A 115,102-nucleotide genomic window follows, 5' to 3' on the forward strand; every position below is an offset into this window, starting at 1 on the left:
TTAGTGATGGTACCAATTCTAGCGAATGTACTACTACTGTAACTGTGTCTGAAACCGTGGCACCTACCGTTGTTTGTCAGGATATAACAGTACAGCTAGATGCCAATGGAAGCGTTTCTATTACAGCAGCAGCGATCGACAATGGCTCTTTAGATAGCTGTGGAGAAGTTACGTTAAGTATTGATGTTGATACCTTTACATGTGATGAGATTGGAGACAATACAGTAACGTTGACCGTAGAAGACGAAAGCGGAAATACAGCAACTTGTACCGCAACAGTCACTGTCGAAGATGTATCGGGACCGGTATTCGATCAGGCGACACTGCCTCAAGGAGTTTTGGTGCGGAATGTAGATTCGGGAACAGGAACCTATACTCTTGAAGATTTTACAGTAGGGGTAACAGCAACAGATAGTTGTAGTGACCTTCCGTTATTGCCTATTACCGTATCTCAAGATCCTGTTCCGGGAACTGAAATGAACTTAGGAACATTTGACATTACGATTACAGCAATGGACGATTCAGGAAATGAAAGTGACCATGGATTTCAGGTGCGAGTCGAAGAAGCGTTAGGGGTAAATGATGGTACAGACTTATCAAATATTCAATTATATCCTAATCCAGCTTCAGAAATTATTACCCTAAGCAACCCTCAAAACATACAGTTAAGAGACGTACAGGTATTTGATTTAACTGGAAGATTAATTCTAAAAGTGAATCTTTCCGAAGCCCTTTCAGAAACACAAATTAATATAAGTGCACTACAGAGTGCCAGTTATATGCTAGTGATTTCAAGTGAAGATGCGAGTCTTACCAAGCAACTGATAAAAGAGTAAAAAAATAGGTATTAATAGAAAAGCCTCTCTTTCAGCACTAGAAGGGAGGTTTTTATTTTTTTAGAAATACAAGAGCTCACTTGACACATTAGCGAAAGGCTAGCTCTAGTAGATACGTTTAGTTGTGTGCCACGTTAGCAAATCACTAAGAAGTAATTCGGTTTTCTATCCGTGACGCTCATTTAACTCGATAAAAAGACCAATAAGCAGACATAATGCTGCTGTTCCAAGAACTAATCCACCAACTCCCATAGTTTTATTTTTTAAAAGTGAATGGTAAAGGTAGCGAACACTTTTTAAATACCAAATAGTATTTCATAACTCCCAGCTTCCCGCTTCCTGCATCAAGCTTCCTGCTCCAAGCTTCCTGCTCCCAGCTTCCCACTTCCCACTTCCTGCTTCCCGCTTCCAGCTCCCTGCTTCCCGCTTTTACCAACATCCCAAAATTCTCATTGTTTTAAGAATCTCGTTATGTATCTTTAGAGCAAATACCATTTTATGAAATTTTATTACTACCTACTTTTAGTTTCTGTGTTGTTATTATGTGCTAATTGCAATGAAATAAACCCTAAAGGAGAAGATGAGGTACGTGATTTTGTGTACGCTTGGAACAACCTGCATACGCCTTTAAAAGCAGCAAATTTAAAATATGAATACCTAGATGTAGTCGAGTATTTTGGAGCAGAACTCACCAAGGAACAAATACAATTAGATAAACAGCAATTGTTTGCAACCTACCCTGACCTTTCATTGTCTATTGACACCAATTCGCTTCAGATTGAAAAAGAGGGGAAAGACTATTTAGTGTCTTTTGTTCGCAAAGCCACTTTAAATGGAGAAAGGGCAACCTTTCCTACCTTTCTTTCCGTATTGCATAAAAACAGTGAATTTAAAATTCTTCGGGAGGGGTTACAACAGGACACAGTTTCTACTACTAAATTACAACAGCTGTTTCCAACCAAAGAAAGTTTAAACGCGACTTATAATAAAGCACCAAGACTGTACGGCGATTTTAATGGAGATGGAATTTCAGAATATGCGTTTGTAAAACTCCCTACAATCAATGCACCAGCTACCAAAACCACGGATGCGATTTGTGAAGGAGGCTGTGTAAGTAGCATTCTTTTTAGCAATCCAGACATTGCTCCAATAACAGTAAAAGATGCCTACAACTATACCATTGAAAATGTAAAAGACCTAAATGGAGATTTTGCAGATGAGGTGGGTTTTTTTAGTATCACTCCTACTTCAAAAACACTGTATATTTTTGATGCTACTACCGGAAGCTTATTAACTGAACCTGTCATGATCAACACCGCCGTTCATAAAAACCTGAAACTGATCGATATTTTAAAGAAGACAGGTCCCAAAAAGATTACTGTGACAGAAAGTATACAGGATAACGGCAGGTGGTTTTTAAAAAGTAGGGTAGTAGGGTTGGAGTAGGGAATACGTCGCCGCCATAACACCCCAAAGGTACTTTTTAAAATCCATACACTCCCCATACACTATCTATGGAGTATCTATGGAGTATCTATGGAGTAGCTTACTCACATTAGTTTAAAAGTAAGCATCTTATCGGTCGTACTGATTGGCGTTGTTGGCAGCCGTTTTTTTTTAAATTACTATTGAGAAATCAGTTATTTTTACACTCTTATTGTATAAAATGAAAAATTGCCATACGCTAGAGGATTGGCTTTCCTGGATGGATGAGCTCTCTTTACATGACTATGTCATTGTAGATAATTTTTTGGACCACCCACGATTAGATATCATTCAATCGTTTTTTAAAACACATCTTGAAGATTTTAAAAAAGCTGGGATAGGTGCATTAAATGACAATGTAATACGGGAGGATATTCGAGGAGACTTTACGTTTTGGCTTGACCAAAAACGGGATGTAGCCTTAGATGAAATCTGGAGTTTGATAGAAGAGACTATGTTTATCTACAATAGATATTGTTTTCTCGGATTATCAGGGTATGAGTTTCATTTAGCACATTATCCTAAAGGAGGGCATTACAGCAAACACTTAGATCAATTTAATGCTCGAAATAATCGGACCATTAGCATGATTATTTACTTAAATAAAAATTGGCAAAAAGGGGATGGAGGCGAACTAGAAATTTTCTTACAAGATGGCACTTCATTTTTGGTAGAACCCATCGAATCAAGATGTGTGATGTTTAAGAGTGCAGAAGTCCCACATGCTGTATTAGCCTCAAACAAGCCCCGATATAGCTTAACAGGATGGTTGTTGCAGCAGCCTTCGACACTTGGACAATTTTTTGGATAATCCATGTGCTTATTGGTTTTAGTTATGATTTTGATGTAAATATCTCACCAATGGCGAGAGGAAAACAAGAATGTAGTGCCTGTACTAGTGTTTCGGAAGCACTATGGCAAGCTGTGTGTCGAAATCTAGATTGATATATGACCCAAATTATATCTCAAAATTAAACTAAAATCATTTTTTTTAGCTCAGTTATTTGTTACCTGCTGGCTTTATTTAGTTCATTTTCAATTTGATCAAGAGATAGATTTACACCAAGAACAATCCCATTTTTGTCTATCAAATAATTAAAAGGTATTGCAGGAATTTCGAGTTCATCATTAATTTTTTTGTCTATGTCAATAAGGTTCGTCCATTTTAGACTGTCTTTCTCTATAGCTTTAATCCAGCTCTTTCTGTTATCGTCAATAGATATGCTAACAATGTCAAAATTTTCATTTCCAAGTCTTTTTTTTAGTTTTATCATTTCTGGGTGTTTTATTCTGCAAGGACCACACCAAGAAGCCCAAAAGTCAACTAAAGTTGTTTTTCCTAAAAACGATTTAATACTAATGCTCTCGTTTTCTGTATTTGGTAGAGAAAATTCAAGAAAAGGGTAACTTTTTCCGTATTTGTCAAGATTAGCTATTCCCATTTTAAACATTTCCAAGTCCTCTTTATGCTGTTGGGTCGTATCTATTTTTGCATAAAGTTCCATAAGTTCTCTTTTTGATAAAACAGGTTCAATCAATGCATTTTCTCCTAATATTGCTCCACTAAAAGGATGATTTTTATTTTTTTCAATAAACGACTTAAGTTTAGTATATAGAATACATTAAAATTTTCTTTTCCCTGATTGGCTTGATAAAATTCTTTATAATCTTCTTGAATTTCTGCAGTGTAAGAACCTTTTATATTTTTAATATATAAGATGTTGTAATCTTTATCATTCTGATGCAGTTCTTCATAGTCTCCCTGTATTTGAATATTACTATTTTCAATATATAATGGAACAATATTGGCATATGGTTTTAAATTTAAAGAGCCTTGGATAGGTTTATCGACCACACCTTTAAATTCAAATCTGTTGCTAGTAACTTTTATACTGTCACTAATGGTTCCGTAATTCAAATATATATAGTCTGAATAGTCTCCAGTTATTGTTCCAGCTATTGTGAACGATTGTTCTTTTACAATTTCATTTTTAGGATTTTCGTCGCAATTAATGAATATGCAGATTATTACAATCGAAAAAAATTTTTTCATAAGTGGTTTTTCAGCTTGTAGGTAATAGTCTTTTGAATGAGCAGTAGCGGATTTTGAGCAACTGCTTTTCGGATAACAATATACTTTAATTAAATGGAAAACGGTTCGAGTTAGCACCCCCAAACCGCTATTGCTTATACACGTTGATGTGCGGTGCTTGTTATCATTGTTTGCTTTTAGATACATTTAAAATGTCAAATTGACATTTATTAAATTGAAAAATTGACAGGTGACTAGCTAATTTTTTTTAAAATAGGTAGCACACAATATGGTAAATCCATTTTGGTATTTTTTTTGTTTTATAGTTATTGAAATCAATAGCGATTTCAAATTTGAAATAATGTTTAATTTAAAATTTTGTAATTATGAACAATTTAGTTAGTGTTCCTAAAAACGGAAGTTTAGTGAACAGCAATTCAAATCAAAACTTCCCAACATTGTCAAATTGGTTAGATGATATATTTAATCGAGACTTGCCATCAGTATTTACTTCAAATTTTAATACTGGAATTACTTTGCCAAAAGTTAACATTAAAGAAACAGCTGATGATTTTACGGTAGAAATGGCAGTTCCTGGTCTCAAAAAATCGGATTTCCAAATTGACATTGATAATCAAGTACTGTCAATCTCGACAGAGACAAAAGAAGAAAATGAACATAAAGAAGAAAATTATACCCGTAGAGAATTTGGTTATTCTTCTTTTAAAAGAACCTTTACGCTGCCTGAGAGTGTAAATGATGAAAAAATTAATGCGAGTTATAAGGAGGGAATTTTGAGTATCCTCTTGCCAAAAAAAGAAGAGGCAAAACAAAAGCCTGCTAGAAGCATTAAAATTTCTTAATCGACGTACTAAAATTTTTGGTTGAAATGAAAAGTAGATAGTAGGAGGCCGATAACTCGGTCTCCTCTATATTACTTAAAGCGTTAATCCTTAAAACCTAAAGTGATGAAAAATTATATTTTATTATTTATAATTGGCTTGTTAAATTTTAGTTGCAATAGTCAAAATAATGAACTAAAAGCGAAATCAAACGAAATCGATGAAAAGATAATTGAAGAGCCAAAAGGTACTTGGAAGGTAGATAAAGAATTTGACGAAAATGGAAATTTAATTAGATATGACAGTATTTATTCTTGGTCTTCTAATGATACGTACGATACTCTATCATTGTTGGAGCGGGATAGTTTAATGCAATCTTTTAAATCAAGATTTTTTACCAATTTTTCACAATTTGAAAATCAAGGGTTTGAAGATGTTTTTTCAAAAGATTCACTTTTTAGCAAAAATTTTTTTAATGACGATTTTTTTGGAAGTGATTTTGGTTCAGACTTTATGGATCTTGACAAGATAAGGCAACAAATGATTGAAAGACAAAAGAAATTTTTAGAAAAATATCAATCAGAATTTATTAAACCTGAAGACGAAAACTAAACAGTTTTCGTTTTTTTGTGGCTATCCTTGCTTTTCATACAACGGTCTTGTATATGGCTCGTAGCGTGCAAATTAGCGATAACTATTCGGTTGAGCACGAGCCGAATTTTTTAATTTTCTTATTACCTTTTTTTATCAATAAGCCAAATTAAAAAATTTGGCGGTCTTTGCAAATATGCCTGAACTTCGATTAAGCAACTGCCCAGCTATGAGCTATATACGTTGTTGCCAGCAGTTATTTTATTTACAAATTATCTAAAAAATTAAAAATTTCTACATAAGCATCTTTTAATTCTTCATCGTTTGGGTCGTGCAATCCGTTTGGCTTGTAAATAACAAAATCTTTATTTTGATTAAGCATAGGAACGAATTTTTCAAAAGTTTGAGGTGGAATTTGATTGTCTTTACCTCCGTGCCATAAAAATATTGGTGGGTCGTTTTTGTCAAAATAGGTTATAGGTTCGTAGACCGCTATTTTCTCTTTTGATTCATAACTCTCACTTTCTGGAAAAAGAGCTTTACCAATTTCACTAAAAAACTCATTTTCATTGTCCGAAAAAATCTTTTCCACGACATCCAATCCGTCTACTGGACCCGAAAAATTGATTATTCCAGTTATTTCAATTCCGTCATTTAGTTTATTTGGATATTCAGGATTGTTTTGAGATACACCAACATTTGTTGCAATGTGAGCTCCAGCAGAAAAACCTGTGACAATTATATTGTTCAAGTTTAAATCATACTCACTGTTATTTGTTTTTAGAAAATTCAGGGCGTTTGTCAAATCCGTTGTCGCGATTGGAATTCCTTTTTTTAATCGGTAATTCATATTGACAACATTTAATCCTTTTTTTAGATATGGTTCAACGTATTTTTCCTCTTCACTTTTGTCGCTTAAATAGTAACCTCCTCCGTGTAGAAAAACAATAGTGTAATTATTCTTTCCGTAAGACTTTGCATCTTTGGAAAGATAGATGTCCATTTTCTGTTCGGCATCTGTTCCGTATGAGACATCCTTCTTAATTTCATATGTAGCCGAAATTTGTTCAGTCGTTTTATCTGGAACGGAATTCAATTTTTTTGAGCAAGATGTCAAAAGCAATAAGCAAAGGATTGTTAAATGGACTACTGTTTTTTTCATTTTAGTTGGTTTTTTTAATTGCTGGCAACGGTCTTGTATATGGCTCGTAGCGTGCAAATTTACGATTACTTTTCGGTTAAGCACGAGCCGAATTTTTTGATTTTCTTATTACCTTTTCTTTTCACAATAAGCCAAATTAAAAAATTTGGCGGACTAGCAAATATGCCTTAACTTCGATTAAGCAACTAATTAGCTATGAGCTATATACGTTGTTAGCCACTGGCATTTCGTCCTATTCTTCTTCTTCCTCAGCTAATTCAATTGTGTATTTATCAATTGCTGATTTATACATTAAATTCACGCTGTCTTGAAATCTAGTCTTATTACTTAGAAGTTCGGTGAATTTTCCATAAATGTTCTTGTAAATTATATTATGAGCAGGATTTTGCAGTAGTTCATCTTCGTACTCATCCATTTCGAATTCCTCTGTTGTCGCCTTTTCCAATAGTTTTAGTAAATCATCTTTACTAATTTGGTCTAATTCTGTCCATTCTTCAGTTGTTCCTTCAACTCTATAAAATCCTTTATTATTGTCAATTTTTAAGTATGTCATATGCTTGTTCTTTTCTTTCATTATATGCATCGAGACCTGCCTCCAAACAGCTAAGTAATGTTTTATAATTTTCGATTTTTTTCCCATCTGGACTTACCAATTCTTTATCTGATGGATAACCCGTGTAAATACGATAAATAAATTCGCCATTTTCTATGCTTTTTTTGGTTATCGCTAAAAAATTTGGTTTTATGGAAGCACCAACCGTGCTATTGTGAGTAACAACGACTACTGGCATCAAAGTGGAAATGTGCTTAATTATTGAGTTAATTTCTTTATTAAGAAAATTGTTGTCAAAAGAAGATTCTGGTTCATCTATAAGTAATAAATCATATTTGGTAGCATCTTGAATCTCGTGAATTAGATTGAATTCAGAACGCTCTCCACCTGAAACTATAAAACCATCTTTATTTAATGTAACGGACTCAATTTTGATGAAAAAATTAAACAAATTAGCATCTTCAACGCCTAACTCCTTAAGTTTTAATAAATATTCATAAGCCGATACATTGTAATGACTAAAAGCAGTACTATAAGTTTTTTTATCTCTACCAATTTTTTGAAGGTCTGAAGCTCCTACAATTTGGTTTGTAGAAGTTACAATTGAGAATTTTCCTAACTCCTCTCTATGAATATTTCTGCTTGTTTTGAGTTCGGAAACTACAGTATTGAATTTATTTACTTTCACTTCATCTAAAGCTATCTTGTAAAAGTCCAAATCCTCAATTACAGAACCAGTAGTTTTAATTCTTAATTCTCTTGTAATATCACTCGTTAAAGAATTAATCCAATTCTTTTTATTATTGTCAACATTTGAATCGAAAGCTTTTTGATTTAGCTCAATCGCTAAGCTCTTTAATTTTTTAGATTCTAAATGTTTTTGGATTATATCTTGATATTCATTGTTTTTAATTAAGGTTTCAACCGCTTTTATAACTTTGTCTAAATTGCTTAAATCATTGATTATAAAAGCATTTTCGCTAAATATTACACATTTGGAATAAAGGTCTTTTTTCTCGTTTTCAGATGCGAATTTCTTTAGCGATTCGAGATAGTTTTCTATATCTATGTGGTTTTGTTCTAAGTCTACCTGAACAATTTTTTCAACTACTTTTCTAAATTCTCCTAAAAATTTATGACGAACTAAACTAAGTCTGGCGTTATTGGTATCATTAAATTGTTGTTCATCATTATGCAGTAGTGAAAACTGTTTAATATATTTTGCATTACCTGACGATGCAGATATTTTGTTCAATGTTACAGATTTGCCAGACGACCTTTCTCCCAAAATAATTGTTAAGCCTGTGGATAATACGAGTCCATCGTCTGTTGCTTGAAAAAAATCATTTCCACTTTCTTTAGTTAATGATATTTTACTTCTATCGAATAAACAAGACTTAATTCCTGAAAGTGATATGTCATTTAAGTCAATATAAGTTTGGCGTGAAGGGAAATTAGTTAATTGAACTTTAAAACGAACATCACTAAATATGACTGGAACTAAACCATTGTCATCTTTTAATGCACGTTTAAATTTAGAGACACTTGCAACTTCGCCAGCTGTTATATGAGGCTTTAAAGCATCAACTGTTTCTTGTTTTATATTTGGTTTTTTATCGGTATGTGGTATTAGTATATATTTCGATAAATCTGGAAAAATTTCGTTGAATTGGTCAATTGATAAGGTGTCTTCACTTGTTCGAATGATACTAGAAATTTTGTTGCACCTAAGTTCAAAATCAGGAATTTCAAATTCACTTGGGTCAGTAATTACAAGAATATGACCACCTTCCAGGTCAACTTCTATTCCTGGAAAAACTGTAATCGATAAGCTATTCCGAATTTCAAAATACTGCTTTGAATCAAACGTATTATGATTGGTTATTGCAATGGCGTCAAGTTCTAACCTTTCTACATATTCTTTGACTTTTGGTAAGCTAAATTCAAAGTCACTATCGCTATCTGTAGGTATTGTATGTGTATGAAGGTCAATTTTTTTCATCAATGTTTGTCATGCTTGTGGCTAACGCCTTATATCACAACTAAAAGTACTGTTTTGAAAGGAATTTAATCTAAAAGCAGTAGTTTTTTTATATCTACTTATTCACAATTCTTAGAGAATCAGCAAGGCATAAGGGTATGGATGCAAGTATAAACTACTTTTATAAAAGAACTACATTGTTTAACTTTTCTATACAGTAACTTGTTGGTAGCCAACAATAAAATGGTTTTCCTTTTTTAATTATAAGTGAGCTTACTTACTACGCTTCCTTACGAAGTACTTCCAAAGGTGAACTTCGTAAGACAGTCTGGATATTACTTAAGCCAATGAGCAGGACAAGTATTGTAATTCCTGGTAAAAACACGACAAATGGAAGGTAGGAAGGAACAAAAGCTACATCAAATACAAATAAGGCAAGGCAAAGACTGCCCAGCACTGCTAGCACAATACCCACCAGGCTACCAATAAACCCTAAGTAAATATATTCTAAAGCAGCAATCTTTAAAATTTGTTTGTTGTTGGCACCCAAAGTGCGAAGCAAGACACTTTCTTTTATACGTTGGTATTTGCTGGTGCGTACCGAACCAATTAATACAATTAGACCCGTAAGGATGCTAAAAAATGCCATAAAGTTAATAACCCAAGAAACCTGATCTAAGATTTCCTCCACCAGCGTAAATACCTGTCGCAAATCAATAATGGTCACATTCGGAAAGTTGGCAACCAGATCCTGTTGCAAGTCGGCTGATTCTTGTTCGTTAGGAACATAGGTGGAGAAAACATAAAACTGGGGCGCTTTTTCAAGCACGCCTACTGGGAAAACAATGCTAAAATTAAGTTGCATTTGTGCCCAATCTACCTGGCGTATGCTTCCTACGATAGTTTCCAGTAATACCCCTTGCACATTAAACACAACGGGATCGCCTAGTTTCAGTTTTGCATCTTCAGCAAGATTTTCTGAAATTGAAATCGGTACCACATCCCCTGGATTGGTTTGAGAAGTCCAAGTACCCACGACCAAAGTTTCAGTAGGAATTAGTGAATCCCGATAGGTGGTTCTAAATTCATGATTTAAAATCCAACCGCGAATCGCTCTTGTGGTATCTTGGCGTATGTCATTGACCAACCTTCCGTTAAGGCTATGCATACGCATGGTGACTAACGGAATGCTACTTGCAAGTGGCAGTTTCTTGGTGGATATAGTGTTAGTTACCGAGTCGCGCTGTTGGGGCTGTACATCTAGAATAATCATATTGGCAGATGTATCAGCCTGCCCCATCTCTGCTTTAGCCAGCAACATATCTTTGGTAAAATATAGAGTGCTTATTAAAAATGTTCCCAACCCTATAGCAACTACAAGTACGATGGTTTGATTGTTAGGTCTAAAAAGATTGAGCAGACTTTGGCGTGCTTCAAAACTCCATCCCTTCGGAAAGTACCGCTTTACCATGGAGATAAAAAAGATGGCAACAGCTGCCAATACAGTAAAAGTAACTAAGGTTCCGCCTATAAAATACAGCGCATACAACGCATCTCCAATAAGCCAGAAAGAGAACAGAAATAGAAAAAGTACTATAGTACCATATACTACTATCTGAACTTTTTGTGGAGGGGTTGCCTGATTTTCATCTACCCGCAAAACCTCTAAAGGAGATATATACCAGGTTCGTAACAAAGGAAGCAATGCAAATAATACTGCCATACATAATCCAAGTACGATACCAATTATAATTGGCTGGGCACTGATGGTGATGGTTAGGGAAAAAGGTAAAAATTCTTCCAGCAGGTAAGGGAACAATTGCTGAATGCCCACACCAATGAACGATCCACTAAGCCCTCCTAAAACTCCAATACCAGCAATTTGTATGAGGAATACTAAAAAACTCTGAAGTTTGGTAGCACCCATACATTTTAAGATGGCAATTGCTCTAAGTTTTTCTTTGATGTAGATATGCACAGAACTAGCAATTCCAATACAACCTAGCAGCAGAGCGATAAACGCAGCTAAGTTTAAGAATTTACCTACGTTGTCATACCGTCGGCCCAGACGTCGGGTGGTGCTGGTATGGGTGTCCAGATCAGCATTTTCTAGATCCAGCGTAGGTTCAAGTTGATCTTCAAGTCGGTTTAGGTTGACCGTGTCAGACACTTTAAAGAAATACTGGTATTCTTTTCGGCTTCCAAATTGTATCAGATTAGTAGCGTCTATGTATCGATACGGAATGACCACAGGTGGCGCTACCGAAGTGGATAGGGCAGAGCTACCCGGAATTGACGTTAAAGCACCTGCTATGGGCAGCGTGACATCACCAATTTTTATAGAATCGCCGGGCTTTACATCAAACTGAAGCATCAATGTCGCATCTACCAATGCACCGCCAGTCGTTTGATAGCTGGTTGCTACAGCAGCAGGTTGGGTGTCCAGACTTCCGTAAAAAGGGAAGTCTCCTTCTAGCCCGCGAACTTTTACGAGTTTAGTGCCTCCTTGCTTCGGAAAGGCAATCATCGATACAAAATTGACTTCAAAAGCATCCGGAGCCAATGAGTCAATGATCGCCTGAGTTCGTTCGGTAGGGAGTTGATCTGAATCAATTATAAAATCGGCACCCATCAGCGATTTTGATTGACGCTGAATATTGTCTTTTAAATTAGTGCTGAATAATTGGATAGCAACAACGGCTCCAATCCCAAGAATAATGGAAGCCATAAAAAGCAGCAAACGCACCTTACTGGCTTTGGCATCACGCCACGCCATTTTAAATAACCACGCAACTGATAGGTTTTTATTGGGAGTAGCTATCTTCACAATACTAAAGTAGCTTGATTACTAACTATTTTTCCGCCTTTTAGCTTTACTATTTGCTGAGTACGGTTGGCTAATTCCATATCGTGAGTTATAATGACCAGCGTAGTACCGCTTTCTTTATTAAGGTCTAATAATAACTGAATAACCTTCTCGCCAGTTTCGGCATCTAGATTTCCTGTTGGTTCATCTGCAAATAAGATGGAAGGGGTATTTGCAAAGGCACGAGCTAACGCCACCCGTTGCTGTTCACCTCCCGATAATTGCGAGGGATAGTGGTGCACACGATCTGCCAAGCCCACTTTTTCTAGAAGCTCCCTGCTTTTTTTTATAGCTGTTGTATCCCCTTGTAACTCTAAAGGGACACTCACATTTTCAAGTGCTGTGAGTGTGGGTAACAACTGAAAATTCTGAAATATAAATCCCACTTCTTTATTTCGTAACAGCGCACGTTGGTCTTCCTCCAGACTATTTAAATCATGACCACATAAATGTACGGTCCCAGCATTAGGAGATTCTAAACCAGCGCAAAGTCCCAAAAGAGTTGTTTTACCACTTCCTGAAGGTCCTACAATAGAAAAGGTCTGTCCGCTATCCACTTCAAAAGTGATGTCTTGCAGTACTGTAAGTTGCCTGTCACCACTAGTATATGTTTTTTCCAAACCGGTAATCTTTAATATCTTTGACATGGTTTTAATTTAAATACCCACAAATGTTGAAGACGCATAATACACAATTCCCTTTTAAATTACCAATGTCATGGGTGCTGAAACTCTTAAAGTTTAGTTATTTTTTTATGGCAATAGTGTTGCTTTCTTGTGGCGATGTAAAAAAAGAAGTTACCAATGAAGATCTAAATACTACAGAGCAGTCTGAAGAAACTTCAGCCACAATTGCTGCCACAAAAAACATCTTATTTTTTGGAGATAGTATTACTGCTGGATATGGACTGGATGATAGCGATGATGCATTTCCAGGAGTTATACAGCAAAAAATAGATTCGTTAGATTTAAAATATACCGTGATCAATTCTGGTGTAAGTGGTGAAACCACAGCAGGCGGTAGAAGTAGGATTGATTGGGTAATCAATCAAGAGGTGGCCATTTTTGTATTAGAACTAGGTGCCAATGATGGACTGCGTGGCGTTCCCTTGTCTGAAACGAAGTCAAACCTTCAGGCAATCATCGATGTGGTAAGAGCACAAAGTCCGGATACCCAAATTATTCTTGCGGGGATGGAACTACCTCCTAATATGGGGCAGGAGTATACGAGTGGTTTCAGACAACTCTATGCGGATTTGGCAGAAAAAAATAACCTGGCATTTATTCCTTTTATCCTGAAAGATATTGGCGGAGTTGCTGCCTTAAATCAGGCAGATGGCATACATCCAACCATCGAAGGTCATAAAATAGTGGCGAACACACTGTGGGAAACGTTAAGGCCATTGCTTAATAGATAATAATGGAGTTTGCCCGTACTTCCTCTGGGATGTTGGCTGAATGTCATATAAATCTTTTGTTCATAAAAGCTCTGCCAGAACCAGATTTAAGATATTTTTCAAAGTTGTAAGCTTTATATTTATCATTAAAATTTATATATGTAATCAATTGTATAGGAGTTCTATATTTAGTTGAAATAACATATCCATTCCGATGACTTTTTAATCTTTCTTCAAGATTTGAAGTACACCTCACATAATAACTTTCATCATTACATTTAATAATGTATACAGTCCATAAACCCATTATTTGAGAATAAATAGTGGACTGCGTCCACCGAAGCTCGCAGTAAATATAATTAATAGAGATATAATAAAAAACTCGCCTACACATTGTAAAAAGAGCAAAGTTTCGGCGAGCGAAGGTGGAGCCGGAGGGATTACTAAAATATGATCACTAGTAGCTTCAGTCCTGAAAATACAACTGCAAGTGCTTGCAGCACTAATGACTAAAAACAACAAAACCCAAACAAGCAAGCTTGATGGGTTTATTATGTTTTCATTCACAACGCAGTTGTGAGTGATCGTGGAGCCGGAGGGATTCGAACCCTCGTCCAAACGTGCAATAGCACCGCTTTCTACATGTTTAGTTTCTGTTTAGGTTTTCGTGAGATTGCCGGTCAAAAACTACCAACGCACTCCTTATCTTCACTTTGAGTTTCGCAAGTGTGTCAAAGCCCCACACAAGCTAGGTTTACTTTTACGAAGCCACTAAATCAAAAACCGTAAACCAAGGTGTTTGAGTGACTTCCTGCATGCTCGTCTTACGAGCCGAGGCACATCTTACTATAATTCAGATTATGCTGCTAGGGCGTAGTTATTCTCGCCGTTTAAAAAGTGTGAAAAATGAGATTTAAGAGCTGTTTCCCAGCGCTCTACATGCTTACTATACCATTAGACCCGCTGTCAAAACCAGTCGGCCCCATTTTTAGTTATCAGTATTCAGTAATCAGGTCTCAGTAATTTATACGAGTACTGCCTAATGAATATGACACCTTGGATTTTTCAAAGATCCTTATGGCGTGCCCCTCTTGATCCTTCGACAAGCTCAGGATGACATTCGGGTCGGGCTTTCGGTCGTACACGGTACGGTACCTCTATCCCTCACGCGGTCGTTCTTACGCACCCTTTTCAGAAAAAATAAACCAAACAGGACTTGCAAAAACAGATATCAAAGATAACCAAAAATAGTATCTTCGTACCCTTATAGAAATCACAAAATCCATACCAGATGCCTGTAACCTTTGCTATCATCAAAGAATGTAAAAATCCGCCAGACCGCCGCGTTGTATTTTCTCCACAAAAGTGTCAAGAAATGAAACGTCAGTTCCCAGAAGCACAGATCGTTGTAGAAGCTAGCGACATTCGAGTTTTTTCAAATGAAGCCTATTCCGCTGCGGGAATTTCGGTACAGGACGATGTGTCAGCCGCAGATGTCATGCTGGGAGTGAAAGAAGTGCCGGTCGATGCATTAATTCCAAATAAAAAATACTTTTTTTTCAGCCATACCATCAAAAAACAACCCTATAACCGGAACCTTCTTAAAGCCGTTTTAGATAAAAAAATAGAGTTGTACGATCATGAGACTATAGTGCAGGAAAATGGAGCACGACTCATAGGATTTGGTAGGTATGCCGGATTGGTAGGAGCCTATAATGGATTTAGAGCTTTAGGGCTGCGCGACAATTTGTTTAGCTTACCTAAAGTAGAATCACTTGCAGATCTGGATGGCGTAAAAGCCGAACTGGATAAAATCACGCTTCCCCCTATTAAAATATGCCTTTCCGGAACAGGAAAAGTTGCCTTAGGCGCTAAAGAGATCTTGGATCATTTAGGAATTAAAGAAGTAAGTGATACGGTTTATCTTACTTCAGATTTTTCTGAACCTGTCTACTGTCTTATTGATGTCATGGAATATAACAAACGCAGCGATGGGAAGGCGGGCGATAAATACGAATTTTATACCGATCCTTCAGGATACGAAAGTAACTTTATGCCCTATGCAAAAACAACCGACTATTTTATAGCTGGCCATTTTTACGGGGACGGCGCACCGTATCTTTTCAGCAGAGAAGATGCCAAACATCCAGATTTTAAAATAAACCTTATTGCAGATATCTCATGCGATATTGATGGACCTGTAGCAAGTACGATTAGGCCTTCTACGATTGCAGCTCCATTTTATGGCTACGATCCAGCCACAGAGAAAGAAGTGCCTTTTAATGCACCCAATGCAATTACCGTTATGGCAGTAGATAATCTTCCCTGCGAATTACCCAAAGATGCCAGTGAAGGATTTGGTGATATGTTTTTAGACCATGTCATTCCTGCATTTTTTAATAACGATAGGGAAGGGATATTACATCGCGCCCGAATGACCACGAAAGAAGGTACGCTTACCAAACGATTTAGTTATTTACAGCAATATGTTGATGGGGAAGATCTTTAAAAAAATTGCAAAAGTAAGAGAAGAACGATTTATTGAATTTATATACTAAGAATTTCAATAGTTTAACAATATTCAATAGGACACTAACATAATTCATAAAAAAATATTAAAAATAAGAATTTTCTTACCTAATTATTTTTTTTTGTCGATAATCGGTTTATTTTTGAAGACTAACAAAATCACAATGAAAAAAATTACGCCCCTAATTTTCCTTTTATTGATTTCATTTTATGCCACTTCTCAAGTAGGTATTAATACTGTTGAACCCACAGCTGATTTGGATATAAACGGCACTTTGCGTGTTAGGAAAATGACAACTTCTCCAGAAAGATCTCTAGAAGCAACTTCTATTATTGGAGTAGATGCTAGTGGTAACTTGGTAGAAGTTACCCTAGATGAGAACTTATATCTTGAAAATAATGTAATTAAATATAATCATAGGCAGGAGGAGATATACAACAGACCAGACGCTGTATCCAATATTCTTCATGATGCTGTAGATATTATATGGCCAGGTGGTACAGGAAACGGAAGACCTACCGTTAGGATTACTAATACTAATGGAGATTTAGAAATAACAGGAATTGATATGTCTGGTTTTGCCTCTCCCATGGATGCAGACGGGTATACTGTGACCTTGTATTCTGTTAGTGGTGAATTAAGATTAAAAAGTGAAGATAGTAACTCTCAAACGGTAAATCAGTTTTTGTTAGCAGATGGGAATGATGTTAATTTAAAACGATACGAGATGGTTAAAATAATGTATGACGGTCAACTTGAAAGGTGGTTAGTCGTAAGTAGACATTAATTCTAAAAAGAAGAAAAACTCAATAATTTAATTATTGAGTTTTTTTTAGATTCAGCCTATAGCATTTTGCTGCGGTCTGCTTTACTACTTTTATGTGATTATAATCAATGAAAATTAGATTGATAACCACTTATGACATACTATTTATCAATTCGTTTATTATAGCTAATTTTCTCTCAAGCAATTTGTTATCATTTTATAGTTGACAAAACTATAGGTCTATGAGCAGCAATTTTTATACTAATAAAGCATAGTATATATCAATTACACAATATATCATTCATAAATATATATAAATGACAAAACTTTGACTGTAATTTAATGAGTTAACTTTAAATTGTTGAGTACTGTTTTAAGAAAATCATTATTAGAATAGGGTTTTATAATAATATCGTTCATTAAATTAAATGAATTTTCTCCCATCACTTTTTCTTTCTCAACAGCTGTAAGGGCAACTATTGGAATATGCTTATTAAAGGATCTAATAATTTCAGCAGCTTCAAAACCATTCATTTCTGGCATATTAATATCCATTAAAATAAAATCTAATTTCTCATTTCTTGTAATTTCTATTGCTTCTTCACCACTCTTAGCAATCAAACAATTAGCCCCATACCTTTCGACAAATTTTTTAGTAACTAATTGATTGATCTTATTATCATCAACCACTAAGATGGTAAGGCCTTGAAATGTTGTTTCATCAAATGAAAGCACATCAGAATTTTTATTAGTTCCTTCTTCAATCCCGAAGGATAATGAAAATGACACGGTTGTTCCTAATCCTATTTCACTTTCCAATTCTAAGGATGAATTTTGTTGTTCTAATAGTTTTTTTACGATTGGGAGGCCAAGTCCAGCTCCCATAAAGTTTTGCCTATTTACTGATGGAGAATACGTTTCAAATATGTTTGAGATTGTGTGTTTATCCATACCGCGTCCAGTATCCTTTATTTTAAAACTAATTTCAATTTTTTCTGAATTTCTTGAAATTTCATTTAATTGTATCCATATCTTACCATCATTTGTAAATTTTGATGCATTCCCGACCAGATTAATAAGTATTTGAGATAATTTTACTTCATCACCTCTAATTATATTAGGAATTGAATTGTCTATAGATACGTCATATACATTAGGATGATCTTCGCTTAGGTATTTAGACGTTTCAACCACATTGTAAACCAGAGATCGAATATCAAAATTTGACACTTTGAGTGTGTCTAAGCCGTTATTTTCTAAATGATTAAAATGTAAAATATTATTGACCAGCGATAAAAGATAGTCTGCAGAAAATTTTAGTGATTTCAGATTTTCTCTTTCAGATTTAAATGTATCTTTTTCCAAAAGCAAATTTGAGATGCCAATGATGCCATACATGGGGGTCCTTAACTCATGAGTAATGTTTGAAAATAGTTTATTTCTAGCTTTGTAAAGTCTTTCTGAACGTTCTTTTTCTTCAAGATATTGCTTATTTTTTAGTAAAAGGTTGGACAATAATCGCCTTCTTTTTATATATGCATACAGCATAAAGCCAAAGAATAATAATAAAATAAACGACGCAATTTTAACCCAGAAAAATGTAGTTTCTTGTCTTGCTTGTTCTTCTTTGAGTTCACTCAATAATTTTTCCTCCTGTAATTCGGTTTTAACTTCTTCTAATTTAAATCGGGTAGTAACGGTTTGAACCGCTTCAATTTTATCTTCTTTATATTTTTCTAATTCAAATTTATCTAGCTGTGCTTGTAAATTAAATGCTTTTCTATAATCATTTTGCAATGCAGCATTCTCAACAGCATAATTAAACACATCGATAATTCCGTCTAGGTAATTTATTTTTTCAAAAATTTTTAAACTTGAATTAAAATATTCTTCTGCTTCTTTATAATTTCCTTGTTGTGTAAGCAAACGCGCTTTGTTTAATGCAGTACTTCCTAAATATCCTTCAAAAATGTTTTTGGTGTCAAGAAATTTTTCTGTCTCTTTCACATAGATGGAAGCAAGCTGGGTTTCCTCTAAATCCAAGTATAGTTCAGATATATTTGAATTTAGCAGCAGCAAATTGTTTGTACTATTTATTTTTTTAGCAAGGGGTATCGATTTTTTGTAAAGAGCGATTGCTTTTCTCTTAGAGGATTGTTCCTCTCTTAGCGCATAAAAGTTTGCAAAATCAATTTCTGAAATCAATTGCCCTATAGTATCATTTTGTTCGATCGATTTTTCTACAGAACGTTTAAAAACTTGTTTTGCATGTAACGAGTCTTCAATTTCTAAATACGCATTTCCAATAAAACTTGATATTGCTGCATATTTTTTATAATAGTTTTCATTTTCTGATAACTGCAGTGCTAATTCGCCAAACTCAATCGTTTTGTCATAGTTTCGTTTAAAGAATTGTTGTGTAATAAAGTCTGAAAGGGTGTCAACTCTGTGCTTTGTTAAGGTATCTGCCAAAACACGACTTTCTTCTTGTGAAAAAGAAAGAGGCATAGCAAGTAAAGCTATCACTACGAGCATGTAATAACGAAGGGGCATATAACAAATATACTAGGTTCAACTAACACTTTTACGATTAAAAGTATCTTTTTACGGTCAAAAAACCAAAATATTGGTTAAAAATAATTATAATGTAGGACTATACTTACAATAATTGATGCTTTATGTTATTACTTTATTTTTGGCTTAGAAACTATAGTTAGGAATACACCAAATCCTACTGTTATAGTCCACGCCGCCCAATGTTCAATAGGGTGAATGATGCAATGTATAATTTCTGAAAGTAACAAAACTGGATTGTTAAGTAAGTCCCACGAATTAAATCGTAGCACTCTGCCTAAATAGATTCCAAAACCACATAGAAAAGGAGTTATAATGAAGAGAAAAGTTACTATTCTTTCTGAAAGAAATTTGGAAACGAGTTCTTTCATATCTCGAACCGTCATAAAGTAACAATATAGTCCGCTAAGCGCAAATAAACCAATAACAAGAATATCTAGAAGTATAAGAAGTCCTTCACTTAACTGAAGGTGGATAAGGTCTGTGACAATGTAAGGTGCATTAGGCAAAAACAGCAACCAGATAAAAAACCAAAAACCGAGTTTCCCTCCTGAAAGCTTTGTGGTGTTTTTTAAATAAAATGTAATAGCAAACGGAATGAATGCTAAAAATAAATTCCAGACCAAAAATAACAAAAAGAATGAGTGCGTCAATTTAAGGCGTATCATGAGTAAAAAAAGGCTAAGCGTTGTTATACCTAGAATTGTAAAAAGGGTTTTAAAATGATTGAAAACCAACGTTTTTATGTGTGTCATTTTTTAAAATTTTCTATAGTAAACACTCCTATACCGCCAATGAAGTAAGCAAGCAGGTCCTTTGGGTCAAAAGTGGTTCCTATAATGATGTTTATTATGTTGTTGTTGATTTCTAAAGTTTCAGAAATTGGAAATAGTTGTAAAAATTCTATGCTAAAGGCTATCAATAGTACAATTACTAGCGTTTTTAAGGTCGAAAACTTTGTGAGAAGTTTCAGAAAATAATAGAGTAATGGGATCACAAGAACATCACCTATAAAACCTCTCACAAATTTGTGAAAATGAAAGAGGGCGATGGCAATTTCAGCAATGAGTAGTAGAACAAATAGGATGAGGTTTCTTTTCAAGGGTTAAATTTTATGGGTTGAATATTGATGTTGAATTTTTTGTAATTGTTCTGAAAGCGCAACTGAAAAAATAGACTTTCGAAAATTGCCGTAATCCCACGAAAGCACCTTTTTATACTCGTAATGATGAAAAGAGTTGCTTGCTTTCCCAATGCTGAAAGCTTTACGGTAGTACGAAAGATAGTCGGGTAGCAGTAGCGTTCCTAAGAGGAGTACCCCTAGCAAATACGGAGTGCGTTTCCCATTTCCGAAGCAGAGATATTGTAATGCAATTTCATCTTCTACAGAGGTGCTAAAACCCGTGAGTAAATGATAAGCATCGTGTCGTTCTACTTTAGGGATTAACTCAAATCCTTGGGAATCAAGAAACTTTCCTAGGGCATATCCAACTGTATTTTTTGGCATTTGTAATAGCTGCTGCCTAGAAATATTCCACGGACGCTTTCTTTTAAAACGTAGGTAGAATTTTTGGGTGATCTCAAAAAGCCACTGAATAAATTGTTTGCGTTGCTGTGTCATAAAGTACTTTGTATTTCAAAGTGTATTAATAAAAAAATAGTTTTATTTTTTTCGTATTAAATTTTCTAATGCTTCAATATGTCTTTTAAATGCTGCTCTCCCTAGTTTTGTAGCACTATAGCTGGTATTAGGTTTTCGGTCTATGAATTTTTTTTCGACCAAAATGTATTCTTCTTTTTCTAATGCTTTGATATGACTGGCCAGGTTTCCATCGGTAACATCCAATAACTCTTTCAGTCTTGTAAAATCTGCATCGTCGTTGACCATAAGGATTGACATGATTCCAAGGCGTATGCGATGGTCAAATAGTTTATTTATGTTATCAATAATTCCCACTACTGTTTCTTTTCCTGTACATAGATAAGACTTCCGTAGATAATATGCATCACACCGAAGCCTAAATTCCAAAGCCAGAATCCGTATCCTGGAAACAACGCACAAATAAGTCCTAAAATGATTTCAGTAACTCCTAAATAGCGAACATTACTAATGGTATATTTTGAAGCATTGATAAGAGCGAGGCCATAAAAAATAAGCATTAACGCACCGGTTTGTCCGTATTTCTGCTGATTAAGAATGATAAGTATATAGATACCTCCTGCCACTAATGGAATTAAAAAGTTTAATATCAATCTTCGGGAAGCTGTATCCCATACTTTTTCTCCATTCTTTTTTGCCTTTTTTGTTGTCAAGTATATGGCTGTGATAATACTAAAGAAAGCGATGAGAAATAAATCCAATAAGATTAAACGAAACACGTATCCGTCAAGAATTAGATATTCTTGGCCAGAATTGGCTACCAACCAATACGCGACAGCACCTCCAATCAACGCGTAAATTCCCGCCATAATGCCAGATAGGCCGCTAAGCGAGATAAAACGGGAAGAGCGACTCATCAAATTTTTGATTTCGCTAATGTCTTTTAAATATTCTTTTTCGCTCATAATAAAAGTACTTTGAAAAACAAAGTAAGCTTATTTAAGTGAGAAATAAAATAGGAACGTGTTAATTTTTTTTTAAATAATCAATGATTATGGTTCGAAGTATGTACCATTTTATTGAAGTAAAAAGGGGTCAGTTTTAAAACTTCATAGGTGATTTCACCTTCTGTAATATTTAAAAGTAGATTTTCTTTAAGTTCGATAGCACCATAGGATACATAATTTTTACTACCATTTGGCCATTTTATAGCTATATTTTTTATTTGAGTTGCATCTCCAAGACCAATTTCTGCTTGTAAACTATTTGACCCAAAACTTCCTCCTGAACTTACAGTATTGTAGATATCTCTAGTTGTTCCGTTTATAGAAACTATTGTTAATTTTATTTTTGCTCCAATAGCAGATCGATTTGATGTTGTTCCTTTTAAACGTAATGTTATTGATTTGTTTCTATTGCCTGGATTTTCAAACAGTGCATTCTGAAATATATCTCCTGAAACACTCCCACCCATCACAGTGTATATATCTTGATCACCATCATTATCTAAATCTGCAAATGCTACACCATGACCTTTCTGTATGTGACCAAAATTCCCTGCATAGGTGATATCCTGAAAGATTTTTCCATCTGCATTCCTAAACATTCTATTGGGCACGATAGAACGAAAATCTGGAGCCCCCGTTCCTAAATAAAAATCTAGGTTTCCATCATTATCAATATCACCATAATTACAACCCATGGTTGGTAAAACGTGATCTAGGCTTACTTGTTTAGTTACATTGCTATACGTGCCATCTTTATTATTTTTATACATCCTTGGAAAATCTGATTGAACAGGTTTATTAAGATAATCTCTTGCTACTTGACCACCTTGGTCTCTGAACATTTCTGTATCATAACTTGAAACGAATAAATCATCCCAGCCGTCATTATCGAAATCAAAAAACCATGTCGGAAAGCTCTGAATTGGTTCTTCAACATTTGCGGCTGAAGCAATCTCTTCAAATTGCCATTGCCCTTTAATTAAACCATTATTAAGGTACAGAAGGTTTTCATCATCTAAAATTGAAATATATAAATCTGGAAGTCCGTCGTTATTTATATCTCCTGTAGACACACCCTTTACATATTTTGTAATATTTAAACCTAATTGTGGTGCAATATCTGTAAAAGTTCCATTTTTGTTATTTAAAAATAATTGTGAAGAATTTTTTTCTTGAGGCGTATGGGTTTCATTTCCTACAAATAAATCAAGCCACCCATCTACATTAAAATCAAACCAAACTGCAGCTTGTGTTGGAGATTCTGTGTATAAGTTGGAAGATATAGTAACATCTGTAAAGGTTCCATTCCCATTATTTTTTAATAAAGAGTTAGGTAATTGCCCAAGCATTTTATATCCACTCCAGGCTCCTCTAATTATATACAGGTCAAGAAACCCATCATTGTTATAGTCTGCCTGAATTACATTTAGACCTCCTGTAACGTCTTCAAGACCACTTTCAACTGTTTTATCTTTAAAATTTCCTGCTCCATCATTTTCAAAATAATGTGTATCTCCTTTTAAATCCCAGGATGTCGCAATAATATCAATATAGCCATCATTATTAAAATCATCTGTTACTGCGCCCCCAGCTAAATTATTAACATCTACTCCTAAATTCATTGAAATATTTTCAAAAAGATCTATACCTTCATATTCGGGAGTAAAAACGCTGGGATCAATAAGTAAATTTTTAGGAACACCCTCTGGATATTCTCCAAGAGTCATATACGCTAGATTTAACAACCATTTACTTTGATAATCTTCTGGAAATACTTCTAAAATATTTTTATATATGTTAATTGCATTTTCTGAACCCGATTTATTGATATGTACTCCTTTTCCTTTAATAGGAAATAAACACGATTCTGTTGAATGATTTTCGATACAGTTAGTCTGTTCGCCAAGCCTCATATATGCAATAGCTAAAAAGTCATGTAATGTTTTGGTATTGGAATTAATTTTTTTATTCTGAGGCAATAGTTCTAATATCTCTTCTAACACATTTATTGCTTCTTGAGTTTTCCCAGCCTGTAATAAAACTTGTCCATACTCTACATATAATGTTGGAGATAGCTTGTTTATGGCTTTTGATTGATTGACTTCAGCTTCAATTAGCTTTAGTTTTTCAGAAATTTCATACGGATGGTGCCTAAAATTTACTGAACTAATAATTCTTTTAATACTATCATTAATTTGAAGCGTTTCTTTTAAATAAGATTGTGATAATTCTGGTGAAGGTTCTGAAGTATTCTTACCTTCCTTACAGGCGAGCGTAGAGATTAATAAAATAAAAAAAGCTATATTTCTCATTATTTTCTAATTATTTCTTTTTACAAAGAAACAGGCAAAAGTTTGTTTATAAAAGTTTATTGGAAATTTAATTTTTAATCAATGAAACCTGCGGAAGAATATATTCTTAAACAACCAGAGCCTTTTAAATCGATGTTATTGGAAGTTCAAGTAATTATTGAATCGACGCTTCCAGATCCTGAGTTACTTTATAAATGGAGCTTACCTATTTATTATAGTAAGGGTTGTCCCATTTGTTATCTCAATGTGACTAAAGGATATTTGGATGTCTGCTTCTGGGCACGAAAAAATTTTAATATCCACATGGACCTACTTATATCTGAAAACCGAAAATTTGTAAAATCATTACGGTATTACAAACCCGAGGATATCGATGCACAGATACTTATTGAGTGTCTTGAAGAAGCCAATAGAACTAAAACCAAGGGTTTTACAGCTGGTTGATTGTTTTTCGAATAGCAACTAAATCTGTTAATAGTTTTTCAAGCTTGCTTAAATCGAGCATATTGGCGCCATCGCTTTTTGCATTGGCTGGATCGAAGTGAGTTTCAATAAATAACCCATCGGCTCCCGCAGCAATTCCCGCACGTGCAATGGTGCTTATCATTTCTGGACGACCTCCAGTAACTCCAACTGTTTGGTTGGGTTGTTGTAAACTATGGGTTACGTCCAGAACGACTGGCGCATATTCTTTCATGGTTGGAATCCCTCTAAAATCAACAATCATATCCTGATATCCAAACATGGTTCCACGGTCTGTGATCATTACCTGATCATTGTTACAATCTGTTACTTTAGTTACGGCGTGCTTCATACTTTCAGGACTCATAAATTGTCCTTTTTTAAGGTTTACCACTTTGCCTGTTTGGGCTGCAGCAACTACTAAATCTGTTTGACGTACTAAAAAAGCGGGTATCTGCAAAATGTCTACATATTCTGCCGCTAAGGCAGCATCACTTACTTCATGTATATCTGTAACCGTAGGTACATGAAACGTTTCAGAAACTTTCCGAAGAATTTTTAACGCCTTTTCATCTCCAATTCCAGTAAAACTATCAATCCTACTTCGATTCGCTTTTTTAAAGCTTCCTTTAAATACATAAGGAATCTTTAGCGTGTCTGTTATTTTAATAACTTTTTCAGCAATACGCATTGCCATCTCTTCTCCTTCTATGGCACAGGGTCCTGCTAGTAAAAAAAAAGTATTAGAATCTGTATATTTTAATTGTGGAACTTTATGAAATTGCATGGTATTTTTTTTCAAAAATAAGGATAATGGAAAACCAAAGCCTGCTTTTTTTCGTAATTAAAATTGATTTGTAGGAAAAAACCTATATATTTATCAGTATCAATCAACTAAATAACTTAACTTAAGATGGGGACTCGAGTTACAAGAAATGTATTTTCATTATTAAACATAGCAATACTTTTAATCATAATCAATGTAGTAGTTATCTACGCATTAGATATCATATTTAGTAGATGGATTCGCGTCATCTCAATGCTTATATTTTTAACGCTATTATTATTTAAAAGGAATTTTACAAATAATTTTATCTCTATTGCGCTTTTTTTCTTGTTGTTACGAGATATTTGTATCATAAATTATGAAGTTCCAATTTTTAGAACCATTTCATTTTTTGGAACGATTGGGGCCTATTTAGTGATTACCTATTTTATTCTACGAAGACTTAAATTATTTGTGTTTAGCCCCAAAATTATTCTTTTTACGATTGGGCTTGTTGCGTTAAATATTTTTAATGTGTACTATCTTTCAGATATTGTCATACCCGTATTGGATAATAGCCTTCAACTTATTCTGTTCTTTTTACAAAGTGCGATCATCTTATTTATGGCACTTTTTGCCTATACCTATTTTGAAACCTACTCTGGTAAACGCCCGTTGTTTTATCTGTATTTTGTTTTTGCCTTTATTCTTTCAGATCTTGCTGGACTGGCAGCTTACTTTTTTGGCCTTGAAGAAGCCTATTACTTTGAACGAATTTTCTATTTAGCAGGTGTTGGCTTGCTAGTGTACTTTGTAGCAAACTTTGCTCAGGTAGAGGAACATCCTTCAGAATTGGTCACAGAAAAAATTCTTTTATAGGAACATTTATGTCCATTTAATATTATTAATAAATTGGACATTATATCCATTAATTAGCAGTACTTTTGCACCGCTGAAAAGACAGGTGGTTTTTCCTCTTAGTTTTTCTACAATTATATTAATTTAAAAGTTACCCACTTTCGTGGGCACAAGGATGGAAATTAAAAACATCGCAATTATTGCACACGTTGATCACGGAAAGACTACCCTGGTTGATAAAATCATGCACCACTGTAGCTTGTTCCGTGAAAACGAAAAAACAGGAGAATTAATTCTTGATAATAATGATCTTGAACGAGAACGTGGAATTACAATTACTTCCAAAAATGTTTCGGTAGTTTACAAAAACACAAAAATCAATATTATTGATACTCCTGGTCACGCCGACTTTGGAGGAGAAGTTGAGCGTGTGTTAAATATGGCAGATGGCGTACTATTATTAGTGGATGCTTTTGAAGGACCCATGCCTCAAACACGTTTTGTATTACAAAAAGCTATTAACCTTGGGTTAAAGCCATGTGTGGTTGTAAACAAAGTAGATAAAGAAAACTGTACACCAGATGAGGTACATGAAGCTGTTTTTGATTTGATGTTTGAATTAGGAGCTGAAGAATGGCAATTGGATTTTCCTACCGTATATGGTAGTGCCAAAAACAATTGGATGAGTGATGACTGGAAAAACGAAACAGACAATATTGAGCCTTTATTAGATATGGTGCTGGAACATATTCCCTCTCCAAAATTTGAAGAAGGAACGCCTCAATTATTAATTACTTCCTTAGACTTTTCTTCCTTTACAGGACGAATCGCTATAGGTCGCCTACAGCGAGGAACCCTTCGTGAAAACATGCCAGTATCTCTTGTAAAAAGAAATGGAAATATTGTAAAAACAAAAATTAAAGAATTGCACACTTTTGAAGGTCTTGGACGTATTAAAGTCCCAGAGGTTCAAGCAGGTGATATTTGTGCGTTGGTAGGTCTTGAAGGGTTTGAAATTGGGGACACGGTTGCCGACCTTGAAAACCCAGAGGGACTTAAAACTATTGCGATCGACGAGCCAACTATGAGTATGTTGTTTACAATTAACGATTCTCCTTTCTTCGGAAAGGACGGAAAATTTGTAACATCACGTCATATTAAGGAGCGGTTAGAGCGTGAACTTGAAAAGAACCTTGCGCTGAGAGTCCAGGAAACAGACAGTGCAGATAAGTTCATGGTATTTGGTCGTGGGGTATTACACCTTTCGGTATTAATTGAGACGATGCGACGTGAAGGCTACGAACTTCAAATTGGACAGCCACAAGTAATTATCAAAGAGATTGACGGTGTTAAATGTGAGCCGGTTGAAGAAATGACCATTGACCTTCCTGAGCATGTAAGTGGCACTGCCATTAATATGGTAACCATTAGAAAAGGAGAGATGTTGAGCATGGAAGCAAAAGGAGATCGAATGATCTGCAAATTCAACATTCCATCGCGAGGAATTATTGGAATGAGAAATCAGTTATTGACCGCTACGGCTGGAGAAGCTATTATGACGCACCGTTTTCTAGAATACCAACCTTTACGTGGTGGGATTCCTGAGCGTCAGAATGGAAGTTTAGTATCTATGGAAAACGGTTCTGCGATACCCTATTCTATCGATAAATTACAAGACAGAGGCCGTTTCTTTGTGAATCCGAATGAAGATATTTACGAAGGTCAAGTCATTGGTGAAAATACACGTCAGGATGATATGACCGTGAATATTACCAAGACTAAAAAACTTTCAAACGTACGTTCTTCGGGTGCAGATGATAAGGCACGTATTATTCCGGCAATCAAATTCTCTTTAGAAGAGGCGTTGGAATACATTCAAAAAGATGAATATGTAGAGGTAACTCCTAATCATTTGCGATTACGTAAAATCTATTTGAAAGAAGTAGATAGAAAGAGAAACAAAATAGTATAAGTTATTTATATTTTTTACACACTAAAAGACTGGAACCATGTTTCGGTCTTTTTTTTGCTGAAGCAAATTCGGAATAAAGAGAACTGTGCTTTTAATTATACTACTGTGCCTTGTTGCGACTTTTTAATATCTAACTTTTCGGAAAACTGCTGAAGCAAAATAAAAACTACTAAAAAAATTACCCAATCATTATAGAATGTAAATCGTTTTATAGTGTACATTCCAATAGCAACTATAGCTACATTCGCAAGAAGTAATGTCATTACGAAGGTGAGTATTTTTGAGATACTATTAGAGCGTTTATAGACCATTACCAGACTAAAGCCTAAAATAAGTACATACAAGAGTGTCGTTCTCGCAGTCCCAAACCCAAGTATGTAATTTTGAATATATACTTTACACCACTTCTTAAAATTATCTGTAATTAAAGGGAGTGCCATCTCCTTTGTTATATTTTCTACCGCTATAAATCTTTTCAGTTCTGGTTCATTAGCAGCTACAATCATCTTTCCTTCTTCATATATAGTTCTATTGGCAATCTTTGTAAAATTTTCTCTATAATAAGCGCTCGATTCTAAGGCATTTTCTTTAGAGAGATGATTTATATTAAGTTCTTTTTCAGCTAGTGAAGCATATAGGGTAGAAAAAAATAGTTTTTCTCGTTCAGAAGTAAACAAAGAACGATCTTCTTCATCTGCAACAAACATAGCAGGAGCTACTAAATGAATACCAGTCCAGGGTGTTGAAATAAATACTCCATGCTGTAATTTGTGATAGGTTTTATCTGCCAGTTGTGTTATAAATGGTAATAGTATAAGTAGCGAAATTGGAAGGATCCATTTTTTTATTTTTTTTTCTGAAAACCCTAGATAAAAACATACTATACTTGCGATTGGCACTAAAAATAAAAATTGGGTTCTTGTTAAAAGCAGGATGAATAAAAAGAGTATACCTTGCCACAAATATTTCTTCTTGTAAAATGCAATCAACAATAAAAACCTTGAAACAACAACCAAATATAATGGATACGCTAATGCTTCAGAAAGAAATCTATTTGCTATGGTATGATTATAAACATAAGGTGAAACAACAATGATAGTGAGCAGAAGGTAGCAGAACCAATGAAGTTGGACTACCTTTCTTATCACATTCATAAAAACATGAATGGCTAGTAAACCTAGTATTACCTGAAAAAAAGCAGTAACAGTATTAAAGTTGGTGCTAGAGAGCCCTTCTGTAAAGTTTAAGAATAAAGGATAGATTGGCGACCGGATGATATCCTGATCAATATACCCTGGGCTATCGGTAAAGAGTACTACATTTCTCGACATAACCACTATAAAAACGATGACAAATAGGAGGTAGTCAAATAATTTTGCTCTTTTGGGAGTTATATAGTCAACGATCATTTATAGCGTATAATTTAGCTTTAAAAGTAAAATAAATTTTAGTTTTACATTCGTATAACCAACCAGAATTCTTTTTGAAAACGAATACCACAAAAAGCAGCAGTACATTTCACGTCAAAAGATACCAACCCGAACTTAAAGCGGAGTGGAATGCTTTTATAACAAAGGGAAAGAATGCGACCTTTTTATTTCACCGTGATTTCATGGACTATCACAGTGATAGGTTTTCAGATTTTTCTCTAATGATTTTTAAAGACGATGCGTTATACGCCGTCCTGCCTGCTAATGTGCGTGATACTAAGCTTTTTTCTCATCAGGGATTGACTTATGGCTCTTTTGTACTTCAAGACAGTAGTAAACTGTTGTATGCTTTTGAAGCGTATAAAGCCATGCTTACTTTTTTAGCTTCGGAAGGGATTGAAGAACTAGAAATAAGGGTCATTCCAACGTTCTATAACAGGATGCCGGCAGATGAGTTGGAGTATTTTTTATTTAAATCTGAAGCTAAACTTACTAAAAAAGAGGTGCTTATGGTTATTGATTACAACCATAAATTACGTTTTCAGAAAAACCGAAGGGAAGGTATTAACAAGGCTGTTCGAAATGGGTTAGTATTAAAAGTAGATACTAATTTTGAAGGATTTTGGAATGAGGTCTTAATTCCGAACCTTGCTAAAAAACACAATGTGAAACCTGTTCACTCTTTGGACGAAATTAAACTTTTGGCCGCTCGCTTCCCTGAAAATATTAAACAGGTGACCATCTATAAAGACAATAAAGTAGTTGCCGGAACTACTGTTTTTTTAACTGAAACCACCATTCACCCTCAATATGTTTCAGGGAATGAAGATAAAAACAGTTACGGGAGTTTAGATCTTGCGTATGATTTTATCATCAACTCGTTATGTGATGATAAGCGCTATTTCGACTTCAACATTTCTTCCGAAGAAAATGGAAAAATTCTCAATAAAGGACTTATTTTCTGGAAAGAAAGCTGTGGTGCGCGCAGCCATATTGCAAATACGTATCTTGTAAAAACGAATGCTTATAAAAATTTAGAGATCCCATTAAAATGATTCCTTTCTTAAACTTACAAAAAATAAACGCTCGTTTTGAAGATGAGTTTCAGGAGCAATTCAAAGAATTTCTAGACTCGGGACATTTTATACTTGGAGATCAGGTTGAAGCTTTTGAGAAAGAATTTGCAGCCTATTGTGGTACAAAGCATTGCATTGGTGTAGGGAATGGTCTGGATGCACTTCGTTTAATTTTGGAAGGTTATAAAATACAGGGAAAATTAAAGGCAGAAGATGAAATATTGGTCGCTTCAAATACCTTTATTGCGACCATCCTAGCGATCAAACAGGCTAGTTTAATACCCGTACTTGTTGAAGTAAATGCAAAATCTTACAATTTTGATCTGAAAGCTTTAGAAGAAGCGATTACATCAAAAACTAAAGCAATTATGCCTGTGCACTTATATGGGCAGTTGTCTCCTATGAAAGAAATTAATGAATTGGCTTCAGATCACGATTTGTTAGTTATAGAAGATGCCGCACAAGCTCACGGAGCAAAAAATAAAAAGAACATTAGGGCAGGAAACTTAGGACATGCTGCAGGATTTAGCTTTTACCCTGCAAAGAATCTGGGCGCTTTGGGAGATGGAGGGGCGGTTACTACCAATGATGATGAGTTGGCTTCAGTGGTACGTAAACTTAGAAATTATGGAACATCTACAAAATATGTAAATGAGTATCTAGGTTTTAATTCAAGGCTTGATGAGGTACAGGCCCTGTTCTTACGAATTAAATTACCTTCTTTAGACACCGATAATCATTTACGAAGAGGAGTAGCTAACAGATATTTTAATAAAATCAAGAATGAAAAAATAACCTTACCATTTTATAAGGATGAACATAGTCATGTGTTTCATTTGTTTGTGGTAAGAGTAAAGGATCGCGATGATTTTGTAAGCTATTTGAAGAAAAAACATATTGCAACTCTAGTTCATTACCCGATTCCACCTCATAAGCAGGAAGCCTTGAAAGAACTTAATAAATTACATTTTCCTGCTTCAGAGATTCTTCATAAAGAAGTTGTAAGTATTCCAATTAGTCCGGTGATTGAGTATGACGCTGTTTCAGAAATAATAGAAGCTTTAAATAACTACTAACTTACATTTTCCTTGAAAATACCTCAGTTTATAAAATCAAATTTACTACTCAAGATCACTTCAGTAAATGCGTTGGTAATTGGGGTACGACTGGTCATCTCATTTTTTATCCAGCGATTGTATGCTCAGATTGTTGGGGAAGCAGGGATTTATAAAATTGGGCAATTACAAACACTAACACAAATGCTCACTTCCATCACAACGCTGGGAGTATTTAATGGGGTTGTTAAGTATGTTGCCGAGCACAGAGAAGATAAAGAACAGCTTCAGAAATTATTTTCTTCTTCTTTCGTATTTGTAACAATTGGGTCTGTGGTAGCTTCCATAGTATTATTTGCTTTTTCTGGATATTGGAGTGACTATCTTTTTTCTTCAAAAGAATTTACCTATCTCATTAAATTAGTGGCAATTATTGTCCCTTTTATTGCAGTTCAGAGAGTCTTTAGTGGGGTTGTCAATGGGCTCTCAAAGTATAAAAAATTTGCAAAGATTGAATTGGTCTCTTACTTGTTAAGTTCTGCCTTAACAGTTTACTTTTTATTTCAATATAATATCGATGGCGTACTGGTTGCAATTGCAATTACGCCGGCCATTCAATTTTCAGTAATGCTTTTTTTATTCCTTAAAATCCTGAAGGAATATGTGCAATTCAATAAAATTAAATTTAGATTGCCACTGGCAAAAAGCTTACTAGCTTTTTCATTGATGTCTTTTGTATCAACCATTTTATTGGGATTTGTAGAGATTGATATTCGTGACTTGCTGGCCACTAAAATGACCGAAGCAGATGCAGGAATCTGGACGGCTATGACCAATATTTCTAAAAATTATATGGTGTTTGTTGGCTCGGTTCTTACACTCTATGTAATCCCAAAGTTTGCCAGCATTTATACTCAAACCGACTTTACAAAAGAATTGCTTAGTATTTATAAAACCCTGTTACCCATATTTGGAGTAGGTATGTTATGTATATATATTTTTAGAGACTTTGTGATTGAACTTATATACCCTGGTTTTAATGAAATGTCTCAACTGTTTAAATGGCAATTACTGGGTGACTTTATCCGACTGGCATCTATCATTTTAGCACATCAATTTTTAGCCAAAAAGATGGTGCGTAACTTTATATTTTCAGAAGTACTTTCATTAGCTCTTTTCTACGGAATGTCTTATTACTTTGTTGATAGTTGGGGAGTAGAAGGTGTCGTATTGGCTCACTTTATACGATATATTATTTATTTTGTTGTGGTATTATTACTCGTCTATCGTTATTTTCACATTCAGAGGAAAAAAGAGATTCCTTCAGAAAATTCTACGTTACAATAGTGTAAAAAGATACCAACCGCTAAAAACTACCAGAATACTAATACTAATCAGGCTATAAACCCTCATAAATTTTGAAGGCTGTGCACTTTTAGGAGTGTGTGTACTCGTTATAACTTTGTAATTAAAAATGGCGTAAAATGGTGCTGTAATAAAAGATAGGATGGTAGCAATATCGATTAGAGTTTTCATTTCTGAAAGTAAAAAGAAAAAGATACTCAATGTACCTGCAATGAGAATTAATAGCCAAAATAGATAGCCTCTTTTATAGCTTCTGCCGGTAATAAGCTCGGAGCTGCTTTTCATGACTCTTGGAGAACCGTCTAGCGTTGTGAGGGTAGTGCTTAACATAGTAGTTAAGGCAGCAACAGCAATAATGATCATGGCACCTTCTCCCAAGCTGGAAGTGTACATAGAAATTAACTGATTGGCAAATTCATCTCCCTTATTAGAAAAGCCTTGTCCACTGTTAAACATTACTAGGGCTCCTAATGACAGAAATCCAATCGCAATTATAATAGTAGTAACATAACCCACATTAAAGTCGAATCTGGAGTTTTTAGGAGTGATAGAGGGATCTAACTTCTTTTTCTCAACGGTCCAAATAGATTGCCAGATCGATATATCTAAAGGGGCTGGCATCCAGCCCATAAAGGCAATTAGAAAAGCAATTGATGCTGTTTCAATAGGAAAAGTTTGAGCGAGATTTACTGGGTTTTCTGGCAATGCAAGTCCTACGGCAACAACAGTACTAATGGTTAGGCAAATCACAATAATTTTCATTAATGTATCGAGAAATTTAAACCTTCCTATACTAAGGATGCAAAAACAAATTCCTGTGATAATTGCAGTCCAAAGAACTATGGAACCACTTCCAAAAAGGAACATAGCTATCCCTGCGGTGACTATAGTAACGGCAATTTGTATGGTAAACATGGTGGCGAATGTGAGGATAAAATAGGCAACAACTACAGGTTTCCCTATTTTATGATATCCTTGTAATAAGCTTTCTCCAGTGGCAGCGGCATAACGAGGACCAAATTCAAAAAAAGGATATTTAACTGCATTAATGAGAAGTAGCGCCCACACCAAACCGAAGCCAAAGTCGGCTCCCGCTCTTGTGGATTGCACTAAATGTGAAACTCCTATTGCTGCACCGGCAAACAGAAAACCAGGACCGAGTTTTTTTAAAGTGAGTTTCAAGGCTAGTGTTGTTGTGTGATGATTTCGGCTAATAATTTCCGGGCGCGTAACAAACGCACTTTGACATTGTTTAATGGAACTTCAAGACTTTCAGAAATTTCTATATAACTCATTTCCTGAAAATACCTCAAATTAATAACGTCCTGATAATGGGGTTTGAGCTCTTTTATAAATCGGAGTAATTCGGCCAGATTTTGTTCCCGTATCAATTCGTCTTCAGGAGTAGGAGACGCGTCTACAATTTTCTTTAATGTTTCTTCACTTTCAATGGTAGTATTGCTATAGATAGAGGCTTTTTTCTTTCGGAATTTATCAATCTGAATATTCTTCGAAATAGCAATCAACCAAGTGCTAAATTCATACACTTCATCAAAAGTTTCTATCTTATCAAAAGCTTTACTAAAAGTTTCAATCGTGATATCTTCTGCTTCATATTCATTATTGACACGCTTTAATTGAAAAAGATATACTTCATTCCAATACCGATCCAACAAAAAACTAAATGCTTTTTGCTTTCCTCTTTTGGCTTTGCCAATTTGTTCTAAGATGCTTTCTTTGCTTACTTCCAACGGGGATTTTTTGAGGGTCTATTTGAAATAAAGATACACATTTGCATGCATATTAAAAATAGTTCCAAAAAGGGAAGCATAGGGATGAGGTCGTTTTCTTTTAGTTTTTTAGCTGCATTGCCAAGGGTTACATATTGTAATAATAAACGAATCCCAATTATTAGTGCAGGTATTTCCCATGAGTAGAAAAAGAAAATGACAGCAGTTCCAACCCAAAATAGCAAGTTAGCAACATAAAATAGGCCTAATAATAGCTTATGCTTTGGTTTATATAGTTTTGAGGTTGTGATGTGTCGTTTCTTTTGGTTGATCCATTTTTTCCATGTGTTCTTCGGAATGGAATAGGTGAAAGATTCTTCTCGAACACAGATAGCTGTATTTTTTGACGTGGCATTTTCATTTACAAAAAGATCGTCGTCTCCTGAAGCTACTTTTATATGTGATATAAAACCATTGTTTGCATAATATAACGAACTTGTATACCCAAGATTTCTTCCTACTCCCATGTAAGGCATGCCTGCCAATGCATAACTAAAATATTGCGTAGCTGTGAGCATGGTTTCATAACGAATACACGTGTTTAAAAATCCGTTGGTTTTATCATAAGCACCGTAACCCAACACCAATTCTTTTTGACTAGAGAATTGGGATGCCATTTCTACTAACCAGTGTTTGGTAGCTGGCTTGCAGTCTGCATCTGTGAAGATAAGATGTTTGTTAGATGCCTTTTTAATTCCAAGTGTCAGGGCATATTTTTTACTTGCCCAAAACGCTTCATTATTTTGAACATTGACAATTTTAATACTGGGATGTTTTAAAGCAAAATCTTCCATCACATCCAAAGTTTCATCGGCTGAAGCATCATTGATTAGGATGATCTCAAAATCGGGATGATTTTGTTCCAACCAAAATGGAAGATGTTCTTGTAAATTTTTCGCTTCATTTTTTGCACAGATAATCAGAGAAACTGGTGGGGTTTCTTGAAAGGACTTCTCGGGAATCGTATAAAAAGCAAATTTTGAGAATAAGAGATAGTAGCCACAATTAATTAGAACAATTGTGCCAAAAACGTACAGTAACAGCATTAGTGTGCGGGTAGCATTATGTTAGTCATGTGTTTCTTCGGTACAGTTTTCAAATTGGTCTGGAGTTTTTCCGCAAAAACCACAGGCTTCTCCTTCTTTGTTCAAAAAAGGATTTTGACTTGCACAGGTCCCGGCAAACTTTCCATCTTTTTTGCCCCAGATTTTAATAGCAATGCCAGCGACAGCTAATAACAACAAGACTAATGTGATCAATAAAAGTTTCATAGTGTGTAATTGTACTGCAAAAATACAATGCTTTGCATTTGTTGCCACATTTTTTCCCTTATTTTTGAAACAGGTGTATTAGATTATGAAGAATTATTTCTATAGGTTTATTGTAGGTTTTCTACTTGTGTTTCTAAGTTGCAAGCAGAATGCTGCGAGCCCTGATATTAAAACACCTTCTAGAGTTGTTCAGGATTCAACACCTCTAGAAAAACAAATTATTCAGAATAACCTGATGGATAGACTGCACGCAAGAGAAGAGCTGAAGTATTTTGCAAGAGGGATAGATAGTTCAGAACTTTCAGAAATACTTAGAAAAGAAGAAGGACCTTTTACAATATTTGCTTTATTAAATTCTGAAATTGATACATTAACTTCTCCTAAAAATTTTCAGAAATATCTTATCAAAGAAAAAATTACTACCGCCATGATGGTGCAACGCAACCGAAAATATGACGGTGGCTATAAATTAAAAACAGTATATGGTGAATTGCTCACAGTGGCGAAGGCGGGAGATTCTATTTTATTATTGACAAAAGTGGGAGATACTTTACTTATGGGGCAATCGGATATTCTTGCCAACAATGGGATTATCCATTTTGTATCAACATTTAAAAAACATTCACCTCTGGAGTGATATAAATACCAAATTTTTCTTTTACTTCCTTCTGAATTTTTAAGGCTAATTCCCAGATTTCTCTGCCAGTTGCATTTCCGTAATTTACAAGAACCAACGCCTGATTTTTATGTACGCCCGCATCTCCAAAGCGTTTTCCTTTAAAGCCAGCTTGTTCGATGAGCCAACCTGCAGGAATCTTAAATTGGGTTGGAGAAACTTCATAAAAAGGGGCTTCTGGAAATTTTATTCTGAACGTTTTAAAGGCATCTGCGTCGATTACAGGGTTTTTAAAAAAACTTCCGCTGTTGCCTAATTCTTTTGGATCTGGGAGTTTGGATTGCCTGATTGAAATCACAGCATTTGAAACATCTTTTAGGGTAGGATTTTCAATTTTTTGAGCCTTCAATTCTTGCTGAATGGCTCCATATGAAGTGCTTAGAACATGATTTTTTTTTGTAAGCTGAAAGCGCACACTCGTAATGATATACTGGTCTTTGGCTTCATTTTTAAAAATAGAATCTCTGTAGCCAAATTGACACTCTTCTTTACTGAAAGTTTTTTCGGTTTGCGAAGCAATTTCGAGCACCTCACAACTTATAAAAATATCTTTTAGTTCTACTCCGTAGGCCCCAATATTCTGAATGGGAGAGGTTCCTACGTTTCCGGGTATTAGAGAAAGATTTTCAATCCCGCCAAACTCATTTTCAATGCAGTACAGTACAAATTCATGCCAGTTTTCACCCGCCATGACTTCTACTATGACATGATTTTCGTCTTCAGAGATAATCGAAATTCCCTTTAGATTTACGTGAATGACCAGTGCATCAATATCATTGAGCAACAACATATTACTGCCGCCACCTAAGATAAATCGTTTTGAACCTTCCGAAGTCTTTAACACCTCTTTTAGTTCTTCTACCGTTGTAACCGCTACGAAATTACGTGCCTTACAATCAATGCCAAATGTATTGTACTTCTTTAGGGAAATTTGCTTTGTAAACTGCATTTAATCTTTATATGTTTCAAGGGCTACTTTTAAAATATTCATAGCCTTGATAAGACTTTCTTTATTCAAAACATACGCAATTCTAATCTGATTTTTACCCATACCAGGAGTAGAGTAAAAGCCTGCAGCAGGAGCCACCATGATGGTTTCTCCATCTATATCAAAATCTTCTAATAACCACTGTGCAAAGGCATCACTGTCTTTCACTGGAAGTTGTACGATACAATAAAATGCTCCCTTAGGAATTCCCATGGTAACACCGGGAATTTTACTGAGTTCATTCACGAGGATATCTCGCCTTTCTTTATATTCTGTAATGACTTCATCAAAATAACTCTGCGGAGTTTGTAGGGCTGCTTCACTGGCAATTTGAGCAAATGTGGGTGGGCTTAACCTAGCCTGCGCAAATTTAAGTGCAGTCTGTATCACTTGCTTGTTTTTACTAACAAGGCATCCTATACGAGCGCCACACATACTATATCGCTTAGAAACCGAATCGACAAGAATACCATTTTCTGCCATGCTATCTTCTTCGAGGATTGAGTAATGTTGAGCGCCATCGTACGCGAATTCTCTGTAGACCTCGTCTGCTACCAAAAAAAGATCATGTTTTTTAACAATAGCAGCTAGTTTTTGAATTTCTTCTTTGGAATATAAATATCCGGTTGGGTTTCCCGGATTACAAATTAATATTGCTTTTGTTTTAGGAGTAATCAGTTTTTCAAATTCTGAAATAGGTGGTAAAGCAAAATTATTTTCAATCTTAGAATTAACAGGTACAATGTTTACACCCGAAGCAGTTGCAAATCCATTATAATTTGCATAAAAAGGTTCGGGAATAATCACTTCGTCACCTTCGTCTGCGATGCTTCCCATGGCAAATAATAACGCTTCACTTCCTCCCGTAGTGACAATAATATCATCTGCTGCTACATTTATATTCTTTTTAGTATAGTATTCTGCTATTTTAATACGATAACCTTCTGAGCCTTCAGATCTTGTGTAAGCAAGAATTTCAAGTGAATGCTGCTCAACTGCATCCATGGCAACTTTTGGCGATTTAATATCTGGCTGACCAATATTTAAGTGATAAACACGTTTGTTTAGTTTGTAAGCTTTTTCAGCAAAAGGAACTAATTTTCGGATAGGGGATTCGGGCATTTGTTGCCCTTTTACAGATATTTTTGGCATCGTAATAAATTTAGTATACAAAGTTGCAAAATATATTTGTAATACCTAGCAGAGGCAATAGGTTTCATTAAATTTTTATATATTTAGTTATATGCATTTTTTGAATTATAGTAGGGTATTTTTAATTTTCTTCGGAATTTATATAGGTTGTTTTAATTTACTTCATTCTCAAGAGGGTTTTAACTTACCTAAAAATCAAAAAAGAGACAAAATTTCTTTTAAAAACATTAATAACCTCGTTATAATACCTGTAGAAGTAAATGGAACTTCTTTGTCATTTCTATTAGATACAGGGGTAAGTAGTACCATAATTTTTAGCCTAGGTGAAAAAGATTCTTTAGAGATAAGAAATACTAAACCTGTAAAAATAAGAGGGATGGGTGATGGAGAGGTAATAGATGCATTTAAAAGTTCAAATAATACAGTAAAAATAGGGGACGCCATTGATACCAATCATGACTTGTATCTAATATTCGATAAGGCTTTGAATTTCAGTCCTAGAATGGGTATTCCTGTGCATGGTATTATTGGGTATGATTTTTTTAACAGTTTTGTAGTTAAGACTAATTATGTTTCTGAAAAGATAATAATTTATGATCCAGATAATTACAGGAAAAGAAGATGTGGAGGGTGTCAGGATTTTGACATGGAGTTCCATAAAAATAAACCCTATATTGATTTTACAATTCCTTCAGTAAATTCTGAAAAAAATAGCAGTCACTTACTTTTGGATACAGGTCTTAGCGATTCTGTTTGGTTGTTTGATGAAAATTCCTATAACGTAGAAGACTATTTTGATGATTTTTTGGGATTGGGTCTTAGCGGTGATATCTATGGAAAACGCTCTAAATTAGATATACTTGGAATTGGAAAATTCTCTTTAGAAAACGTAACTGTTGCATTCCCAAAAAAGGATGCTATTGAAGCAGCATTAAAGCATGAGAAAAGAGATGGAAGTGTAGGAGGTGGAATAATTAAACGTTTTATCTCTATAATAGACTATCAAAAAAAGACGATAACCCTCAAGAAAAACAAAAATTTTAAGGATGAGTTTTTTTATAATATGAGTGGCCTAACTTTAGAGCACAATGGGATGAAAGTTGTGAAGAATGAGAAAAAAAGAGTTGGAAGTTCAGATTATTCTCTTGATGGTCAAAAATTTTCAGGTCGTACAGGTAACGGGGTAAGTCTTGTTACAGATATAGAGTTGGTTTTAGCGCCTCGTTTTATTGTTGCAGATGTAAGGAAGAATTCTCCTGCCGATTTAGCTGGAATTGTTGTAGGTACTGAAATTTTAAAAGTTAATGGTAAAGCGGCACATTCATATAAACTTTATGAAATTGCAAAATTATTTTCTTCAAAATCAGGTAAAACCATCTCTTTACAAATTCAACAATACGGTTTTATCTCTAAAGTAAAATTTATTTTAAAAAAAGTAATATAAAAAAGCCCTCGATTTCTCGAAGGCTATTGATTTATCATGATGTCTTACTATTTTGTTTTGTCTAGAGCACTCTTACCTTCAGGCAGCACCTCTCCCTTAATTTTTAAGGCTTTAATTGGTTCATCTGCATTAGAATAAACAGTTACTGTTTTTCTAATAGGACCAATTTTGTTTTGAGTGTCATACTTCACTTTTATCATTCCTCTTTCACCCGGAGCAATAGCTTCTTTTGGTTTCTCAGGAACTGTACAGCCACAACTAGATTTTACATCTGTAATTACAAGTGGCTCGTTACCAACATTTGTAAACTCAAAAATACGTATGCCATCACTTCCTTTTTGTATGGTGCCGTAATCTATAGTTTCAGTATCAAATTTAAATTTTGCCTGCGCAGCAGCCGTTGCATATCCTACAAAACACACTACTACAAGTAAAACTATTTTTTTCATAATTTCTATATTTAATATTAAGCTAAAATAGGTAACATATATTCAACCTCCAAAATAAGTTATTCACTTTTATAATCTTGAAGTTATACCTATTTTTGCAGATTAAAATCAAAAACCAGACCAAGTATGGCCTTAGAAGCAAAATATAATGCTCAAAAAACTGAAGATAAGTGGTATAGCTACTGGATGGAGCATAATTATTTTCATAGTGAAGTTGACGAAAGAGAGCCCTATACAATTGTAATTCCACCACCTAACGTTACAGGGGTTTTACACATGGGTCATATGCTTAATAATACGCTTCAGGATGTTCTTATACGTCGAGCCCGTCTAAAAGGTTTTAACGCATGCTGGGTGCCTGGTACAGATCATGCCTCTATTGCCACAGAAGCTAAAGTAGTGGCCAAACTAAAAAAAGAAGGAATACATAAGGCGGACCTTAGCCGTGAAGAATTTTTAATCCATGCCTGGGAATGGACACATAAGCACGGTGGTATCATCCTTGAGCAACTAAAAAAACTTGGAGCATCCTGTGACTGGGAGCGTACTAAGTTTACCATGGATGCCGAAATGTCTGCCTCTGTTATCAAGGTGTTTGTAGATTTATACAATAAAGGCAATATTTACCGTGGCTACCGAATGGTTAATTGGGATCCTGAAGCTAAAACAACCCTTTCAGATGAAGAGGTTATCTACAAAGAAACTCAGGGAAATCTCTATTATTTAAATTATAAAATCGAGGGGACAAATGAGCACCTAACAATTGCAACCACACGCCCTGAAACCATTTTGGGAGATACCGCAATTTGCATACATCCGAATGACGAACGATTTACTCACTTAAAAGGGAAAAAAGCAATTGTTCCTATCTGTAATCGCGTGATTCCAATCATTGAAGATGAGTATGTAGATGTTGAGTTTGGTACGGGTTGCTTAAAGGTAACTCCTGCGCACGATGAAAATGACAAAGCCTTAGGCGAGAAGCACAATCTTGAAGTAGTTGATATACTTAATGAAGATGCGACTCTCAATAGTTTTGGGATGCATTATCAAGGAAAAGATCGTTTTGTGGTGCGAAAGGCCATTGTAAAAGAATTGGAAGGCTTGCAGGTGATCGACAAAATAGAGCAACATACTCATAAAGTAGGTACAAGTGAACGCACAGGTGCTGTTATTGAACCGCGATTGAGTGACCAATGGTTCCTTAAAATGAAAGAACTAGCACAGCCAGCACTAGATGCTGTGTTAGAAAAGGACGTTAATTTAGTTCCTGAAAAATTTATAAGTACTTACAGATATTGGATGGAAAATGTTCGTGACTGGAATATTAGTCGTCAGTTGTGGTGGGGACAACAAATACCCGCTTATTTTTACGGGGATGGAAAAGAAGATTTTGTAGTTGCTGAAACTATTGAAGATGCGGTTAAACTTGCTAGAGAAAAATCTGGAAATGCTATTTTATCGGCTACCGATTTAAAACAAGATCCCGATGCGCTAGATACCTGGTTTTCATCCTGGTTATGGCCTATGAGTGTTTTTAATGGTATTTTGGATCCGGATAATAAAGAAATAAATTATTACTATCCAACAAATGATCTGGTAACAGCACCAGAAATTTTATTTTTCTGGGTGGCAAGAATGATCATCGCCGGGTATGAATACAGAAATGAAAAACCATTTACCAATGTATATTTAACGGGGATTGTTCGAGATAAGCAACGTAGAAAGATGAGCAAATCTCTAGGAAATTCACCAGATCCAATTGAGCTAATTGAAAAATACGGTGCAGACGGTGTTCGTGTTGGGATGTTATTGAGTTCTCCTGCAGGAAATGATCTTATGTTTGATGAAGACCTTTGCAAGCAGGGGAGTGGCTTTGTCAATAAAATATGGAATGCCTACCGATTAATTGATGGCTGGGAAGTTTCCGAAGCAAAAGAAGAAACCGAAAGTGCTACAATTGCTATTAAATGGTATAAGAACAAATTTCAGAAAATACTATTGGAGATAGAAGATCATTATAGTAAATACCGTATTAGTGATGCGTTGATGTCAACCTATAAACTAATCTGGGATGATTTCTGTTCGTGGTTACTGGAGATGGTAAAGCCAGAATATCAACAGCCTATCTCTAAAAAAACGTATAATGAAGTGCTTGCAATCCTGGAAGATAATCTAAAGGTGTTACATCCTTTTGTTCCATTTATTTCTGAAGAAATCTGGCAACACCTCACCCCTAGAACAAAAGAGGAAGCACTAATTATTTCCGAATGGCCAGCTGCTGAAAAATTTGATGAAGCATTTATAAAAGATTTTGATTCTGCTACTGAAGTAATTTCAGGTATTAGAACTATTAGAAAACAAAAAAATATTTCCTTTAAAGAAGCCATCTCACTTTCAGTAATTAATAATGAGAAACGTTCAAAAACATTTGATCCTGTAATTGCTAAGCTTGGAAATCTTTCAGAAATAAATTATGTAACTAAAGCGTTGGAAGGTGCTCTGACTTTTAGAACCAATTCTAATGAATATTTTATTCCTGTTAGCGGTGCGATAAATATAGAAGAGGAAATTACAAAATTAAAAGAAGAATTAAAATACAATGAAGGCTTTCTACGAAGTGTGCAAGGAAAATTAAAAAATGAAAAATTTGTAAGCGGTGCTCCAGAGCAGGTTGTAGCTATAGAGCGAAAAAAAGAAGCCGATACGCTTGCTAAAATAGAAACTATCAAAGCAAGTTTGGGTAGCTTGCAATAGAATTTAAGGTTAATTTTTCTTAATTGGTTTTAAATCAGCGTTAAAAGTGTTTGTAGCTTACTTTGTCAACTGTATCTTGTAGAAAAACACTATGTATGGAACAAGCAAAATATGACCAAATGCAAGGGATGTTAAATAAACTTGAGGATATTAAAAACAGTCAAGAAAGTATTATTGATAAGATAAATCACGTAATTACTGATTTATTTCAAGATCCCGATAAAGACCTAGAAAAGGCCATGGAAGCTGCCCACCAAAAAGCTTCAGATAATGTAGAAAAAATTAGCGAGGCAATTGAAGCTTATGAAATAAAATTCAATAAAGCACAATTATAGAAAAACACCTTTAAAATTTTAGATAAAGAGTCAATCATTGGATTGGCTCTTTTTATTTTCGGTATAAAAAATAATGTGTAACCGTTTCAATGTATAGTTTTTTAGCTTCATTTTGTGAAAGCCCTTTTGTTTGAAAAAGAGCATTGGTTTTAAATGCACTAATTAGAGGTTTTCCGCTTTCAGAAATATCACTCGAATTTGTAGCTCTTTTGTAATAAGCATAGAGTTTAAGAAGCACATCTGCTGGAAATGCATCAGAGTGCTCATTAATTTGATGTACGGCTTTTTCGAAAGCACTATTTAAGTCGGCATCATTCATTGTGGGCCAATACTGTGATCCCTCCTTTTACTTTTTCATTAAGAGTCACGTTAACAGGAGTTCCAATGGGTAAAAATACATCAACACGAGAACCAAATTTTATAAATCCGCTGTCGTCGGTCTGTTCTACCTGTTCACCTTCTTTTGCGTAATTTACGATACGTTTTGCAAGTGCTCCAGCAATTTGTCGATGCAAAATAGCTCCAAAATTTTTAGATTTTACAACTACAGTCGTGCGTTCGTTTTCTTCGGAAGATTTTGGATGCCAGGCAACCAAAAACTTTCCAGGATGGTATTTACTATACACTACTTCGCCGCCAACAGGATATCTGGTGACATGCACGTTTAAAGGAGACATAAATACCGAAATTTGTAATCTTTTCTCATTAAAATATTCTTTTTCAAAAACTTCTTCAATCACCACAACTTTCCCATCTACAGGTGAAAGTATTTGATTTTCTTCTTTCTGAAAATGCCTTTTGGGATTTCTGAAAAACTGAAGAATCAACACTAATAAAATAATAAGCGAAATTATGATTCCTCCTCGAATGATAGAATTTGGCACAAAATAATCTGCGACTAAGCTTAGAACGATCACTAGTACCAATGTAAAAAATATAATTTTGTATCCTTCTTTATGAAACATGGTTAAAAATTTCTAAATATGCATAAACAAAAGGGCTGGCATAGATAATACTGTCCAACCTGTCAAATAATCCGCCGTGTCCTGGCATTAAAACTCCGCTGTCTTTAACACCTGCCTGTCTTTTAAACTTAGACTGAATTAGATCACCAATTGTTCCAAAAACGGAAACAATAAGTGCCATCATTATCCAATTTGTTAGACTGTAGGAGTTTGTGTATTTAAATATAATAAAACTTGCGATCAATGCACCTAACATTCCGCCAAGAAAGCCTTCGACTGTTTTTTTAGGAGAAATTCGCTCCAAGAGTTTGTGCTTTCCGAAGGTTTTACCAATCATATAAGCAAAGCTGTCATTACTCCAAACTAGAAAGAACACTCCTACTAATACCTTTGGTATAAATACGTCATCAATATAAGGGATACGAGTGAGAAAAATAAAGCCACTTATTAAGTAAAAGATAACTGTGATGTATTTTTTCTTTTCAAACATTGGAATTTTTGATGTCCACAATACGTCTTTAAGCAGAAAAAGATTTACAAAGCAGCTAAGAATTAATAAAAGATAAACCGCATTAATATCGAAAACGCGATAACTTAAAAAAAATAAACCCACAAAAAGTAGGAGATAAGCAAGATAACTTTTTAGGTGAATTAGTCTGAGAAACTCTCGAAGCGTAATAATGGCTAGGATAACAAAAAGTCCCATAAACCAGTCCCTAGAGGAAAACATAGAAATAATCACAAGAGCTATGTATACAAGGCCTGACACACCTCTTACGAGAAATTCTTTCATAAACTATAGGTCTTCTAGTAGCAGCAAATATAAGTTTTTTGTACTACTTCCGTAACTCATAAAGTCCTTTTCTTTTTCTGTTTCAAAGTCCTGAATGGCAGTTATATTGGTTGGAATATGATTCTTGCTTCTGTTTTTTATAATGCGAAGTCCTTCGCTTATACTTTCTACAAACTGACTGGTAGTAGCAAAAATGATAATATTTTTTGGCAGCTCATGCAGTTTTTTCTCTTTAATTTGATTAGACGATAACAGTATAGAGCCATTATTAGCAACTAACGATTCGCACGTAGAAAGGAAAAAAGCTGAGCTCGATTTTTTGTTGAAAGTAAGATTGAAACCCTCAAACCGATCAATAAGTTGATCGTTAATACAAAACACTTCTTTTTCGTACCAATCATTTTCAAGAAGTATATTGTCAAATGATTCTAAAACTTCTTCAAGATTTTCACAGTATAAGAATTTACCCCCGTTTTTATTGAAATTATAGGTAAACTTTTCATCTATAGGTAATTTTTCTTCCGGGTAATACTTGCCATGATCAGATTTTTTAGGATTTTTCCTTTCTTTATCTGATTTATAATTTGGATTTAAAAGTCTTTTAAAGAGACTCACAAGCGGTATTTTTGAGGAGTTTGTAACATCGTTATCCCTCAAAGATATAAAATATAGCTAGAAACAACGTTACCTTAAATCTAAATTGTACGTAATTTATCGAAAAAAATGTAAAACCTATTCAGTCGCTATTTTTTCTTCTTCCTCTTTTTTCCCAAAAGGACGATCTCCAAAAATTTCCTGAAGATTATCTTTGAATATTACTTCTTTTTCTAGCAACTGATTTGCAAGAAGGGTAAGCTTATCTTTATTGGCTTCAAGAAGCGAGATAGCCCGCTGATACTGTTCTTCAATCATTGCTGAAATTTCCTTATCAATAAGTTCAGCTGTTTTTTCGCTATAAGGTTTGCTAAAATTATATTCAGATTGCCCTGAAGAATCATAATACGTTAGATTTCCAACCTTATCGTTTAGTCCATAAATAGTAACCATAGCTCTGGCTTGTTTGGTTACTTTTTCAAGATCACTTAAGGCGCCTGTAGATATTTTATTAAATATCACTTTTTCTGCTGCACGTCCGCCCATAGTAGCACACATTTCGTCCAGCATTTGCTCTGGACGCACGATGAGTCGTTCTTCCGGTAGATACCAAGCAGCTCCAAGTGATTGTCCACGGGGAACTATAGTTACTTTAACAAGTGGTGCTGCATGTTCTAGCATCCAGCTTACAGTCGCGTGACCAGCTTCGTGGAATGCAATTGCTTTTTTCTCGTCTGGAGTTATAATTTTATTTTTCTTTTCAAGTCCTCCCACAATTCGATCTACAGCATCTAAGAAATCCTGTCTTGTAACTTCTTTCTTTTCTTGTCTCGCTGCAATAAGCGCAGCCTCATTACACACATTTGCAATATCTGCTCCTGAAAATCCGGGAGTTTGCTTCGCCAAGAAATCGGTATCTAAACTATCATCCTTTTTTAAAGGGCGTAAGTGTACCTCAAAAATCTCTTTACGTTCGCGAATGTCTGGTAAGTCTACATAAATCTGTCGGTCAAAACGTCCCGCACGCATGAGTGCTTTATCTAACACATCTGCGCGGTTTGTAGCGGCTAATACGATAACATTGGTATTGGTGCCAAATCCGTCCATTTCTGTAAGGAGTTGGTTTAAGGTATTTTCTCGTTCGTCGTTCGATCCAGAAAAGTTGCTCTTTCCTCTGGCACGCCCAATGGCATCAATTTCATCTATAAAAATAATAGCAGGTGATTTTTCTTTTGCCTGCTTAAACAAATCTCGTACTCGGGAAGCTCCAACCCCAACAAACATCTCAACAAAATCTGAACCCGATAGAGAGAAGAAAGGTACTTTTGCTTCACCAGCTACTGCTTTTGCTAGCAACGTTTTACCAGTTCCAGGAAGTCCTACTAATAAAGCTCCTTTAGGAATCTTACCTCCTAAGGCAGTATATTTTGAAGGGTTTTTAAGAAAATCAACAATTTCTTGTACCTCTTCTTTAGCACCTTCTAATCCTGCAACATCTTTAAAAGTTGTTTTTACATCGGTTTTTTCATCAAATAGTTTTGCTTTAGATTTTCCGATATTGAATATTTGACCTCCCGCACCACCTCCGGCTCCAGAAGACATACGTCTCATAATAAATATCCAAATGGCAATGATAATTGCAAAGGGTAATAAGGTCACCAAGATGTCTCCCCATACATTCGATTCGGTATCGTTATCCAGGGTAGTACTTAAATTATTGGCTTCTTTAATTTGCTGAAAAGAATTTTCAAAATTTTGTTGATCGCCAATTTGGAATTCATAATCAGGATCATTGGGCCCAGGCGCAAGAAGTCCAGTAGGCTTATTTTTATTGTGTACTTCTTTTGATTTAGCTTCTTCGGTAAGAAATACTTTTGCTACTCTGGCATTAACAACTAAGACCTTTTTTACATCACCATTTTGTAAAAACGACTTAAATTCGCTCTGAGTAGTTTTTTTGGGTTGTGTCCAGCTATTTCCTCCCGTAAAAAATATTCCTAAAAATATAACAGTAATGGCAATGTAAATCCACGTAGCGTTAAATTTTGGTTTTTTTATTTCGGGCTTTTTATCTTTTTTATTTTTATCTTCTGCCATGAGGCTTGTACTGTTTTAGTGCGTTGTTTCTATTTTAACCGATTTTGCGTCTCCCCATAATCCTTCTATATCGTAAAATTCACGTATGTGTTTCTGAAAAACATGAACTACCACGTGAACGTAATCTATGAGAATCCATTCTGCGTTATCACTTCCTTCAACGTGCCAGGGTTTTTCTTTAAGGGCTTTGCTTGTAACTTTCTGAACAGAGTTTACAATTGCATTTACTTGCGTGTTTGAGGTACCATCACAAATGACAAAATAATCGCAAACGGTATTTTCAATTTCTCTAAGGTCTAAAATTTCAATGTTTTGACCTTTAACGTCTTCAATTCCTCTAATGATATTTGTTAATAATTGATCTGTGCTTACTTCTTTCTTTGACATTAATTATTTTTCTTTACGCAAAGTTATTACTTTTTTGTTTCTTGAACTGTTTTAAAAACGGAATACTAATACTTATTTTTTTCTAGTGAAAATAATCAAACTTAGTGCCATTGACTCCACCAATAACTACTTAAAAAACTTAAGTAAAGAAAAGCTTGTTAAAGATGGTTGTATTGTAGTGGCAAGGCAACAAAAAAAAGGGAGAGGGCAGATGAATAATACATGGCAATCTCAAGAGGGTAAGAGCCTTACCTTTAGCATGTTTAAGAGGTTTGATTGTCTTAAAATTGAAGAGCAATCGGCTATTACTTTTGCGGTTTCTTTAGGAGTTCAACTTGCATTAAAAAAAATGAATATTCCTGCTGTAAGAGTAAAATGGCCAAACGACATTATGTCATACAATAAAAAAATAGCGGGGATTCTTATAGAAAGTAATTTACAGAAAGACAGAATAGTAGCCTCAGTTATTGGTATAGGAGTAAATGTTAATGAAACTGAATTTACCAATCTTCCTCATGCTAGCTCTATCAAATTGGAAAATGGAAACGCTTTCGACTTAGAAGAAGTGTTACATTGTATAGCTGAAGCAGTTTTGTTTCAGTTGCAACGGATTGAGAAAAAAGAGGTTGACTTACTTAAAAATGAATACGAAACGGTACTCTTTAAAAAAAATAATGTTTCAGTCTTTCAGAAAAAAACAGGAAATCCCTTCAATGGAATTATTAGAGGGGTTTCAAAATCGGGTGAATTACTACTCGAAAATGAGGATGAGCAATTAGAAAAATTTGAGTTAAAGGAAATAAAAATGCTGCTTTAAAGAGCTGCCATATTTGTACTTAGTGCTTCAAGAAATTTAGTGATAGGTCCTTTGATCATCATTTTCATCATCATATTAAACTGACCTTCAAAATCCAACTGTGCTTCACAGGTTTCATCGTCAATTACTTCAATATCTGCAGAAAGTGTAAAGTCCAACTTGTCACTAATGGCACCCAGAATTACTTCATTAGGCGCATTGACCTCTTTTAATTCTAATGCGATTTCGGGCATTCCCTGTAATGCAAAAACAAAGGCGTTGTCACGAATAACTTCAAACTTGGCAATAGTTTCAGGCATTAGGTGTTCAAAATTTTTGACATCAGCTAAAAAATCGCAAAGTTCTTGTGCAGATTTGTTTACAGTTACTCTTTTACTATTTAATTCCATGGAATCCTTTTGTTTTTAAGTGTGATTTATTGTTTCCAGACCGCTGGATTTTCACGCCAGGTATCTAAAAGTATTTTTTCATTTGCCGAAATATAACTAGATTTTTCGGCTTGCTCTAATAAATTTTCAAAATTGCTTAGCGTGTGAAGTTCAACATTCGAATTTTTAAAATTTTGAGCTGCAATATCAAATCCGTAAGAGAAGATGGCCAACATACCTTTGATGTTTATATTTGCTTCACGTAAAGCATCTACGGCAAGCAGACTACTTTTTCCAGTACTGATTAAATCTTCAATCACGACTACATTTTGTCCTTCCTCGATAAATCCTTCAATCTTATTCTGGCGCCCGTGTTTTTTTGCTTCAGGACGTATATAACAAAAAGGAAGATTTAAATAGTCTGCCACCAACATACCAATACCTATGGCACCTGTTGCTACTCCAGCGATAGCATCTGGCTTGCCGTATAATTCTTCAATTTGTTTTGAAAGGTGTTCCCTTAAAAAATTTCTTATGGGTGGATATGAGAGTGTTATGCGATTGTCGCAGTAAATGGGAGATTTCCATCCCGAAGCCCATGTAAAAGGTTTTTGTGGTTGCAATTTAATTGCATTAATTTGCAATAATAATTCAGCTGTTTTTTGGGCTGTTTCTTTGTTTAAAATCATACTGCAAATGTATAAAGTTTTTGTAAAAGAAATTCCGATTATTCTCTCTACTGAGAAAAACATCGGCAAACAATACAAAGCTATCCCACTCAAGCTCGTTCGGTTTAAAAAATTAATCAAACAGATTAACGATGGTAAATTGCTGTATGTTAATTTATACCATAAGAATCCTGAAAAATTAGAACGTTTTCTTCGGAAAAAATTGAAAGTTGTTGAAGCTGGAGGCGGAATGGTATTTAATGCAAAAAAAGAAATTTTATTTATACGGCGTAATGGGAAGTGGGATCTTCCGAAGGGAAAAATAGAAAAGCACGAAACCCATCAGGAAGCTGCTATTCGCGAAACTGAAGAAGAAACGGGAGTTAAAAACTTGGTGGTAAAACGATTTATTACCAAGACGTATCATGTGTTTAAGCGCAATGATAAGTTCAAGCTTAAAATTACATATTGGTATGAAATGTATACCGATTATGATGGAGAATTAATCCCCGAAGCCAATGAGGGTATTAAGAAAGTACGCTGGAAAAATTTTGAAAAAACCCAAAAGGCGCTTCAAGATTCTTACGAAAATATCAAATTACTATTTCCGAAAGAGTATTTAACCACCCACCCTAACGATAGGGTATCGTAAGTGTGCTTCTTCATAATTAGGAGATTTCTTGTGGATCCAGTCTAATTGTGCAAACCAATTATTTGAAAATTCGGGATCTGCTGCTTTTTTAGCTTCAAATTCAGCTTTTATGTCAGGATTTTCGGCTAAAAATGCTTCAGCTTTATCTTCCCAAACATAAGGAGAAAAACCTTCTTTTTGCTGTAAAATAGTGTCGAAGTAATTCCAGTTAAAAAACGAATCGGGAGCTGCAGGTTCCAGTGTTTCCAGAATATAGCGTACCCCTTCCTGTTGTGTGTCGAGAATATAATCTCCTTCTTTTGCAAGAAATTCTTCTGTTGAAGTATTTACCTTGGTATTGTAATGTAAATAATGGCCTTCATAGGGGCTTTGTCGTGTTTTATAATCTGAAATATGGTATACTTCTGCTGTGACCAAGGTGTCTTTTTGTAATTGTGTTACTTTGATCTTATTATTTCTCAATAGCGTTACGATGTCCCAATATCCCTGCGGAATGATATATTTTTCTGGGATGGTAACACTTTCAGTAGGTGTAAAATAGTTATAATAGGGTACCTCTTTTGTAAAAGGTTTTTCTTGGTCGTATTTCAAGCGTTGAGCTCCTGTAAGGGTACTGGCCATCATTTCTCCTTCATATCCCTTAAAATCTAAGGTAGTTGTCTGTGTACTATCTACTTTCCAATTAATAGGGTAGGAGTTTCCAGGTTTGTAATTGGTCATTGCGTTTTTTCGTAATTCTTTGATTACTTCTGCGTCATTGTCGGCTATGTTGATAAAGCTTTTCATCAACTCGTAGGTTCCTTCTACACGTTGTTTGTACGGTTTAAGCATATGTGTTTCGACCATCATGCCAATCGTATTATACAAGGTTGTGTATCCTGTAGAATACCGTGGCGAGTCCATAAATTGTGTGAAGCCTTTTTCTGGAGTACTATTAAATACATTTACATATGGGGTGATATCCCATTGTTTCTGTTGCAGTGAATCTTCTAATCGAGGCATAAATTGTGTGTGAAGATACTTGCCTAATTCCCCACCCAATTTATTATGCTGTGTGAATAAGTGGGTGAGTGTGTATTGGTAATCGGCGCCATTACTAACGTGATTGTCAATAAACAAGTCTGGCTTTACCATTCTAAACATTTTTGTAAATGCTTTAGCATTTCTGGAATCTGTCTTGATAAAATCTCGGTTAAGATCATAGTTACGGGCATTCCCTCTAAAACCGTATGCTTCAGGACCATTTTGATTGGTTCTGGTGGTGCTGTTTCGGTTTAGGGCACCTCCAATATTATAGACAGGAATGACAGCAATGATGGTGTTTTTTGGAGCTTCTATGTGGCCTTCAGCCAGATCTCGAATGAGCATCATAGAGGCATCAATACCATCACTTTCCCCAGGGTGGATCCCATTATTTACTAAAAGGATGTTTTTGTTTCGGTCGCCAGAAAATTCAGACTCAAACGTTCTCTCGGTATTAAAGGTAACTAAGTTTAGCGGTTTTCCACTGTCTGTTTTATCAAGCTCATAGATTGAAACCGATTTGTGATGTGCTGCCAATTGTGTGTAGAATTCGATGACTTCTTCGTAGGTTGCGGTTTGTGTTCCTTTTGAAGTCTCGAAAGTTGTGGTGAAATCAAAGTTTTCAACTTTCTTGTTTTCAGAATCACAGGAAATAAATAGAAAAGTGAAGAGTAAAGCGATATATTTCATAAATGTAAGAGTGATAGTAAGCGATAAAGTTACAGTTTTCTGTAAAAAAAATTCCCCTTCTTTTTAAGAAGAGGAACTTTAGGAATTATAATTTCTAAAAGTTTTATCCGTTCATCGAAATTAGGAATTCTTCATTGTTTCTGGTTTGTTTAAAACGATCATTGATAAATTCCATTGCTTCAACAGGGTTCATATCTGCAAGGTATTTACGCATTACCCACATTCTTTGAATGGTGTTTTCATCCAATAACATATCGTCACGTCTTGTACTTGAAGAGGTAAGGTCAATGGCTGGGAAGATTCTTCGGTTAGAGATTTTTCTGTCCAGCTGAAGTTCCATATTACCGGTTCCTTTAAATTCTTCAAAAATAACTTCGTCCATTTTTGATCCAGTTTCAGTAAGTGCCGTAGCAATGATACTTAGAGAGCCACCATTTTCGATATTACGCGCAGCTCCAAAGAAACGTTTTGGTTTGTTCAATGCATTTGCATCCACACCACCAGAAAGAATTTTACCACTTGCAGGTTGTACTGTATTGTATGCTCTAGCAAGACGTGTAATCGAGTCTAATAAGATTACAACATCGTGCCCACATTCTACCAATCTTTTTGCTTTTTCTATAACTAAGTTAGCAATTCTTACGTGCTCTGCAGGTTCTTTGTCGAAGGTTGAAGCAATTACTTCGCCTCGAACATTGCGTTGCATGTCTGTTACTTCTTCAGGACGTTCGTCAATAAGGAGGATCATTTGATAAACCTCTGGATGATTGGCAGCAATTGCATTTGCAATATCCTTTAAAAGCATCGTTTTACCTGTTTTAGGCTGCGAAACGATCATTCCACGTTGTCCTTTACCAATAGGTGCAAAAAGATCTATAATTCGTGTGGAGATCGTACTTTGCTTATCGGCAAGGTTAAATTTTTCCTGTGGAAACAAAGGTGTTAAGTGTTCAAAAGCAATACGATCGCGAACCACATTTGGGTGCTGACCGTTAATTTTATTTACTTTAATTAAAGGGAAGTATTTTTCACCTTCTTTAGGTGGACGAACTTCTCCAAGAACAGTATCTCCATTCTTTAAACCAAAAAGTCTAATCTGCGATTGTGATACATAAATATCATCTGGAGATGAAAGGTAGTTATAATCACTTGAGCGCAAGAATCCGTAGCCATCTTGCATGATGTCTAAGACCCCTTCACTTTCAATGATGCCGTCAAATTCATAATCTGGCTCTTTATAGCGATTACGGGTATCTTTATTTCCGTTGTTGCGAGAATTTTTGCTATTATCTTTGCGATTGTCGTTTCTATTATCGTTACGATTGTCGTTTTTTGTAGTACGATTATCGTTTTTAGAACGATTGTTAGAACGTTTATTTTCTGAAGACGAATCGTCATTAGACTTATTGCCGTCCTTATTAGATTCTTTTTTAGTATCCTCTTTAGAAGAATTTCCATCCTTTTCTGAAGCATCATTATTTTTCGAACGATTATCATTCGAACGCCTCGGGTTGGGTTTTCTAGTAGGTTTTGATTTTGATCTTTCTGGATTAGATTTTGGAGCCTCTTTTTTGTCTGAAGCAGTATCCTCTTTTTTATCTGAAGCGTTTCCTTCCTTTTTTTGAGCAGGAGCATCCTCTGTAACCACTGCTTTAACCGCTTTTGGATTGGCAGCTTGGTAATCTAAAATTTGATAAACAAGATCTAGTTTTTTTAAGCTTTTGTATTTAGGCACTTTGAGTGCTTTTGCTAATTCCTGAAGTTCAGGTAGCTTTTTTGCTTTTAATTCTGAAATTTCTAACATTTAAAAATGTATGTTTTAGTTATGTAATTGTAGTTCTTTGTGAAGAAAAATTTATTGAAAATTTAATCGAAGACTAAGTAACCGTGATTGAATTGGTTACGAATAGATACTGCAATGATACAATAATATTTTAAATTGAGTAGTTAATTCTTTCAAAAAGAAATCATATTTTTGCCCTCGCAATCATTATTATTTTATGTTACAACGCATACAAACCATATATCTAATCATAGTCATCCTTCTACTGGGTGCTTTGTATCAATGGTTTCCCACGATGAATGATTCTACAGGTGCACCTGTTATGGAGCGAACGGAATGGTTATTTTTCGGATTGATATTTGGTGGTATTGCGATAACAATTATTTCAATTTTAAGTTTTAAAAAGCGACAATTACAATTTGTATTAAATCGCTTAACCATATTAACAAATTTAGTATTACTGGGAGTTTTCGTGTACAGGTCGCTAACTTTATCTGGAGAAAGTTTACTTTCTGAGAAAGGTATTGGGGTGCTTTTACCTATCATTTCTATCGTTTTTTTAGTGCTGGCCAATAAGGCCATCAAAAAGGATGAGGATCTCGTAAAATCTGTGGACAGGTTACGTTAAAACTAGAGCTTAGTATATTTTAGTGCAAGACCCTTACAGAATGCCATCTGTAAGGGTTTTACTATTTAACTACCTTTTGAATTCAATTACTTCAAGGTTGGCAATTTTACCATTTGTTACTATAAATCGGAGCATTGTCCGTACTTTATGAAAACCATGTTTGCCTACTGCTCCCGGATTCATATGTATTACTCCAAGCTTTTTGTCATTCATAACTTTTAGGATATGCGAATGACCACAGATAAAAAGGGCAGGAGGATTCTCGTAGATTATTTCTCTTATCGCCGAACTGTACCTTCCCGGATATCCGCCAATATGTGTCATCAAAACATCAACACCTTCACAGGTAAATCTATGATTGAGTGGAAATTCTGCTCTTGCTTTTGCATCGTCAATATTGCCATACACAGCACGTAATGGTTTTAGTTTTTTGATTGCATCAGTTACTTTAAGATCACCAATGTCGCCTGCATGCCAGACTTCGTCAGCATTGTTCACGTGTTTTAAAATAGCATCATCAATATAGCTATGGGTGTCGCTAAGCAATAGAATTTTTTTCATAGAGAGTGTAAAGATACTTTGTTTGCCTAAAAACGGCTAGTTTACTAACAACCTAAATCGTACTTTTGTATTTTCAGAAAAAACACGAGTTGCGTTATTTTATTGAGATAGCATACCACGGAAAGAACTATCATGGCTGGCAAAATCAGCCAGACGCAATTACAGTACAAGAGGTTTTAGAAAAGACGTTGTCTACCTTGCTTCGGAAAGAGATTCAGGTTGTGGGGGCAGGAAGGACAGATGCCGGAGTACATGCAAAACAGTTGTTTGCGCATTTTGATTTTGATCGTATTGAAAATCTTTCCGAAGTAATTTTTAGACTGAATTCTTTTCTTCCGAAAGATATTTCAGTAAAAAATATTATAAGGGTAAAAGAAGATGCACATGCTAGATTTGATGCTACTGCACGAGAATATGAATATCTCATTACCACAGCGAAGAATCCTTTTTTTGAAGAACTTGCGTATCATGTATATCAAAAACCCGATATTCAGAAAATGAACGAAGCGGCCGCCTTGTTATTAGACTATAACGATTTTCAATGCTTTTCCAGATCAAATACCGATGTGAAGACGTATTATTGTAAATTAGAAAAAGCAGATTGGGTCGAAGATAAAAATTCGCTGATTTTTACAATTAAGGCAGATCGTTTTTTGCGAAATATGGTGCGTGCTATAGTGGGAACGTTATTAGAAGTAGGCTACGGAAAGTTATTTCTGGAAGGAGTTCATGCTATTATAGAGAGTAAGGATAGAAGTAACGCAGGGGCTTCGGCGCCAGCACATGGGTTATACCTTACTAAAGTGGAATATCCGTCAGCGATATTTGTAAAAGATTAAAAGGTTGTGATACACAGACTATATTATGAGTCAAGATAAAGGAACAGGGAAAGCATTTGATTTTAGATTATTTGGAAGGCTCTTAAAGTTTACCAATGCGTATCGTGGTATTTTTTATTTTGTGGCTTTTGCGGCGATTATAATGTCTGGACTTGCAGTACTAAGTCCGCACTTTCTACAACTAGCGATTGACAAGGGAATGACCTTGCGTGATTTACCTGAGCTTCAATTTTATATCATTCTAATGTTAGTTGTGCTGGTGTTAGAGGTGATTTTTCAATTTGCTTTTATTTATTATGCTAACTGGCTGGGACAACATGTTATTAAAGATATTCGTGTAAAACTCTTCAAATTAATGACGGGTTTTAAAATGGAATACTATAACAAAAATGCTGTTGGAAGATTAACGACTAGAGCTGTTAATGATATAGAGACGATTTCTTCAATCTTTAGTCAGGGGTTGTTTATGATTATTAGTGATCTCTTGAAAATGGCAGCTATTGCGGGCATCATGGTGTATAAGAGTTGGCGATTGGCTTTGATCGTTTTTGCAATTTTACCATTTATTTTATATGCTACTCGTGTTTTTCAGCGAGCGATGAAAGTAGCTTTTGAAGATGTACGTAATCAAGTAGCTAATTTAAATTCATTTGTACAGGAACGAATTACAGGTATGAAGATTGTTCAAATCTTTACTAGAGAGCAAACAGAATTCGATCAATTTAAAACCATAAATGAAAAACACAAAAAAGCATGGATTAAAACAGTTTGGTATAACTCCATTTTCTTTCCTATAGCAGAGATGGCTTCCAGTTTGGGTATTGGTTTGATCGTTTGGTATGGTGGCTTAAATGCGGCAGGAGGTGGAATTATTACTTTAGGTATTGTGACTGCCTTTATCCAGTATTCTCAGATGCTGTTTAGACCGCTCCGGCAAATAGCAGATAAGTTTAACACCTTGCAAATGGGTATGGTTGCTGCCAATAGAGTGTTTGGGATTTTAGATACCAAGTCTCATATTCAAGATCACGGTGAATTAGTGTTAGCGCATCCAAAAGGCAAGATTGATTTTAAAAATGTGGTATTTAGTTATGTAGAAGGAGAAAAAGTGCTTAAGGATATTTCGTTTACTGTAAATCCAGGCGAAACTATTGCCATTGTTGGAGCTACAGGAGCAGGAAAATCAACTATCATTAATTTATTGAGTCGCTTTTATGAGATAGAGAGTGGTGTGATTTTAGTAGATGATACATCAATAAAGGAGTTTACCTTAGAATCGCTTCGCGGAAATATCGCCGTAGTATTACAGGATGTGTTCTTATTTGCAGACACAATTTTAAATAATATCACTTTAAATGATGAAACAATTTCTGAAGAAACTGTTATAGCAGCAGCTAAAGAGATAGGAGTTCATACTTTTATAAAAACATTGCCAGGAGGGTACCAGTATAATGTAAAAGAACGGGGCACCATGTTGTCTTCAGGACAACGACAATTGTTGGCTTTTTTAAGAGCGTATGTAAGTAAGCCAAGTATATTAGTCTTAGATGAAGCGACTTCTTCGGTTGATACCTATTCTGAAGAATTAATTCAAACCGCTACCGAGAAAATTACAAAGGGACGCACGTCCATTGTCATTGCACACCGTTTGGCAACTATTAAAAAAGCTGATAAGATTTTAGTAATGGACGCTGGTAAAATAGTGGAAACAGGAACTCATACAGAATTGCTTCAGCTGGAGAACGGCTATTATCGTACCCTTTATGAGGTCCAGTTTATGACCGAAGAAGCAATATAGGAGACTGCTCTTTTTGCTCGTTCTGCTTCTATCATCTCTTGAAAATCTATAGCCCCAGTAATTGCCAATATTGCAAAAACCAATATGCTTACCCCTATGTAAATAGGGACTAATATAGCTAAGAAAACTAATGTTTTAATAATCATCTTTTTCCAACTGATCTCAAATAATCTTTTTAAAATATAGAAGTAATAGCCTAACTGTATAGCAAACGCACTAAAAATAGCGATCCTAAATATCTCTGGTGACCAAGCAGTTAATGAATACACCATAATTGAAACAATAGAAACTTGAGCGTATCCGTATAGATTTATAATAAGGTGTTCGGCAAAATTGTAGCGTTTGTTTTTCAGAAAGACCAATCTTGACAGTAGTGCTAAAAATGGGATAGCTACAAAGAATATAACCGATTGATATTCAAAAATGGTTCTCTGGATTTCCTGTTGCATTTGAATCTGTGGATCTGAAAAATCCTGATTTGCATAGAGCGCATCAAATGCGTTTGGATATAATTTGAAAATCACAAAATAGAAAAAACTTGACAGTGTTATGGCTATAGTAAAATATCCAAAAGCATTAATGTATTTTCTACGAACACCATTAATGTAACCACCAATAACTTCTTCTGGTCTAGTAAAAAGATGAATAAATGTAAGTAAAGGTCTGTTTGAATCTAAGCTAAAAAAACTCTCTTTTGCTTCAGTAAAGAGAAACCCCATGGTGAGACGCTTATCTATTACTTTGGCGCCACAATCATTACAAAATCGGTCTGAAGTTGCAAGAGGTCTTTTGCAGTTGGCGCATACACTTTCTATTCGTGCTGCTGTTGAAACCTGAGAAGAGGAATTGGTATGAGCTAGCTGATTTTCTTCCATAGGAATATCACTTACGGAGGTCTTTCTCCAACATAGTTTTTAATTCTTCTAAATCTTCAAACAACACAAAATCTCCTTCTTTTAAATAGGATACTTGTCCGTTTTCTTCGGAAACTACGATGCATACTGCGTCTGTCTTTTCGGTAATGCCTACGGCAGCTCTGTGTCGCAAACCAAAGCGCAACGGAATGTTACGATCGTTGGAAACAGGTAAGATAACTCGTGTTGCAGTAATGTGATTTTCTTCAATTATCATAGCGCCATCATGTAGCGGACTGTTCTTATAAAAAACACTTTCAATAATTGGCTGATTCACTTCCATTTTCATCTCGTCACCAGATTGTTTTACAAAATCCAAACTGTTGTTGCGTTGTATCACAATAAGCGCCCCGGTGTTACTACCACTCATTTTTTTACATGCTTTGATGATGGCACTCACATCTGTTGAAAGTTGGGCTTCTCCTTTAAACAGATTAAATTTTTTAAGAATTCGTTTACGTGCACTAAAATTGGTAGAGCCCAACATTAATAGAAATTTGCGTATTTCCTGTTGAAAGACGACGATCAAAGCAAACATTCCTACGCCTAGAAATCCGCCCAGGATCTTACTTAGTAATTCCATCTGAAGCAATTCGGTTAATCTCCAAATTCCATAGATAATAACAATTCCTATAAAAATATTGATTGCAACAGTGCCTTTTACTAATCTGTAGAGATAATAAAGTAAAAATGCTACGAGTACAATATCGATAGCATCTATAATTCTGAATTTGGTAAAATCGAGTAGCTCCAAGAAAAAGGTTGTTTGGGTAAAGTTAGGATAAATTTATAAATTCCTGATGCAATTTTACACATTCCACGGCTTCTTTTACATCGTGAACCCGTAAAATGTTCGCGCCTTTTAAAAGCGCAATACTGTTTAATGCAGTGGTTCCGTTAAGGGCATACTCGGCTTCAGTTTTAAGCGTTTTGTAGATCATCGATTTTCTGGAAAGACCTGCTAAAATGGGAACATCCAAGGCTTTAAATAATTCCAGTTGTTTTAATACTGTAAAGCTTTGTTGTCGGGTTTTGGCAAAGCCAAAACCCGGATCTGCAATAATATCGTTAATTCCTGCTTTTCTGGCTTCGGCAATTCTTTCAGAAAAATAAAATAATACCTCTTTTGTAATATTTTGATAATCGGTTTGCTGTGACATCGTTTGCGGCGTACCTTTCATATGCATCATAATGTAAGGTACTTTCAGTTTAGCTACAGTAGAAATCATGTTAATGTCTAGCTTGCCTGCCGAAATATCGTTGACAATGGCAGCGCCCGATTCAACAGCTGCTTTTGCAACCTTGCTTCGGAACGTATCTATCGAGATATAAGCTTCAGGAAAAGCTTGTACGATAGCTTCAATAGTTGGAATCACACGGTTTAGTTCTTCCGTTTCAGGAATATGAACAGCGCCCGGGCGAGAACTATAGCCGCCTACATCCAGAAAGGTTGCGCCTTCAGTAAGCATTTTTTCGGCTTTAAGAAGAACAGCTCTTTTGGTAGTGTTTGTTCCGCCGTCAAAAAAAGAATCTGGAGTGATATTAATGATCCCCATAACTTTTGGGGAAGAAAGCTCGATACGTGTACCTTTACAATTGATGGTTTTCAATTTTTTAAATTGATTTATTTAGCCGAAATTTACGCAAAATCTCAGACATCCACATGGCAGATACTTCTAAAGAATACAATGATGTAATTGAAACATGCAGAGCTTTGTTTATCAATAAAATGAAAGATTACGGAAGCGCCTGGCGTATTTTGAGATTACCGTCATTAACCGACCAAATCTTCATAAAAGCACAGCGCATTAGAGGATTGCAACAAAACAAAGAACAAAAAGTAGCCGAAGGGCAGGTGAGCGAATTCATAGGAATTATCAATTACAGTGTGATGGCATTGATACAGCTTGAAAAAGGAATTGTTGAGCAACCCGACTTGTCGTTAGAAGAAGCTACGCAATTGTATGATGAAAAGGTGGCGCTTACAAAGCAATTAATGTTGGACAAAAATCACGACTATGGGGAGGCCTGGAGGGACATGAGAGTGAGTTCGCTAACCGATCTCATTCTTCAAAAATTATTAAGAGTAAAACAAATTGAAGATAATAAAGGAAAAACATTGGTAAGTGAGGGGATTGATGCAAATTATCAGGATATGCTGAATTATGCTGTGTTTGCTTTAATACATTTAGATACAGAGAATAAAAATAATACATAGAAAATGAGAGTACTGGTAGGAATTTCAAGAATATTCGTAGGAATATTATTTATTATTAGCGGTTTAATCAAGCTAAATGATCCCGTTGGGTTTTCATTTAAACTGAAAGATTATTTCGCTCCGGAAGTTTTAAATCTAGAATTTTTGGTTCCGTATGCATTGGTCATCGCTATTTTTGTCGTGATTTTGGAAGTCCTTCTTGGGGTAATGATCATTATAGGGTATGCAAAAAAATTCACATTGTGGATGCTTTCGCTTATGATTATTTTCTTTACGTTTCTTACATTCTACTCAGCGTACTTCAATAAAGTAACCGACTGTGGGTGTTTTGGAGATGCGCTCAAATTAACGCCGTGGCAGTCTTTTTATAAGGATCTCGTATTACTTGTTCTGATCTTGATTTTAGTGCTTGGAAGAAAACACATCAAGCCATTTTTTACCAAATTTTCAAGAACTATTATCATGTTCTTATCGTTTATATTCTGTTTGTTTGTAACCTATCAAGTACTACAACATTTACCCTATATTGATTTTAGACCGTATAAAATAGGTGCTAATATTACTAAAGGCATGCAAATGCCAGAAGGTGCACCAAAACCTGTGTTTGATTATCACTGGAAATTTGAAGTCGACGGAAAAGAAAAAATTGTGACTACCAGCGGGGATTATCCGCAAGTACCTGGAGGCACTTACATTAGTGTGGAGACCGAAGAAATACAGGCTGGTTATGAGCCGCCTATCCATGACTTTAGCATCGAACGTGAAGGTGAAAAATATACCGAAGCTTTTCTAGCTGAAGACAACTTAATTGTGATTATTGCGTATAACCTTCAGAATACTGAAAAGGACGGATACATTCCTGTGAAAGAGGTCACCGATGAAGCCTTAAAGAAAGGATATAAAGTGATTGGTCTTAGTGCTTCTTCTCAGGAAAAGACGGAAGCATTAGTAGATGATTATAATCTGAACTTCAAATTCTATTTCTGTGACGAAACAACTCTTAAAACAATAGTACGAAGTAATCCGGGAATTCTGGAGCTTCAGAAGGGGACTATTATGCAAAAACTGCATTGGAATGATGCGAAGGACTTACAATTAGAAACCCTTACAACAGCTACCCCTAATCTGGATATTCCGCTGAAAAGAAAACTAGATAGTATTGCCATTTTAGACCAACAATACCGAAAGTTGATGCATGTCTCCAATGAAGAAAGAGTGCGTTTAGGACAAGAAATGGGCTTGACAGAAGAGCAATACAACGGAGATCTCTGGAGCTTTCAGAATGTAATAGATAGTACCAACCTCACTTTTGTAGAGCGAATATTAAACACCAGAGGGTATCCGGGAAAATCAATGGTGGGAGAACCTACTAATGAAGCAGCTTGGTATGTTATTCAGCATAGTTCTGATGAAGTGATCTCAAAACATCTTCCTACCATAAAAGCAGCGGGAGAAGCTGGAGAAATTCCTTTTAGATTAGTAGCTATGATGGAAGATCGTCATTTAATGTGGAAAGGCGAGCCGCAGATCTATGGGACACAAGGCATGAGTTATGATGAGGATAATCCATTTATCTGGCCTATTGCAGACGTTGAAAATGTAAATAAACGAAGAGCGGAGGCGGGTTTTAATACTACGCTTGAAGAATATGCTAAGCAATTATTTGGGGAAGATTTTGAATTTAAATTGTATACTATAGAAGAAGTTGAAGCTCTAAAAAATAACTAATTGGTCCAATACATTCTTCAGAAATTAGGATATGCACTACTTACGCTTTTTGGCGTTGTCACAGTGATATTTTTTCTGTTTACGATCCTTCCAGGAGATCCGGCTCGTATGATGCTAGGACAGAATGAGAATGAAGAGCAACTTGCAGTTGTTAAGAAAAAATACGGATTTGATCAACCCATTGGTATTCAGTATTTGCAATACCTTAATGACCTATCGCCACTTTCGTTTCACAGTCAGAATCCAGATGATTACACTTTTCTTTCCGAAGGAAAATACAGTGCCACAAAGCTGTTTGCTGTTGCATCTACAGATGTGGTGATTAAACTGCCTTACATGCGCGAATCTTTTCAAAAAAACGGAAAGGAAGTAAGCTCGGTTATTGCTGAAACATTACCGAACACCTTTGTGCTGGCGGTATCGGCAATTTGTATTGCAATGCTTTTAGGTGTTTTTTTAGGGATTGTTTCTGTAGTGTTTAAAGACGGTTGGATTGATAGATTTATACAGTTTATAAGTACGTTGGGGATGAGTGTGCCTTCCTTTTTCAGCGCTATACTATTTGCCTGGATCTTTGGATTTTTGTTGCATGAATACACCAATTTAAACATGACGGGGAGTTTGTATGAAGTGGACGATTTTGGGGAAGGAAAATACATACAATGGAAGAATATTATTTTGCCGGCAATTGTATTGGGTATTCGGCCGTTGGCAGTCGTAAGTCAGTTAATGCGTAATTCGTTGCTGGAAGTATTAAGTCAGGACTATATTAGAACAGCCAAAGCCAAAGGGTTGTCGTTCTTTACCATCATTAGAAAACACGCACTAAAAAACTCTTTAAATCCTGTAGTTACAGCAATCTCTGGTTGGTTTGCTTCTATGCTTGCAGGTGCTGTGTTTGTCGAGTATATTTTTGGGTGGAATGGTTTAGGGAAAGAAATTGTAGATGCTTTAAATACATTGGACTTACCCATCATTATGGGTGCAGTGATAACCATTGCTGCTTTATTTATTATTATCAATATTTTTGTGGACATCATTTACGGATGGTTGGATCCTAAGATTGTAAATCGCTAATTTAAAAAATGAATTTCTGCTGTTGCAGGAATAAAACTTATGAGGAAGAAAATAGTAGCAGGAAACTGGAAAATGAATAACGATTTGTCGCAAACACAAACGTTATTAAATGATTTAAAAAAGCAAGTCTTACCGGAAAACGTTGCTATTATTGTAGCACCTTCGTTTACAAACTTATATGCCGCTTTTGAAAGCCTTCGGGATCATAAAATTGAAGTCGCAGCACAGAACATGCATCAGTCAGATGCCGGAGCTTTTACAGGCGAAGTGTCTGCAGCGATGCTAAAAAGTGTAGGAGTGAAGACTGTAATAGTAGGGCATAGTGAGCGGCGCTCTTATTATAATGAAGACAATTCGGTACTTTCTGAAAAAGTAAATACAGCACTCGACAATGGAATGCATATTATTTTCTGTTTTGGGGAGGAGTTGGACCAGCGAAAGGCTGGAAACCATTATGAGGTGGTAAAAGAGCAATTAGAGGAAGGTCTGTTTCATATTTCAGAAGAAAATTTTAAAAACATAGTGTTGGCGTATGAGCCTGTGTGGGCTATAGGAACTGGCGAGACTGCAACTCCAGATCAGGCACAACAAATGCATCATTTTATTAGGGAAACGGTTGCTGAAAATTATTCGGAAGCTATAGCCAATCAGGTTTCTATAGTGTATGGAGGAAGTGTCAAACCAAATAATGTAACGGAAATCTTTAGTCAGCCAGATGTTGATGGAGGGCTTATTGGCGGCGCATCCTTAAGTGCTGAAAGTTTTATGGCTATTGTAAATGCTTTTCAAAATAAATAGATGTCACAGGTTTATATTGAATACGACTTTAAGGTGAGCCCTTTGCAACCAGGTTCAGAAATATTGATAGCCGAATTAGGATATGCGGGTTTTGAAAGTTTTGTAGAAAATGAGGAAGGAGTGTTGGCTTATATTCAGAAAGAGGAATGGAATGAAACTATTTTAAAGAATATTCAAGTATTGCAATCGGATGAGTTTACGATTAACTTTCAGAAAAAAGAAATCGAACAAGTCAATTGGAATGCAGAATGGGAGAAGAATTTTCAACCTATTGTAGTAGATGATCAATGTGCTGTGAGAGCTCCATTTCATGAAGCTTTTGATGTCGATTATGAAATTGTTATTGAACCTAAAATGTCTTTTGGGACGGGACATCATGAAACGACATATATGATGTTGCAGCATATTTTGAAAAACGATTTTAAAGGAAAACATGTACTGGATATGGGCTGCGGGACAGCAGTTCTGGCTATTCTTGCTGAAATGAAAGGTGCTACTCGTCTAGACGCCATCGATATTGATGCTTGGTGTGTAGAGAATAGTGAAGAGAACATTGCAAGAAATCATTGTTCAAATATACAAGTGTTGTTAGGGGATGCTTCTGTCATTCCAACAGAAGAGCAATATGATATCATTATTGCGAATATCAATAGAAACATATTACTTCAAGATATGAAGATTTATTCGAAGGTTTTAAAAAAAGGAGGTCTGTTATTTTTAAGCGGATTTTACCGTGAAGATCTTTCATTAATTACTCAAGAATGTAATAATTTGGAGTTAACATTCGTTGAAAATAAGGAACGTAACAACTGGATTGCAGCAAAATTTGTAAATTAGTAACGTTATTTTCTGAAAAAACAAATCCCCATGAGTACCAAAGAAAAAATTGAAGAAGATGTATTGCTTGCTGAAAAAACAGAGAAGCACAACGAAATAATTTTATATAACGATGATGTAAATACTTTTGATCATGTTATAGACACCCTAATCTACGCTTGTGATCATACTCCAGAACAAGCTGAGCAATGTTCTATTATTGTACATTACAAAGGACAGTGTACGGTAAAAACAGGAAGTTTTGAAGAACTTAAACCTCGTTGTACGATGCTGTTGGAGGCAGGTTTAAGCGCTGAAATAAGCTAATAAGAAAATTCCTACACTGTTATTATATTCTCATATTATATGAGATATTAATGTTAAATATTTAATTTATTCGATAATAAATTAAGGTTATGTTAATAAATTGATTATTTTAGGCTTCAGGTTAACCTAACAAATTTTTATTTATTAATTCAAAATCCCTTAATTATGAGAAAATTAAAGTTCGGATTTGTAGCTGTTGCAGCTATGAGTCTATTGTTTGTGTCTTGCTCTAAAGACGAAAACTTCAATGAAGAAGCAGATCTTCAAAAAGAAGTTCCACAAGATCTTATGGATATTGTAGAACGATTAGAGATGAACACTAATTTTGTTCGCTACGGAACCTTTCATTTCCCCGATGGTACTACCGAAGAACGAATTTTTATCGAAGATGATATTACTATGACTGAAGAACAGTTGCGTGCCTTGGGCAACATTGATGAAAATGTTCAAGGAAGACAGTATGTAACAAATAGTCTGGTAAGTCAAGGCAGAAATATTTCCATTATTGGATATACGGGAGGTAGTCAAGCTCTATCCAGCAAAGAACAAACCGCTTTGCAATGGGCTGTAAATAACTACAACCGCTTAAGTGGTGTGTCTATTAGCTTTACACTTACTTTTGGTACTGCATATCAAAATAAAGATATGGTGGTATATAATAATACGGTAAATAATCCAAATGGTGCAGGAGGTAGTGCTGGCTTTCCTAGTAACGGTCTGCCAAACAAATTTGTACAGATCTATGGTTTAAGTGGGTATTCAACTAATGTAAATGAACATGTCATTACACATGAAATTGGTCACTCTGTAGGTTTCCGTCATACAGACTGGTTTAGCCGTCAAAGTTGTGGGCAAAACTCTAATGAAGGAACTGCAGGTGTAGGAGCAAATCACGTAGGGGGAACACCTACGGGCTATGATTCAACTTCTATTATGCTAGCATGTTTTAGTGCGAGTGCAGATGGAGAGTTTAATCAGAATGATATTACAGCATTAAGAGCTATATACTAAGCAAACAATCTTAAATGTAAAAAGCTCACCAAACAGGGTGAGCTTTTTTTATGATATATTAAAACCAGTCAAGATAAAAAGCGGTAGCTACTACAGCAATAATTAATATAAGTAAGGTTGTAACTATAAAGCGAATACCAAAGATAGTTTTCTTATTATCTTGTAAAATATAATCTCGCTCTTGTTCATTATCAGAATCTTTAATAATTTTTGTCATTGGTATAAGTTTTTTGGTAAAGTTACTAATACATAGATTTCTTTATTGCTAAATTTTTCATAAACAAACAAAGGGTAATGCTTCTAATTTTATTCTAAATCATAGTGAAATCTAAGAAGTAATTTTTTATATTTGCACCCCAATTACGGCCTCGTGGCGCAACTGAATAGCGCACTTGATTACGGCTCAAGAGGTTACAGGTTTGAATCCTGTCGAGGTCACTAAGAGCAAAAAACTCACGCTATAGCGTGGGTTTTTTATTTTTATGTTGTCAATTATATTTTTGCTCAAAAATATTTTAAACCCTCGCTACTGTCATTATTTTTAATGGAATCTTTGTGTATACGATTTGTGTACTATTTTCCATGCTCCTCTATATTTCAGCAATAAGAAATAATCTATATAAACAGCCCTATCTGGGATTTCAATTTCTACTTTGGCTGTAGCTGCATAGTTTTCATGATCTATGGCTAGTATTTTGCCTTTTCGATTGTTCTTTTCTCCTTCTTTAAAATAGCTAATATATTCTGCGCCATTACGAATTCTTAATGTATCTGCCACAACGGTATATAAATTAAAGTCTGGGTGAAATGCTTGCTTTAACCTGTCTATTTCGCCATTGCTTGTACCATCAATATAATCGTTTAGTGTGGCTGTAATGGCTTCTAGATCTGTTGTGTTTTGATCAGATTGTGCAGAAAGCGAACATATGCTTACAAGCGTAATAAAAGCGATTAGAAGGGATTTCTTCATGAAGGAATCATTTTGTTATTGTATTCACTTTAAAGGTAATTTAATTTGTACTAATTTGTATTGATTCCTTTTAAAATGTGTACTTTTAGTATATGATTGCACTTGAAAAATATATTCGAGATATTCCAGATTTTCCGAAACCAGGAGTGGTTTTTAAAGATATCACACCGTTATTGGCAAGCCCAGAAGCTATGGATCTTTGTGTTCAGGAATTATTACGACTTACCGAAATGCAATCTATAGATAAAGTGGTAGGTATCGAGTCGCGTGGTTTCTTTTTTGCAACCCTTATGGCAAAAGAGTTAAAAGCTGGTTTTGTTCCCATACGGAAACCTGGAAAATTACCTTTTGAAACCTTGAAGCAACCTTATACTTTAGAATATGGAATGGATGCACTAGAAATTCATGAGGACGCCATACAAAAAGGGGATAAAGTATTATTGCATGACGATGTTTTAGCAACTGGCGGGACAGCTCAAGCCGCTTGTAAACTCATTGAAAAATTGGGTGGCGAAATTGTTCAATGCAACTTCCTGATTGAACTAGAATTTCTAAAAGGTGCTTCTAAATTGCAACGCTATGAACATAGAGCATTACTTACCTATTAGTCCAAAGCATTCTTTGTAACCCATAATTTATATCCAAATATGGCCATCTGAAGTTTAGAGGCTTTTGCTAAATCTACTCCCTTTTTTGTATAACTAGGCAGCACAACTTTATTGATCTTAGCAAGGGTTTTAAAAAAATGTTTTTTCATATTATAAAATTACAAAAAATACACTATCAAATGAGATTTATATCTTGATTAGAAGATTTTCAATCTATACTTGGTAAAAACTATTCATTTTAATTTAAAATAAGCAATCAGTATCTTCGCTACCTTAATATACACGTATGAGTTTTCTTTACATTTTTTTGGGATTAATTTTATTAGTAGTAGGAGGAGAGTTTTTGGTTCGTGCTTCGGTAGGACTTTCCTTTAAACTTAACTTATCAAAAATGGTAATAGGGCTTACGGTAGTTTCTTTTGCTACCTCTGCTCCAGAATTATTAGTTAGTATTCAAGCTGCTTTAAATGGTTTTAGTGATATTTCTCTGGGAAATGTAATAGGGTCTAATATAGCGAATATTGGTTTGGTGTTAGGGATTACAGCTGTAATAGCACCACTAGCAATCGACAAAGATTTTTATAAATTTAATTGGCCAGTTATGATGATCATGTCGGGGGCTCTATATTTTATTCTGAAAAGTGGTAATGAAATTTCAAGACTGGAGGGAGGAGGATTGCTGGCAATGCTATTTATTTATTTATACTTATTAATTGATAGAGCTCGAAAAAGTATAAAGACACATCCAGTTGATGATGGAGTAGACGACGGATTATCAAAATCATCAAATTTTAAAATAATAATTTGGTTGTTGATTGGGGGAGCTGCTTTATATGGCGGTAGTGAATTATTGGTTAAAGGGGCAGTCGATGTAGCAATTATCATGGGAATTAGTGAACGAATTATTGCCGTGACGATGATTGCCGTAGGAACCAGCGTACCAGAACTGGCGGCTTCTGTAATTGCTGCGTTAAAAAAGGAGAAAGCTATTTCCTTAGGAAATTTAATTGGTTCTAATATTTTTAATATTGCTTCAGTACTTGGTATAACAGCATTGATTCAGCCTATTGCTGTAAAAAGTCAGGAAGTGCTCACAAACGACATCTGGTGGATGTTAGGTTTTGCAGCGATTTTAATTCCGTTGGCTTTCCTTCCGAAGAAATTTGAAATTGGCCGCATAAAAGGAGTATTCATTGTAATCGCATATTGTCTATTTATTAGCATGGCTTTTTTAGCTAATTAAGGATACATTTGGTTTTACTCCTTAATTTTTTAGGGGTTATTAACATAAAAACTACATTTATTAATAACTTAACATTAAAAATAGGGGGGTGTAGTGTATAAAAGTATATTTTTGTGGCTTTAAAATTATAAAACTTTAGAAAGCACAAACTATGTCCACATTACGATTTCATGCTATTAAAGAGACGTTTAATCGTCCTGTCATTAATGTAAACGAACCAGAACGACGCTCGTCCATATTTGGTCAAAATGTTTTTAACAACGATGCGATGCGTCAATATCTCACCAAAGATTCCTATAAAAGTGTACAGGATGCAATCGTCAACGGGTCTAAAATAGACCGTAGTGTGGCAGATCACATTTCTACAGGAATGAAAGAATGGGCGATCTCAAAAGGAGCTACTCATTATACACACTGGTTTCAGCCTTTAACGGGTTCTACTGCCGAAAAACATGATGCTTTTTTTGAAACAACTGAGGATGGAGCGATTGAAAAGTTTGGTGGCGGACAACTAGTACAGCAAGAACCTGATGCTTCTAGTTTCCCCAATGGAGGTATTCGAAATACCTTCGAAGCTCGAGGCTATACAGCATGGGATCCAACTTCACCAGCATTTATTTTTGGAACTACGCTTTGTATTCCAACAGTTTTTGTTGCTTATACAGGAGAAGCACTCGATAATAAAACACCTTTATTGCGCGCCTTGCAATCAGTGGACCAAGCGGCAACAGCGGTTGCAAAATATTTTGACAAAAGTGTTGCTAAAGTAAATGCAACCTTAGGATGGGAACAAGAATATTTTCTAATTGATAAAGCTCTGGCAAAGTCTAGACCCGATATTAATCTGGCTGGTAGAACCTTGTTAGGCCATGCTTCGGCAAAAGGACAGCAGCTGGACGATCACTATTTTGGTTCTATACCCACACGTGTCCTAAATTATATGCGGGATCTGGAAACAGAATCAATGCTATTAGGAATTCCAGTAAAAACGAGACATAATGAGGTAGCTCCAAATCAGTTTGAGTTGGCACCAATCTTTGAAGAAACCAATCTTGCTGTAGATCACAATTCCTTATTAATGGATGTGATGAATAAGGTGGCAGACAGACATAATTTTACCGTGCTATTTCATGAGAAACCCTTTGCAGGTATTAATGGTAGTGGAAAGCATAATAACTGGTCATTAGCAACCAATACAGGAGTTAACTTATTAGGTCCTGGTAGTACACCGATGAAGAATCTTCAGTTTTTGACATTTTTTATCAATACAATTAAGGCTGTAAATGAATATGAAGAATTATTAAGAGCAGCTATTGCAAGTGCTAGTAACGACCATCGTTTAGGGGCAAATGAAGCACCACCTGCAATTATTTCAGTATTTATAGGGTCACAATTAACCGCTGTCCTTGATGAACTTGAAAAAGTAAAGAATGGAAAGCTCTCTCCAGAGGATAAGACCGATTTAAAATTGAATGTTGTTGGTAAAATTCCTGAAATTCTCTTAGATAATACAGACAGAAACCGAACGTCCCCTTTTGCTTTTACGGGGAATAAATTTGAATTTAGGGCTGTGGGTTCTACTGCCAACTGTGCTAAACCAATGACCGTTTTAAATGCAATTGTAGCAAAACAGTTAATCGACTTCAAAGATAAAGTGGATGGGTTGATCAAAGATAAAAAAATGAAGAAGGATGACGCTATCTTCAACGTACTTCGTGAGTATATTAAAGACTCAAAGCGTATCCGTTTTGAAGGTGATGGGTACGGAGAAGCTTGGGAAAAAGAAGCTAAAAAACGTAAGCTTAGTAATAACAAAACCACTCCGGAAGCCTTAAAAGCACAGATTTCTAAAAGCACTATTGATCTATACGAAGGATTAGGCATCATGAGTAAAGTAGAAATTGAAGCCCGTCATGAAATCGAAATAGAAGAGTACGCCTTACGTATTCAAATTGAAGGTCGCGTCTTGGGTGACATTGCCAGAAATCACGTAATTCCAACCGCAATTAGGTACCAAAATATTCTAATTGAAAATGTACAGGGAATTAAAGATATCTACGGAAAGAACTTCAAAAAATTTGCTGGAGAACAAATGAGTTTGATAGAGCAAATTAGCGAGCATATTGAAAAGATCAATAAGGGTATTACGGAAATGATCAATGAGCGTAAAAAAGCGAATAAACTTAATGATTCCGAAAAATTAGCAATGGATTATTGCCATAAAGTAAAACCATATTTTGATGAAATCCGTTACCATTGTGATAAACTCGAATTATTAGTGGACGACGAGTTATGGCCACTTACTAAATATCGTGAATTATTATTTACACGTTAATAACTATTTTATTGTAAAAAAACCTCACTTGAGAAAGTGAGGTTTTCTTTTTTTACATTTGTCATATGAGCCAAGAAATTTCAAAACGATATACACAACGTGGTGTTTCCGCAGGAAAAGAAGATGTGCACAATGCCATTAAAAATGTTGATAAAGGATTGTTTCCAAGAGCATTTTGTAAGATTGTCCCGGATTATCTAACTGGTAATGAGGATTACTGCTTGGTTATGCATGCAGATGGAGCGGGCACCAAATCTTCTCTGGCGTATATGTATTGGAAGGAAACGGGAGATATTTCGGTGTGGAAAGGCATTGCTCAGGATGCTTTAATTATGAATGTGGATGATCTATTATGTGTAGGTGCTACAGATAATATTACACTTTCTTCAACTATTGGACGAAATAAAAATCTGATTCCCGGAGAAGTTATTTCAGCCATTATAAATGGTACAGAAGAATTGCTGAAAGAACTAGAAAGCTTTGGCGTTAAAATTCATTCAACGGGAGGTGAAACAGCAGATGTGGGAGATCTGGTAAGAACAATAATTGTCGATAGTACTGTTACTGCAAGAATGAAGCGTAGCAATGTGATTGATAATGCCAATATTAAACCAGGTGACGTGATTGTTGGATTGTCTTCGTACGGAGAAGCTAGTTATGAAAGGGAATATAACGGCGGAATGGGTAGTAACGGGTTAACAAGCGCGCGTCATGATGTATTTGACAACTACCTTGCTCATAAATATCCTGAAAGTTTTGACCATTCCGTTCCTAAAGATTTGGTATATAGCGGTTCAAAAAAGTTAACAGACGCCGTACCGGGGAGTCCGTTGAATGCTGGCAAATTAGTATTGTCACCTACGCGAACCTATGCGCCAATTATTAAAAAAATACTCTCAAAATACACTTCTAGCGATATCCACGGGATGGTACATTGTAGTGGAGGAGCACAAACAAAGATTTTACACTTTATTGAAAATCTTCATATTATTAAAAATAATATGTTTGAAGTGCCACCATTGTTTAAATTAATTCAGTCTGAGAGTAACACAGACTGGAAAGAAATGTATCAAGTTTTTAATATGGGCCATCGTATGGAAATCTATGTGCCAGAGGAAATAGCTTCAGATATTATAGCAATTTCAAAATCGTTTAATGTAGATGCTCAGATCGTTGGTAGAGTAGAAGCTTCCGAAGAGAAAAAACTTACCATACAATCTGAATATGGAGAGTTTATCTATTTTTAAGGCTAATTTATATTTCATTTAGGATTTAGTATCGCATCTATGTTACAACCTGTAGTTTCTCAAGGACATAAAAAAATTCTCACGCTACTTGGATTTTCTCTTCTTACTATTAGTGTAGTAATATACCAAACAGAAGATTTTGCATGGTATCGCTTTATAAGAGGTGTGGTAAGCTTTTCTTTTTTAGGTGTTATCTTGTATTTCAAAAAGGTGTCAGTAAACCCCTTTCTTCTTTTATTTTTTACTTTATATGGAATGTCAAGCATCCTTACCGTTTGGTATGAAAATGCAATGATAGCCATCACATCTTTGATTTTCAACTTCGTTTCATTTCTTGCGTTAATAGTGGCGCTATTTCCAAAAGTTTCTTTCAAAAGGTCAAGCATATTTTCAAGGAGTATCTTTATTGTGCTCATGTTAATAAATGGATATTTGTTATTTGAATTTATAAATATGCTGCGAGACTTTACTCAAAATACGCTTCATTATGCAGTAATGTTTTTAGGTGCAATAAGCTTATTAGTAGTCGCGATGCTTTCCCTCTTATATAATGATAGCTGTAGTACTAAAAATTCGCTTTTATTTACATTGGCTATTTTTACGTTTATTTTTGCTGAAGTCTTTAGAGCTATGGGGTATTATGATATTGACTTCGGAAACGTATCTGTTTACATTGCAAGATTTCTTGTTATTTTAGCATCAGCTTTATTAGCAAGTTTTGCTATCGTCTCCAAAACGGAAACTGAAAAATTAGGGCGTAGGTTATTTTGATGAATTGTTTTCAAAGTTCAAAACGAGGCTATATTTCAAATTAAAAGTCATTTAAAAAATTGTAAATTTGTGAGCCCTTTCCACAACGAAAGGAAATGAAGATCGTATGTTAGAAAAGTTACAAATAGTAAAGAATAGATTTGATGAGGTAAGTGATTTGATCATTCAGCCAGACGTCATTTCAGACCAGAAACAATACATATCATTAAATAAAGAATATAAAGATCTTGCAGCTCTAATGAAAAAGCGTGAGGCATATATTACTTCCAAAGAGCGTATTGCCGAGGCTGAGGGAATTATTAGTGATGGTAGCGATGCCGAAATGGTTGAAATGGCAAAGATGCAGTATGACGAAGCAAAATCTGCAGTTGAAAAACTTGAAGAGGAGATTAAAGTAATGCTTATTCCAAAAGATCCCGAAGATGCCAAAAATGCTGTTATGGAAATAAAAGCAGGTACTGGGGGTGACGAAGCGAGTATTTTTGCAGGAGACCTACATCGAATGTATACTAAATACTGTGAGAGTAAAGGCTGGAAAACCAGTGTAGTAGATTTTAGTGAAGGTACTAGTGGTGGTTATAAAGCCATACAAATGGAAGTAGAGGGTGATGATGTGTATGGAACCCTAAAATTTGAAGCGGGTGTGCATCGGGTACAACGTGTTCCGCAAACCGAAACACAAGGACGGGTACACACCAGTGCTGCTACGGTCATGGTTTTTCCAGAAGCCGAAGAGTTTGATGTAGAGATTGACCCTAAAGATGTTCGGATTGATTATTTCTGTTCTTCTGGTCCTGGTGGACAGTCTGTGAATACAACCTATTCTGCTGTGCGCTTAACACATGAACCTACCGGACTAGTTGCCCAATGTCAGGATCAAAAATCACAACATAAAAATAAAGAAAAAGCTTTTAAAGTATTGAGATCCCGTTTGTATGATCTTGAGTTGGCAAAGAAGCAGGCTGAAGATGCAGAAAAACGTGGCTCCCAAGTAACCAGTGGCGATCGTAGTGCAAAAATTAGAACCTACAATTACTCCCAGGGTCGTGTAACAGATCATCGTATAAATTTAACTTTATACGATTTGAGTAATATTATTGATGGGGACATTCAAAAGATTATTGACGAACTTCAATTGGTCGATAATACCGAACGATTAAAAGAGTCGGGTGATGCATTTTAAGACTGAAAAATGAAAACGGAAGATTTAGTAGCTCAGATAAAAAGAAAGAACTCATTTTTGTGTATCGGACTCGATGTCGATCTGGAAAAACTTCCAAAACATCTTTTGACTACTGAAGATCCTATCTTCTCATTTAACAAAGCGATTATTGATGCTACACAGCATTTAGCAGTAGCCTATAAGCCTAATACTGCCTTTTATGAAGCGTACGGTTTAAAGGGATGGCAATCATTAGATAAAACGATTAGGTATCTCAATTCTCAATATCCTGAAATTTTTACCATAGCCGATGCAAAGCGTGGTGATATTGGAAATACTTCCCAAATGTATGCGAAAGCGTTCTTTGAGGATATGGGTTTCGATTCGGTTACTGTGGCTCCGTATATGGGAAAAGATTCGGTAGAGCCATTTTTAACTTTTAAAGATAAGCACACTATACTATTGGCTTTGACTTCGAATGAAGGTGCGTTTGACTTTCAGACACAAAAAGTTGGAGAAAAAGAAGTGTATAAAAAAGTATTAGAAATTTCCAAGAAATGGAAAAATGCCAAAAACCTCATGTATGTAGTTGGCGCGACAAAAGCTGAATACCTTGCTGAAATACGTAGAATTGTACCCGAAAGCTTTTTACTGGTTCCCGGAGTAGGAGCTCAAGGCGGAAATTTACAGCAGGTTTGTCACTTCGGAATGACTAATAATGTAGGTTTGTTAATTAATTCTTCCCGCGGAATTATATATGCTTCCAATCAAGAAAATTTTGCAGAAGCTGCTACTTCCGAAGCCCAAAAATTGCAATCTCAAATGCAGGAAATCCTGAAAGATTTAAAATAGGACGGTATGGAAGTGATAGACCAACTGGGTAGAAAACTTCATTTCGATACAATTCCAAAACGCATAGTGTCTTTAGTACCTTCTCAAACTGAGCTTCTGGTCGATTTAGGACTTGAAGACCGTATAATTGGAATTACAAAATTTTGTGTGCATCCGCTTCATTTACGAAAAACTAAAGCGATAGTTGGAGGAACAAAGCAAGTTCATTTTAATAAAATAGCAGAATTGGAACCGGAAATTATTATCTGTAATAAAGAAGAGAACACAGAAGAAATGGTGATAGAATTACAAAAAATAGCACCAGTATGGGTAAGTGAGATAATAGATATCAAATCTAATAATGAGATGATAACTCAATTAGGACGATTGTTTAGTGTTTCTGAAAAGGCTTCAGAAATTATAAAAAGTATAAATAATGAATTGAAAACCTTTCGACAATTTATTGATACCAAAGCTGTTCGTAAAGTTGCCTATTTAATTTGGAAAAACCCTTATATGGCTGCTGGAAGAAATACGTTTATCGATTTTTTACTGAAACAGAATAAATATGAAAATATCTTTCAGCAAAAAGAATCAAGGTATCCTGAAATACTAATGGACGAATTGAAAGACGCCGAGGTAATTTTGTTATCTTCAGAACCATTTCCGTTTAAAGATAAAAATGTCTTTGAAATAAAAAACACACTTAACAACGATGTAGAAGTGCGTCTTGTAGATGGAGAATATTTTAGTTGGTATGGTTCGCGACTTAAAAATGCATTTTCTTATTTTAAAGAATTACACTGATCTACTTATCGGCTAATTTTAAATTTAAATACTGAATTTCTTCATAAATCTTTTCGGCTTCTTCATGAGCCCGCTCGCTTTCTTCAGGATCTTTTAAAGCCATTTTATAAGATTTACGCATCAACGATGTGTATTTTTTCTTAAGTATTTCAATTCTTGAATTGTTTCTAAACCAGGGACTCATAACATAAATAATTAGGATGTAAAATTAATTATGGTAGTATTTTATTTGTATTAAAAAACGGTTAATTAAATAGGGCGTTCCCTTAATGTAACGTTAAAATAAAGGGATTAAGCTAGTCTTGTAGTGCAAATACGCGGCGTAGTAAATCTGTTGTACGAGCGTTTATTGATGTTCTAATGTTTTTCTCTTCTTTAGCTATCATGGTATAGACACCTTTAAGTGCTTCATTTGTAACATAATCTGTCAAATCTGGATTTACTTTAGTTACAAACGGGATTGCATTATATCTGTTGATGAGGTTTGTCCAAATCTGATCGGCTCCAACTTTAGAAAATGAGCTTTCGATTACGGGATTAAATTTAGCATATAATGCCTGATTGGTTCTGGTTTCTAGATAATTTGTTGCCGCATTATCAGCCCCTATAAGAATATTTTTTGCATCATTAAAGGTAATTCCTTTTACTGCATCAACGAATATGGGTGTTGCTTCTTTAACTGCGTCTTCTGCTGCTCTGTTAAGAGCCTTTATTCCTTCGTCTGCAAGACTGCTTAATCCAATACTTCTAAGTCCTTGATCAACTTTTTGTAACTCTTCTGGAAGTAAAATTTTAACCAGTTCATTGTTGTAAAAACCGTTTTCTTGAGTGAGTTTTGTGACTTGTTTATCAATACCAAAATCTAAAGCTTGTCGTAAACCATTTCCTATAGTTGTTGGGTCCAAGCCAATAGTTCCGTTTGGAAGGGTATTAATTACATTTTGTAATTCTGTGCAAGAAAAAGCAGTTACAATAAAAAAGCAGCATGTTATTTTTTTTAAAAGCATAGGTGTTGATTTTAAATAAAGATAAAAAAAATACCCTTCAATTTCGAAGGGTATTTCTTTTAAGTTATGTTGTAAAACTTACTTGATAACTTTAACCGTTTTAGAAGCTCCGTCGATAGTTACATTTACCATGTAAGCACCAGAAGAAAGCTCGCTCATATCAATTCTTGGAGAAATAGCGTCTGGTTGCGTAGATAAGACAACTTTTCCTAATACGTCATATACTACAACTCTTTCTACAGTATTTGTAGTTTGAATGTTTAATACATTTCTCACTGGGTTTGGATATACACTGAAGTTGTCAGAAGAAAAATCATCTACACCGGCAACTGGAGTTGGTTGAAATCTTGCGTCATCGATATAATATCTGTTAGATTCTGCACCAGTTTCAAGAGAATAAAAATTAATTGCTCCTAGGGTATCACCTGTATAAGAGGTGTTATCAACTAATACTGATCCGTCTTTAGACATAGTTAATGTGCCATTATCCAAATCAATTACAAATGAAATCAAGAACCATTCTCCAGGAGTATAAGAACCAACAGCTAATACAGTTCCAGGACCTTGATTTGCTCCAGATGCATCTGCAAATTCAAATTCGCCTTCTGCAGCTCCATCGATATTAAATGAACAGTGATAATTCCACTGGTCTCCTACTGGTACAGTATTTTGAATATTAAAATATCCAGACTTTCCTGCAGGAATATACATGTTAAAATCTAAGTAATAAGTTCCAGAAGTTTGATTTCCAAGATCTAAAACTCCATCAATAACTCCGCCTTCTGCAACAAGTATTGATTTTGTACCAGATAAGGCTTGATCTGAAGAAACTGAAATATCATCTGCTGTTCCTGCATTACCATCCCAACTAACCCATGGAGAAGTGTGAATAGTTCCTAACGGATAGCTTTCGATATCGTCTGTAAAAAATTGTGCATTTGCACTAAAAACCGTAGCAAAAGCTACAGCAGCTAATAAGTAAATTTTTTTCATAATGTTATTTTTTTAAATTATAGTTTAATAAGGGATGCAATATAGTAAATTTTTTGAATAAAAATGAGAGATTTTAAGTTTTTTAACTATTGATAAATTATCATTAATGACTTGGTATTGTTGAGTTTTTCGTAAATTTACATCTTTAAAATCAATTCCTTTTGATAATGCAACAACAAGCTCCTTATATTCCAAAAAACAAAGTACGAATTGTAACAGCAGCCTCCCTATTTGACGGTCATGACGCAGCCATAAATATCATGCGCCGCATCATTCAATCCACCGGTGTTGAAGTTATTCACCTAGGACATGACAGAAGCGTCGAAGAAGTTGTAAACACCGCAATTCAAGAAGATGCGAATGCTATTGCCATGACTTCGTATCAAGGTGGGCATAATGAATACTTTAAATATATGTATGATCTGCTTAAAGAAAAAGGAGCGGGACATATAAAAATCTTTGGCGGGGGTGGCGGTGTGATACTTCCTTCAGAAATCAAAGAATTAATGGATTACGGGATTACCCGTATCTATTCTCCAGACGATGGACGTGAGATGGGACTACAAGGAATGATCAATGATTTGGTTAAAACTTCAGATTATGCGATTGGCGATTCTTTAAATGGTGAGGTAAAGAAATTATCAACTAAAGAGCCAGGTGCTATTGCAAGAGTGATTTCTTCCGCAGAAAACTTTCCGGAAGTCGCAAAAGATGCATTAGCTGAAATACACAAAAAAAATAAGTCCTTAAAAACTCCTGTTCTTGGGATAACAGGAACAGGTGGTGCTGGAAAGTCTTCACTTGTCGACGAATTAGTAAGAAGGTTTCTGCTTGATTTTCCTGAAAAAACAATCGGTCTTATTTCTGTAGATCCTTCTAAACGTAAAACGGGAGGGGCTTTACTGGGTGACCGAATTAGAATGAACGCCATCAACTCTCCTCGTGTTTATATGCGCAGTTTGGCAACTCGACAGTCCAACCTTGCCTTATCAAAATACGTTGCTGAAGCCATCGAAGTAATCAAAGCGGCAGAGTATGATTTGATCATTCTGGAAACATCAGGAATTGGACAAAGTGATACCGAAATTTTGGAACACAGCGATGTTTCTCTCTATGTGATGACGCCTGAATTTGGTGCTGCGACGCAACTGGAAAAAATCGACATGCTTGATTTTGCAGACCTGGTGGCCATCAACAAATTTGATAAAAGAGGCTCACTTGATGCGCTTCGTGATGTAAAAAAGCAATATATGCGCAATCACCAACTTTGGGACACGCCACAGGATGAGTTGCCAATTTTTGGCACCATCGCTTCCCAATTTAATGATCCCGGAATGAATACCCTCTACAAGGCTATTATGGATGAATTGGTATCTAAAACAGATTCAAAGCTAAAGAGTACTTTCGAGATTAGTGATGAAATGAGTGAGAAGATTTTTGTGATTCCGCCTGCCCGAACACGATACCTTTCTGAAATTTCTGAAAACAACCGTGCTTACGATAAAACAGCTTCAGAACAAGCTGAAGTTGCTCAAAAGCTCTACGGAATGTTTAAAACCATAGAGACCATTTCGGGTAAGAAACCAGAATTGGATAAGGCCGGATTAGTTTCTGAAAGTATTACTTCTTCCGAAGAAAACAAAGACCTGTTGAAGCTATTGTTGGCCGAATTTGACAAAGAAAAATTAAATCTGGATCCGTACAACTGGGAGGTAATTATAAGTTGGGATTCAACGGTAAACCGATATAAAAATCCGGTGTATACTTTTAAAGTCCGGGATAAGGAAATAAACATTGAAACGCATACCGAAAGTCTATCGCATAGCCAAATACCAAAAGTAGCCCTGCCAAAATATCAAGCTTGGGGTGATATCTTACAATGGTGTTTGCAGGAAAACGTTCCTGGAGAGTTTCCTTATACCTCTGGATTGTATCCTTTTAAAAGAACGGGAGAAGATCCGGCACGTATGTTTGCGGGTGAGGGAGGACCAGAAAGAACCAACCGTCGTTTTCATTATGTAAGCCACGGCTTACCAGCTAAACGATTGTCAACAGCTTTTGACAGTGTAACACTCTATGGAAATGATCCTGGATTGCGACCCGATATCTACGGAAAGATTGGAAACGCTGGAGTATCTATCTGTTGTCTGGATGACGCCAAGAAATTGTATTCTGGATTTGATCTGAGTCATGCTATGACCTCGGTAAGTATGACCATTAACGGTCCTGCACCCATGTTATTGGGCTTTTTTATGAACGCAGCGATCGATCAAAATTGCGAGAAATACATAAAGGAGAACGGACTCGAAAAAGAGGTCGAAGAAAAAATAAAAGATATTTATAAAGGGAAAACGCGTCCAGAATATAAAGGAGAACTGCCAGAAGGGAATAATGGTCTCGGATTGATGCTCTTGGGTGTGACCGGAGATCAGGTATTGCCTGCCGATGTCTATACAAAGATTAAAACGGAAACTTTGCAGCAGGTAAGAGGCACCGTACAAGCCGATATTTTAAAAGAAGATCAGGCGCAGAATACCTGTATTTTTTCTACGGAATTTGCCCTTCGTCTCATGGGCGATGTACAGGAATATTTTATCAATGAGAAGGTACGCAATTTCTATTCGGTTTCTATAAGCGGTTATCATATTGCCGAAGCGGGTGCTAATCCCATTACACAATTAGCGTTTACGTTGGCTAACGGATTTACCTATGTAGAATATTATTTAAGTAGAGGTATGGACATCAATAAGTTTGGTCCAAACCTTTCGTTTTTCTTTAGTAACGGAATTGATCCAGAATATTCCGTAATTGGTCGTGTGGCTAGAAAGATATGGTCAAAGGCATTAAAGAACAAGTATGGTGCGAATCCAAGAGCACAAATGCTGAAATATCACATTCAGACTTCCGGAAGATCGTTACATGCACAGGAAATTGATTTTAATGATATTAGAACAACCCTTCAAGCACTGTATGCGATTTATGATAACTGTAATAGTTTACATACCAATGCGTATGATGAAGCCATTACAACCCCTACCGAAGAAAGCGTACGAAGAGCGATGGCCATTCAGCTAATTATTAATAAAGAATTAGGATTGTCAAAAAATGAAAACCCAATCCAAGGGAGTTTTATTATTGAAGAGTTAACAGATCTTGTTGAAAATGCAGTTTTGGATGAATTTGATCGCTTGACAGAAAGGGGCGGTGTCCTTGGTGCCATGGAAACAATGTATCAACGTAGTAAGATTCAAGAAGAGAGTTTGTATTACGAAACTCTGAAACATACGGGCGAGTTCCCGATTATTGGAGTGAATACTTTCTTAAGCAGTAAGGGATCACCCACCGTTCAACCCGCAGAGGTTATACGAGCTACCGAAGAGGAAAAACAATATCAGATTGAAGTGGTTCAAAACTTAAATAAGCGTAATGAAGAAAAAGTAGCTGAGCTGTTAAAAGACCTCCAACAGAGATCTATTCAGAATGAAAATATTTTTGAAGCATTAATGGAGGTTTGCAAATATGCATCGCTAGGACAAATCACTAACGCATTGTTTGAAGTAGGAGGGCAGTATCGCCGAAATATGTAAGCAGACACTTGCGCTCGCAAAGGCTAGTGCTTAGTGGTCGCTTATCCCGAACTTGCTTCGGGATCTTATCTCGTAGATCTCTAAAATTACCACTTGCGCTCGCAAAGGCGAGTGCTTAGTGGTCGCTTATCCCGAACTTGCTTCGGGATCTTATCTCGTAGACCTCTAAAATTGACAGTTGCGCTCGCAAAGGCGAGTGCCTAGTGGTCGCTTATCCCGAACTTAATTTCACAATCATCTATCTCTAATGATTTCATTACTTTTATAGATATGAAACAACCTCTCCTGCTTTTTTCAGAATGGTATAAAGAAGAGTTAACAATATCAAGAGTTGAAATTCCTTCGGCAGTTTGTTTATCAACCATGGGAGTGGATCAATTCCCAAACGCAAGGTTTGTTTCTTTTAAGGAGATTAAAGACTCATCTTTTGTTATTACTGGACCCCTACAATCGAGAAAAGGACTTGAAATTGAATACCATAATAAAGTTGCCTTAACATTTTGGTGGACAGAAACAGCAAGACAAGTGAGAATTCAAGGAGTAGCCACAAAACTTTCAGACGAATTTGCCGAAGAATATTTTAAGCAACGAAGTTTGATGTCTCAAGCTGTTTCGTCTCTTTCTAAGCAAGGAAAGGAAGCCGATAGTTTAGAGGAATTAGAAAAGAAAATACAAAAGAAAATTTCAGAAAACACCAAAATTAAAAGACCAGAAGACTGGAGTGGTTTTTCCATTAAACCCACTAGAATGGAATTTATGGAATTTAAGAAGTCACGATTTCACAATAGAAAGCTCTACGAATTAGATAACAATAAATGGCATTTGAAACAATTACAGCCGTAATGGCTTTGGGTTTTCTCAAGAATTAAAATTTTAGATACTAAAATGCAATTTATAGTAATTAGTGGTCTTCTAAATTACTGCCTTATAACGTTAGCATCCAAGTGCGTTGTAGCTTTCTAAACTTTTTAAGTTCATTACGTAGCAAAGCAATAAACTCTCTTCCATTACTATTGGTACGTTCCAGTCGTTCACAATTTTTATAGAGACGGTTGGTAAGTCTGGATACCGATGCAGCATATTTGTACTTTTCTTCAGAGTACAACTGACTTTCAGCTTTTAGAATTTCGGGAGCAAGAGAAACAGACTGTTGTACAATATCACCTGTAAAATAAATGGAGGCATCTTCTTTTCCATTTTTATCTAATCCACAAAGATCTTCCACAAGGTAGTTCGAAATATTTTGGGATAAAGCAAAAATCTCGATTGCCTGCTTATAGATGGCAGACTGCGGAAACTGAGATGGAAAATTTGGTATCATGGTATCTTCGAAATGGGGATTTCGTTTTCATCAAATTTAATCATATGAAATAAAATGATGCTATTGATTTTAAAGTAAAATACTATATTTGCTTTACTATTTAATTATTTTAACTAATGTTTATTTAAAATGCATGTAGATTCCCTTAATTGGAAGATATTGAAATGCTTGCAGCAAAATGCAAGAATGTCCAATTCTGAAATTGGAAGACAGGTAGGAATTAGTTCCCCGGCTGTTTCAGAAAGAATTAAAAAAATGGAAGATGCGGGTCTTATCCATAATTATAAAACAGTTATTTCTCCTTTTGAAGCGGGATATCAACTTAAAGCCATTATTACCTTAAGAGCTTTTATGGGAAAGCTAAAGCCTTTTCTAGAAAAAGTCAAAACTTACGATGAGGTTCTTAATTGTTATCGTATTACAGGAAATGAAAACATTGTCATGGAAGTGGTACTTAAAAATCAAAAGCATCTTGAAAATTTTATAGATCAACTTATCATCTATGGAGAGACAAAAACACAAATCGTATTATCTCACGTAGTCGCAAATAATGAAATCAAACCTTTACGCTAATCTGTTAATATTTTCTTTTAAAAGTTAAACAAACGCCAATTGGGTATTCGTTAATAATTTCACCTTTTATAATAAAGTATATTTGGGTAGAACAATAAATTTACTGCCATGAAAAAATATACGATACACTTCTTATTAGTTACCATTACTACTGCATTATTAGGGTTTACAGGATTAGAATTTACAGGAGATTCTTTTATAAGATTTACGTGCTTATTATCGTTTATCGGTTTAATGGTATCCTGTCTTGACTCTGTATTACTTTCTCGAAAGAAAAGAAAAGCAAACAAAGCAGCTCGTACAGAAAAGATTCGAGTAGAAAATTAATTAGATATAATATTATGGGGAACTTCATTTAGGTTCCAATCTATAACAAGCCCACCCGCAAGGGATTGGGCTACTTTTTTGCCATATAGTAATTCACAAAGATATAATGCAGCCTCAAAACTTTTAGCTCCCCCAGCAGAGGTAATATACTTTCCATCATGTACAAATAAGACATCTTTTCGTATGTCCAAACGGGGAAACATTTTACGCATTGTATCAACATCACTAGGAAAAGTTGTAGAAACAACAGTATCTAGAAGCCCAGCTTTTGCTAATACAAAAGCACCATCACAGTGAGACGTCATAAACAATGCATTTTTATCCACCTTTTTCACAAAATCAATCATTACAGTATCCTCTAGATCTGTATCCAAATGATGCTCTGCGCTTGGAATTACCAAAATATCGATTTTAGGTAATGGATCATTGGTATAGTTATAATCAGGAAGTAGTCGTAGCCCTTCAAAACTTGTTATTGGCTCCTCGGTATTAGCTACTGTAAAAACATTCATAGCTTTTATTCCTTCTCTAAAAATTGTATGCTGAAAGATATCGTAAGGCGCTGTAAGCTCGGTATTATAGACACCATCCATGATTAAAAAAGCAACATTATAGCGTGTGCTATCCAGCTTCGGAAACGTTTTTTGTTTTTCTGAAGATATTTCGGTTGGAGTTGTAATTTTAATATCATTTCTTTCGGAAGCATTTTTACAACCAATCATTCCGAAGAAAATAGCAAGGATACCAAGGTATTTCATGTTCAAAATTTAATAGGTTTCAAATGTAGGCGATTTTTTCAGCAAACGATATAACCAAATTGTCAATACTGAAACAATTACCATTACTCCAAACATAACATACCAGGTGAAATCAAAGCTAAATGCGGCTGTTAAATTCATACCGCCATTATGTCCAAAAACATGTGAGATGGACCAACTTATAGTATACAATCCCATATAACTTCCTTTCCTTCCTTTAGGAGCCATTTCTAACGCTAAGGCACTGGAAAAAGGGGATCCTATCATTTCACCTAAGGTAAGGAGTATCATACCAAAGACCAGAATTCCGCTCCAATCGGTTAGGTTTACTATTAGAAAACTGGCACCTATAAATACACCCCCATAAAACGTTGCCATCGTTTTTGAGATCTTGATCTTTTCGAGCCAGGTTACCAAAGGCATTTCTAATACTACGATCATTGCTCCATTTAGGAACATGAGCCATCCAATAAGATCTTCAGAAAGAAAATGTTGTTTTTCCCAGTATAATGGCATCACACTAAAATATTGAACAAAGGTGATGCTGGTAAGTACCATGATAAGGAAAAAGAGGAGATAGTATTTATTCTTATATGGGGGTACACCCTCTTTTACTACTTTAGGAGTTTCAACATTTGTCGTGACCTTTTTCGGCTTCAGCAAAATGAATAATGCAATAGAGGCAATTATGCATGTGATACCATCTATCCAGAACAGTGAGGTATAACTAATGCTTGCAATGATGATTCCGCCTACCAAAGGACCAATAGAAAAGCCAAGGTTAATTGCTAGACGCAGTAATGCAATGCTTCGGGTTTTATTGCCAGGCTTGCTGTACACATCCATGGCAACAAAAATGGCTGGCCTATAGGCATCTGTAACCAGCATAAGCATGAAGATGGCTACACAAAACCCATAAAGACTATTAATATATTGAAGTAAAATAAAGCCAATTCCGCCCAAAAATAAGCTTAATGTAATTACCTTATAAAATCCGATAATATCAGTTAATTTTCCTCCTAACCATGACCCTGTGAGGGATCCTAAGCCATAACAAGTCATAATCCATCCTACTTGTGGCAGAGAGAGTCCTTGTTCGTTTACTAAATAAAGAGAGAGAAACGGAATGACCATCGCTCCAGCTCTATTGATAAAAGTTACGAGTGATAGAAGCCAAATTTCCCTAGAGAGTCCTTGGAAATTGCGTATGTAATTTCTGTAAAATTTTTTCATGGTCGTTAGGTTGGTATAAAATTAAAACGTCCCGCTTGATGGCGGGACGTTTTAATATTGAAATTTCTTATTTCTTAATAGTCAGAACATGCTTCGCCAGGGTCTCTTTTTGAGACTACGGTTTTTGTTGAAATACATGTATATCTTTTCATCGTAACTAAATTGAATACTCAAATGTAATACATATTTTTACTGCAAAACTTTTTTTTATGAAAAAAATCTTCCTTTTCTTTTTGCTAAGTACCTCATTATTGGGTTTTTCACAAACAGATGTAGAAATTCTTTCAGAAATAAAAGCCTATCATTCTTCAGAGAATGAGAAATTCTCTAACAGTGAAACTACAATTTTAGAACCCAAAGATTTTAAAGAATTTAAAGAACTGGCATTTTACCCAATTGACTTAAAATACCGTGTCGAGGCTACCTTCATTCGAACTCCTGGTGAGAAACCCTTTTTAATGCCAACGACGACAGATCGTTTACCAGAATACGTAAAATATGGAGAAGTACACTTTACGATCGATGGTAAAATGTTGAAATTAAATCTGTATCAGACCACAGCCCCTTCAGAAGATCCTGAATACGCTGATTATTTGTTTCTACCATTTACAGATTTAACTAGCGGGGAAGGATCTTATGGGGGAGGACGTTTTATGGATTGTCACATTCCAGAGGGTAACACCATTATCTTAGATTTTAACAAAAGTTACAATCCGTACTGTGCGTATAGTCCTAGATATTCATGTCCGATTCCGCCGTTAGAAAATCATTTGGAGACAAGAATTGAAGCAGGTGTAAAAGCTTTTAAAGAGCATTAACTAATTTTTATTAGCCAGATACCAAAAAATACAGCAGCAAAACCTAGCACAAGACTCCCTAGTGTATATAAAGCAAAACTTGCCAAATCTCCTGATTTTAAAAAGACATGGTTTTCATACGCAAAAGCAGAGAACGTTGTAAAGCCACCACAAAATCCTGTCGCTAACAATAGCACCGAATTTTGAGAGAAAGTATTGTGTTTTAGGGAAAATCCCATAATAATTCCAATGAGAAAACAACCAATTATGTTGGCTGCAAAAGTACCATATGGAATTCCATTGCTATCGGTATTTAAAAGTCTTCCAATCAAATAGCGGGCACTGCTTCCCAAACCACCTCCAAGAAAAACTAATAAAACCTGTTTCATATTGAATCTTCAGGTTCTTGCGGACTTACAATAGGCATATAAATTTCAGTAATAAAATTTGCCGGATTAGGAACTTCTCCTGGGTCTGTAACATATACTTCAAACATTTTAGCAGTAGGATGCGGAATTAATCCATTTTGAGCTAAGTATTCGTTTGCTTTTGCGTAAGCCTGTTGCAAATTATCGTAATCTCCCTTTAATGTAGTTTTTAAAGTAGTAACGGGTTCCATAAAACCTGTTACTACGGGACTGCCGGGAGGTGTAATTACTCTATCGGTAACCGGAATTCCAGCTGAAAATATAACACTGTTATTTGCGGTATCAATTTGGTTGTACACGGCAAATGGCTTCCCGTTTTGAGCGATGTTATTTGATTGAATATATCCCATGACTTGTCCCATAACTTCTCCCATTTTCACACCAACATCAAGCATAGAAGATGAAGTAGTAGCATACATATAGTACCCTCCTTCGTATTGAGTGATCCCATCAACATGCACTGTAAATTGTTTCATTTGAGAAGTAACTACACTATCAAGTTTTGTTAAACCTGATTGATACATATCTCTAATGCCAGGTTCTAGTTCTTCGTTAGAAAATAGTCCGAAATAAACTTTTTCCATAAAACTTTGTTCACCTTTCATTCCCCAAGTTACCTTAGTTTCACCTTGAGTTGCTGTATCTTCAAATCGCCAGTAGACATCACTTTTACTGTCTCCAAATGGTGTATTAAATTCAATTTTCTGATCGATTTCTTTTCCTGGAATTACTTTTACTATTTCCATAGCGCCATTTCCCATTTCTTCGCTGGTCCAAGAGTATGAGCCACCTTCACCTTCGGTCTTTTCGGCATAGGTAATCTGGATATTAGGGTCTTCAGCCATCCATGGTCCCCAGGTTTGCCAGTTTTTAAAGTCTTTTACATTGTCATAAACCACTTGTGCAGGTGCATCAATTACTTTTGATTCAGCAATATTAAAACTTCCATCCTTTGTGCCAAAGTAGATAGATATGGCTATAATACCAATGAGTAAGAGAAAGAATAGGTACTTTAAAATTTTCATTTTCTGAAGGTTTCTAGTTATGCTGCTAATATACTCAAAAATTTACCTTGTCATTCTTGATGTTTGCTGAAATGTTTTTTTTGGTACATTTGCTTCAAACCTTAAAATTAATAGAATGAAGAACACATTAGTAATAGCTTTGGCTATGTGTAGTGCTTTATTTTTTTCCTGTAAAGAAGAATCTAAAGTAGTAAATGAAACTGAAAAAACCGAAAAGGTCGCTTCAGAAGATTTTGATTATAACGTTACTCAATTTGAAGATATCAGAGTATTACGGTATCAAATTCCTAGTTGGGATAATTTAACTTTAAAAGAACAAAAGCTTGTATATTACTTAACACAGGCAGGACTTGCAGGTCGCGATATCATGTGGGATCAAAACTACAGACACAACTTGACTATTCGTAAGGCTCTTGAAAATGTGTACACAAGTTATGAAGGAGATAAAACTTCAGAGGATTGGAAAAATTTCAAGACGTATATGCACCGTATTTGGTTTGCCAATGGTATACATCATCATTATTCTAATGATAAGATGAAACCTGATTTTTCTCAGGAATATTTAAGAACGCTGCTTTCAGAAACCAATACAACTCTGGAAGGCGAAGCATTTGATGTAATATTTAATGATAAAGACTCGAAAAAAGTAAATCTAGCTAAGGGAGTTGATAATGTTTTGCAATCTGCTGTAAATTTTTATGGACCTACAGTCACTACGGCCGATGTGGAAAGCTTTTATGCAAAGAAGAAATCTCCAAATCCAGAAAAACCATTGTCATTTGGATTAAATTCTCAATTAATAAAAGAGAATGGCGTATTAAAAGAGCGGGTGTATAAATCTGGAGGGCTCTACGGAAGCGCCATCGATGAGATCATAAAATGGTTAGAAAAAGCACAAGGTGTTGCCGAAAATCAAGCACAGGGAGATGCAATTGGACTTCTCATTGACTATTATAAAACTGGGGATTTACAAACCTGGGATGATTATAACGTAGCTTGGACTAAAGCTACAGAAGGAAATATTGACTATATCAATAGTTTTATTGAGGTGTACAACGATCCAGTTGGGTACAGAGGTTCGTATGAAACAATTGTGCAGATTAAAGATTTTGATATGTCTCAAAAAATGGCAGTACTTTCTGAAAATGCACAGTGGTTTGAAGACAATTCACCACTCATGGAAGAACACAAAAAAGACAGTGTTGTAGGAGTTTCTTATAAAGTTGTTAATGTAGCCGGAGAAGCAGGAGATGCTTCCCCGAGTACTCCAATTGGTGTAAACTTACCTAATGCAAACTGGATTAGAGCGGCTGTAGGTAGTAAGTCTGTTTCTCTAGGAAATATTATAAATGCATATAACAACGCAGGAAGTTCTGGTAGATTAAAAGAATTTGTACATGATGATGAAGAGTATGAGTTAGAACAAGAATATGGGCAAGTAGGGGATAAGCTGCATACCGCTTTACACGAAGTAATTGGTCATGCTTCAGGGCAATTAAATCCTGGAGTTGGAGAAACTAAGGAAACACTTAAAAAATATGCTTCTACTCTAGAAGAAGGACGCGCAGATTTAGTAGGTTTATACTATTTATACAATCCGAAATTACAGGAGCTAGGCTTAGTAGATGACTGGAAAAAAGTAGGAATGGCTGCCTTTGATGGGTATATCCGTAACGGGTTAATGACACAGTTAATACGATTAAAATTAGGAGATGATGTTGAGGAAGCTCATATGGTAAACCGTCAATGGGTTTCTGCTTGGGCATATGAAAAGGGTAAAGAATATAATGTGATTGAAAAAGTTACACGTGATGGGAAAACATACTTTAAGATCAATGATTATGAAAAACTACATGAGCTGTTTGGTCAATTACTAAGAGAAACGCAACGCATCAAATCTGAAGGTGACTACGCAGCTGCAGAAGCACTTGTAGAAGGATATGGTGTAAAAGTGGATCAGGAGATCCATGCTGAAGTTTTAGAACGCAACAAGCAATTTACAGCTGCACCTTATAGCGGATTTGTAAATCCTGTAATTTCACCAATAATGAACGAAGATGGTGAAATTGAAAGTTTCGAAATTATTCAGCCAGAAACTTTCGAAGGTCAAATGCTTGACTATGCTAAAAAGTATAGTTTTCTTCCAGCTAAGAATTAAGTAGATAAAATTTTGTTGAACATTAAAAAACCTTTACGAGAAATCGTAAAGGTTTTTTTGTAATAACAAACTTTAGGTACACTTGACTAACTCAAATTTTTGAATATGCATCTAAAACATAGGTAAATGTAGTATCAACTTTTAGTAAAAAACATACCCTTTAGAGGGTATATTCTTACCATTCTCCTAAGCGGGTCAAGTAATTGATAGCATCAACATTGCCTTGTTTGGCAGATAATTTCCACCAGAGAATCGCTTGATCTTTATCTTTTGAGACACCTTTCCCTTTATAATACATCCAGGCAATCTTTTGTTGTGCCTCAGCATTTCCTTTGTCTGCAGCAAGCTTGTACCATTTATAAGCATCTGCATATAGCTCTCTGCTAAACAGTGTATTTGCTTCTGCTATTTGCATCGCAATAGAAACGGTTTTTTCTTCTTTAGGTTTGGGCTGATTTTTAATCCGTTCACGTTCAATTCTCGCCGCTTCAATTTTATCCAGTTCTACTTTTGCTTTACTGCTACCTAATAAATAAGCTTTATTAAACCAGAATTTAGCACTTTCTTCATCTTTTCGAACTCCTCTTCCTTCCAGAAAAAGCATTCCTGCCATCACTTGTGCGTCTATATAATCCTGTTGTGCAGCTCTAATGTAGTATTCTGCTGCCTGATCTATATCTTTAGGAATACCGTTCCCTTTTAAATAAAGCTCTGCGAGTAGGAATTCGGCTTTAGCATATCCTTGTAATGCAGCTTTTTCAAGGTTTGTAAATGCTTCGTTATAATTTAGATCCTCTATGGCACGTGCTGCATCTTCAGTCATAGTTTCAGGATTTCCTTTTCGTTCCTCTTTAATTTTAGCCATTTCACTTTTGGCAATGATATAGTTAATTTCATCTTTTTTGCTCACATCTTCTTCTCTGGATAAAAATTGTTCACCTAACGAAATTGCTTTATCATATTTTTCATCTTTATAATAACTTTCAGAAAGATGTCTTAAAACTCTTGGATTGGTAAAATAAGAAGTGTTTTTAGCATCTGAAGCAACATAAAACTCACTAATTTGTTTGATACGGTTATTGTTATCAAGATTCTCTATCCCAAGAAAATTTACGTACGATTCCATAGCTTTTTCCTTATCATTCAATCCCGTATAGCACATGGCCTGATAATATCTCATATCTTCTGTCCAACCTTTGTAATATTTAGTTCTTGCTAAATCCATCTGCTGGAGTATAGTCTCATAATCATCCTTGCTTAAGCCACCAGAGGATATCGTACTTTTAATATCATCCATCATTAGTTTCGCAATTCTATCTTCGTCTGCTTTCTTAACTTTGATAGTGATCGTTTTATTTGTAACCGAGGACCAACCACGTTTTGCAGCAGCAATTCGATCTGCACGCGCCGGATGACTAGAAGATGCAAACTCTGGTTGAGTAGACAAGGGTGCTAATGTTTCGGCTTCACCCGCTCCGAGAGATGCCAGAGCTCTACCTGCAAAATAATCTGCTTCCAGTTCCACTTCTATAGTGCTTCCTGTATTGTCAAGACTATGCGCATTAAGATGGTGTCCTATTTCATGTGCTAGTACAAACTTTCCTGTCCAGTCATTTGAGGTGTTATCTACTAAGCCTTTAAGCCATTCACCATCGTAAATAATATATCGTACTTTTTTGCCATTTTCAGTAATAATCTTTGCAATAGCATTATCGATGTTAGAACATTCTTTTAGTTTAAACTTGTCTGCATTGACTCCTGCAGTACTAACAATTTGTCTAATAGCGTTGTCAATTTCGACAGGTGTACTGGTGAAACCGAGTGCATTCTGGCAGATTTCGTCAACTTCTACATTCGTTTCTGCACGAACTACGTCTTGGAATTTTTGAGCAATAAGCAGGGGCGATTGGAAAACGGTAAGTAGGAATAAAAGGAGTACTGTTTTTTTCATCTTAAATAATTTTAAATGTGCTTATAAGGTTACTTTAACCCAAAAAATACCACACCTTTTTAAGGCATGATATTCTTTGAAATTTTTCTTTATTAAATTCACTTTTATTGTCTTTCGGCAAGTCCATCTTCGTCATTAAATAAGGCTCCTTGTTGATTGTCTGTATCAATATCTTGTACAAAAATATCCTGATACCCTACAATTCCTTCAAAAGTTACTTTACCTGAAAAAGCGGTTGCGTTTACACTACCATCTCCAGAAGTTGCTCTTACAATTACGGTGAAATCTCCAGAAGCATCTCCAGAAATAAATCCAGACCCTGTTTCCTGAAAACCAACTGTACCATCTGAGTTAAATTGAACAGCCTGGTAGTCTATGGTTAGGTTATCGTTATCCTGATTTGAAAATGAAATCTGAAAAGGATTTAAAACACACCCAATGGTTGAATCTGGATCTGTAGAAGCAGCTCTGCAATACGGATCTGCTCTAAAAATCCCATTTAAATTAAGAGGTGTCGATCCAGAATTTATATCAAGACCTAATGACAGCATAATGTCATAAGTGTCACTTCCTAAAAAGTCTTCTATGTCACCCTGAGAACCCGTAAAAACAAAGCCTAAATCTTGACTAATTTGAAGGAATGAGGTTTCAGATTCGGTTTCGCAAGATGCTAAAAAAGAAGTAGCAACTGCGATTGATAGTATATATATAATTTTTTTCATGATAATTTCAGTTTTTAAATTTTAAAGAAAGTTAAATCGTAGTGATACATTGAGGGTAATAGGAGATTTGTATGTAATCTCTGCAGAATCAACTTCATCTTCTACACCTAATAATTTTTCTTCGTTAAAGACAAAAGGTCTAGAAACGGCATCGGCACCTAAATAAATTGTATTACTTAGCCTCCAGGTAAGGCGTAATCCTCCAGATACGTATAATGAATTTCCTAAATTAAGCCCATCCTGTGCTTCTTCAAAAACTAGGTTTCCTAATCCCACTAAAGGCGAAAGTTCAAAATTTGTAGTTAACCGATCTCCTAAAGCAAAATCATATTTAAATGCAAAATAGGAGTCAATAGCATTTAACTCATCTCCAGAGACGTAGGAGGCATAAGCAATCGCTCCAAACCCTAGACCCGATTTTTCAAAATCGGCATTCACCACAAGTCCAATACCTACACCAAAGACATTTTCATCATTAGCGAACGTACTTGTTGTACCATCTTGTGTAATATTAATTTCGTTAATAAATAAAGGTATCGGCTGAAAGTAAATTCCTATAGAATATTCTTTAAAAGTTTTTACATCATCTTCGGTCAAAAAATCACTGGTCTCATAGGTCTGAATATCTCCAGGAGCAGTAAAGACGTTTTCTTGTGCGGTGGCAACAATGCAACTTAAAAGCAAGGCTGCGAGGGTACATAGTTTTCTCATAATTGTATAATGGTTTTTAGTTAGGGTAAAATTAACATTAGATTAACAGCTGTAAAATACCCAGTAGCGGGTATATTTAGTTTTTTGATTTAGCAATGATTTCTTGGGTTCTTTTATAGGCAACACTCTTTAATCTTCCGCTGCCATTAAGGTTTAGCTTTTTAATAATATTCTTTCTGTGGGTGCCTACAGTACTTTTACTTATGGTTAGCATACCAGCAATATCTTCTGATGTAAAACCGCAGCCTATTAAATTGAAGATCTGACTTTCACGTTGCGTAAGAGATCCAACCTGTTCTTCTTCATCGCTGATTAAGGTGACCAAACAAATAATCTTGTGAATTAATTCTTTCTCATTGGAGATCTCTTTTACACAGGTCAAAAGTTTTACTGTTTCAGTAAGTTCCAAGGGTCGGGATTCCTGTTCTGCCTTTGTAACATATTGTTTAATCTTGTAGTATGGATTCATGCATCCAAAAATATTTCGATGTACCTCAAAAAAAAATACCCAATGGTGGGTATTTTTAGGAATCAATAAGAAACGAGCTTTTTAGAAATCGTATTTTTTCTCAAGGGCATACCGAAGTAATTCACCTTTTCCAGAAATTCCTAGTTTTCGAATCATATTTTTTCGGTGCTTTTCAACGGTAGAAACAGAAGTGAATCGTACGGCTGCAATTTCGCTGGATGTTTTTCCCTGGCCAATCAACGACAATATCTCCCGCTCACTTTTGCTTAGCAATGGTTTTTTTTCTGAAGAGGTACTTTCCGAAGTCAAAAATGAAACATCAATATCACTGTCAAAATAGGTTTCGCCAGTCATCACATGTCTTATAGCATGTAAGACCTCTTCCAACGGAGAGTTTTTTAATAGATATCCTGTGGCCCCAGCTTTGAGCATTTGAGAAATAGCATCCTCTTGATCAAACATACTAAACGCAATGATCTTGGTATGTGGAAACTCCTTTTTGATCAAACGTGTAGCAACAATTCCATCAATTTTAGGCATTTTTATATCCATCAAAATAACTTTGGGCTGTTTTAAACGTACGATGTCTAATAAGGCTTCTCCGTCATTGGCAGTACCAACAATTGAGACGTCCTCTTCATACTTTAGTAATAAATCAATACCATCGACTAGTGCTTGATGGTCTTCGGCTATGGCTACTGTGATCATATTGGAATATCAATTAAAATGTTGGTTCCTTTTCCAAGAGTGGAGTCAACCTCTAGGGTTCCTTCCATGTGCTCAATTCTTTTTTCAATACTTGAAAGTCCCATCCCTTCTTTTTTCTGAATGGCAAGTGGTGTAAAGCCTATTCCGTTGTCTTCTACTATAATATTCAACATGTCATCATGCTGCGTAATAGAAATGGTTACTTCGGAAGCTCTAGCATGTTTAATTATATTTGTAATTAATTCTTGAAGAATACGAAAAACAGTAATTTCTAGATTGTTTTCGATGCGTTCTTCCAGTCCAAAATGAGTTACTTCAATTTGAAGTTTTCCATTTACGGAAGCATTTTTTGCCAGTTTCTCTACCGCAGGAAGTAAGCCGTCTTTTGCTAAAACTCCGCTATTTTTTATATGTGCCATTGCACGAACCTCGTGATAGGCATCGTCTAATAGTTTCCCTGTTTTATGGTACAACTCCTCCAGAGTTGCTGCTTTATCCCTGTTATCACTAAGATGCGTAAATTGTAATCGGGCAGCAGCCAAGGTAGCCCCCACACTATCATGTAAGTCGCCAGCGAGTCGTTGGCGCTCCTTTTCCTGCCCTTCCAACATCGCATCTATGGTCGTAAGTTCCTGTTCCTTGAGAATTTTTTCTGTTTTACTAATTTCGAGCTCCCGTTGTTGCTCTGCAATATATTGTTTACGCTTGGCGTTTTTATACACCAAGAATGCAATGATGGATAACGCAGCAAGGCTGCCACCCAGCCCAAAAGCGATATTCCTATTTTGTTTTTTTGCTGCTTGTTCTATTAAAATTTGTTTTTCTTTTTCTGCGGTTTCATATTTTATGTTTAATTGGACAATTTCTTTACTGTTTTTATTGGTTTCTTGGTCAATTGAATATTTAGTTGCATCAAGCAACTCTGTATATGCTGTTTTATAATTTCCTGTGTCAAAATTATTTTTAGAGGAATAAATATTTAAAAAATATAAGGATCTTAGGCTATCAGCTTTATTGATATAATTTCTTGAAGAATCAAGATGGATCAATGCTAATTCAATGTTCTTTTCTTTTCTTCTAATTTCTGAAAGTCTTATAAAAGCTCTAAACTTTAAATATTTTAAGAACGGCTCATCTTTAACAAGTCTATTTACGCTATGATACATTTCAATAGCTTTTCTAGTTTCTTTTTTAAGTTCAAATTGATAACCTTTACGACCGAAATAGAGAATTTTGAAAACTTCGTTGTTTATACCCTCATAATATATACTATCTATTTTCTTAAATAGATTTTCTGGAAGTTCTTCAATAGAGTTTGCTGTATCATGTATAAAATTAATTCTACTATATTCTATTCTAAAAAGATCTGTTTTATCACTTGGAAGTTTTTCAAGTTTTTGCAAATAAGTTTTATAATTACTTTGCGTTTGCTCTAGTTCAAAATTAAAAACCTCTAATATGGCATACAAGCATATTTTTTGAAGCTCAACATTTTCACTTTTTATGGCATAACTATAAGCTTCATTAAATCTAGTAAACGATTCTGTATTATATAGATTTTCGTAAAGTGCAGCATACCCTACTTTTAAATTAATTAGTGACTTTATGTAATCGGTATAATTAGAATGAATAGTTTCATTAAAATCAAATTTTTCTTGTCCAGCAAAGTATAAAAGTTTTGCAAGTTCAAACTCATGGAGTCCTTCTGGGGTGTTTTTTTCTAATGCAATTTCAATTGCATTTTGATATTCAAAATTCTTTAAGCTTCTAAGGTAAGTGTCTTTCTCTAAGCTATGACCGACCAAACCATAACTTAAAGAAAGCAATAGTGCTATAGTTTTAATTATCTGCAATTTAGAGAATCTTCATAATTGAAGTTGGGCATTGGCCAATAAAACCCTTCAATGTGAAATCAACAGGTTCATCATGCCATTGTCTAGGTTGTGGTAATTTTATTTTTTCTGGATAATCAATAGTTATTGGTCCTTCTCTATAGTTAAACTCTGTATCAAAAATGCCATCTTTTAATGATTCGCTAACATCTGTAGAATCTCCGCTTTGATGCATTTTTTTAAGACGCCGGTCCACCATAAAATAACTGGTCTCTTTATTAAATTTATGGTCGCGATCAATTTTTTTAACTATTAAATTATCTGGTGTTGAATTGTACATAGCTTGGATTTCTAACACAATTACTCCCCCTTCTTCAATACCGGTCTCGTCAGAATCTTTCTTATTACGATAAGCCATAAACTCTGCCTTAGTAATTCCTAAATCAACAATACCTTTATAAACATTTAAGTGAAGATGAACCTCTTCTAAAAAATAACAATTTTCTGTTTCAGATTCTCTTGTTTTTAATTTCGCAAATACTGAAAAAAAAGTGCCGTACAATTGACTGGCATAAATGGCTTGATAGTTAGTATTGTCCTTAAAATTAATGTAGGCTATTTGTGGTATACTCATTTTTGTATGTTTAGTTTATTTATATTCAAAATAAGATGTTTTTCAAGCAAAAAAGCATACCCAGTACAGGGTATATTCCTCTAAAGTAAATTGAAGTTTCTAAAATTACAACTTGCAGTCCACTAATTTTTTATGTATGTAAGGAGATAATTCTTATGCTTTGAGCAGCGTCTTAATGACAAGTAAAGCACCAATAAAAAAGATAAAACCGATTAAAATCCAGGCCGTATCTTTATAGTGTTTTTTATGTAATTTTTTGTCTTTACGGTAGCTTATAACCATTATACCTACAAATACGATAAAGAATAAAACAGCAAATATTAATTGGTTGGTACTAAACATAAATTTGTAGTTTTGAAAGTGTAAAAGTACAACTTATGAAAAATAAAATAGCAGCCGTACACAAGTTTCATACAGCTTTCGGATTAGGAATTAAAAATACTCCAGAAGCTAATCTGGGAATCAAGAAAAATTTATTACGCTATGAACTCATGCGGGAAGAGAATGAAGAGTATCTGGAAGCAGCAAATAATGGAGATCTTGTCGAAGTGGCAGACGCATTGGGAGATATGTTATACATTCTCTGCGGAACAATTATCGAACATGGTATGCAACATAAGATTGAAGAAGTGTTTAATGAAATTCAGCGTAGCAATATGAGTAAATTGGGAGCCGACGGAAAGCCTATCTATCGCGAAGACGGAAAAGTTTTAAAGGGACCGAGTTACTTTAAACCAGATATTCAGGCTATTTTAGACAAACAGGGTTGACATTAAACTACTTGATGTCTCCAGCCAAATGTATCCTCAGCAACATTATGCTGAATATCCATAAGCTCTTTCTTCAATTTTAAAGCATATTCATGATTGTTTGAGGGAATATTATATGTAACATTGGCATAACTAAAAGCACTCACAGGGCTTATTACAGCTGCAGTTCCCGCTCCAAAAATTTCTTTAAGCGTTCCATTTTTAGCGGCATCAACCACTTCAGAAACTAAAACAGGTCGCTCTTCTACTTTTATATGGCTTCGTTTTGCAAGATCGATCACACTTTTTCTTGTAATGCCATCAAGAATACGGTCACCCGTTGGCGCCGTAAGAAGCGTGTCATTTATTCGAAAAAAGACATTCATAGTTCCAGCTTCCTCAAGGTATTTGTGTTCGTTGGCATCTGTCCAGATTACTTGCTGAAAACCTTCTGCTTTGGCCAAATTTGTGGGAAAGAATTGTGCTCCGTAATTCCCTGCAGCCTTTGCAAAACCAACACCTCCATTAGCCGAACGGCTATATTTTTGTGCAATAACCACTTTTACATCTCCAGTATAGTATGCTTGTGCTGGAGATAATAAAATCATAAATTTATATTGATCTGAAGGAGAGGCCGAAACTCCCACTTGCGTAGCAATAGAAAAAGGTCTTATATATAATGAATTACCCATTCCAGGTTTAATCCATTCTTGATCCAATTGCAATAAAGTTTCTAAGGCTTCAAAAAATATATCTTTCGGAAATTCTGGCATAGCCATCCTTACAGATGATTTGTTTATCCTTTCATGATTGAGTTCAGGCCTAAAAAGAAATACATTACCATTATCATCTTTATAGGCTTTCATTCCTTCAAATACAGCCTGAGCATAGTGAAATACTTTTGCTCCAGGAGAAATTGTTAAAGGACCATAAGGTTTAATGGTAGGGTTTTGCCAAGATCCATTTATGTAATCACACTCAAACATATGATCTGAAAATATATTACCGAAAGTTAAATTCTTAAAATCTACTTGAGCTATTCTTGAATTTTTAACTTTTTGTACGGTAATTTTTGATTCAGTGGTTTGATGCATGAGGTGTGGTATTAGGTTTTGTAAATTTACTTAAAAAAATGCCCAAAAAAAACGTAAATTTTTCATAAAATTGCAGTATATTAATAAACAAGACTTTAATCTAAAACCATGAAATTTAAATCACTTTATTTACTTGCAATTGCCGGAGTATTTGCCCTGAGTTGTAACAATACGAATACCAAAGAAATTGAGAATACCGAAACTCAAGTGGAACTAAAAGAAATTGCATACCAAACGTTTGGAGATACAATTACCGATAAAGATGTGATAACAAAAGATGAAATGTTAGCGAAGTATCAAGACTTAAAACCAGGTGATACGATAGATGTAAAATTTACCGCGAAGGTGAACGAGGTATGTCAGTCAAAAGGATGCTGGATGCAAATGGATCTTGGAGAAGAAGAGGCCATGGTTAAATTTAAGGACTACGCTTTTTTTATGCCTAAAGATATTGCCGGAGAAGAAATTATCGTTTCAGGTAAAGCATTTGTAAATGAGATGAGTGTGGATGAGCAACGTCACTATGCTGAAGATGCTGGAAAATCGGAAGAAGAAATTGCAGCGATCACAGAACCTAAGCGTACGCTATCTTTTACATCGAACGGGGTTCTTATTGCCCAAAAAGAATAAATTTTGAAACGCGAGTTTCTTACCACTGGTGATGGATCGGTTACCATCCATTTACCAGACTGGAATGAACAATACCACTCTAAACATGGCGCCATTAATGAGGCGCTTCATGTTTTTATAGAGGCAGGTATACGGTATTTTATGGCTGAAAATTCAAACACATTACTTCAGCCTATGTCAATTTTAGAAGTAGGATTTGGTACAGGATTAAATGCTTTTTTGAGCTGTATTTTTTCTGAAAAAAACTCGATAGCTATAAATTACACAGGTGTAGAAGCGTATCCAATCATAGCTTCAGAAATTAAAAACTTAAACTACGCCACTCAATTGGATGCTTCTAAGGCTCTATTTGAGAAATTGCATACCATTGAATGGGAAGTGCCTTCAGAAATCACTACAAATTTTACACTTACAAAGCAGCAAAAGTTCTTTAATGATATTTCTGATGAGAATAGGTTTCAACTTATTTTTTTTGATGCTTTTGGAGCACGCGTGCAACCAGAATTATGGACTAAAGCTATTTTTCAAAAAATGTATTTTGCGCTACAGCCTAGAGGCGTTTTGGTAACATATGCTGCTAAAGGCAGTGTGAGACGTGCTATGCAAGCAGTAGGTTTTAAAGTGGAGCGTCTTCCAGGACCTCCCGGAAAAAGAGAAATGCTTCGAGCAGTAAAAAATTAGGAACTTACTTTCTACTTCAAGAATAGCCTCTAATTAAATACTTCACAATTAACAAAAAACTAACTTCAAAATCTTTTATGAAGGACGAAATTTGAGTATCTTAAAAAGAAAAAATGAAGGTTCTAATAACAGGAGCTACGGGTCTTATTGGTAGCAAATTGGCGAAAGATTGTATGGATGAAGGTATGACTGTTCATTATCTTACAACAAGTAAAGAAAAAATTAAAAACGAGCCTTCTTACAAAGGTTTTTATTGGGACCCTTCAAAAAGTATCTTAGACAATAAATGTTTTGAAGGTGTCACAGTAATTATAAATCTTGTTGGAGCCACCATCTCGAAAAGGTGGACTAAATCTTATAAAAAGGAAATTCTTGAAAGTAGAACTCAGACAGCAAATTTACTTTATCAAACCCTTTTAAGTAATGGACACGATGTAAAGCACTTTATTTCAGCCAGCGGGGTTTCAATTTATCCTAACAGCAAGACTAAATTATATACCGAGGAAAGCCAAGAAGTGGACGATACTTTTTTAGCCGAAGTTGTCGTAGCCTGGGAAGCAGCTGCAGACCAGTTTAAAAATTTAGGAATGGAAGTTACTAAAATACGTACTGGTGTAGTCTTGGCTAAAGAGGATGGAGCCTTACCAAAATTAGTTGAGCCCATTCAAGCAAATATTGGGGCACCTTTAGGAAGCGGAAAACAATGGCAATCGTGGATACATCTGGAGGATATTTGTAATATCTATTTATATGTATTAAATAATACCATTGAAGGAACCATTAACGCAGTAGCACCAACCCCAGTGACTAATAAAAAAATGACACAGGAAATAGCCCGAATTTTAGATAAATCATTATGGTTGCCCAATATTCCTGGATTTATATTAAAGATTGCATTGGGAGAAATGTCAGTATTGGTGTTAGAAGGTCAATTAGTAAGTTCCAGAAAAATAGAAAAATTAGGGTTTATTTTTAGGCATTCTAATATCGAGAGCGCCTTACGAGATCTACTCCCATTAAAATAATTAGTACCTTTTTTAAACAGATATGGGGCGGCCTTTGGCCGCCCCATATCTGTTATAGTATTTTATAAATAGACTTAGGCTTTATTCGCATGAAGCTCTACCTGAATTTCTATTTCATCATTGATAAATTTATCTCCAAGATTATCAAAGATAGATTTAGAGCCATAATTTACATCCCACTTTGTTCTGTCGATCATGAATTTTTTACTTTTTAGAAAAATTGTATTTCCAGGATACGAAACAGTGGCTGGAAATTCTATATTATTAGTTTTTCCTTTTATAGTTAGGTTGCCTTTAATTAATGGTTCATATTGAGTTCCCTCAATACTAGTAATTTCAAAAGTAGCTTCAGGATATTCGTTTACATTAAAAAAGTCTCCTTCTTTTCCTTCTACAGTTCCTTTTAGATGAGCTTCTAGATTTGCTTTGCTTTCTCCTTCAAGATCTGTATTTTCAATGCTATTCATGTTTATCGTAAAGTTTCCGGCCTCTAATTGCCTATCTGTTGCAGCTACTGTTCCTCCAGATAATTTAATTGTTCCAGTATGGGTCCCAGTTGGTTTTTCCCCTTTCCACATGATAACAGATTTTGATGTGTCTACGGTATAGTTACTAGCAGATTCTGTAGCTTCAACAACATCTTGTTCTTCACCTGTTGTAGCCTCTTTTTTGTTGTCTTTACATGCAATTACAGCAGTACCAACAAAAGCTACCAGTGCAATGTTTAAGAATATTTTTTTCATTTTATTTGGTTTGTGATTAATAAGTTACAAAATTAGAGAAGCTAATTGCTAAACTTCTTAAATATATATTAAAATAAACCGATGACATTTTGACATTTAATCACAAATGGCAGTACTTTTGCTCACCTAAGAAAAAATTAAAGAATAGTATAGTGAGTAAAAAAGAAAAAATTAAAGAGGTTGTAGAAGATGAGGTTCTTACAAACAACGAAACTTCGTCTGAAGAAAAAGCAAAAGTTTCCGAAGAAAAAGAAGATGAAATTGATCCTATAGAATCGCTTCAGACAGAGTTAAATAATGAACGCGATAAATTTTTAAGGCTTTTTGCAGAATTTGAAAATTTTAAAAAGAGAACAGGTAAAGAGCGAATTGAGTTATTTAAAACTGCAGGGCGAGAGATTATAGAGGCGATGCTGCCCATCTTGGATGATTTTGACAGAGCAATGAAAGAGTTTAGCAATGATTCTGAAGATGTTCACGTACAGGGAATGTCTCTAATTCATGCAAAACTGAAAGAAACGCTTAAAAATAAAGGTTTACAGGTGGCAGAAACAAATCAGGGAGATACCTTTGATGCTGAAATACATGAAGCCATCACACAAATTCCAGCACCTTCAGAAGACTTGAAAGGAAAAATTATTGATGTAGTTGAAAAGGGATACATGCTAGGCGAAAAAATTATTCGATATCCTAAAGTAGTGATTGGACAATAAAATAAGCTGTTAAGAACGAACATATAATGAAAGAAGATTTTTACGACATATTAGGGATTTCTAAAGGAGCCTCGGCAGCCGAGATAAAAAAAGCATACCGAAAAAAAGCAATTGAATTTCATCCAGATAAAAATCCTGGGGATTCTACAGCTGAAGAAAACTTTAAAAAAGCTGCAGAAGCGTATGAAGTGCTAAGCGACCCAAATAAAAAAGCCCGATACGACCAATATGGACACCAGGCATTCGAAGGCGGCGGCGGCTTTGGCGGTGGCGGTATGAACATGGATGATATTTTTAGTCAGTTCGGAGATATTTTTGGTGGAGCATTTGGCGGCGGCGGCGGATTTAGTGGTTTTGGGGGCGGACGCACCAGAACTGTTAAAGGAAGCAATCTTCGGGTTCGTTTAAAACTAAGCCTAGAGGAAATCGCAAATGGAGTTGAGAAAAAAATAAAAGTAAAACGCAAGAAAGTTGCTGCAGGTACTACATATAAAACTTGTCCTACCTGTAATGGGCAAGGTCAGGTTACCAGGATTCAAAATACCATTTTGGGGCGTATGCAGACATCTGCTACCTGTTCGACCTGTGGAGGATCTGGCCAATCGATAGATAAGAAACCATCAAATGCAGATGCTAACGGAATGCTTACGACCGAAGAAACGGTTTCCATCAAAATTCCGGCAGGAGTAGTGGACGGCATGCAATTAAAAGTTTCAGGAAAAGGAAATGATGCTCCTGGAAATGGTATTGCTGGAGATTTATTAGTTGCGATTGAAGAAAAACCTCACGAATCACTACAGCGCGAAGGGGATAATCTACACTATGATTTGTATATAAATTTTTCTGAAGCAGCCCTCGGTACCTCAAAAGAGATAGATACGGTTACAGGAAAAGTGAGAATTAAAATAGATTCTGGAGTGCAAAGTGGAAAAATCCTACGTTTAAGAGGCAAAGGAATTCCTAGTATCAATGGCTACGGAAGCGGAGATTTATTGGTGCATATAAATGTTTGGACACCCAAAGAATTATCTAAAGAACAAAAGGACTTTTTTGAAAAAATGATGGCTGACGAAAACTTTACGCCTAAACCAGAAAAAGAGGATAAGTCCTTCTTTGAAAAAGTAAAAGATATGTTTTCTTAACAAATCGTTAATTATATAAAAAATTTGTATATATTTGAGTATCGCTTTTAATAGCGATAATTTTTCTTTTTCATAGCAATTTTTTTCCCACCTTAGATTTTTAATGTAAGGTGGGTTTTGTTTTTAAGCAGTTTAGCCATTCTGTATCGAATTATTTTTCTCCTTCTTGTAACAAATTCTAAATTTGCTTACTTACAATACGAAAGAAGTTTACTTTTACAGTACCTAAAACCCAATCATGGAAAAACTCTTAGTTGCCCAAAATGTATCTAAATCTTATGGAAACTTCAAAGCTCTTAATGATGTAAGTATCACTGTTCCAAGAGGAAGTGTCTTTGGTCTTTTGGGACCTAACGGAGCTGGAAAAACTACTTTTATTAGAATTATCAATCAGATAACAATGCCCGATTCCGGAAGTGTGCACTTAGACGGAGAACCCTTACAGCAACACCATATAAAAGATATTGGATATTTACCGGAAGAACGAGGTCTTTACAAATCCATGAAGGTGGGCGAGCAGGCTTTATATCTTGCTCAATTAAAAGGACTCTCTAAAACCGAAGCTAAAAAAAGGCTGTTATATTGGTTTGAACGATTAGAAATTGGAGACTGGTGGAACAAAAAAATTCAGGAGCTATCTAAAGGAATGGCTCAAAAAATTCAGTTTGTGGTGACAGTACTTCATGAGCCTAAACTGCTCATTTTTGATGAACCTTTTAGCGGTTTTGACCCTATCAATGCAAATCTAATTAAAGATGAAATTCTTCGCTTACGGGATAATGGGTCCACTATTATTTTTTCAACACACCGTATGGAGTCGGTAGAAGAAATGTGCGACCATATTGCATTGATACATAAGAGTAATAAAATTCTCGACGGAAAGTTGATCGATATCAAACGTGCTTATAAAAATAATACGTTTGAGGTTGGACTCGTAACTCCAGATCACGAAAAGGTATCTGCTCTCTTGAATGAAAAGTTTGAAGTTTCTCCTTTGTCAATCAAAACAATTAATAATGAATTACAATACAAAGTGAAAATTTCTGAAAATGCTTCGGCAAATGATCTTGTAAGTTTTTTGACCACGCAAGGTCAGCTTACCCATTTTAAAGAAGTCATTCCTTCGGCAAGCGACATTTTTATAGAAACTATTTCAAAACAATAACGCTACAACTATGAATCACTTAGCTTTAATTATAAAACGTGAATACTTAAATAAAGTTCGTAACAAGTCCTTTATTATCATGACGTTTTTAAGTCCGTTGATCTTTGTAGGGATCTTTGTTTTAGTGGCCTATTTGTCAAATCTTAATAGTAGTGATGTTCGAACTATCGAGGTGTTGGATGAAAGCGGATTGTTTTCAGATGATTTTGAAAGTTCAGACAATTTAAAGTACGAATGGATTACAGGCAAATCGTTAGAAGAAGCCAAAAACGAGTCGGAAGCTTCAGAAAAATACGGACTTCTTTATATTCCGAAGACAGAATCCATCGATGACTTTGCAAAAAGCATTACTTTTTATTCTGAAGACTCCCCTTCACTAACAGTAATGGGTGATATTGAAGATATTATTGAAGATAAAGTTAATACGCTAAAATTAAGAGAAGCAGGAATGGATGCTTCAGAAATTAAAGCGCTTCGCATTAAAATAGACACCAAATTAGAAACATTTAAAGGACAGGAAACTTCAAAGTTAGGTTCTGGTTTAAAATTAGGATTTGGCGGAATGGCAGGCTACCTTCTTTTTATGTTTATCATTATCTACGGAAATATGATCATGCGTAGTGTGATTGAAGAAAAGACCAGTCGTATTATTGAAGTGATTATCTCTTCGGTAAAACCCGTAAAATTATTACTCGGAAAAATTTTTGGTACATCTTTAGCTGGAATTACCCAATTTACTGTATGGGTGATACTGGGTTTTGTGTTAGTTACAATTATCCCCATGATTTTAGGAATTGACACCTCTACCATCCAAACTCCTCAAGAACAGGTATTGCTTCAGCAGGCCGGAGAAGGAGGTATGGATAGCATTGTACAAGATATTTTAATAGAATTAAATAATTTACCTATTGCGAATCTTGTCATTATGTTCATCCTCTTCTTTATAGGAGGGTATTTATTATATGCATCCTTATATGCAGCGATTGGTGCAGCAGTAGACAGTGAAACTGATACTCAACAATTTATGTTACCTATATTAATGCCTTTGATTTTGGCTGTCTATGTTGGTTTCTTTACAGTGATTGACAATCCGCATGGTACCGTTTCACAAGTATTTTCATTTATTCCTTTTACTTCTCCAGTGGTGATGTTAATGCGAATTCCTTTTGGAGTTCCATTGTGGCAACAAATACTTTCAGTTGTCATTTTATTTGCTACATTTATGGGGACAGTTTGGTTTGCGGCTAAGATCTACCGAGTAGGAATTTTAATGTACGGTAAGAAACCAAGCTATAAAGAATTAATAAAGTGGCTTAAGTACTAAAAAAGCGTGCAGGAAAACGTTACCGAAAAAATTACAGAGGTTATAGAAAAAGATGTCTGGGGAATCATTCAAGATTTTCTGGGTTGGGGTTTCTATTATGATAAAGGAGGCGATAAAGAGGTTCATATCACCGTAGGCCTTGTTTTGCTGGTAATTATTTCTTTTATAATTGCGAGTTTTATCCTTAAATGGATACGGATGTTCTTCACTCGCAAAATGGAGGAAACCGATAAGCATAAATTTATTAGCGTTTTTAAGTTTATAAAATACATTACGTATGTCGTGGTAGTATTTATAACGTTAAGTTTAGCAGGGTTTAGTGTAACTCCGTTTCTGGCTGCATCTGCAGCCTTGTTGGTAGGTTTAGGGTTAGCACTTCAGGAGCTTTTTCAGGATGTAATTGGAGGTATTTTTATTATCGTCGATAAATCACTTTTGGTGGGAGATATTATTGAGCTTGATGGAAAGGTTGGGCGTGTCATTGAAATTAAGCTTAGAACTACACGCGCTATTACCAGAGATGATAAGATAATTATTATCCCAAATCATAAGTTTATAACCGAAACAATTTATAATTATACTCAGAACCGAAAAACTACTCGTGAGTATGTTAGAGTAGGGGTTGCCTACGGAAGCAACACCCAATTAGTTAAAGAATTGTTATTAAAAAGCGTCCAAAAACAGTCTGGAGTGTTAAAGAGTCCTAAACCTTTCGTACTTTTTGAGGACTTTGGGGATTCTGCCCTTATCTTTAGTATCTATTTTTTCATCAATGATAGTTTTGTCGATCCACGAATTAAAAGTGAGATACGATTTACCATTGATGAATTATTTAGAACAAACGAAATCACTATACCATTTCCTCAAAGAGATGTGCATATATTTCAATCAAATCAAAATACTAAAGACATAAACCTAGCAGATGATTAAAATAACTAATTTAAAATATGTACTCGTTGTAGTAACTATTTTAATGTGTTCTCAACACACGTATTCCCAATTAACAGATCTTGCAAGAATCGAATACACATATTTTCCGCAAGATGATTCAGAAAATACATTCAAACGATTTAGAGTTTTTGCAAATTATCCTATTCAGTTGAGTGAAGATGGGTATTTAGTGATTGGTGCCGAATACAGAAACGTTGATTTAGATCTGGGAGATGAACTTCCATTCATAAAGGATGAAATTCAAGAATTCAGTAATTATGCAGCAACTATAGGGTATACCAATACAATGAAAAATGATTGGCGCTATGCTTTTCAGGGAGAATTGAGGCTTGCATCCAACTTCACCGACGGGATAGTTAGTGAAGACTATATCTTAGGAGGGAGTGTTTATTTTATAAAAGATAGAACTGGAGATGAAGAAAATGCACCTGAAAAACCATGGAGATTGGTGTTAGGATTAAATTATTCAACAACTGCCGGAAGACCATTTCCACTGCCATTCATTAACTATTATAGAGAGTTTGCAACCGACTGGAGTTTTGGATTAGGAGTGCCTAAGTCAAATATAAAGTGGGAGTTTGTCCCCAACCATGAATTGCAAGGTTTTGTAACCTTAGATGGGTTTTTTGCAAATATTCAAGAGGACTTAGTCGTTACACAAAGTAATAATGACCAGGATGTGGGTAATAATATCTCTATGACTACTTTACTTTCAGGAATTGGCTATAGTTGGGAGTTTATAGAGCATTTCGAATTCTATTTATATTTTGGCCATACCATTATCAATAACATACGTATAGAAGATGATAAAAATAATGAGGTCTATACAATCAACGACCAGAATAATTTCTACGGAAGAACCGGTATAAAACTTAAAATATAAGCATGTCAAAAATTTTGATTATTGAAGATGAAGCAGCTATTCGTCGTGTCCTCACAAAAATTCTTTCTGAAGAAAGCAGTTCTTATGAAGTCACTGAGGCTGAAGATGGACTCGCCGGAATTGAACTTATAAAGAATGAAGATTATGATCTTGTCCTTTGTGATATCAAGATGCCAAAAATGGATGGCGTTGAGGTACTCGAAGCCATAAAAAAAATTAAACCTGAAACGCCTATCGTCATGATTTCGGGCCATGGTGATTTAGATACTGCTGTAAATACCATGCGCTTAGGAGCATTCGATTATATCTCGAAACCACCCGATTTAAATAGACTTTTAAATACAGTTCGAATCGCATTAGACCGAAAGGAACTCGTGGTAGAAAACACACGTCTCAAAAAGAAAGTAAGTAAGAATTACGAGATGATTGGTGAGTCATCAGAGATTTCTCAAATAAAAGATATGATTGAGAAGGTTGCACCTACCGAAGCTCGTGTGCTTATTACAGGTCCTAACGGTACTGGAAAAGAACTAGTCGCACATTGGTTACATCAAAAAAGTGATCGTGCAAACGGCCCGATGATCGAAGTGAATTGTGCAGCGATCCCCAGTGAACTCATCGAAAGCGAATTGTTTGGTCATGTGAAAGGAGCATTTACCTCGGCAAACAAAGACAGAGCTGGAAAATTTGAAGCTGCGAATGGCGGGACAATCTTTCTGGATGAAGTAGGGGATATGAGCCATTCTGCTCAAGCAAAGGTATTGCGAGCGCTTCAGGAAAACAAAGTGCAGCGTGTAGGAAGTGACAAAGACATTAAAGTGGATGTACGTGTTATCGCAGCAACTAATAAAAATTTAATGCAGGAAATTAAAGATGGAAACTTTAGAGAAGACCTGTACCATCGTCTTGCTGTTATTCTTATAAAAGTTCCACCCCTTAATGATCGCAGAGAAGATATTCCGTTATTGGTAGAATATTTTGCAAATCGAATCGCCACCGAACACGGCAACGGACAAAAGAAATTTTCAGAAAAAGCAATCCAACAATTGCAAGAATACGATTGGACAGGAAATATTCGTGAACTACGCAATGTGGTGGAGCGTCTTATTATCTTAGGAGAATCTGAGGTAAGTGAAAGTGACGTAAAACTATTTGCTTCAAAATAAAAAGTATGAAAGAGGTTGATATTTCAGCATACAAAATTTCTCAAGAAATCAATATTAAAGATCTGAAATCGTATGTTGACTTTAAAGCTTCAGAAAAAGATATTGAAGACGAACTAGAAGATACGAGAGAGCGACTTGGAAAACTTCAGGATACATTATATGCCCACGGAAAATATGCGGTTTTAGTATGCCTTCAGGGAATGGATGCTGCTGGAAAAGATAGTTTAATACGGGAAGTATTTAAAGATTTTAATGCGCGTGGTGTCGTTGTGCATAGCTTTAAAGTTCCTACCGATAGGGAAAAGCGACATGACTATTTGTGGCGACATTATATAGCGCTACCAGAACGTGGAAAATTTGGTGTTTTTAATAGAACACATTATGAAAATGTGCTCGTTACCAGAGTTCATCCAACGTATATTCTGGGTGAAAATTTACCCGATGTTCATTCCGTAGAAGATATCGATGAAGCTTTTTGGGATAAGCGGTTTGAACAAATCAATACCTTTGAAAAGACCATCGCCGAAAATGGAACCATCATATTTAAGTTCTTCTTAAACCTGTCTAAAGACGAACAAAAACACCGTCAGCTTCGCAGATTGCATAAACCTAGTAAGAACTGGAAATTTTCTGCGGGCGATCTGGATGAGCGCGATCTTTGGGATGATTATATGCGATGCTACGAAGAAATTTTAAACCGTACTTCAAAAGGGCACGCTCCTTGGTATAACATTCCGGCAGATGATAAACCTACTGCTAGACTCATCGTAGCAAGTATAATGTTACAGGAACTTAAAAAATATCAGGATATTAAAGAACCAGAATTGGATGCAAAAACAAAAGCTCGTATTGACGAGTTTATCGCTCGGCTGGAAAACGAATAGTATATGAAAAGAATAACCCTATTGCTAGCACTTGCCACTTTTGTAATGACTTCGGAAAGTGTGGCTCAAAAAGTAAATAGTGAAGACTCAACCATGCTTCGGAATATCTACGACATGGCTTTACTCAACGGAAAAAGTTATGACTGGCTTGACCATCTCTCCAATAAGATAGGGGGAAGACTTTCAGGCTCTCTCGAAGCTGAGCAAGCAGTTAAATATACTGAAGCAGAACTAAAGAAATTAGGTCTCGATAAAGTTTGGCTTCAAAAAGTAAAAGTACCTAAATGGACTCGTGGCATCCCAGAGTATGCTTATATCGAAACGGGTCCGGGAAAAACAACTCTAACAAATATTTGCGCCTTGGGAGGTTCTGTGCCAACCCCAGATGGCGGACTGAAAGCCGAGGTAATCGAAGTTCAAAATTTTGAAGACTTAGAGCGCTACGGAAGAGAACAAATTGAAGGCAAAATCGTTTTTTACAACAGACCCATGCAAGCAGATCTTATCAATACCTTTGAAGCGTATGGTGGTTGTGTAGATCAGCGATACGCCGGCGCCATGGAAGCATCCAAATACGGTGCAGTAGGGATTATTGTTCGCTCTATGAATTTAAGGCTTGATGATCTTCCCCATACGGGAGCCATGAGCTATGGCGATATTCCTATTGTGGATCGCATTCCAGCGGCTGCTATTAGCACTAAAGGGGCAGAGTATTTAAGCAGTACATTAAAACTATTGCCAACCCTTAAATTTTATTTTAAGCAGAACTGTCGAGCCTTTCCAGATGTTGATTCGTATAATGTAATTGGCGAGATCACAGGAACTACCTATCCAAATAAATATATAGTTGTTGGGGGACATTTAGACTCTTGGGATCTTGGAGATGGATCTCATGACGATGGTGCAGGAGTGGTTCAATCTATGGAAGTATTACGTATGTTTAAAGAGTTAAACTACAAACCAAAGCATAGTGTTCGAGTCGTACTATTTATGAATGAGGAAAACGGATTACGTGGCGGAAATGAATATGCAGCTCAGGCAAAGCTTAAAAGAGAGGATCATGTATTTGCGTTAGAAAGTGATGCTGGCGGATTTACACCCAGAGGGTTCTCATTTGATACAGACGATGCAAATTTTGCTCAGATTGAAAGCTGGAAACCCTTATTTGAGCCATACTTAATTCATAGCTTTACTCGAGGCGGAAGTGGTGCAGATATTGGTCCGTTAAAAGATGACGGGATTGTGCTCGCAGGATTACGACCAGATTCGCAACGTTACTTTGACCATCACCATGCGGCAAACGATACTTTTGATGCCGTTAATAAAAGAGAATTGGAGCTAGGAGGCGCAGCAATGACCAGCCTTATTTACCTAATGGATAAATACGGTACTAAGTCTGAATTGACGAACATCAAGAAATAATAATGCCTCAAAATTCACCGCCAACGACAGCAAAAGGATTTGTACAGTTATTGTCTGTTATTCATCTTGTGTTTTTTGGAATAGTATTGGCATTCGCGGTTTTTGCATTCTTTTTTAGCGAAAATGTTGGGTTAGAGCTGGAAGAAGTTAATGGTTTTTTTATAATAGGTATTCCTGTCTTACTCATTGGAAGTATTGTGTTGGGTAATTTTTTGTTTAAAAAAATTCTTGCTCAAGCACATGATAAAATTGCATTAAAAGAAAAACTGCAGATATATCAAATAAGCACATTTATTCGATACGTTCTTGTAGAGGGTCCTGCGCTATTCGCATTGATGGCATTGATACTGACTGGAAATTTAGTCTATTTATTATTGGCAAGTATTTGTCTGGTCTATCTGTATTACCTAAAACCCGGAAAAGAAAAAATAAAGCAAGATCTCCAACTTTCGGGAGAAGCGTTGCGAAAGTTTACCAACGATTCTGAAAAGCTGTAAACTACCACCACACTACAAAAAATCGTTCTATACTAGTCCCTGTTTTTTTATAGACTAAAGGAGAACGTTTTTTATTTAACAATTCTAAAACTGGTGATGTTGTATTCACAAAGGAATGCCATTCTGTTATTTCTTCAACAGGCAACAACCACTCACGTTTTGATGGAATATAGTAGGTTGCTTTTGTATCTTCGGAAAGGAAATCGGGATACCGAATCCATTGTCCTACAATACAGTTATGATAGTTCGCCGGCAAGTCATTTTTAGATATATGCTTCGGAATAAAAAGCTGTGCCTTGATACATACTTGTTGTTGTACTTCTGAAGCGGTTAGTTCTAATTCTCTCAAGATTTCTTTAGTTTCCGAGGTTTGTAATAACGGAAATTGTTTTTTACGTAACTTATGGAGTTTATCTGCTAACGTATCCTTCCGGTTGGGACCTACCCATTTTGCTGTAGTTTCACCTTCAATGTTTTTATCGAACAGATAGAATTTACACGCTAATTCTACGTGAATAAAACGGTTGGTTGCTTTATGTTTCAGAATATAATCCAGTTCTCCAATAGTTTCAGAAATTCCCTGAACCTGAAGGTTGGCTGCTTTTATTTCAAAACTTTCAGAAGCATGAATAGCCATTTCAAATAGACCTTCAGCCTGTTTGCCAAGCATAGTGTCTGGCAATGAAAAATCGATCATTTTTACAACAATATCTTTCAGAATAAAAGAAGGGTACTTAAATTCTTCCGAAGAAAAGACTAACTGCGGGAATTTAATAAAATGAGCTAAAAGTAAAAGAGACGGTTTCAGAAACTAATTTTAGGCACCTAAAGATAATCTATAAAACTATAGCAAACCAAATGGGTGTTTTTTAACTTTGCCGCAAAACCTACCAA

Annotated in this window: 120 protein-coding genes, 1 tRNA gene and 1 other RNA gene (1 of these 122 running past the window's edge); 59 read left to right on the top strand and 63 right to left on the bottom strand. The window is 35.5% G+C overall.

Annotated features, from left to right (window positions below; all coding sequences use genetic code 11):
• Nucleotides 1-836 carry the final stretch of a S8 family serine peptidase gene (locus tag ACFQO1_RS11410; protein WP_380218242.1) on the top strand. 3,985 nt of this gene lie to the left of the window's left edge, so the window shows 836 of its 4,821 coding nt (coding positions 3,986-4,821); its start codon lies beyond the left edge, outside the window; its stop codon occupies nt 834-836.
• Nucleotides 837-1,092: 256 nt separating this feature from the next.
• On the opposite strand, the gene ACFQO1_RS11415 is transcribed toward ACFQO1_RS11410, so the two are convergent.
• Complete coding sequence (locus tag ACFQO1_RS11415) at nt 1,093-1,275, bottom strand: hypothetical protein (RefSeq protein WP_380218244.1); 183 nt, start codon at nt 1,273-1,275, stop codon at nt 1,093-1,095.
• 59 nt (nt 1,276-1,334) lie between these two features.
• On the opposite strand from ACFQO1_RS11415, the gene ACFQO1_RS11420 reads away from it, so the two are divergent.
• Both ACFQO1_RS11420 and ACFQO1_RS11425 read left to right on the top strand, forming a co-directional pair.
• Nucleotides 1,335-2,282, top strand: a complete 948-nt coding sequence (locus ACFQO1_RS11420; RefSeq protein ID WP_380218246.1) for a hypothetical protein — start codon at nt 1,335-1,337, stop codon at nt 2,280-2,282.
• Nucleotides 2,283-2,502: 220 nt separating this feature from the next.
• Nucleotides 2,503-3,132, top strand: a complete 630-nt coding sequence (locus ACFQO1_RS11425; protein ID WP_380218248.1) for a 2OG-Fe(II) oxygenase — start codon at nt 2,503-2,505, stop codon at nt 3,130-3,132.
• 196 nt (nt 3,133-3,328) lie between these two features.
• Here the strand turns inward: ACFQO1_RS11425 and ACFQO1_RS11430 are convergent, their stop codons facing one another.
• Together ACFQO1_RS11430 and ACFQO1_RS11435 are read right to left on the bottom strand one after the other, a co-directional pair.
• Entirely contained in the window at nt 3,329-3,859 is a 531-nt protein-coding gene (locus ACFQO1_RS11430; RefSeq protein WP_380218250.1) for a TlpA family protein disulfide reductase, read from the bottom strand.
• An 11-nt stretch (nt 3,860-3,870) separates the two neighbouring features.
• Entirely contained in the window at nt 3,871-4,374 is a 504-nt protein-coding gene (locus ACFQO1_RS11435) for a DUF4369 domain-containing protein (protein WP_380218252.1), read from the bottom strand.
• A gap of 365 nt (nt 4,375-4,739) precedes the next feature.
• Here ACFQO1_RS11435 and ACFQO1_RS11440 point away from each other — a divergent pair, with 365 nt between their 5' ends.
• Both ACFQO1_RS11440 and ACFQO1_RS11445 read left to right on the top strand, forming a co-directional pair.
• Nucleotides 4,740-5,216, top strand: coding sequence for an Hsp20/alpha crystallin family protein (locus ACFQO1_RS11440; RefSeq protein WP_380218254.1), 477 nt, complete (start codon nt 4,740-4,742; stop codon nt 5,214-5,216).
• 105 nt (nt 5,217-5,321) lie between these two features.
• Nucleotides 5,322-5,807, top strand: coding sequence for a hypothetical protein (locus ACFQO1_RS11445; protein WP_380218257.1), 486 nt, complete (start codon nt 5,322-5,324; stop codon nt 5,805-5,807).
• 244 nt (nt 5,808-6,051) lie between these two features.
• Here the strand turns inward: ACFQO1_RS11445 and ACFQO1_RS11450 are convergent, their stop codons facing one another.
• The 5 genes from ACFQO1_RS11450 to ACFQO1_RS11470 all read right to left on the bottom strand — a co-directional run bounded on the left by ACFQO1_RS11450 (nt 6,052) and on the right by ACFQO1_RS11470 (nt 12,995).
• The gene (locus tag ACFQO1_RS11450) at nt 6,052-6,948 is read right to left on the bottom strand and encodes an alpha/beta hydrolase fold domain-containing protein (RefSeq protein ID WP_380218259.1); all 897 of its coding nucleotides are present in this window, start codon (nt 6,946-6,948) and stop codon (nt 6,052-6,054) included.
• A 232-nt stretch (nt 6,949-7,180) separates the two neighbouring features.
• Nucleotides 7,181-7,501 carry a hypothetical protein gene (locus tag ACFQO1_RS11455; RefSeq protein WP_380218261.1) on the bottom strand — a complete coding sequence of 107 codons (321 nt, stop codon included), beginning with the start codon at nt 7,499-7,501 and terminating at the stop codon, nt 7,181-7,183.
• On the bottom strand, nt 7,482-9,503 hold the full coding sequence (locus tag ACFQO1_RS11460; protein WP_380218263.1) for a PHP domain-containing protein: 2,022 nt from the start codon (nt 9,501-9,503) through the stop codon (nt 7,482-7,484). Before ACFQO1_RS11460 ends, ACFQO1_RS11455 begins: the two co-directional genes overlap by 20 nt.
• A 259-nt stretch (nt 9,504-9,762) precedes the next feature.
• Entirely contained in the window at nt 9,763-12,258 is a 2,496-nt protein-coding gene (locus ACFQO1_RS11465) for an ABC transporter permease (RefSeq protein ID WP_380218443.1), read from the bottom strand.
• Between the two features lie 47 nt (nt 12,259-12,305).
• A complete protein-coding gene (locus tag ACFQO1_RS11470; RefSeq protein ID WP_380218265.1) occupies nt 12,306-12,995 on the bottom strand; it encodes an ABC transporter ATP-binding protein in 690 nt (229 codons plus the stop codon).
• Nucleotides 12,996-13,018: 23 nt separating this feature from the next.
• Between ACFQO1_RS11470 and ACFQO1_RS11475 the strand changes: the two genes are divergently transcribed.
• Entirely contained in the window at nt 13,019-13,765 is a 747-nt protein-coding gene (locus ACFQO1_RS11475) for an arylesterase (protein ID WP_380218267.1), read from the top strand.
• A gap of 43 nt (nt 13,766-13,808) precedes the next feature.
• Here the strand turns inward: ACFQO1_RS11475 and ACFQO1_RS11480 are convergent, their stop codons facing one another.
• Entirely contained in the window at nt 13,809-14,138 is a 330-nt protein-coding gene (locus ACFQO1_RS11480; protein ID WP_380218269.1) for a GIY-YIG nuclease family protein, read from the bottom strand.
• A 190-nt stretch (nt 14,139-14,328) separates the two neighbouring features.
• Nucleotides 14,329-14,728, bottom strand: a transfer-messenger RNA (tmRNA) gene (gene ssrA / locus ACFQO1_RS11485).
• Between the two features lie 307 nt (nt 14,729-15,035).
• On the opposite strand from ssrA, the gene ACFQO1_RS11490 reads away from it, so the two are divergent.
• Nucleotides 15,036-16,253, top strand: a complete 1,218-nt coding sequence (locus ACFQO1_RS11490; protein ID WP_380218271.1) for an NAD(P)-dependent oxidoreductase — start codon at nt 15,036-15,038, stop codon at nt 16,251-16,253.
• Between the two features lie 184 nt (nt 16,254-16,437).
• Nucleotides 16,438-17,061, top strand: coding sequence for a hypothetical protein (locus ACFQO1_RS11495; RefSeq protein ID WP_380218273.1), 624 nt, complete (start codon nt 16,438-16,440; stop codon nt 17,059-17,061).
• Nucleotides 17,062-17,379: 318 nt separating this feature from the next.
• On the opposite strand, the gene ACFQO1_RS11500 is transcribed toward ACFQO1_RS11495, so the two are convergent.
• The 7 genes from ACFQO1_RS11500 to ACFQO1_RS11530 all read right to left on the bottom strand — a co-directional run bounded on the left by ACFQO1_RS11500 (nt 17,380) and on the right by ACFQO1_RS11530 (nt 24,533).
• The gene (locus ACFQO1_RS11500) at nt 17,380-19,575 is read right to left on the bottom strand and encodes a response regulator (RefSeq protein ID WP_380218275.1); all 2,196 of its coding nucleotides are present in this window, start codon (nt 19,573-19,575) and stop codon (nt 17,380-17,382) included.
• A 149-nt stretch (nt 19,576-19,724) separates the two neighbouring features.
• Entirely contained in the window at nt 19,725-20,369 is a 645-nt protein-coding gene (locus ACFQO1_RS11505; protein WP_380218277.1) for a DUF1361 domain-containing protein, read from the bottom strand.
• Entirely contained in the window at nt 20,366-20,716 is a 351-nt protein-coding gene (locus ACFQO1_RS11510; RefSeq protein WP_380218280.1) for a ribosomal maturation YjgA family protein, read from the bottom strand. The genes ACFQO1_RS11505 and ACFQO1_RS11510 overlap by 4 nt, the downstream gene beginning before the upstream one ends.
• 3 nt (nt 20,717-20,719) lie before the next feature.
• A complete protein-coding gene (locus tag ACFQO1_RS11515) occupies nt 20,720-21,235 on the bottom strand; it encodes a hypothetical protein (protein WP_380218281.1) in 516 nt (171 codons plus the stop codon).
• A 42-nt stretch (nt 21,236-21,277) separates the two neighbouring features.
• A complete protein-coding gene (locus ACFQO1_RS11520; RefSeq protein WP_380218282.1) occupies nt 21,278-21,571 on the bottom strand; it encodes a winged helix-turn-helix domain-containing protein in 294 nt (97 codons plus the stop codon).
• Nucleotides 21,571-22,179 carry a hypothetical protein gene (locus ACFQO1_RS11525; protein WP_380218283.1) on the bottom strand — a complete coding sequence of 203 codons (609 nt, stop codon included), beginning with the start codon at nt 22,177-22,179 and terminating at the stop codon, nt 21,571-21,573. The genes ACFQO1_RS11520 and ACFQO1_RS11525 overlap by 1 nt, the downstream gene beginning before the upstream one ends.
• Nucleotides 22,180-22,259: 80 nt before the next feature.
• Nucleotides 22,260-24,533 (bottom strand): FG-GAP-like repeat-containing protein, encoded by a 2,274-nt coding sequence (locus ACFQO1_RS11530; RefSeq protein ID WP_380218284.1) that lies wholly within the window; start codon nt 24,531-24,533, stop codon nt 22,260-22,262.
• A gap of 81 nt (nt 24,534-24,614) precedes the next feature.
• On the opposite strand from ACFQO1_RS11530, the gene ACFQO1_RS11535 reads away from it, so the two are divergent.
• Nucleotides 24,615-24,977: a DUF1801 domain-containing protein gene (locus ACFQO1_RS11535; RefSeq protein WP_380218285.1), complete on the top strand. Its 363-nt coding sequence runs from the start codon at nt 24,615-24,617 to the stop codon at nt 24,975-24,977.
• Here the strand turns inward: ACFQO1_RS11535 and kdsA are convergent.
• Nucleotides 24,964-25,782, bottom strand: coding sequence for a 3-deoxy-8-phosphooctulonate synthase (gene kdsA, locus ACFQO1_RS11540; protein ID WP_380218286.1), 819 nt, complete (start codon nt 25,780-25,782; stop codon nt 24,964-24,966). The two genes, ACFQO1_RS11535 and kdsA, sit on opposite strands and share 14 nt — an antisense overlap.
• A gap of 126 nt (nt 25,783-25,908) precedes the next feature.
• Between kdsA and ACFQO1_RS11545 the strand changes: the two genes are divergently transcribed.
• Both ACFQO1_RS11545 and typA read left to right on the top strand, forming a co-directional pair.
• On the top strand, nt 25,909-26,640 hold the full coding sequence (locus ACFQO1_RS11545) for a hypothetical protein (protein WP_380218287.1): 732 nt from the start codon (nt 25,909-25,911) through the stop codon (nt 26,638-26,640).
• Between the two features lie 154 nt (nt 26,641-26,794).
• Nucleotides 26,795-28,591, top strand: a complete 1,797-nt coding sequence (typA, locus tag ACFQO1_RS11550) for a translational GTPase TypA (RefSeq protein ID WP_380218288.1) — start codon at nt 26,795-26,797, stop codon at nt 28,589-28,591.
• Between the two features lie 95 nt (nt 28,592-28,686).
• Here typA and ACFQO1_RS11555 read toward each other — a convergent pair whose 3' ends face one another.
• Nucleotides 28,687-30,000 (bottom strand): hypothetical protein, encoded by a 1,314-nt coding sequence (locus tag ACFQO1_RS11555; RefSeq protein ID WP_380218289.1) that lies wholly within the window; start codon nt 29,998-30,000, stop codon nt 28,687-28,689.
• A gap of 74 nt (nt 30,001-30,074) precedes the next feature.
• Between ACFQO1_RS11555 and ACFQO1_RS11560 the strand changes: the two genes are divergently transcribed.
• From ACFQO1_RS11560 to ACFQO1_RS11570, 3 genes are read left to right on the top strand one after another with little or no spacing between them, the layout of a single operon-like run.
• A complete protein-coding gene (locus ACFQO1_RS11560; protein WP_380218290.1) occupies nt 30,075-31,076 on the top strand; it encodes a GNAT family N-acetyltransferase in 1,002 nt (333 codons plus the stop codon).
• The gene (locus tag ACFQO1_RS11565) at nt 31,073-32,173 is read left to right on the top strand and encodes a DegT/DnrJ/EryC1/StrS family aminotransferase (RefSeq protein WP_380218291.1); all 1,101 of its coding nucleotides are present in this window, start codon (nt 31,073-31,075) and stop codon (nt 32,171-32,173) included. The genes ACFQO1_RS11560 and ACFQO1_RS11565 overlap by 4 nt, the downstream gene beginning before the upstream one ends.
• A 12-nt stretch (nt 32,174-32,185) precedes the next feature.
• Entirely contained in the window at nt 32,186-33,499 is a 1,314-nt protein-coding gene (locus ACFQO1_RS11570) for an O-antigen translocase (protein WP_380218292.1), read from the top strand.
• Here ACFQO1_RS11570 and ACFQO1_RS11575 read toward each other — a convergent pair.
• Genes ACFQO1_RS11575 through ACFQO1_RS11590 form a run of 4 tightly spaced genes read right to left on the bottom strand, consistent with a single transcriptional unit; the run spans nt 33,491 to nt 36,578 of the window.
• A complete protein-coding gene (locus ACFQO1_RS11575; RefSeq protein ID WP_380218293.1) occupies nt 33,491-34,699 on the bottom strand; it encodes an Nramp family divalent metal transporter in 1,209 nt (402 codons plus the stop codon). The genes ACFQO1_RS11570 and ACFQO1_RS11575 overlap by 9 nt on opposite strands.
• Nucleotides 34,700-34,701: 2 nt before the next feature.
• Nucleotides 34,702-35,268 (bottom strand): RNA polymerase sigma factor, encoded by a 567-nt coding sequence (locus ACFQO1_RS11580; protein ID WP_380218294.1) that lies wholly within the window; start codon nt 35,266-35,268, stop codon nt 34,702-34,704.
• The gene (locus ACFQO1_RS11585) at nt 35,259-36,353 is read right to left on the bottom strand and encodes a glycosyltransferase (RefSeq protein WP_380218295.1); all 1,095 of its coding nucleotides are present in this window, start codon (nt 36,351-36,353) and stop codon (nt 35,259-35,261) included. Before ACFQO1_RS11585 ends, ACFQO1_RS11580 begins: the two co-directional genes overlap by 10 nt.
• Nucleotides 36,354-36,374: 21 nt before the next feature.
• Nucleotides 36,375-36,578 carry a membrane or secreted protein gene (locus ACFQO1_RS11590; RefSeq protein ID WP_380218296.1) on the bottom strand — a complete coding sequence of 68 codons (204 nt, stop codon included), beginning with the start codon at nt 36,576-36,578 and terminating at the stop codon, nt 36,375-36,377.
• 85 nt (nt 36,579-36,663) lie between these two features.
• Between ACFQO1_RS11590 and ACFQO1_RS11595 the strand changes: the two genes are divergently transcribed.
• A complete protein-coding gene (locus tag ACFQO1_RS11595) occupies nt 36,664-37,215 on the top strand; it encodes a fasciclin domain-containing protein (RefSeq protein WP_380218297.1) in 552 nt (183 codons plus the stop codon).
• Here ACFQO1_RS11595 and murB read toward each other — a convergent pair.
• Both murB and ACFQO1_RS11605 read right to left on the bottom strand, forming a co-directional pair.
• Nucleotides 37,190-38,203 carry a UDP-N-acetylmuramate dehydrogenase gene (gene murB, locus ACFQO1_RS11600; RefSeq protein ID WP_380218298.1) on the bottom strand — a complete coding sequence of 338 codons (1,014 nt, stop codon included), beginning with the start codon at nt 38,201-38,203 and terminating at the stop codon, nt 37,190-37,192. The genes ACFQO1_RS11595 and murB overlap by 26 nt on opposite strands.
• Complete coding sequence (locus ACFQO1_RS11605; protein ID WP_380218299.1) at nt 38,204-39,394, bottom strand: pyridoxal phosphate-dependent aminotransferase; 1,191 nt, start codon at nt 39,392-39,394, stop codon at nt 38,204-38,206.
• A gap of 91 nt (nt 39,395-39,485) precedes the next feature.
• Between ACFQO1_RS11605 and ACFQO1_RS11610 the strand changes: the two genes are divergently transcribed.
• Nucleotides 39,486-40,838: a retropepsin-like aspartic protease gene (locus ACFQO1_RS11610; RefSeq protein ID WP_380218300.1), complete on the top strand. Its 1,353-nt coding sequence runs from the start codon at nt 39,486-39,488 to the stop codon at nt 40,836-40,838.
• 47 nt (nt 40,839-40,885) lie between these two features.
• Here ACFQO1_RS11610 and ACFQO1_RS11615 read toward each other — a convergent pair whose 3' ends face one another.
• Nucleotides 40,886-41,287 (bottom strand): DUF1573 domain-containing protein, encoded by a 402-nt coding sequence (locus ACFQO1_RS11615; protein ID WP_380218301.1) that lies wholly within the window; start codon nt 41,285-41,287, stop codon nt 40,886-40,888.
• A 126-nt stretch (nt 41,288-41,413) separates the two neighbouring features.
• On the opposite strand from ACFQO1_RS11615, the gene ACFQO1_RS11620 reads away from it, so the two are divergent.
• Nucleotides 41,414-44,044, top strand: a complete 2,631-nt coding sequence (locus ACFQO1_RS11620; protein ID WP_380218302.1) for a valine--tRNA ligase — start codon at nt 41,414-41,416, stop codon at nt 44,042-44,044.
• Nucleotides 44,045-44,139: 95 nt separating this feature from the next.
• Complete coding sequence (locus ACFQO1_RS11625) at nt 44,140-44,379, top strand: hypothetical protein (RefSeq protein ID WP_380218303.1); 240 nt, start codon at nt 44,140-44,142, stop codon at nt 44,377-44,379.
• A 52-nt stretch (nt 44,380-44,431) separates the two neighbouring features.
• Here ACFQO1_RS11625 and ACFQO1_RS11630 read toward each other — a convergent pair whose 3' ends face one another.
• The 6 genes from ACFQO1_RS11630 to rsfS form a co-directional block, all read right to left on the bottom strand.
• Nucleotides 44,432-44,698, bottom strand: coding sequence for an acyl-CoA-binding protein (locus ACFQO1_RS11630; protein WP_380218304.1), 267 nt, complete (start codon nt 44,696-44,698; stop codon nt 44,432-44,434).
• On the bottom strand, nt 44,691-45,344 hold the full coding sequence (locus ACFQO1_RS11635; protein ID WP_380218305.1) for a phosphatidylserine decarboxylase family protein: 654 nt from the start codon (nt 45,342-45,344) through the stop codon (nt 44,691-44,693). Before ACFQO1_RS11635 ends, ACFQO1_RS11630 begins: the two co-directional genes overlap by 8 nt.
• Nucleotides 45,334-46,137, bottom strand: coding sequence for a phosphatidate cytidylyltransferase (locus ACFQO1_RS11640; protein WP_380218306.1), 804 nt, complete (start codon nt 46,135-46,137; stop codon nt 45,334-45,336). The genes ACFQO1_RS11635 and ACFQO1_RS11640 overlap by 11 nt, the downstream gene beginning before the upstream one ends.
• Nucleotides 46,138-46,140: 3 nt before the next feature.
• Complete coding sequence (locus tag ACFQO1_RS11645; RefSeq protein ID WP_380218307.1) at nt 46,141-46,752, bottom strand: LUD domain-containing protein; 612 nt, start codon at nt 46,750-46,752, stop codon at nt 46,141-46,143.
• A 117-nt stretch (nt 46,753-46,869) separates the two neighbouring features.
• Nucleotides 46,870-48,828 (bottom strand): ATP-dependent zinc metalloprotease FtsH, encoded by a 1,959-nt coding sequence (gene ftsH / locus ACFQO1_RS11650; RefSeq protein ID WP_380218308.1) that lies wholly within the window; start codon nt 48,826-48,828, stop codon nt 46,870-46,872.
• Nucleotides 48,829-48,843: 15 nt separating this feature from the next.
• A complete protein-coding gene (rsfS, locus tag ACFQO1_RS11655; protein ID WP_380218309.1) occupies nt 48,844-49,215 on the bottom strand; it encodes a ribosome silencing factor in 372 nt (123 codons plus the stop codon).
• Nucleotides 49,216-49,300: 85 nt separating this feature from the next.
• Between rsfS and ACFQO1_RS11660 the strand changes: the two genes are divergently transcribed.
• Nucleotides 49,301-50,032, top strand: coding sequence for a biotin--[acetyl-CoA-carboxylase] ligase (locus ACFQO1_RS11660; RefSeq protein ID WP_380218310.1), 732 nt, complete (start codon nt 49,301-49,303; stop codon nt 50,030-50,032).
• On the opposite strand, the gene ACFQO1_RS11665 is transcribed toward ACFQO1_RS11660, so the two are convergent.
• A complete protein-coding gene (locus ACFQO1_RS11665; protein WP_380218311.1) occupies nt 50,029-50,421 on the bottom strand; it encodes an SRPBCC family protein in 393 nt (130 codons plus the stop codon). The two genes, ACFQO1_RS11660 and ACFQO1_RS11665, sit on opposite strands and share 4 nt — an antisense overlap.
• Nucleotides 50,422-50,447: 26 nt before the next feature.
• Nucleotides 50,448-51,089, bottom strand: a complete 642-nt coding sequence (gene pyrE / locus ACFQO1_RS11670; RefSeq protein WP_380218312.1) for an orotate phosphoribosyltransferase — start codon at nt 51,087-51,089, stop codon at nt 50,448-50,450.
• Nucleotides 51,090-51,096: 7 nt separating this feature from the next.
• Between pyrE and ACFQO1_RS11675 the strand changes: the two genes are divergently transcribed.
• Nucleotides 51,097-51,720: an NUDIX hydrolase gene (locus ACFQO1_RS11675; RefSeq protein ID WP_380218313.1), complete on the top strand. Its 624-nt coding sequence runs from the start codon at nt 51,097-51,099 to the stop codon at nt 51,718-51,720.
• Here the strand turns inward: ACFQO1_RS11675 and ACFQO1_RS11680 are convergent.
• Complete coding sequence (locus ACFQO1_RS11680; protein WP_380218314.1) at nt 51,688-53,433, bottom strand: M14 family metallopeptidase; 1,746 nt, start codon at nt 53,431-53,433, stop codon at nt 51,688-51,690. The two genes, ACFQO1_RS11675 and ACFQO1_RS11680, sit on opposite strands and share 33 nt — an antisense overlap.
• 103 nt (nt 53,434-53,536) lie before the next feature.
• The gene (rho, locus tag ACFQO1_RS11685; RefSeq protein ID WP_380218315.1) at nt 53,537-55,237 is read right to left on the bottom strand and encodes a transcription termination factor Rho; all 1,701 of its coding nucleotides are present in this window, start codon (nt 55,235-55,237) and stop codon (nt 53,537-53,539) included.
• 196 nt (nt 55,238-55,433) lie between these two features.
• Here rho and ACFQO1_RS11690 point away from each other — a divergent pair, with 196 nt between their 5' ends.
• A complete protein-coding gene (locus ACFQO1_RS11690) occupies nt 55,434-55,844 on the top strand; it encodes a DUF4293 domain-containing protein (RefSeq protein WP_380218316.1) in 411 nt (136 codons plus the stop codon).
• A gap of 69 nt (nt 55,845-55,913) precedes the next feature.
• Here ACFQO1_RS11690 and ACFQO1_RS11695 read toward each other — a convergent pair whose 3' ends face one another.
• On the bottom strand, nt 55,914-56,405 hold the full coding sequence (locus tag ACFQO1_RS11695) for a metallophosphoesterase family protein (protein WP_380218317.1): 492 nt from the start codon (nt 56,403-56,405) through the stop codon (nt 55,914-55,916).
• A gap of 89 nt (nt 56,406-56,494) precedes the next feature.
• On the opposite strand from ACFQO1_RS11695, the gene truA reads away from it, so the two are divergent.
• Both truA and ACFQO1_RS11705 read left to right on the top strand, forming a co-directional pair.
• Nucleotides 56,495-57,244 (top strand): tRNA pseudouridine(38-40) synthase TruA, encoded by a 750-nt coding sequence (truA, locus tag ACFQO1_RS11700; protein WP_380218444.1) that lies wholly within the window; start codon nt 56,495-56,497, stop codon nt 57,242-57,244.
• 25 nt (nt 57,245-57,269) lie between these two features.
• On the top strand, nt 57,270-59,042 hold the full coding sequence (locus ACFQO1_RS11705) for an ABC transporter ATP-binding protein (protein ID WP_380218318.1): 1,773 nt from the start codon (nt 57,270-57,272) through the stop codon (nt 59,040-59,042).
• On the opposite strand, the gene ACFQO1_RS11710 is transcribed toward ACFQO1_RS11705, so the two are convergent.
• The 3 genes from ACFQO1_RS11710 to folP are packed head-to-tail and all read right to left on the bottom strand — an operon-like array spanning nt 59,006 to nt 61,566.
• Nucleotides 59,006-59,917: a DUF3667 domain-containing protein gene (locus ACFQO1_RS11710; protein WP_380218319.1), complete on the bottom strand. Its 912-nt coding sequence runs from the start codon at nt 59,915-59,917 to the stop codon at nt 59,006-59,008. The genes ACFQO1_RS11705 and ACFQO1_RS11710 overlap by 37 nt on opposite strands.
• 7 nt (nt 59,918-59,924) lie before the next feature.
• Entirely contained in the window at nt 59,925-60,710 is a 786-nt protein-coding gene (locus tag ACFQO1_RS11715; protein ID WP_380218320.1) for a diadenylate cyclase, read from the bottom strand.
• Nucleotides 60,711-60,732: 22 nt separating this feature from the next.
• Nucleotides 60,733-61,566 (bottom strand): dihydropteroate synthase, encoded by an 834-nt coding sequence (gene folP, locus ACFQO1_RS11720; protein ID WP_380218321.1) that lies wholly within the window; start codon nt 61,564-61,566, stop codon nt 60,733-60,735.
• Between the two features lie 53 nt (nt 61,567-61,619).
• On the opposite strand from folP, the gene ACFQO1_RS11725 reads away from it, so the two are divergent.
• From ACFQO1_RS11725 to ACFQO1_RS11755, 7 genes are all read left to right on the top strand, one after another.
• On the top strand, nt 61,620-62,174 hold the full coding sequence (locus ACFQO1_RS11725) for a DUF1599 domain-containing protein (protein WP_380218322.1): 555 nt from the start codon (nt 61,620-61,622) through the stop codon (nt 62,172-62,174).
• Between the two features lie 3 nt (nt 62,175-62,177).
• Nucleotides 62,178-63,902, top strand: a complete 1,725-nt coding sequence (locus ACFQO1_RS11730) for a BT_3928 family protein (protein ID WP_380218323.1) — start codon at nt 62,178-62,180, stop codon at nt 63,900-63,902.
• Nucleotides 63,903-64,979, top strand: a complete 1,077-nt coding sequence (locus ACFQO1_RS11735; protein WP_380218324.1) for an ABC transporter permease — start codon at nt 63,903-63,905, stop codon at nt 64,977-64,979.
• A gap of 39 nt (nt 64,980-65,018) precedes the next feature.
• Entirely contained in the window at nt 65,019-65,777 is a 759-nt protein-coding gene (gene tpiA / locus ACFQO1_RS11740; RefSeq protein ID WP_380218325.1) for a triose-phosphate isomerase, read from the top strand.
• On the top strand, nt 65,778-66,614 hold the full coding sequence (prmA, locus tag ACFQO1_RS11745) for a 50S ribosomal protein L11 methyltransferase (protein WP_380218326.1): 837 nt from the start codon (nt 65,778-65,780) through the stop codon (nt 66,612-66,614).
• A gap of 30 nt (nt 66,615-66,644) precedes the next feature.
• Nucleotides 66,645-66,920, top strand: a complete 276-nt coding sequence (locus tag ACFQO1_RS11750) for an ATP-dependent Clp protease adaptor ClpS (RefSeq protein ID WP_380218327.1) — start codon at nt 66,645-66,647, stop codon at nt 66,918-66,920.
• Nucleotides 66,921-67,085: 165 nt separating this feature from the next.
• Nucleotides 67,086-67,931, top strand: coding sequence for a zinc-dependent metalloprotease (locus ACFQO1_RS11755; protein ID WP_380218328.1), 846 nt, complete (start codon nt 67,086-67,088; stop codon nt 67,929-67,931).
• Nucleotides 67,932-67,989: 58 nt separating this feature from the next.
• On the opposite strand, the gene ACFQO1_RS11760 is transcribed toward ACFQO1_RS11755, so the two are convergent.
• On the bottom strand, nt 67,990-68,148 hold the full coding sequence (locus tag ACFQO1_RS11760) for a hypothetical protein (RefSeq protein WP_380218329.1): 159 nt from the start codon (nt 68,146-68,148) through the stop codon (nt 67,990-67,992).
• A 147-nt stretch (nt 68,149-68,295) separates the two neighbouring features.
• Here ACFQO1_RS11760 and ACFQO1_RS11765 point away from each other — a divergent pair.
• Nucleotides 68,296-68,369 (top strand) — tRNA-Arg (locus ACFQO1_RS11765).
• Nucleotides 68,370-68,472: 103 nt separating this feature from the next.
• Here ACFQO1_RS11765 and ACFQO1_RS11770 read toward each other — a convergent pair.
• A complete protein-coding gene (locus ACFQO1_RS11770) occupies nt 68,473-68,901 on the bottom strand; it encodes a nuclear transport factor 2 family protein (RefSeq protein WP_380218330.1) in 429 nt (142 codons plus the stop codon).
• A gap of 92 nt (nt 68,902-68,993) precedes the next feature.
• Here ACFQO1_RS11770 and ACFQO1_RS11775 point away from each other — a divergent pair, with 92 nt between their 5' ends.
• On the top strand, nt 68,994-69,509 hold the full coding sequence (locus tag ACFQO1_RS11775; RefSeq protein ID WP_380218331.1) for an adenine phosphoribosyltransferase: 516 nt from the start codon (nt 68,994-68,996) through the stop codon (nt 69,507-69,509).
• Here ACFQO1_RS11775 and ACFQO1_RS11780 read toward each other — a convergent pair.
• Nucleotides 69,506-69,658, bottom strand: a complete 153-nt coding sequence (locus ACFQO1_RS11780) for an SsrA-binding protein (RefSeq protein WP_380218332.1) — start codon at nt 69,656-69,658, stop codon at nt 69,506-69,508. The two genes, ACFQO1_RS11775 and ACFQO1_RS11780, sit on opposite strands and share 4 nt — an antisense overlap.
• Nucleotides 69,659-69,795: 137 nt before the next feature.
• Between ACFQO1_RS11780 and ACFQO1_RS11785 the strand changes: the two genes are divergently transcribed.
• From ACFQO1_RS11785 to ACFQO1_RS11795, 3 genes are all read left to right on the top strand, one after another.
• Nucleotides 69,796-70,752, top strand: a complete 957-nt coding sequence (locus ACFQO1_RS11785) for a calcium/sodium antiporter (RefSeq protein ID WP_380218333.1) — start codon at nt 69,796-69,798, stop codon at nt 70,750-70,752.
• 151 nt (nt 70,753-70,903) lie between these two features.
• Nucleotides 70,904-73,087 carry a glutamine synthetase III family protein gene (locus tag ACFQO1_RS11790; protein ID WP_380218334.1) on the top strand — a complete coding sequence of 728 codons (2,184 nt, stop codon included), beginning with the start codon at nt 70,904-70,906 and terminating at the stop codon, nt 73,085-73,087.
• A gap of 65 nt (nt 73,088-73,152) precedes the next feature.
• Complete coding sequence (locus tag ACFQO1_RS11795) at nt 73,153-74,334, top strand: AIR synthase related protein (protein WP_380218335.1); 1,182 nt, start codon at nt 73,153-73,155, stop codon at nt 74,332-74,334.
• A gap of 59 nt (nt 74,335-74,393) precedes the next feature.
• Here the strand turns inward: ACFQO1_RS11795 and ACFQO1_RS11800 are convergent, their stop codons facing one another.
• A complete protein-coding gene (locus ACFQO1_RS11800) occupies nt 74,394-74,750 on the bottom strand; it encodes a hypothetical protein (RefSeq protein ID WP_380218337.1) in 357 nt (118 codons plus the stop codon).
• Between the two features lie 37 nt (nt 74,751-74,787).
• Between ACFQO1_RS11800 and ACFQO1_RS11805 the strand changes: the two genes are divergently transcribed.
• The 4 genes from ACFQO1_RS11805 (at nt 74,788) to ACFQO1_RS11820 (ending at nt 77,905) form a co-directional block, all read left to right on the top strand.
• A complete protein-coding gene (locus ACFQO1_RS11805) occupies nt 74,788-75,105 on the top strand; it encodes a hypothetical protein (protein ID WP_380218338.1) in 318 nt (105 codons plus the stop codon).
• A 106-nt stretch (nt 75,106-75,211) separates the two neighbouring features.
• Nucleotides 75,212-76,288 carry a peptide chain release factor 1 gene (prfA, locus tag ACFQO1_RS11810; RefSeq protein ID WP_380218340.1) on the top strand — a complete coding sequence of 359 codons (1,077 nt, stop codon included), beginning with the start codon at nt 75,212-75,214 and terminating at the stop codon, nt 76,286-76,288.
• Nucleotides 76,289-76,297: 9 nt separating this feature from the next.
• Nucleotides 76,298-77,119, top strand: a complete 822-nt coding sequence (gene pyrF / locus ACFQO1_RS11815) for an orotidine-5'-phosphate decarboxylase (protein ID WP_380218342.1) — start codon at nt 76,298-76,300, stop codon at nt 77,117-77,119.
• 6 nt (nt 77,120-77,125) lie between these two features.
• A complete protein-coding gene (locus tag ACFQO1_RS11820) occupies nt 77,126-77,905 on the top strand; it encodes an ABC transporter substrate-binding protein (RefSeq protein WP_380218343.1) in 780 nt (259 codons plus the stop codon).
• 1 nt (nt 77,906) lies between these two features.
• On the opposite strand, the gene ACFQO1_RS11825 is transcribed toward ACFQO1_RS11820, so the two are convergent.
• The 3 genes from ACFQO1_RS11825 to ACFQO1_RS11835 form a co-directional block, all read right to left on the bottom strand.
• Nucleotides 77,907-78,089: a Lacal_2735 family protein gene (locus tag ACFQO1_RS11825; protein ID WP_380218344.1), complete on the bottom strand. Its 183-nt coding sequence runs from the start codon at nt 78,087-78,089 to the stop codon at nt 77,907-77,909.
• A gap of 112 nt (nt 78,090-78,201) precedes the next feature.
• The gene (locus ACFQO1_RS11830; RefSeq protein ID WP_380218345.1) at nt 78,202-78,912 is read right to left on the bottom strand and encodes a DUF4197 domain-containing protein; all 711 of its coding nucleotides are present in this window, start codon (nt 78,910-78,912) and stop codon (nt 78,202-78,204) included.
• Between the two features lie 78 nt (nt 78,913-78,990).
• The gene (locus ACFQO1_RS11835) at nt 78,991-79,905 is read right to left on the bottom strand and encodes a T9SS type A sorting domain-containing protein (protein ID WP_380218346.1); all 915 of its coding nucleotides are present in this window, start codon (nt 79,903-79,905) and stop codon (nt 78,991-78,993) included.
• Nucleotides 79,906-80,072: 167 nt separating this feature from the next.
• Here ACFQO1_RS11835 and ACFQO1_RS11840 point away from each other — a divergent pair, with 167 nt between their 5' ends.
• Nucleotides 80,073-83,492, top strand: coding sequence for a methylmalonyl-CoA mutase family protein (locus ACFQO1_RS11840; RefSeq protein WP_380218347.1), 3,420 nt, complete (start codon nt 80,073-80,075; stop codon nt 83,490-83,492).
• A gap of 270 nt (nt 83,493-83,762) precedes the next feature.
• Nucleotides 83,763-84,335 (top strand): pyridoxine/pyridoxamine 5'-phosphate oxidase, encoded by a 573-nt coding sequence (locus tag ACFQO1_RS11845; protein WP_380218348.1) that lies wholly within the window; start codon nt 83,763-83,765, stop codon nt 84,333-84,335.
• 82 nt (nt 84,336-84,417) lie between these two features.
• On the opposite strand, the gene ACFQO1_RS11850 is transcribed toward ACFQO1_RS11845, so the two are convergent.
• Complete coding sequence (locus ACFQO1_RS11850) at nt 84,418-84,813, bottom strand: hypothetical protein (protein ID WP_380218349.1); 396 nt, start codon at nt 84,811-84,813, stop codon at nt 84,418-84,420.
• A gap of 129 nt (nt 84,814-84,942) precedes the next feature.
• Here ACFQO1_RS11850 and ACFQO1_RS11855 point away from each other — a divergent pair, with 129 nt between their 5' ends.
• Both ACFQO1_RS11855 and ACFQO1_RS11860 read left to right on the top strand, forming a co-directional pair.
• On the top strand, nt 84,943-85,386 hold the full coding sequence (locus ACFQO1_RS11855) for an Lrp/AsnC family transcriptional regulator (RefSeq protein WP_380218350.1): 444 nt from the start codon (nt 84,943-84,945) through the stop codon (nt 85,384-85,386).
• A gap of 108 nt (nt 85,387-85,494) precedes the next feature.
• Nucleotides 85,495-85,713: a hypothetical protein gene (locus ACFQO1_RS11860; protein ID WP_380218351.1), complete on the top strand. Its 219-nt coding sequence runs from the start codon at nt 85,495-85,497 to the stop codon at nt 85,711-85,713.
• Here the strand turns inward: ACFQO1_RS11860 and ACFQO1_RS11865 are convergent.
• Both ACFQO1_RS11865 and ACFQO1_RS11870 read right to left on the bottom strand, forming a co-directional pair.
• Entirely contained in the window at nt 85,710-86,471 is a 762-nt protein-coding gene (locus ACFQO1_RS11865) for a DJ-1/PfpI family protein (protein WP_380218352.1), read from the bottom strand. The genes ACFQO1_RS11860 and ACFQO1_RS11865 overlap by 4 nt on opposite strands.
• Before the next feature lie 9 nt (nt 86,472-86,480).
• On the bottom strand, nt 86,481-87,704 hold the full coding sequence (locus tag ACFQO1_RS11870; RefSeq protein WP_380218353.1) for an MDR family MFS transporter: 1,224 nt from the start codon (nt 87,702-87,704) through the stop codon (nt 86,481-86,483).
• A 209-nt stretch (nt 87,705-87,913) separates the two neighbouring features.
• Here ACFQO1_RS11870 and ACFQO1_RS11875 point away from each other — a divergent pair, with 209 nt between their 5' ends.
• Complete coding sequence (locus ACFQO1_RS11875) at nt 87,914-88,522, top strand: DUF1684 domain-containing protein (RefSeq protein ID WP_380218354.1); 609 nt, start codon at nt 87,914-87,916, stop codon at nt 88,520-88,522.
• Here ACFQO1_RS11875 and crcB read toward each other — a convergent pair.
• On the bottom strand, nt 88,519-88,890 hold the full coding sequence (gene crcB / locus ACFQO1_RS11880; RefSeq protein ID WP_380218355.1) for a fluoride efflux transporter CrcB: 372 nt from the start codon (nt 88,888-88,890) through the stop codon (nt 88,519-88,521). The genes ACFQO1_RS11875 and crcB overlap by 4 nt on opposite strands.
• Nucleotides 88,887-89,954, bottom strand: a complete 1,068-nt coding sequence (locus ACFQO1_RS11885; RefSeq protein ID WP_380218356.1) for an SRPBCC family protein — start codon at nt 89,952-89,954, stop codon at nt 88,887-88,889. Before ACFQO1_RS11885 ends, crcB begins: the two co-directional genes overlap by 4 nt.
• Nucleotides 89,955-90,099: 145 nt before the next feature.
• On the opposite strand from ACFQO1_RS11885, the gene ACFQO1_RS11890 reads away from it, so the two are divergent.
• On the top strand, nt 90,100-92,112 hold the full coding sequence (locus tag ACFQO1_RS11890) for a dipeptidyl-peptidase 3 family protein (protein ID WP_417448712.1): 2,013 nt from the start codon (nt 90,100-90,102) through the stop codon (nt 92,110-92,112).
• A gap of 175 nt (nt 92,113-92,287) precedes the next feature.
• Here the strand turns inward: ACFQO1_RS11890 and ACFQO1_RS11895 are convergent, their stop codons facing one another.
• The 8 genes from ACFQO1_RS11895 to ACFQO1_RS11930 form a co-directional block, all read right to left on the bottom strand.
• Nucleotides 92,288-94,063, bottom strand: a complete 1,776-nt coding sequence (locus ACFQO1_RS11895; RefSeq protein WP_380218358.1) for a sel1 repeat family protein — start codon at nt 94,061-94,063, stop codon at nt 92,288-92,290.
• Nucleotides 94,064-94,167: 104 nt separating this feature from the next.
• Entirely contained in the window at nt 94,168-94,785 is a 618-nt protein-coding gene (locus ACFQO1_RS11900; RefSeq protein WP_380218359.1) for a hypothetical protein, read from the bottom strand.
• A 21-nt stretch (nt 94,786-94,806) separates the two neighbouring features.
• Nucleotides 94,807-95,496: a hypothetical protein gene (locus ACFQO1_RS11905; protein WP_380218360.1), complete on the bottom strand. Its 690-nt coding sequence runs from the start codon at nt 95,494-95,496 to the stop codon at nt 94,807-94,809.
• Nucleotides 95,497-95,572: 76 nt separating this feature from the next.
• Nucleotides 95,573-95,965 (bottom strand): response regulator transcription factor, encoded by a 393-nt coding sequence (locus tag ACFQO1_RS11910; RefSeq protein ID WP_380218361.1) that lies wholly within the window; start codon nt 95,963-95,965, stop codon nt 95,573-95,575.
• Between the two features lie 81 nt (nt 95,966-96,046).
• Nucleotides 96,047-96,673, bottom strand: coding sequence for a response regulator (locus ACFQO1_RS11915; RefSeq protein ID WP_380218363.1), 627 nt, complete (start codon nt 96,671-96,673; stop codon nt 96,047-96,049).
• Complete coding sequence (locus ACFQO1_RS11920) at nt 96,670-98,526, bottom strand: sensor histidine kinase (RefSeq protein WP_380218364.1); 1,857 nt, start codon at nt 98,524-98,526, stop codon at nt 96,670-96,672. The genes ACFQO1_RS11915 and ACFQO1_RS11920 overlap by 4 nt, the downstream gene beginning before the upstream one ends.
• 1 nt (nt 98,527) lies before the next feature.
• Nucleotides 98,528-99,139, bottom strand: a complete 612-nt coding sequence (locus ACFQO1_RS11925; protein ID WP_380218365.1) for a hypothetical protein — start codon at nt 99,137-99,139, stop codon at nt 98,528-98,530.
• 153 nt (nt 99,140-99,292) lie between these two features.
• On the bottom strand, nt 99,293-99,481 hold the full coding sequence (locus ACFQO1_RS11930) for a hypothetical protein (protein WP_380218366.1): 189 nt from the start codon (nt 99,479-99,481) through the stop codon (nt 99,293-99,295).
• 35 nt (nt 99,482-99,516) lie between these two features.
• Between ACFQO1_RS11930 and ACFQO1_RS11935 the strand changes: the two genes are divergently transcribed.
• Complete coding sequence (locus ACFQO1_RS11935; protein WP_380218367.1) at nt 99,517-99,909, top strand: pyrophosphohydrolase domain-containing protein; 393 nt, start codon at nt 99,517-99,519, stop codon at nt 99,907-99,909.
• A 2-nt stretch (nt 99,910-99,911) separates the two neighbouring features.
• Here the strand turns inward: ACFQO1_RS11935 and ACFQO1_RS11940 are convergent, their stop codons facing one another.
• Nucleotides 99,912-100,982, bottom strand: a complete 1,071-nt coding sequence (locus ACFQO1_RS11940) for a branched-chain amino acid aminotransferase (protein ID WP_380218368.1) — start codon at nt 100,980-100,982, stop codon at nt 99,912-99,914.
• Nucleotides 100,983-101,090: 108 nt separating this feature from the next.
• Between ACFQO1_RS11940 and ACFQO1_RS11945 the strand changes: the two genes are divergently transcribed.
• From ACFQO1_RS11945 to ACFQO1_RS11955, 3 genes are all read left to right on the top strand, one after another.
• Nucleotides 101,091-101,612, top strand: a complete 522-nt coding sequence (locus ACFQO1_RS11945; RefSeq protein ID WP_380218369.1) for a DUF4920 domain-containing protein — start codon at nt 101,091-101,093, stop codon at nt 101,610-101,612.
• A gap of 3 nt (nt 101,613-101,615) precedes the next feature.
• Nucleotides 101,616-102,293 (top strand): tRNA (5-methylaminomethyl-2-thiouridine)(34)-methyltransferase MnmC2, encoded by a 678-nt coding sequence (gene mnmC2 / locus ACFQO1_RS11950; protein WP_380218370.1) that lies wholly within the window; start codon nt 101,616-101,618, stop codon nt 102,291-102,293.
• A 113-nt stretch (nt 102,294-102,406) separates the two neighbouring features.
• Entirely contained in the window at nt 102,407-103,318 is a 912-nt protein-coding gene (locus tag ACFQO1_RS11955; protein WP_380218371.1) for a TIGR01777 family oxidoreductase, read from the top strand.
• A gap of 74 nt (nt 103,319-103,392) precedes the next feature.
• Here the strand turns inward: ACFQO1_RS11955 and ACFQO1_RS11960 are convergent, their stop codons facing one another.
• Nucleotides 103,393-104,061, bottom strand: coding sequence for a YceI family protein (locus ACFQO1_RS11960; protein ID WP_380218372.1), 669 nt, complete (start codon nt 104,059-104,061; stop codon nt 103,393-103,395).
• A gap of 152 nt (nt 104,062-104,213) precedes the next feature.
• On the opposite strand from ACFQO1_RS11960, the gene ACFQO1_RS11965 reads away from it, so the two are divergent.
• The 10 genes from ACFQO1_RS11965 to ACFQO1_RS12010 all read left to right on the top strand — a co-directional run bounded on the left by ACFQO1_RS11965 (nt 104,214) and on the right by ACFQO1_RS12010 (nt 114,208).
• The gene (locus ACFQO1_RS11965; RefSeq protein ID WP_380218374.1) at nt 104,214-104,774 is read left to right on the top strand and encodes a nucleotide exchange factor GrpE; all 561 of its coding nucleotides are present in this window, start codon (nt 104,214-104,216) and stop codon (nt 104,772-104,774) included.
• A gap of 26 nt (nt 104,775-104,800) precedes the next feature.
• On the top strand, nt 104,801-105,916 hold the full coding sequence (dnaJ, locus tag ACFQO1_RS11970) for a molecular chaperone DnaJ (protein ID WP_380218375.1): 1,116 nt from the start codon (nt 104,801-104,803) through the stop codon (nt 105,914-105,916).
• 238 nt (nt 105,917-106,154) lie between these two features.
• On the top strand, nt 106,155-107,081 hold the full coding sequence (locus ACFQO1_RS11975; RefSeq protein ID WP_380218376.1) for an ABC transporter ATP-binding protein: 927 nt from the start codon (nt 106,155-106,157) through the stop codon (nt 107,079-107,081).
• 10 nt (nt 107,082-107,091) lie between these two features.
• Complete coding sequence (locus tag ACFQO1_RS11980; protein WP_380218377.1) at nt 107,092-108,405, top strand: ABC transporter permease; 1,314 nt, start codon at nt 107,092-107,094, stop codon at nt 108,403-108,405.
• Nucleotides 108,406-108,411: 6 nt separating this feature from the next.
• Nucleotides 108,412-109,335, top strand: a complete 924-nt coding sequence (locus tag ACFQO1_RS11985) for a mechanosensitive ion channel family protein (RefSeq protein ID WP_380218378.1) — start codon at nt 108,412-108,414, stop codon at nt 109,333-109,335.
• Nucleotides 109,328-110,239, top strand: coding sequence for a DUF6268 family outer membrane beta-barrel protein (locus ACFQO1_RS11990; RefSeq protein ID WP_380218379.1), 912 nt, complete (start codon nt 109,328-109,330; stop codon nt 110,237-110,239). Before ACFQO1_RS11985 ends, ACFQO1_RS11990 begins: the two co-directional genes overlap by 8 nt.
• Before the next feature lie 2 nt (nt 110,240-110,241).
• Nucleotides 110,242-111,405 (top strand): sigma-54-dependent transcriptional regulator, encoded by a 1,164-nt coding sequence (locus ACFQO1_RS11995; RefSeq protein WP_380218380.1) that lies wholly within the window; start codon nt 110,242-110,244, stop codon nt 111,403-111,405.
• 5 nt (nt 111,406-111,410) lie between these two features.
• Nucleotides 111,411-112,289: a PPK2 family polyphosphate kinase gene (locus tag ACFQO1_RS12000; protein WP_380218381.1), complete on the top strand. Its 879-nt coding sequence runs from the start codon at nt 111,411-111,413 to the stop codon at nt 112,287-112,289.
• 3 nt (nt 112,290-112,292) lie between these two features.
• Complete coding sequence (locus ACFQO1_RS12005) at nt 112,293-113,711, top strand: M20/M25/M40 family metallo-hydrolase (protein WP_380218383.1); 1,419 nt, start codon at nt 112,293-112,295, stop codon at nt 113,709-113,711.
• 2 nt (nt 113,712-113,713) lie between these two features.
• Complete coding sequence (locus tag ACFQO1_RS12010; RefSeq protein ID WP_380218384.1) at nt 113,714-114,208, top strand: hypothetical protein; 495 nt, start codon at nt 113,714-113,716, stop codon at nt 114,206-114,208.
• 1 nt (nt 114,209) lies between these two features.
• Here ACFQO1_RS12010 and ACFQO1_RS12015 read toward each other — a convergent pair whose 3' ends face one another.
• Nucleotides 114,210-114,905: a DUF1853 family protein gene (locus ACFQO1_RS12015; protein ID WP_380218385.1), complete on the bottom strand. Its 696-nt coding sequence runs from the start codon at nt 114,903-114,905 to the stop codon at nt 114,210-114,212.
• Between the last annotated feature and the right edge of the window lie 197 nt (nt 114,906-115,102).

Origin of the sequence: Jejudonia soesokkakensis (assembly GCF_042664795.1) — a bacterium.
GTDB classification, from domain to species: Bacteria; Bacteroidota; Bacteroidia; order Flavobacteriales; family Flavobacteriaceae; genus Jejudonia; species Jejudonia soesokkakensis.

Coding starts and splice junctions, on each gene's coding strand:
- ACFQO1_RS11415 (WP_380218244.1), bottom strand. CDS start 1,275: ATGTTGGTAAAAGCGGGAAGCAGGGAGCTGGAAGCGGGAAGCAGGAAG.
- ACFQO1_RS11420 (WP_380218246.1), top strand. CDS start 1,335: ATGAAATTTTATTACTACCTACTTTTAGTTTCTGTGTTGTTATTATGT.
- ACFQO1_RS11425 (WP_380218248.1), top strand. CDS start 2,503: ATGAAAAATTGCCATACGCTAGAGGATTGGCTTTCCTGGATGGATGAG.
- ACFQO1_RS11435 (WP_380218252.1), bottom strand. CDS start 4,374: ATGAAAAAATTTTTTTCGATTGTAATAATCTGCATATTCATTAATTGC.
- ACFQO1_RS11440 (WP_380218254.1), top strand. CDS start 4,740: ATGAACAATTTAGTTAGTGTTCCTAAAAACGGAAGTTTAGTGAACAGC.
- ACFQO1_RS11445 (WP_380218257.1), top strand. CDS start 5,322: ATGAAAAATTATATTTTATTATTTATAATTGGCTTGTTAAATTTTAGT.
- ACFQO1_RS11450 (WP_380218259.1), bottom strand. CDS start 6,948: ATGAAAAAAACAGTAGTCCATTTAACAATCCTTTGCTTATTGCTTTTG.
- ACFQO1_RS11455 (WP_380218261.1), bottom strand. CDS start 7,501: ATGACATACTTAAAAATTGACAATAATAAAGGATTTTATAGAGTTGAA.
- ACFQO1_RS11460 (WP_380218263.1), bottom strand. CDS start 9,503: ATGAAAAAAATTGACCTTCATACACATACAATACCTACAGATAGCGAT.
- ACFQO1_RS11465 (WP_380218443.1), bottom strand. CDS start 12,258: ATGGCGTGGCGTGATGCCAAAGCCAGTAAGGTGCGTTTGCTGCTTTTT.
- ACFQO1_RS11470 (WP_380218265.1), bottom strand. CDS start 12,995: ATGTCAAAGATATTAAAGATTACCGGTTTGGAAAAAACATATACTAGT.
- ACFQO1_RS11475 (WP_380218267.1), top strand. CDS start 13,019: ATGTTGAAGACGCATAATACACAATTCCCTTTTAAATTACCAATGTCA.
- ACFQO1_RS11480 (WP_380218269.1), bottom strand. CDS start 14,138: ATGTGTAGGCGAGTTTTTTATTATATCTCTATTAATTATATTTACTGC.
- ACFQO1_RS11490 (WP_380218271.1), top strand. CDS start 15,036: ATGCCTGTAACCTTTGCTATCATCAAAGAATGTAAAAATCCGCCAGAC.
- ACFQO1_RS11495 (WP_380218273.1), top strand. CDS start 16,438: ATGAAAAAAATTACGCCCCTAATTTTCCTTTTATTGATTTCATTTTAT.
- ACFQO1_RS11500 (WP_380218275.1), bottom strand. CDS start 19,575: ATGCTCGTAGTGATAGCTTTACTTGCTATGCCTCTTTCTTTTTCACAA.
- ACFQO1_RS11505 (WP_380218277.1), bottom strand. CDS start 20,369: ATGACACACATAAAAACGTTGGTTTTCAATCATTTTAAAACCCTTTTT.
- ACFQO1_RS11515 (WP_380218281.1), bottom strand. CDS start 21,235: ATGACACAGCAACGCAAACAATTTATTCAGTGGCTTTTTGAGATCACC.
- ACFQO1_RS11525 (WP_380218283.1), bottom strand. CDS start 22,179: ATGAGCGAAAAAGAATATTTAAAAGACATTAGCGAAATCAAAAATTTG.
- ACFQO1_RS11530 (WP_380218284.1), bottom strand. CDS start 24,533: ATGAGAAATATAGCTTTTTTTATTTTATTAATCTCTACGCTCGCCTGT.
- ACFQO1_RS11535 (WP_380218285.1), top strand. CDS start 24,615: ATGAAACCTGCGGAAGAATATATTCTTAAACAACCAGAGCCTTTTAAA.
- kdsA (WP_380218286.1), bottom strand. CDS start 25,782: ATGCAATTTCATAAAGTTCCACAATTAAAATATACAGATTCTAATACT.
- ACFQO1_RS11545 (WP_380218287.1), top strand. CDS start 25,909: ATGGGGACTCGAGTTACAAGAAATGTATTTTCATTATTAAACATAGCA.
- typA (WP_380218288.1), top strand. CDS start 26,795: ATGGAAATTAAAAACATCGCAATTATTGCACACGTTGATCACGGAAAG.
- ACFQO1_RS11555 (WP_380218289.1), bottom strand. CDS start 30,000: ATGATCGTTGACTATATAACTCCCAAAAGAGCAAAATTATTTGACTAC.
- ACFQO1_RS11565 (WP_380218291.1), top strand. CDS start 31,073: ATGATTCCTTTCTTAAACTTACAAAAAATAAACGCTCGTTTTGAAGAT.
- ACFQO1_RS11585 (WP_380218295.1), bottom strand. CDS start 36,353: ATGCTGTTACTGTACGTTTTTGGCACAATTGTTCTAATTAATTGTGGC.
- ACFQO1_RS11590 (WP_380218296.1), bottom strand. CDS start 36,578: ATGAAACTTTTATTGATCACATTAGTCTTGTTGTTATTAGCTGTCGCT.
- ACFQO1_RS11595 (WP_380218297.1), top strand. CDS start 36,664: ATGAAGAATTATTTCTATAGGTTTATTGTAGGTTTTCTACTTGTGTTT.
- murB (WP_380218298.1), bottom strand. CDS start 38,203: ATGCAGTTTACAAAGCAAATTTCCCTAAAGAAGTACAATACATTTGGC.
- ACFQO1_RS11605 (WP_380218299.1), bottom strand. CDS start 39,394: ATGCCAAAAATATCTGTAAAAGGGCAACAAATGCCCGAATCCCCTATC.
- ACFQO1_RS11610 (WP_380218300.1), top strand. CDS start 39,486: ATGCATTTTTTGAATTATAGTAGGGTATTTTTAATTTTCTTCGGAATT.
- ACFQO1_RS11615 (WP_380218301.1), bottom strand. CDS start 41,287: ATGAAAAAAATAGTTTTACTTGTAGTAGTGTGTTTTGTAGGATATGCA.
- ACFQO1_RS11620 (WP_380218302.1), top strand. CDS start 41,414: ATGGCCTTAGAAGCAAAATATAATGCTCAAAAAACTGAAGATAAGTGG.
- ACFQO1_RS11625 (WP_380218303.1), top strand. CDS start 44,140: ATGGAACAAGCAAAATATGACCAAATGCAAGGGATGTTAAATAAACTT.
- ACFQO1_RS11630 (WP_380218304.1), bottom strand. CDS start 44,698: ATGAATGATGCCGACTTAAATAGTGCTTTCGAAAAAGCCGTACATCAA.
- ACFQO1_RS11635 (WP_380218305.1), bottom strand. CDS start 45,344: ATGTTTCATAAAGAAGGATACAAAATTATATTTTTTACATTGGTACTA.
- ACFQO1_RS11640 (WP_380218306.1), bottom strand. CDS start 46,137: ATGAAAGAATTTCTCGTAAGAGGTGTGTCAGGCCTTGTATACATAGCT.
- ftsH (WP_380218308.1), bottom strand. CDS start 48,828: ATGGCAGAAGATAAAAATAAAAAAGATAAAAAGCCCGAAATAAAAAAA.
- rsfS (WP_380218309.1), bottom strand. CDS start 49,215: ATGTCAAAGAAAGAAGTAAGCACAGATCAATTATTAACAAATATCATT.
- ACFQO1_RS11665 (WP_380218311.1), bottom strand. CDS start 50,421: ATGGAATTAAATAGTAAAAGAGTAACTGTAAACAAATCTGCACAAGAA.
- pyrE (WP_380218312.1), bottom strand. CDS start 51,089: ATGATTTTAAACAAAGAAACAGCCCAAAAAACAGCTGAATTATTATTG.
- ACFQO1_RS11675 (WP_380218313.1), top strand. CDS start 51,097: ATGTATAAAGTTTTTGTAAAAGAAATTCCGATTATTCTCTCTACTGAG.
- ACFQO1_RS11680 (WP_380218314.1), bottom strand. CDS start 53,433: ATGAAATATATCGCTTTACTCTTCACTTTTCTATTTATTTCCTGTGAT.
- rho (WP_380218315.1), bottom strand. CDS start 55,237: ATGTTAGAAATTTCAGAATTAAAAGCAAAAAAGCTACCTGAACTTCAG.
- ACFQO1_RS11690 (WP_380218316.1), top strand. CDS start 55,434: ATGTTACAACGCATACAAACCATATATCTAATCATAGTCATCCTTCTA.
- ACFQO1_RS11695 (WP_380218317.1), bottom strand. CDS start 56,405: ATGAAAAAAATTCTATTGCTTAGCGACACCCATAGCTATATTGATGAT.
- ACFQO1_RS11705 (WP_380218318.1), top strand. CDS start 57,270: ATGAGTCAAGATAAAGGAACAGGGAAAGCATTTGATTTTAGATTATTT.
- ACFQO1_RS11710 (WP_380218319.1), bottom strand. CDS start 59,917: ATGGAAGAAAATCAGCTAGCTCATACCAATTCCTCTTCTCAGGTTTCA.
- ACFQO1_RS11725 (WP_380218322.1), top strand. CDS start 61,620: ATGGCAGATACTTCTAAAGAATACAATGATGTAATTGAAACATGCAGA.
- ACFQO1_RS11730 (WP_380218323.1), top strand. CDS start 62,178: ATGAGAGTACTGGTAGGAATTTCAAGAATATTCGTAGGAATATTATTT.
- tpiA (WP_380218325.1), top strand. CDS start 65,019: ATGAGGAAGAAAATAGTAGCAGGAAACTGGAAAATGAATAACGATTTG.
- prmA (WP_380218326.1), top strand. CDS start 65,778: ATGTCACAGGTTTATATTGAATACGACTTTAAGGTGAGCCCTTTGCAA.
- ACFQO1_RS11750 (WP_380218327.1), top strand. CDS start 66,645: ATGAGTACCAAAGAAAAAATTGAAGAAGATGTATTGCTTGCTGAAAAA.
- ACFQO1_RS11755 (WP_380218328.1), top strand. CDS start 67,086: ATGAGAAAATTAAAGTTCGGATTTGTAGCTGTTGCAGCTATGAGTCTA.
- ACFQO1_RS11760 (WP_380218329.1), bottom strand. CDS start 68,148: ATGACAAAAATTATTAAAGATTCTGATAATGAACAAGAGCGAGATTAT.
- ACFQO1_RS11770 (WP_380218330.1), bottom strand. CDS start 68,901: ATGAAGAAATCCCTTCTAATCGCTTTTATTACGCTTGTAAGCATATGT.
- ACFQO1_RS11775 (WP_380218331.1), top strand. CDS start 68,994: ATGATTGCACTTGAAAAATATATTCGAGATATTCCAGATTTTCCGAAA.
- ACFQO1_RS11780 (WP_380218332.1), bottom strand. CDS start 69,658: ATGAAAAAACATTTTTTTAAAACCCTTGCTAAGATCAATAAAGTTGTG.
- ACFQO1_RS11785 (WP_380218333.1), top strand. CDS start 69,796: ATGAGTTTTCTTTACATTTTTTTGGGATTAATTTTATTAGTAGTAGGA.
- ACFQO1_RS11790 (WP_380218334.1), top strand. CDS start 70,904: ATGTCCACATTACGATTTCATGCTATTAAAGAGACGTTTAATCGTCCT.
- ACFQO1_RS11795 (WP_380218335.1), top strand. CDS start 73,153: ATGAGCCAAGAAATTTCAAAACGATATACACAACGTGGTGTTTCCGCA.
- ACFQO1_RS11800 (WP_380218337.1), bottom strand. CDS start 74,750: ATGAGCACAATAAAGATACTCCTTGAAAATATGCTTGACCTTTTGAAA.
- ACFQO1_RS11805 (WP_380218338.1), top strand. CDS start 74,788: ATGCTGCGAGACTTTACTCAAAATACGCTTCATTATGCAGTAATGTTT.
- prfA (WP_380218340.1), top strand. CDS start 75,212: ATGTTAGAAAAGTTACAAATAGTAAAGAATAGATTTGATGAGGTAAGT.
- pyrF (WP_380218342.1), top strand. CDS start 76,298: ATGAAAACGGAAGATTTAGTAGCTCAGATAAAAAGAAAGAACTCATTT.
- ACFQO1_RS11820 (WP_380218343.1), top strand. CDS start 77,126: ATGGAAGTGATAGACCAACTGGGTAGAAAACTTCATTTCGATACAATT.
- ACFQO1_RS11825 (WP_380218344.1), bottom strand. CDS start 78,089: ATGAGTCCCTGGTTTAGAAACAATTCAAGAATTGAAATACTTAAGAAA.
- ACFQO1_RS11830 (WP_380218345.1), bottom strand. CDS start 78,912: ATGCTTTTAAAAAAAATAACATGCTGCTTTTTTATTGTAACTGCTTTT.
- ACFQO1_RS11835 (WP_380218346.1), bottom strand. CDS start 79,905: ATGAAAAAAATTTACTTATTAGCTGCTGTAGCTTTTGCTACGGTTTTT.
- ACFQO1_RS11840 (WP_380218347.1), top strand. CDS start 80,073: ATGCAACAACAAGCTCCTTATATTCCAAAAAACAAAGTACGAATTGTA.
- ACFQO1_RS11845 (WP_380218348.1), top strand. CDS start 83,763: ATGAAACAACCTCTCCTGCTTTTTTCAGAATGGTATAAAGAAGAGTTA.
- ACFQO1_RS11850 (WP_380218349.1), bottom strand. CDS start 84,813: ATGATACCAAATTTTCCATCTCAGTTTCCGCAGTCTGCCATCTATAAG.
- ACFQO1_RS11855 (WP_380218350.1), top strand. CDS start 84,943: ATGCATGTAGATTCCCTTAATTGGAAGATATTGAAATGCTTGCAGCAA.
- ACFQO1_RS11860 (WP_380218351.1), top strand. CDS start 85,495: ATGAAAAAATATACGATACACTTCTTATTAGTTACCATTACTACTGCA.
- ACFQO1_RS11865 (WP_380218352.1), bottom strand. CDS start 86,471: ATGAAATACCTTGGTATCCTTGCTATTTTCTTCGGAATGATTGGTTGT.
- ACFQO1_RS11870 (WP_380218353.1), bottom strand. CDS start 87,704: ATGAAAAAATTTTACAGAAATTACATACGCAATTTCCAAGGACTCTCT.
- ACFQO1_RS11875 (WP_380218354.1), top strand. CDS start 87,914: ATGAAAAAAATCTTCCTTTTCTTTTTGCTAAGTACCTCATTATTGGGT.
- crcB (WP_380218355.1), bottom strand. CDS start 88,890: ATGAAACAGGTTTTATTAGTTTTTCTTGGAGGTGGTTTGGGAAGCAGT.
- ACFQO1_RS11885 (WP_380218356.1), bottom strand. CDS start 89,954: ATGAAAATTTTAAAGTACCTATTCTTTCTCTTACTCATTGGTATTATA.
- ACFQO1_RS11890 (WP_417448712.1), top strand. CDS start 90,100: ATGTGTAGTGCTTTATTTTTTTCCTGTAAAGAAGAATCTAAAGTAGTA.
- ACFQO1_RS11895 (WP_380218358.1), bottom strand. CDS start 94,063: ATGAAAAAAACAGTACTCCTTTTATTCCTACTTACCGTTTTCCAATCG.
- ACFQO1_RS11900 (WP_380218359.1), bottom strand. CDS start 94,785: ATGAAAAAAATTATATATATACTATCAATCGCAGTTGCTACTTCTTTT.
- ACFQO1_RS11905 (WP_380218360.1), bottom strand. CDS start 95,496: ATGAGAAAACTATGTACCCTCGCAGCCTTGCTTTTAAGTTGCATTGTT.
- ACFQO1_RS11910 (WP_380218361.1), bottom strand. CDS start 95,965: ATGAATCCATACTACAAGATTAAACAATATGTTACAAAGGCAGAACAG.
- ACFQO1_RS11915 (WP_380218363.1), bottom strand. CDS start 96,673: ATGATCACAGTAGCCATAGCCGAAGACCATCAAGCACTAGTCGATGGT.
- ACFQO1_RS11925 (WP_380218365.1), bottom strand. CDS start 99,139: ATGAGTATACCACAAATAGCCTACATTAATTTTAAGGACAATACTAAC.
- ACFQO1_RS11930 (WP_380218366.1), bottom strand. CDS start 99,481: ATGTTTAGTACCAACCAATTAATATTTGCTGTTTTATTCTTTATCGTA.
- ACFQO1_RS11935 (WP_380218367.1), top strand. CDS start 99,517: ATGAAAAATAAAATAGCAGCCGTACACAAGTTTCATACAGCTTTCGGA.
- ACFQO1_RS11940 (WP_380218368.1), bottom strand. CDS start 100,982: ATGCATCAAACCACTGAATCAAAAATTACCGTACAAAAAGTTAAAAAT.
- ACFQO1_RS11945 (WP_380218369.1), top strand. CDS start 101,091: ATGAAATTTAAATCACTTTATTTACTTGCAATTGCCGGAGTATTTGCC.
- ACFQO1_RS11955 (WP_380218371.1), top strand. CDS start 102,407: ATGAAGGTTCTAATAACAGGAGCTACGGGTCTTATTGGTAGCAAATTG.
- ACFQO1_RS11960 (WP_380218372.1), bottom strand. CDS start 104,061: ATGAAAAAAATATTCTTAAACATTGCACTGGTAGCTTTTGTTGGTACT.
- dnaJ (WP_380218375.1), top strand. CDS start 104,801: ATGAAAGAAGATTTTTACGACATATTAGGGATTTCTAAAGGAGCCTCG.
- ACFQO1_RS11975 (WP_380218376.1), top strand. CDS start 106,155: ATGGAAAAACTCTTAGTTGCCCAAAATGTATCTAAATCTTATGGAAAC.
- ACFQO1_RS11980 (WP_380218377.1), top strand. CDS start 107,092: ATGAATCACTTAGCTTTAATTATAAAACGTGAATACTTAAATAAAGTT.
- ACFQO1_RS11990 (WP_380218379.1), top strand. CDS start 109,328: ATGATTAAAATAACTAATTTAAAATATGTACTCGTTGTAGTAACTATT.
- ACFQO1_RS11995 (WP_380218380.1), top strand. CDS start 110,242: ATGTCAAAAATTTTGATTATTGAAGATGAAGCAGCTATTCGTCGTGTC.
- ACFQO1_RS12000 (WP_380218381.1), top strand. CDS start 111,411: ATGAAAGAGGTTGATATTTCAGCATACAAAATTTCTCAAGAAATCAAT.
- ACFQO1_RS12005 (WP_380218383.1), top strand. CDS start 112,293: ATGAAAAGAATAACCCTATTGCTAGCACTTGCCACTTTTGTAATGACT.
- ACFQO1_RS12010 (WP_380218384.1), top strand. CDS start 113,714: ATGCCTCAAAATTCACCGCCAACGACAGCAAAAGGATTTGTACAGTTA.
- ACFQO1_RS12015 (WP_380218385.1), bottom strand. CDS start 114,905: ATGATCGATTTTTCATTGCCAGACACTATGCTTGGCAAACAGGCTGAA.